The organism is Gemmatimonas phototrophica (assembly GCF_000695095.2).
GTDB classification, from domain to species: domain Bacteria; phylum Gemmatimonadota; class Gemmatimonadetes; order Gemmatimonadales; family Gemmatimonadaceae; genus Gemmatimonas; species Gemmatimonas phototrophica.
Window position 1 is genome coordinate 3,108,278 of sequence record NZ_CP011454.1, and the last position, 115,343, is coordinate 3,223,620.

Below are 115,343 nucleotides of genomic sequence, written 5' to 3' on the forward strand. Positions count from 1 at the left end.
TGTTGCTTCGCGGCCGTCAGCTGTTCGCGTACGGCCTGCTCACGGGTGACACCGCCGTCCACGTTCTGAATTTCCTCGTCAATGAGGGCGGCGGTCTGCTTGGCTGCCTCGGCGGAGCGAATGGCCAGCGCGCGCACTTCTTCGGCCACGACGGCAAAGCCACGACCGGCATCACCGGCACGCGCCGCTTCCACCGCAGCATTGAGCGCCAGCAAGTTGGTCTGGAAGGCGATTTCGTCGATCGTCTTCACGATGCGCTTGGTGGCGTCGGCGGACTGCTTGATGCGTTGCATGTCGGCGTGCAACTCCTGCATCGCTTCCGAGCCGCGCAACACACTTTCGGTGGCCTGCCCCGCGCTGGCCTTTACCTCACCGGCCTGCAGGGCCGATTTGGCGGCAATGCTGCTAAGCTCCGACAACGACGCACCAATTTCTTCGGCGTTTGCGGCTTGCGTGGAGGCCCCATGCGCCAACTGCTGACTGCCCTCATTGAGCTGTTGTGACGCATCATCGACCTGGAAGACCGCAGCGCGCACCTGCCCCACCGTATTGGCAATCTGCCGAATCGCCACATTGAGCGATTCTTGTACTTGGGCGAACTCGCCGTGGAAATCGCCGTCCATGCGCGCTTCGAGATTCCGCTCGGCCATCTGCTCAAGCACGCGGCGTGCTTCGGCCAGCGGCGTAGCCACCGCGTCCATAACGCCCTCCACGCCGCGCAGCACCTCAACGTACCGCCCTTCCAGCTGCGCAACATTGGCCCGTACATCAAACCGTCCTTCCCGTGCGGCGGTGGCCAGACGATCAATTTCCTGCACGGCGTGGCCGACCGCATGTTGCGCCTGATCGCACGCATTCAGCGACGTCGTGCACTCCTGCGCCATACGATCCACGGCCTGCGCCACAACGCCCAGTTCATCACCGCTGGTGTCATCGAGCGGAGCGAACCGATGCGCGTCGACCTGCGCCTTCTGACCACGCGCCAAGGCCGATAGGGAGGTGGATACCGCGCTCACACCGTACTGTTGCAAGGTACCGATTTGCGTCGAAATGCGATCGAGACGTTCTCCGAGGGTGGTCGCCATGCGCCACGCGTACCACAAGCCGGCAACGAAGAACACGACGAAACTGCCCCAGATGAACCAGGAGGCGCGCGCGAACGAACTCTCGGTTTCCGCCTTGACCGTACCACTCATGGCCTGAATGCGGTCACCAAACGCTTCCATGCCGTCTTCCACTTCCGTGAAGCTGACGAGAAAGCGCTGGTAGAGTTCGGAGGACTTGGCCGGATCAGAGAGCGCCACTTCCTGCACGGCGCCTGCGGCGGCCGCATATTCGGAAACGCTTTTGCGCAGCGCAGGCATTTGCGCGGCAATGGGCGTGGCGGCGAGCAGCTTGTCGGCTTCATTGAGCGACGCCATGAAACGCGCGGCATGCTCGCCGAGCGCATCTTGCGAGGCCTTCACGGCCGCGCTGTCTCCGCGTTGGGCAGAGAATAGCGCTTCCAGCACATCGGCTCGCATGGCATCGTGCATCATGTCGCTATCCATCTGATAGCGCTGTGCGGTGTTGTTTTCCACAAGATCTGCCGTCGCGCCGCGGGCGAGCCGGAGCGAACCTTGACCAGCAACAGCGACTGCAAGAATGCCGGCTGCGCCAAGGAAGGCCACAGCGCGTAAACGCGCGCGAACAGTGCGGAGGGCAAACATTGTGTGGTACACTCGAGAGAACTACCGTGGGTGCGGCGGCGTCGCCGGCATGTTCAACGTGTCAGGGTTCCCCAGACACATCTGTCCTCTCTTAGGTATCGGAGGGGACGAAGCGGACTTTAGCGTCCGATTGCCAGCCCCCGTTTTCCGCCTCGATCCTCCCGAATTTTGCTTGCGTATATGATCTATTTACGGGTCCAGCGGTTGTCGGCCGGGTTCCGGTCGGGGAAGCGGCGCTGGGGGTCGAGTGTTACCGACTCAATGGGGCGGCTGCCGAACATGAGATCCACGGCATGCTGGCGCCGCCCGTCAAACCAGACCTCGACCGGCACCGTCACCCGCGCCGTGGTGGCATTGAGCATGACCGCGTTCTTCATGGGGCGAATGGCGGCCCCAGCCGGGGCGAACGTCACGTCCAGCACGACCGGCGCCGGCATCTGGCCATCGTGCGCGACCAGGACCCGCGTGCGGATCCCCATGGGCGTCACCTTGGCAATGCGGTGGTCCACACTCTCCGTAGTGAACAACCAGCTGTACCAGAACCAGCCGAGGTCGCGCCCCAGTGCCTTGTTCATGAAGAACATGTAGTCCCACGGGGAGGGGTGCTTGAACATCCAGGTGGTGGCCCACTCTCTATGGGCACGCTGCACCGCGCTGTCGCCCACAATACCACCGAGCGCCGAGAGCATGAGCGGGGTTTTGCTGTACGTGGTAAACCCGTAGTACTGCGGGCCCGCGTAGTTGGCGTTCCACATCATGGGCGGTTCGGCTTCGTTGCCACTGATGCCGCCATACTTCTGCCCTTCCCCATCCAGCACCGGCGGCTTCCCTTCGGCGTCAGCGTCGGAAAGGATGTTCATATACTGATTGAACCCCTCGTCCATCCAGCCGTACCACGTTTCGTTGTTGCCCACCACCATGGGCCACCACATGTGCCCCGTTTCGTGATCGGCGGCCCCCACGTTGGAGTTGATCACCATGGGGTACTCCATGCCGGAGCTGGGGCCGTCCTGCAGGGTGAGCTGCGGGAACTGATAGGGGAACCACAGCTTCGAGTAGAACTCGAGCGCGTGCCGGGTAACCGGGCCGGCCTTGGCGTACAGGTTGGCGCGCCCTGGCAGGTACACCATGTGGACCGGCACGGCGCCCTTGCCCGGAATGGTGGCGCGGGTGGCCTGCCACACGAACTTCCTGGCGGTGGCCCAGGCAAAGTCGTTCACGGTATCGGCGTGAAAGCGCCACGTCAGCCGCCCGGTAGTACTGGTGGCGGTGGCCTGCCCGGGCCCCACTTCCTCGGGGCCGACAATGGTGGTGATGTCGTCGGACTGCGTCACCTTGGTCAGCTGCGCGCGGGCCTTGGCGGTGAGGACATCGTTGGGATTCTGCAGTACCCCGGTCCCGCTCACGATCCACCCGGCCGGGACATCAATGTTCACATCGAAGGACCCGAAGTTGTTGTAGAACTCCGACGGTCCGAGATACAGCTCGCTGTCCCAGCCGCGCAGATCGTCGTACACGGCAACACGGGGATACCACTGGGTGGGCTGGAACAGAGAATCTGCCCAACGCTGGGTCATGCGATGTCCGGTGCCCGGTCCACCGGGGAGCTTATGCGACCACTCCACTTCCAGCACCGCCCTGGCGCCGGCGGCAATGGGAGTCCCCAGGCGAACACGCGCATTGGTGGAGCGGGCATTGAGCAACGTGTTTTCTGCGGCCGCAGCCGCGGCCGACTGCTGCTGCGTCTGAATGGCACGGGCCCCTTCGGCGCCGCCAACCACCGCCCCCGCCACGTTGACCGCCTTCCCGTTGACGGTCATGCGCGAAATGACCATGCCATCGGTGACTTCGGCTGGTGTCCAGGGAGCGGCATGCGGCGCATTCCCCAGGAAGTGATTGGGATCGAGCCGCAGGCCAATGCTGGCCAGCGCGTCCGGGCTGCTGTTGTGCAGCGTGATGCGGGCCTTCCCGGTCAGTCGGGCCGACGCCGGATCGAGCGAGACATCAATGGCGTAGTCAGTGCGCAGCTGCCAGTAGCGCGTCCCCGGGCGCCCTGTGGAGTCACGCGTGCCCGCCGCCATGGCTTTCCGTATCGCGTTCGTGAGCGGAATGTCCCGGCGCACCGCTCGTGGCGGCACCGACGTCGTCGAGGCCGTGGACGGTGTCCGTGCCGGCGCCTGCATGGCTGGAAGGGGTGCGACGCTGACAAGCACCGCAAGAACGGCGGCGCGGAGGGGAGAGGGCTGCATGGGAGACCCCGGAAGAGGCGCTGGGAGTGGCGCTGGAAAGACGCTGGAAAGCTAGACGGCGTGGGTCGCGGCGCTGAAGGCGTCGGCGATTCGGCTGGCAGTGATACGATGATGCGACGCGTGCCAGAGCACCTGCCCCTGGCGGACCACGAAGGCCTGCGGTGACTCGTGCTGCACGCGCAGCACCTCGGCCAGCGCATTCGACAGCGGGCGTTCATTCTGCACGACGAGCAACCGGGCGGGCACATTGGGGTGCGCGCGGACAAAGGCGTCGTACTCGCGCTTCACTCCAATGGAAATGGAGCAGGTGGCGCTGTGCTTGAAGATCAGCGTGGGCTCGGTTGCAGCCGCCAGTTCCCGGGCCTCGCGCGAGGCGGGAGACTCCGGAGCAACGGGAGCCGGCGCCGGAGCGGCGGCCGCGATTGCCGTTGGCGCCACGCCCGCCGCCCGGGCACTGAGGCGAGCATCCAGCATGGCGGCATAGGTGGCCTGCGGCTGCGCCCCGACCTGTCGGCCAACCAGCACGCCCTGATCGAAGAGCAGCACGCTGGGGAGGGCCCGGATATCGAAGCGAGTTACCGTTTCGAGGTTGCTGTCGGCATCGAGGGTCAGCACCGTGGCGCGATCGCGATAGCTTTCAGCGAGCCGGTGCATGACCGGCTTGAGCGTCACACAGGGCTGGCACCAGGCGGCCCAGATATCCACCAGTACCGGGACCGGTGACTGCAGGACACGCGCCGCAAATTCTGCGTCCGTTACGGCTGCGGGAGCTTCGGTTTCGTTCATATAGGGAAGAAAGATAATGGAACCCTCTTCGCAGCAAGACATGGAGGCGATGGTCCGTTCCCTCGAAGCCACAGGGAACTACCGCGTGTTGCGGCGCTTCGAAGCGCGGCCGCGGTACCAGTCGCCGTCGCCGTCCACGGTGGTGCGCCGCGGACTCATTGTCGATGTGGAGAGTACGGGGCTCGACACTACCAGCGATCGCATCATCGAACTCGGGCTCGTGGCCTTCGAGTTCGACAGCGCCGGCATGGTGTACGGCGTGGACGCCAAGCAGGAATGGTTCGAAGACCCTGGCATCCCCATTCCGGCCGAAGTGGTGGAGATCACCGGCATTACCGACGACATGGTGCGCGGACAACGCATTGATGACGCCGCCGTGCTTCAGGAAGTCGCCCGTGCGCATCTGATCATTGCGCACAACGCCAGCTTTGACCGTCGCATGCTGGAACGGCGCTTCCCGGCGTTTGCCGACAAGCACTGGGGGTGCTCACTGTACGATGTGCCGTGGGTGCGCTTCGGCTGCCGAGGCGCCAAGCTGGACTACCTGCTCTTTCAGCTGTGCAACGCCTTCCACACGGGTCATCGGGCGGGCGACGATTGCCTGGCCACCCTGCATGTGCTGGCCACTCCACGCGATGGTGAGACGTCACCACTCACTCTGCTGTTGGAAAACGCGCGCAAGACGACAGCGCGCCTGAATGCCATTGGGACACCCATTGAAAGCAAGGACCTGCTCAAGGCGCGCGGGTACCGCTGGTTTGCCGGCGACCGGTCCCGCGCCAAAACGTGGTACCGGGACCTTCCGGAATCGGAGCTGGAGGCCGAGCAGAGCTGGTTACGTCAGCACGCCTACGGGGGCTTGGCCAGCCCCCCGTGGCGAGTGGACACGTTCACGGCCAAGGACCGCTATTCCGAGCGAGTCGGATAGCGATTCCCTGGCCGCTGCGGTGTGGTGCGTGGTACGAATTACCGGCCGCGTACCCGCACCCGGGCGCTCTGGCTCTTCACGCCGTCGGAGACCACGACTTCCAACTCGGGCCGGCTCGTGTCGATGCGCATATCACCGCCACGGGCGAAGCTGAGGATCTCCCCGCTGTTCGTATCGCGTACCATGATCATGGGGAAGGCGTTGGCGTTCCAGCGAAGACGAGCACGCGAGGTCGCCTCGGCCGCGACATCCAGTCCACGCGCCGCCGCCGCCGCGGCGCTCGCCGGCTGACGCGACATCCGCTCGGTGCTACGCCCGTTGCCCATCAGCTCGAGGCGAGAGAGTCGTTCGTAGGCCACATCGTTCATGGGCACCACGAAGGCGAAATGCGCGCCACCCTCGGCACCGTCGTTTGCCACCTCAACCGGCGTGAAGTCGAAGGTGAACATGGCGCTGCCGTTATCGTCGTACGCGGCCACGGTGTAGTCGCCGCCGGTGGTGGGCAATACGCTCCGCGCCGAGAGACGCAGGGCCGGCTCGAGGACCAATTCTCCGTTGGATTCCACGCGTCCCCACACCAACAGCGACGGCTGTTCGAAGGTAGATCCGGTAGTGGCCACCAACGCGCTCGCGGCGAAGCCGCGGAAGGTCATCATGGCGTTGAAGTTGTAGTCGCTGATCCAGCTGGGATTGCAATAGCCCATAAGGTCGGCCGTGGTGCTGGCCTGCAACGCATTGGTGCGCACGTTGTAGCCAAAGACGCCAATCTGCCCGCCGGCGTAGGGGTAGTTGGCATCGGCCCCGGAGACGCCGCCGCAGGGAGCATGATTGCGGCTGAAGTTATGGCCCAGTTCGTGAGCCAGAATGCCACTGCCACTGGGGAGATAATCCCAGCCGACCGACGTGCCTCGGCCAATGTAGCCGTAGCCGGCCACACCGGAGCTGTACCCCACCTTCGCGACACCGTAGTAGTTCCTGCCGCTCTCGGCCACCCGCAAGGCATCGAGTTCATTGAGCAGCGGCACCCAGCCGGCGCCATCGCTCAACAGCGTGTTGCTCGTGGTGTACGGCGCGCGAATGGTATAGCTCACCGCTCCCACGGGAAGCATATCTCGCGTTCCCTGCAGGAACGCTTCGGCGTTACTGGCCGATACGTTGCCGGTGACGCTGTTGCTGCTGGTGGTAACCGGCACGAAGGTAAGGTTGAGCGGATTCACCGTGCGGACCGTGAGCGGCAGCGGCACACCGGTGGCCGGATACACGTTGTCGCTTTCGTTGCTTTCGGTAATCGCGTTGTCGGGATCGACGACGGCTTGAATGCCCAAGCCGGCCTGCACGTACACGGCTGGCACCAGCACATTCCACGACGCCGCCATGCTGCCCTGATTGATGGCGGTGGGCACACTGGTTCCGCTGGTCGTTGCCGTGAGCGTCGTGCGCAGTACGCCGTTGCCGTACACGTTCACACGCACCACGGGCTTGACCGTGTTGGTGCTGTTGGCCACGGGAAAGACGCGCAGCATGGCGTCACGGCCAGCAATCAGCGTGACCGAGTTATCCAGCTTCTGTACCGCCTGCGTGAGCGTCGCGGCGAGCACCTGCACATTGAGATTACCGCCCGGTACCACACCACTCGCCGTGTAGGACACGGCGGCGGCAGTGGTCACGCCAGCCGTGATGCTGGCCGTTTGCGTGAGTGGCGCGGGAGCGTAGATGATCCCCGTGGCGCTGGTCACGGTGGCGGCCGCAATGGTGTAGCTGCCAGGCGCGAGGGCGGTCAGCGAACGCGTGCTGTTCAGGGTCGTGCTGTAGCTGTTGGGGCCTGTCACGGTGACGGCGGCCGGTGTGGCGTCGGGCATGCTGACGTTCACCGTGAGCGTGCCGGTGGTGGCGACGACGCCGTAGCTGATGGAGAGCGTGCGACTGGAGCCGCTCTTCAGGTTCACCGACTGTGAGGCCAGAGAGGGCGCGTAGGTGGTGCCGCCCACTGAGAGGTTCGTGGCCGAGACGGTGTACGTCCCGTTGGCCAGGCCAGTCAGCGTCGTGGTGGCATTCACTGTGGTGTTGTAGCCGTTACTGCCAGTCACGCGCACACCGGCGGCAGTTCCGGAAGGGAGTCCGGAGATACCCACCGTGAGACTGGTAACGCGCGCGCCGGTGCTGCGCGCGAAGGCGGCGTCGGGCACATCGGGGGTGGCGGTGGAGGGGTCGCTGCATGCGCCGAGGGCGCCCAGGGCGGCCACGAGGGCCAGACGTGTGGTTCGGGCGGAGTGCAAGAAGGGACGCATGGGAAGGGATGGGTGTGACCAGCTCTGCAATGCCTGAAGATGGGGCGTAGAGTGCATGCAGTCCGTGGGCTGCATCACACACACCGATGGTTCATGTACGCACTTTGTGACGGGGAGGGCCCAGGCTGGGCTGCAGCATGATGTGCGGTTCATCCCACGGCCAAATTCCGCACGGTTTAACGACTGGCGTGGGTAACGGCTGGCGCGGACAACGGCTGGCCTCGACAACCGCTGGCCGGGACAACGGCATGACTGAAAGCATGGCAACCGCATGACAACCGCGGTGTATTGGGGCCATTCAGCCATGCGAAGCGCTGAATCCTGGTGGGGCAGCCATGGACGCCTTCGTGCTATCGGTTCCCCCTCCGGCACACCCGGCCACCTGCGGACTTACGCCGCCTTGCGCTCGCCGATGGGCTGTAAGCGCAGGCTGATGATCATCATGACACTCATGACACCTGTGGCGGCGAGATAGGCTGTTTGCAGCCCGGACAGGCCACCACCGGCGCGATCGGCGAGGGCACTGAGCACGGCGACCACCATGAGATTGCCAATGGCAATCCCAATGTTGACCAGCGCCTGCGCGGCACTGCGTTGCGCAGCGGACACCTCATTGAGCACGACGGTGCGCAACGTGCCACCCACCACAATGCCCACGCCGGCGCCGATGAAGAGCGTGGCGGCAATGAACGCCCAGAACGCCGCGGCAAACAGGCCAATGAGAAGCGACCCCACCCCCAGCGTGCCGAAACCCCAGAGCATGACCGCGCGCGGCCCCATCGTGTTCTGCAAACGGCCGAACAGCGCCGAAGCGACGGATGAACAGAGGACGAGGGGCAACAGCAGCAGGCCGGCCTTGTTGGGCGGCGTGTTGAAGGCCGCCACCGCTACCGACGAGATGAAAATGACGCTCCCCATGCCAAACCCGGCGCCGGAGCAGAGCACCCAGGTTGTACGCAGCTGTTTGGTGCCAAAGAGGTTCAGCGGCACAATGGGCAACGCCGCACGGCGCTCGCAGGCAATGAGCAGGGGCAGCGCGAGCGCGGCGGTGATCAACAGCGCGGGCCAGATCGTGACGCCGGTGAAAGTGTCCACGGCGCGATTGATCCCCAACGTAAGGCTGGCAAGCATGATGGCGAGCGCCGTGATGCCGGCAAAGTCGAACGGTGGGAGTGCCGCGCGCTTCTCGATACGTGGCAACGCCCGATAGCCCATGGTGAATACAATGGCCGCCAGCGGAAGATTCACCAGGAAGATCCAGTGCCACGTAGTGACCACGAGAATGGCCGACGCGAGAATGGGCCCGAAGAGGAACGCCATACCGAAGGTGGCGCCAATGAGCCCGAGAATCTTGCCGCGCTGGTCCGGCGGGAAGGTATCGCCCACAACCGCACTGGCGGTGGGGGTAATGCCGCCGGCACTGAGCCCCTGAATCGCGCGCCCCAGCAGCAGTACGCCAAAGCTGTTGGACTGCGCAATGATCAAGGATCCCAGCGCGAATCCCGCGATGTCCATGAGGTAAATGTTGCGTCGGCCAAAGCGATCACTGAGTGCCGCCATGAGCGCCGTGCTGGTGAGTGAGCACAGGCTGAACACGATGGTCACCAGACCGATCTGCCGGTTGTCCACGCCAAAGGCACTGCGCAGCGCGGGAATGGCCGGGGCAATGATGGCCGCATCCATAGCGGCCATGAACACCCCGACAAACAACACCGTGAGAATGCGCTTGCGGGCAGCGGCTTCTTCGGGGCTGACGGAGCTCGCGGCCCCAGAATCGGTGGCAATGGCAGTCATGCCACCAAACGTAGCGCGATTACGCGAGGGAGCCACCCGTACCCATTCCCCGCTCGCCGAGCATTGGCGATACTTGATGAATGCGTTGGCATCCGGCGGCGCGGCAGTCCTTTTTCCGCAGGCGGAGTGATGCCACGAGTCATCGTGATAGGCGCAGGGGCAGCAGGCACCATGGCGGCGATTTTCGCCGCCCGTGGAGGCGCCAACACCGTGCTGCTGGAGCGCACCAAAGACGGCGGGCGCAAGATTCTCATCAGCGGCGGCGGGCGGTGCAACGTGCTCCCGTCCAAGCTGGATGAGTCGCGCTACGTGACGGATTCGTCCCCCAACACGCTGCGCAAGATTTTGCGGGCCTGGCCACTGGCGGAACAGATTGCCTTCTTTGAGCAGGACGTGGGCATTCCGCTCGAGGAAGAAGTGGAAAGTGCCAAACTGTTTCCCGCCTCGCATAAGGCCCGAGATGTGCGCGATGGACTGCTGGAGCTGGCCCGGCACAGTGGCGTGAGGCTGCAGTTCGACACCCGTGTCACCGGGATCGCGCGCGACGGCAACGAGTGGGTGGTGTCGGTGGACAACGACGTACCGCTGCGCGCCGATCGGGTGATCGTGGCCACTGGCGGGTTGTCGGTCCCCAACACCGGTAGCGACGGCGCAGGACTCAACATGCTGGCGGCGCTCGGCCATACGCTGCATCCCACCTATGCGGCGCTCACGCCGGTGTGCACTGAAGACAGCACCTTTGCGGATCTTTCCGGGATATCGCTGCGGGTGTCGTTGACCGCCACGTCCGCGGCGCGACGGGCCACGGCCAGCGGCGGATTTCTGTTCACGCACCGGGGCTACAGCGGCCCCTCGGTGCTGAATGTGTCACACGTGACCGTACGGGCCAAGAACGAAGCATCGAGTGCGGCCACCATTGCCGTGCAGTGGACAGCGCACGACGAGGCGGCGTGGGGCACCCTGCTGCAGCCGCACGGGTCGAGGCAGGTCTCGAGTGTGGTACGAGGCGAACTCCCCGATCGACTGGCTGATGTGTTGCTGGCCCAGGCGCAGGTGGAGCCCACGCGAAAACTGGCCGAGCTCACACGCGAGGAACGGCGGCGTCTCATTGATACGCTGGTGCGAGGCCCCCTGCCCTGGCGTGGCGACGAGGGCTACAAGAAAGCCGAAGTGATGGGCGGCGGCGTGCGGCTGTCGGACATCGATCCGCGCACGATGGAGAGTCGTGTGCAGCCGGGGTTGTACCTGTGCGGCGAAGTGCTCGACGCCTTCGGCCCCATTGGCGGCTACAACTTTTTGTGGGCGTGGGTCACGGGGCGGGCAGCCGGAGTCGCAGCGAGCTCGTGAGCACGAACCGCGGGAACTGCGGAGTCTGTTGACTACGGCTCGCCCACGCGACGCGCATCACCGTGCCTGAATTGGCGGCACGCACCCTGCACACTCTATGGGATGGACGCATTCGGCGTTCATGACTGTTTCCCATGAGGTGAAGGCATCATGACCGACAAGACTACGCGACACGAGCGTGTCGAAGACGAGCTGACCGACAAGGGGCTGAAGAACCGCGTGAGCGGCGCAGCAGATCAGCTGTCCGGCAAAACGCGGAACGCCCTCGGTGCCGTGACTGGCGACTCCGCCCAGCAGCTTAAGGGCAAGGCGCAGGAACTCAAGGGCGAAGCCAAGGATGCGCTAGGCAAGGCACAGATGGATGCCGCCCGTGCCATTGAGCACAGCGATGAGCGGAAGCGAAACCGCTAATTGATTCGCGCGCCCCTTCTCTGCCTGGCAGCAGAAGGGGCTCCTCACACTCATCCATCGAGCCATGTCCATTCGACTGATACGTATCATCCCACTTGCGGCGCTGCTGTTGTGCAGCGCTGCCGCGTGCAGCAACACCGCCGATGGCGTGAAGCAGGACGCCAGCAACGCCACGGAAAAGACCGCCGAAGCGGGCGCGGAGGCCGGTGACGCCATGAGTGGTGCGGCCAAAACCGCCGACGTGAAGGCCGCACTGCTGGCCGACACACTCGTAGCCGGCATGGAGATCAACGTAGACACGAAGGAAGAAACCAAAACCGTCACCCTCAGCGGTGTCGTGCCGTCGGAAGGCGTTCGTGACCGGGCCATACAGGTCGCCCAGAACAATGCCACGGGATATACCGTGGTGGACAACCTGACCATCCGCTCACGCTAATCACAGGAATCGAGCATGCCCCTCACATTTCATCAACTCCGCCACTTGGAGCAACGACTCATGCAAGAGCGTGCGCGGCTGAGCGGTCATTTGCAGGCCTTTGCCGACGAGCAGGGTGAGCAGCTTGAGGAGGGAGCCGGCACCGAATCCAAAATGCCGCTGCACCCCGCTGATCTTGGTAGCGTCGTGCAGCACGAGGAACTCGAGGCGACACTGGCTACGCGTCGGTCAGCGGAGCTTGGCGAGATTGAGGCGGCGCTGGAGCGACTGACGAACACCCCCGATCAGTTTGGCATCGACGAGAACACGGGGGCGGAAATTCCGTTCGAACGGCTGGACGTTATTCCGTACGCACGCATCGCCGTGGACGTACACGCCCCCTCACGCGTGCATTAGGTCGCGGGCACGTGCCCGGGGAACATCGAGCCTACCGCTTTCGCGCCCAGCGGAAGCTCATGCCCAGCGTACTGATGGCGAGTGGCTCGCCGCGCTCACTGCCGAGGTAGGTGCGCGTGAAGAAGAGAGTGGGTGTGGCGCCACGCTGGCGGGGCGAGCCGTAGTCGAGACGCAGGGCCGTGCCCAGGCGCGCCCCCTCCCCTTGCACGGTGTAGAGGGCGGGGCCAACCATGGCGCGCAACAAGGTGGAGCGAATGTCAAAGGCGCCGCCGGTCATGAGGGCGCCGCGCTCGGTAAAGCGACGGTCCTGGCAACCGACGATATCCGGCGTGACGAAGCAGGAGCCGCCATTGCCAATACCAAACGCGTTGGCGCGGAGGCCGACAATCCAGGCGCGTTTGGTGGCCTTTTTGATGGGCGCCGCAATCAGCGCGGACACTCCAACGGTAGGGACTTCGGCGAGCGCGGTGGACGCGGTCATCGACCCGACCTCAAAGTCGCCGGTCACCAGTCCGGTGTAGGTATAGAAGCCCATACCCACCCCGGGGCGGCGCTGCGCATCAGCGCGGGCGGGAGAGCCGGCCGCCACCAGCACGGCAAGGGAGGCGGAGTGGACAACCACGCCCCGGCAGCGGGCGCGAAGGAAGGAGACGTGAGAACGCATGGTGGCAATGTACCGCCGGGGTGGCGAGAGCGTTCCCTGCACCTTCCGGGGAGAACCGCCCATGGCCGCTGAATTCATGGGCGATTCCCGGGGTGAGAATGCCCATGGTAGACGGCGCGACTCACAACCCGAGGTCGCTCAATCCCGGATGATCCGTCGGCCGCACACCCAAGTCCCAATGAAAAATTCGGTCACGCTCGGCAATGGCAACGTCGTTGATGCTTGCATGACGCTCGGCCATGTAGCCATCGGCGTCGAATTGCCAGTTTTCGTTGCCGTGCGACCGAAACCATTGGCCATTGGCATCGTGCCATTCGTATACGAAGCGAACCGCGATTCGATCGGCAGAGTACGCCCAGAGTTCCTTGATCAGTCGATACTCGCGTTCGGTGGTCCACTTCTTCTGCAGAAAGGCGTCGATCTCCACTCGACCGGTAATGAACTGGGAGCGATTTCGCCAACGGCTCTCAGGCGTGTATGCGAGCGCGACGGCGGAAGGATTCTGGGTATTCCAGGCATTCTCGGCGGCCCTGACCTTTCGGGTTGCCGAGTCGTGGTCGAACGGAGGAACCGGCAGACGTGTCATGCGATGAATCCGGTTGAAAGAGTCGCGAGCAGGAGGCGAAGAACGGGGATGTCAGCGTTCAAGGTGCACCGCCTCGCCAACGGCAATGCGCCCGCCGCGCGTGACGGCGGCGTTCAACGCCAGTCGGCCACCGAAGCGTCGTCCTATTTCCCGCAGCACCTCCGGGTCCCGCGTTATCAGGTCGGGATCGACGGTGGTCATGGGGCATCGCCCGCGCAGGGAGTCGAGGAAGATGGCAGAAGGCCCGATGCGCAACGTAGCCCCTTCCCACGTGGTCTCGTCCATACCATCGACCCCGTTGATTACCAGATTGGGGCGCAGGCGACGTACGTCCCGCCCAAATGAGGCGATGGCGCCGTCTGTCGCCACCAGCAGCGGCAGGATATCGAATTGATGCCCGGCCGGAGCACGCTCCAGCCACGCGTCCTCTCCCGCGGCCGCCCGAACCAGCGCGGCCGCCTCATCAGAATCCCACGGGTGGCCGTTCACGAGCGCGTCGCCGTCGGAAGACAGCGTGGCGTGCAAACCGAGGAGTCGGTATTGCCGCCGTGCGGTACGTACACCCTCCGGGCCGCGCACCCACACGAGGCGGTCGCCGGGGACCCCAAGTCGCGTGAGGGTGGCTGCGTCCACGTGTTCGCCGGCCATCGACTTGACCGGGTATCGCCAGAGCTGCCCGAGAGAGAGGGACATTGGGCTATGCGGCCGACTCGAGCGCGATGACGGGGAAATCGATCGTCGTCTGCGCCAGGTTGTTCAGGTAGTTGGTGAAGACGTTGAGTGCGACGTGTGCAACGACTTCGACGATGGCCGCGTCATCGAGCCCAGCCAGCCGCGCGTGTGCGAGGGCGCTATCCGATACTCGGCCTCTGGTACGTACGATCTCGAGGGCCAAGCCCATGGCCGCACGCGCCATTGGATCATCGGAGTCTCCATGTCGGGCCGACTCAAGGTTGGCTTCACTGACCCGGTGCATACCGCCGATAGCCGTATGCGCCGAGAGGCAGTACTGGCATCCGTTTATGTGCGCCACCGCAATGGCAACCTGCTCGCCGACTTTACCCGCGAGCGCCCCCTTGCCGAGCGCGGCAAAGAAGCCGTTCATCGCGGCGTGGGCGGCCGGGGAATGCGCGACGGTGGCGAACATGTTCGGCACTGTTCCGAATGCCTGTTTCGTAATGGCCAGTTGCTCGGCGGCCGCCGGTGACGCGGTGGCGGGGTCGAGGAGCTGAATGCGTGACATGAGCGATCTCCAGTATGGGAATGAAGGTATCGACAACTGTACCGAACGTTCGGTACATTAACAAAACCGAACGCACGGCGCAAGAGGGATGCTCACGACGGAGGTTCAAGCGCGCAGCAATTCTTCCGGAAGCGCGCGCAGGGTTCGGTCGAAGAGGGATGGTTCGTCGAGCGCCCGCGCCACAATGACTGCCCCTTCTATTCGGATGATGGCATCCGCGGCCCGGGCGCGGGCAACGGGCTTGGAGAGCCCGGCATCCCGAAGTACCACGACGAGCGCGTCGATCCAGGCGTCGAAAATGCGCTTCACGCGCGGGTTGAAGCGTTGCGAAGTTTCGCCTATGCCGAGGTTGGCCAGCAGGCAGGCATCGCGCCCGTGGTCGTAAAAGAGTTCGAGCGCGCGCGTCATGGCGCGCAAACGTACGACCGGTTCGCCGTCCGCCCTGAGCGGGGCAAACACGCTGGCGTCGAGGGTGGCCTCCAGATAGGCCAGCACCGCAGCCGCCATGTCCTCTTTTCCTTGTGGGAAATGGTGGTACAGGCTCGACTTGCCGAGCCCGGTCGCCTTGGACAACTCGGCTAGCGACGCGCCGTCATAGCCGTTGCGGCGGACAACGTCCATGAGGCGAGCAACGACCTCTTCCCGACTCAAGATGGCAGCAGGCATGATAAAGATGAGCGAAGTGGACCGATCGGTACAATGTACATTCATCGAGGTGGCGCTGCCAGATACAGGAAGCGACGTCGTCCCGATGGGATACACCATTGGCACAGACACACAACGCGAAACGGGGCCGGTCTTTCGAACGGCCCCGCCAATCTTCTCCCACATACGTGTGGAGGTTCGCGCCGTTTGGCATGGTTCGATCACAGGATCTGGTAAAGCACTCACGAACGTCGTCCCAGAGGACATGGGAACTCACGTCCGGTGCGTCATCAACTTGCTGACCTTGGACGAACCGGAATTCGCGACGCACGAACAGCGTCATGGATGACGGTCAGGCCAGCCGAACGCCGCGTATCAAAACATGCGTCTTGCAGGACACAGCGCAGCCGAGACAAGGCAAAGTCACGCCGCGCCCAAGATTTCGCTGAAGACTTCGTGCGTCCACGCAAATGCCGCCTATCGACGCCAGCAAACGTGGCGACAGGAAATCTCGCCAGACAATGCGCCGCTGCCGCAACGCCTTGAATCAGCCCGTCGACACGGTCAGCGTCGAACCGGCACGGGTCACGACCAATGCCCGCAGACCGGTGGTGGCAGGCCCCGCGTTGAGCGCGCCGGATGACGCGGCAAAGCGGCTGCCATGGTTATTACACTGCAGGACACCGTTACCGAACTCCCACTGATTGCTCGTTCCAGCGTGCGGGCATCGGGCGTCGAAGGCGCGATAGGTGTCTGCGGCAGCACGTACCACGAGAGCCGGAACCGCCCCACCGCTCAACACAAAGAGTCCCGCGCTTGATAGCTCGTTATTTACCGATAGATCGATGGTGAATACGTTTCCACTACGGGTCACACCGGCTGGAAGCGTACCGGGCGGGGTGGACCCGCCACCTCCGCCAGTCCCACTGGGGCCAGTGGCCCCCGTTTCTCCATCTCCGCCACCACACGCCGTGGCCACGATGCTCACGGCGGCCATCGTAGCCACGGAAACAAAACCACGTCGCGTCAATTCGCAGGCGGCGCAGGCGGCGGAATGCATACATGCCTCGGGTCAGGAGCGGAAAGCCAGAAGGGTGCCATAGACTGCACACAGAGGCAAAACGATGGTAGTTACGGCGCTGGTTCCAATCGTCGGATTCCCCGTCCGGCTTATGCGGGGCTCATGGCGACACATAGGCACGTGGATACGCGTCGCTACACCAAGACGAAAGGCGACCGCACCCTCACGCGTCGGCTGCCTCAAAAGTATCTCGCGTGGCCAGTGGCAACGCCGCCGCGGAACCGGGTTTGACGAGAAAGGCAACAACTCACAGGCGTGATCGCGCGGGGGGACATTCGGCATGTCGGAGGAGGACGGCGCGCCCACCGCCGCAACCTACACCCTATCGTCGCGAAGGGCCCCCCACCCGCATATGCAGAGGTCGGGTCCGTGGCACCCCACATTGCAATGGGCAGCTCAGCGGGAGACGATACAGCTCACGACGGTTCCTCCGAGCGGTCCGCGGCGTACGCGGAGCACGCCGTCCAGCAACTCGGCCCGCTGCGCCATGGTCCGCAAACCGAGCCCGGGTTCTGGTGCCTCAGCAATGCCCACGCCGTTGTCGCGCACATCGAGGGTGATCGTGCCGGGGCGCGCCGTCAGTGTGACGTCGATGCGCGTTGGTGCCCCATGTTTCACCGCGTTGGTCGTTGCCTCGTGCGCAATGTGGTACAACTGCAGCGTGATCGAGGCATCGAATGCGTCGCTGTCGCCGTCGGCGGCGAACGTGCAGGGCGTACCGGCGGACGCGACACGATCGGCAAGACGCCGCAGCGATTCCACCAACCCGAATTCGACGGGCGCCGGATCGAGTCCGCGTGCCAAACGGCGGACCTCGTCCACACCTTCCAGCGACAAGTCGGCAAGTTCTCGCAGCGACGCCGCGGACGCTGCGGCGCCGGACTCCGCCCGCCGGGCCAGCCCCTGCGCCATCATCGCGATCCCGGAAAGTCGGCCGCCCAGCCCATCGTGGAGATCGCGTCCGATACGGGCACGAGCGGCGTCTTCCGCGTGCAGGATGTCGCGTTGCAACGCCTGCGTCTGCAGGATGGCGCGGAGCGCGTGAATAGTGCGGCGACGCGCCTGTTCAGCGACGAGCGCCGTCAGCGCTCCGACGACGAGCAATGAGACGATCCCCTCGAAAACGCGCGGACGAAGTGACGCGTAGGGCGACACGTTGGCGACGCGAACGAGCAGGTAGGCGTAGCTGACGGCGGTGAGCACGGACGTGAATCCGGTGAGTCGCCAGTCAAGTCGCAGCGCCGACAGGATGACGAGCGCGGTGAAGACGATGAGCCCCGGCACGACGGTGCGCACACTCGCTACGAAAATGCCAACAATCGACCACGCACCGAGGATCAGGGCGACCTCCACCACCGCGGCAGCATACCACAGCGTCGAACGCGACCGATCGTCCGGCCGGGTCGCTGCCCGGCGTCCGACCGCAAACTGCATGGCCGCCAGCAGGAACGCCGTCGTGACCGCGATGAACTGGGCGATGTATGGTGGTTTTGCCGGCAATTCCGCCCCGAACACGGTCGCCAGATCGAGCACCATGAACAGCATGACCATTCCGACCGCGAGCCACCCGAGCATGGCAGTGCGCAACCGTTCGGCATAGGCGTACTCCGAGCGCAAAGCCGCGCGGACAGACGCGTCGCCGACATCGCGAGGTACGCTTGTGCCGGTCAGTGACCTCATACGAGTCCACGCTCCTGGGCGTAGCGGACGGCGCGGTGCAAAAGCTCGGCGCTGTCCTTCAATCCGAGTTTGTCCTTGATGCGTCCGCGGTAGGTCTCCACGGTCTTCGGACTCACGTGCAGTGCCTCCGCCACCTCGCGCGTGGAGAAGCCACGGCCGAGCAGCTCGAACACCTCGAGCTCACGATCGGCAAGTGCCGATTCCGCCGGTTGGCCGGTGGGGGCGGCGCGGCCAGCCAGCTGTTCCAGCGCACGCCGCTGCATGCGCGGCGACAGATGCAGGCCGCCCGCAAGCAGCGTCCGCACCGTCAACACGAGATCAGCGTCCGTCTCGCCCTTCATCACATAGCCGCGTGCGCCCGCTCGTAGCGCGCGCTCGGCGTACAGCATTTCGTCGTGCATCGAGACCACGAGGATCGGCAGCTCCGGCCGCCGCTCCCGCAGGTCACGAATAAGCTCGATTCCGCCGCCATCCTCCAGCGTGACATCGGTGATCACGAGATCCGGCCGCGACTCAAGAATGCCGGATAACGCGGCGGCGGCACCCCCCGCCTCTCCACACACCACGAGGTCCGGTTCTGCTTCCAGCAACGACCGATACCCGCGACGCATCAACGGGTGATCGTCGACGATGAACACACGCCGGAGCAACTGGGAAACCCTCGGATTTAATGGGAGTGCGTAAGTCTAGCGGACGCGCGCGATGCTGGCTGTCGGTGCGTTGCTTACACGAGGTTCCGGCGCCGACCGACTGTGGCGTCAACGACGGTACGCCATCATGCCCGGAGAAGTCAACGCCAACCTGCCAATGCTGATTCTGACGCTCCTTCGGGTAAGGCGCCTGGTTGGCGGGAGGATCCCGCTCCCGACGCTCCGCCGGCACGCATCACCATGCCTGCTCCACCCGATTCACGGAAACCTTCATGACCCGACTACTGTACTTGGCGACCGCGGTGGTCGTGACGTGTTCGACCGCTTGCATTGGGGGCGACAAGGACCAGGCAACCACAGCACCGGCTGCTCCGAGCGTGGAGGTCCTCGACGTGTTCTTCGGTCTCGACGACGCGCTACCGGCCAGAGCCAGCTTGCTCTGCCGGGGTGTCCCAGTGACCGGGTTGGACGGAATTCCCGTCACATTTACCCGCCGCATTGCGGCTGACTTCCCCGACCCGTCCGCGTTTCGAATCACGACGCGATCGGGTGCGGTCTTCACGCCGATCTGCGCAACCCTGAATCCCGCGTTGGGCGCAAGCAAACGGCATACCGTGCTGCTCGTCGGACAGTTGGGCAGCGCGGGCGATCCGCCCGTTCGGATTGACATCGTTCGTTCTGTGCCACTGCTGGAGGGCGGTGACGCGATCGGACTGTCGAGCGACCGCGTCACCGCGTTGGAGCGCGGGCCCGAACTGCGGATCGGCTACCGCTACGCGCGGAGCGAGCTACCGGGCACATCCTGTCCGCAGTCGACGCAGCAGATCGTTCAGATCACTTGGGCGGGGGGTGTCACCGCGCCGGGGGGTGATGAGCTTGGCGAAGCCGCGCGCCTGGCCATGCGTGTCACGCTGAGCAATGGCGTTGAGGTCTTGCCCATCGCACTGGCCGACCTCGGGGACAACGACAACTACACGCATCTCTGCCTTGACACGCAGACGGCTGCTGAGTCGGTGTCCGTGGCATCAGGGGTCGCCGTCGATCCTCGTGGAGACCTCAATCCGCGAACATCGATTCGCATTACCGCAGACCCTGAAATCCCGCGTTTCTGACGCGTCCTTCCGGCGGGTCACTCCTGTTGCATTCCGGTCCTGGGTCAGGCACTCCTGCGCGTCGGATTCCTTGCAGGGGACTGGGCGATCAGCGCGTCGCACGCCCGGTCGTCCTTCTGCACCAAAACTGGTCAACCCACACGGCGGCGTGTGGATGGTCACTGTCGGTGCGTTGCTTACACGAGTTTCCGGCGCCGACCGACTGTGGCTTTAGCGACGGTACGCCATCATGCCCAGAGAAGTCAACGCCAACCCGACAGTGCCGATTCCCGCACACCTTTGAGGAGGAGCGTGCCTCGTCGGCCGGAGGATCCCGTTCCATGCATACACTGCTCGCCATTGCCACCCTGGCCATCTCGCTCAGCGCACTGGCCGATTCGCTGCCGGGACGCTACGTACTCGATCGGGACGCCAGCGAGGATGTCACGGCGGTGGTCGAATCGGCCATCGCCAACGTGAGTCGCCTCAAGCGTAACCGCATGCGCTCGGAGTTGCTCGCGCAGCTGCGACCGTCACCGACACTCATGATCCGTGCCGAAGCGTCGGGGTTCGTCATCACCGATAGCGAGGGCCGGGTTCTCCGTGCTATACCCGGGGCCCCGACGGCGCGCATCACGACGCCGAGGGGCGAAGCGGCGACCGTCGACGCATATACGCGCAACGACACGCTGGTGGTCCGCATACAGTCACCGGCCGCACGGCGTGAGCAACTGTTCATGGCCAATGCCACGGAGCTCATCGTCGCGAGCACCTACACGCTCAACGCCCTTGATGCCCCGATCCGGTTGCGCATGGTGTACCGGCGGGAGGCGCAATGACGCGCCACGCATTCCTTCTGGTGTTCGTGCTTGTTGCCAGCGGGCGCCCGGCTTTAGCACAGACATCGGACAGCGCGCCCGCAGCGCCCAACGCCCCGCTCACCTTGCAGGCGTTTGTGGAACGTGCCATCGCGACGTCAACGGCGGTACAGCTCGCGGTCACGCGGCGCGACGAAGCGGATGCTGCGATCGGCTCGGCTCGCGCGGCACGTCGCCCAACGATCACGGCCAATGCGCAGTTCAACTGGCAGCCGAGTGCAAATGCCGGCGCTTCGGGGCTCACGTGGTCGCCGGATCCGACCGCCCCCCTCGAACAACGTGTCCGGTACCTCGAACTTGCGGCGCCCTCGGCGGCGCTTGGGGTGCTCAACCCGCAGATTCTCGCCTCGGCCGCCCAGTACGCGTGGATTGGCGGTATCAGTAGCCAAAGCACGGTGCTCGACGGCGGACGGACGCGCGCGGCAGTGGCCGCTGCCAAGGCTCGTCGTGACGCGTCCGACGCGATCATCGATGCCGAACGCGCGCGCGCGCGCCTCGACGCGGAGCTCGCGTATCGCCAGCTGCAGCTGGCGCGAGAACAGGTGGCCACGGCAGTGCGGGCGCGCGAAACCACGTCGGGCGAACGCGACGCCGCCTGTTCGCGGTGGTCCCGTGGCCTTGTCAGCGAATTGGACGTCCTGCGCACCGAGATGGCGTTGGCAGACCTCGACCGACGCCTCGCCGACGCCCGGGCGACTGAGAGCCGAGCGGCGCAGCGCCTGCGCCTGCTTGGCGATCTTCCTGCCGGTAGCGAGTTGCAGCTCGCGACTCCGGTTGACGCGAGCTCGCTGGGCGACCTCACGGCCATCGAGCCCACTGAACTGCTTGTCGCGGTGCAGCAGGCCGAACATCGATCCGCCGAAGCGGCCGTTGCGGCGGCGCAGGCGGAGGTGCGTGCCACTCGCGCCAATCGTCTGCCGTCACTGGTTGTGCGGGCCGATCTGCAGGCCATCCGGGCTCCGACAGATCCGCTCTCACTCGGCGGTGTCTGGCAGGATGTTCAAACGGTGACGGTCGGATTTCAGGTCCCGATCCTGCGCCCTGGCCAGCGGTCGGCCGAACGTTCGGCGGAGGCCCGGCTGGCGCAGTCGCGAGTCGACGTCAAACGCGTGGCCGACGGCACCCGGCTCGACAGCGAAAGCGTCAGTGCTGAACGCGCTCGCGCCCGATCGGGGTGGCTCGCCGCGCGCGCGCGGCTGGCCGCTGCGGATCGCGCCACGGAGCTCACGGCGGGAGCGCTCAGCCGTGGCATTGCGACCCCTACCGACGAGGCGCGCTCGCGCCTGGATGTACTCGAAGCCCGCACACAGTTGCTGCAGGCCCTTGTCGACTACCTATCGGCCGACGCGGTCGCGGGAAACGCGGCGCGCGGAAACACCACGACGCCTTGACCGAGCCTTGACCATGACTGATCACACCTCCGACGCCACGAAGAGCACGTCCGCACCTCGCGGTAAACTCTCACCCGCCAATGTCGTCCGCCCTAAGCCGGGCGCACGGCGAATCCCGCACCTTCGCATCGCGCTGGCCGTAGGCGCCGCGCTCGTCGCCCTCTTCGTGGTGATCGGAGTCGGCGCAGCGAGCGATGTTCCCGCACAGGTCGTTCGCGCGGAGCCCTTCGCGGCGTCGCTCGCGGCACGGGGGCGGCTCGAAGCATCGGTCATCGCGACCGTCGCCGCCGAGGCCCCGGGTCGAGTAGAGGCCGTTCTCGTGCAGGTAGGCGATTCAGTGGCGAAAGGCGATCCGTTGCTCCGCCTCGACGCCGACGTGGCCCGCGAGCAATATCGGGCGGCCGAAGCGCTGGCCACGTCAGCGGCAGATGGGGCACGGAGTGCGCGAGCCGAGCAAGCGGGCGCCGCGGTGCAGCGTGCGGAGCGGCGGGCGGATTACGAGCGTATTGCACCACTTGCCGGCGGCGCTGTGTCGGCGGCAGAGGTCGCCGCCTCGAAGGCATCCCTCGATAAAGCGGAGACCGATCTGGAGCGGGCGACGGCACGTCTCGCGCAGGCCGAATCGCAGGCAGTAGCAGCAACGGCGGACCGCGCGGTTGCGAGGCGCGCACTGGATGAACTGGTCCTCCGCGCCCCTGTTTCGGGTATCGTTGTGGCCCGCGATGTGGACCCGGGCAACACGGTCGGCGCTGGCGCGCCGCTGCTCCGACTCGCGGACCCCTCGTCGCTGGAGGTCATTGCGTACGTTGACGAGACGATGCTGGGTAGTGTGCGCGTCGGCCTGCCGGCGAAGATTGCGTTCCTCTCGCAGGCCGGGGAGACATCGACGGGCAGCGTGCGCGCGGTCGGACGCGAAGTGGATTCGGAAACCCGTGAGGTCGAACTGTGGATCGCCCTTCCGCAACCGCCGGCGCGCTGGGCGATCGGGCAGCGCGTCGACGTTCGCGTGGAAACGACGCCCGGCGCGAAGGGGACGACCGTTCCGACCGCGATGATTTCGTGGGAGGAAGACAAGGCCGGCGTGTTCGTGGTGGACGCCGGGCGTGCCCGACGCGTGCCCGTCGAACTTGGGCGAGCAGACCGCGATCGGGTCGTGGTCTCCGGTGACGTGAGCCCAGGCGACACAATCCTCGCGCCCGCGGGGCTTCGCGCGGGTGCGCGCGTTGTGCCCATTCTCGTCGAGGCGAGGGAAGGACAGTGAACCTGGCCATTCGCGACATCCGCCAGAATACGGTGCGGTTTGCGCTCACGGTCACGGGCGTCGCGCTGCTGCTGACGGGTGCGAGCGGCATGGGCGGGCTCTATCGCGGTGTCGTTGACGACGCGCTGCGCCAGCTCCGCCTCATGAAGACCGACCTCTGGGTGGTCGAGGGGGGGACATCCGGACCATTCTCGGAACCGTCCAAGGTGCCCTTCGAAGTGCGCGACCGTGCGCTGGGCGTGGCGGGCGTCGCGAACGCCCGGAGTTACTTCGAGAGCTCGGCGATGGTTCAAGGAACCAACCTCGCTGTCCTCGGGGTGGACTGGCCGAACGATCGTGGCGACTGGCTGCCGCTCACGCAAGGGCGTCATCTGGCGGCCGGGCGTGGCGAAGCAGTCGTGGACCGCAGTCTCGGCTACGCGATCGGTGACACCATGCGCCTCGGCCGCGACGACTACCAGATCGTCGGCATCGCCGATCGCTTCATCTCGTCGATGGGCGATGGGATGATTGCCCTGAGCCTCGCCGATGCGCGGGAGCTGCAGTCCGAACGGCCGGTTGCCGAAGTGCGCGACGCGAACGCGAAGCGCGCGCGCGCGGACGGATCGTTGCGCACCACACCACCGGGGACTTCCCGAGACGGCGGCGGGAGCGCGATGGCCACGGCGGTACTGGTCGACCTTGCGCCAGGCGCGGACCAAGCCGTCGTTGCGCGCACGATTCGCCAGTGGGGCGACGTCAACGTTGTGCCGCACGAAGCGCAGGAGACATTTCTGCTGGACGGTCGGTTGGGACGCTTGCGCGCCCAGATCCTCACGTTCACCGTCTTGCTGTTCCTCATTACCGCACTCGTTGTGACGCTCATTGTCTATACGCTCACGATGGAGAAGCTGCACACCATCGCGATGCTCAAGTTGCTGGGTGCACGCGACCGAGTGATTCTCGGCCTGATCGTGCAGCAGGCGCTGGCCATTGGTATCGCCGGCTTCGTCGTCGCTCAGGTCATGGGTGCCTTGCTCTTCCCGCTGTTCCCGCGCACCGTGGTGCTCACCCCAGGGGACCGTGCCACCTACGGTGCCGTGCTACTCGTGATCTGCATTGCCGCCAGCGCCCTCGGGATCAGCCGCGCTATGCGCGTCGAAGCGCAGGAGGTGCTCGCATGACGTACGGGCCCAGTGAAGGCGCGGCGGGATTGCGCACGGAGGAATTGCCCGGCCTGTCGCTGCGGAACGTCACCAAACAGTTCGTGTCGGGCGACACCGTGGTGACGGCGCTCAACGACGTGAATCTGGACCTTCGGAAGGGGGAATGCGCCGCGCTGCTCGGGCCTTCGGGCGCGGGGAAGTCGACGCTGCTGATGATCGCTGGCTGCCTCATGGCGCCAACGGCGGGTTCGGTCATCATCGATGGCAACGTGCTCTACGACAGCACCGCAGGAGAACGGGCGCTGCACGACGACCGGGAGTTTCGTCGCAAGCACATCGGGTTCGTCTTCCAGAAGGCACATCTCATCCCGTTCCTGACCGCCGTGGAGAACGTGCAGGTGGCCATGGAGATCAACGATGTGCGTCCGTCCGAGGCGCGCGAGCGGGCGCAGGTGCTGCTCGACGATCTCGGCGTGGGCGACCGCGCCGGCAACCTGCCGCGGCAGCTTTCGGGCGGGCAGCAGCAGCGTGTGGCGGTGGCGCGGGCGCTTGCGAACGAACCCTCGCTCCTCCTGGCCGATGAACCGACGGCCGCGCTGGACGCGCAGCGTGCGCGCCAAGTCATGGAGCTCTTCCAGCACATCGCGCACAAGCGCGGCGCCTCCGTGATCGTCGTGACGCACGACCACCGGGCCCTCGAGCACTTCGACCGGATCCTCATGCAGCAGGACGGGCGGCTGTCCGAGCGGTCGGAGCCGTCCGAGGTCGCGACGTGACCTGTCCCGTGGCGTTGATGCCGCGGCACGGGCACGTTGCGATCGCCGGTGCGGAACGGGTCAGCATCGTCAGCCAATGACCGACACGGAGCTGACCACTCTCCGCGACCGTCTCCGCGCCCGGTACCACGTCGAGCGCCTGCTGGGTCGTGGGGGCATGGGGGCGGTGTATCTCGCACGCGACCTGCAACTCGATCGATCGGTTGCCCTCAAGGTGCTCCCGACGGACGTCGCCGACGATCGCGCGCTTCGCGATCGCTTCCTCCGCGAAACGCGGTTGGCCGCGTCGTTCTCGCACCCCAACATCGTGCCGGTGCATGCGGTCGAGGAGCAGGCCGGGCTGCTGGCGTTCACGATGGGATTCGTGGAAGGCGAAAGCCTGGCGGAGCGCGTCGCCCGCAACGGGCCACTCACCGGGCGTGAGACGGTGGGCCTGCTGCTGGACGTCGCGTACGCGCTGGCCTACGCACATGCCCGTGGGGTGGTGCACCGCGACATCAAGCCCGACAACATCATGATCGAGCGGGCCACCGGCCGTGCGCTCGTCATGGACTTCGGCCTGGCGCGGCGCGCGTCGACAGCGCCGCAAACTGCCAACGGCCTGACTCGCGTGGGCGAGGTGGTGGGCACACCGGAGTATATGAGCCCCGAGCAGGCCACGGCCGATGCGATCGACGGGCGCAGCGACTTGTACAGTCTCGGCCTCGTGGCGTGGTTTGCGCTCACCGGCCGCACCGCAATGGCCGGCGGAAGCCCGAAGCAGGTGCTGGTGCGGCAGCTGACCGAGCGGTTACCACCGATCGTCACCGAGCGCCACGATCTTCCCGGGGCGCTTGCCGCGCTCATCGATCGCTGCCTCGCCAAGGAGCCCGACGTGCGATTCCCCGACGCCGCCTCCCTCGTGGATGCGCTCGAGCAGTCGCAGCTTGCCGGTCCCGAGATTCCGCTGCCCGTGCGCATGCTCGCCACGGAGCTCGGGACGATCGGCATGGTACTCCTCTTCGCCCTGCTGATCGGCTGGTTCCGGCTCTCGCGTACCCTTGAGGGCGGCAACGACGACCTGAAGCTGATGGTCCCGATTGTCATCATGTCCACGCTGATGCTGGCGCGTCTCGGGCAAGCGCTCGCCGAAACGCAGCGGCTCGCGAAGCTCGGCTTCGACGGCGCCGCGGTGCTGTCCGGCCTTCGCAGCGTGGTAGACGAAGCTGAGGGTCTGCGCGCCGCGGCGCGCGTCGATGATCACCGGCTGGGAGAGCGGCGTCGCGTCTTGCGAACCGCTCTCCTGATGCTGGTCCTCGGTGCGGGGTCGATCGTCGTTGCCATTTCGCAGCGCCGTCAGCTGCCTTCGGGACTGTATCGTGTCACCTCCGTGGGGATTCCTTTCCTGTTTAATGGCCTCGCGTGTCTGTGTGTGGCGTTCGTGCTCTGGTTCCGCAGTCCCATGCGCATGACGGTTGGCGAATGGGCATTTCGCGGGTTCTGGCTGGGCGGGCCCGGGCGGTGGTTGATCCGTATGGCGTTGCGCCGTGCAGAAAGCGAGAGCGGAACGTCCGGCCGCGCACCGCGAACGGGTCCGTCGACGATGCCAACGCCGAGTGGGGCTGCGCGCGCTTCAATGGCGCCGACGACACCAGCGGCGACGTACGCACCGGCGGCGGACGGTCGGCTCAAAGCCCTCGAGGCACGGGTACAGGCCCTGGAAGCGTGGCGGAACCATATCCGCTCCTGAGCGCGGGTTGCGGCCGAAGTTGCGCACGAACCGCTACGCTGATGATGTCGTGATGGCGCTTGCGACGGACCTCAGTCAGCGCCTGACTGCCGTCGCTCTTCTTCGTCCCACAGACGGAATCCGGCAGTACGGCTCGACACTTACGCCCGGAACGGCCCTCACACCACCCTTTGCCTTCGCGCGGCGTTCTGTCGCCTCGGCAAGTTTCAGCCGATCATCAACGTAGGCCGATTTACGAAAGAACTTCAGACGCATTACGAGAGACTCTACGATCGATTTACGAGCGAGCATCCAAACAGACAACCAGCGCCGCGTGCCCGAATGGAAAACCGGGTCCGGTCTCTCGACCGGCCCCGCTCCAATTACCGTGCACCCCTTTCCCCATTTATGTGGCGTCGCGGTAGTCCAAACCACCCGCGCTGTGGCGTGCGCAGGTGGTTTGGAGAAACGGCGCGTGCCAGTTGGACCATCGTCTCCGAGATACTTCGCGATTTACGTTCTCGAAGGCATCCAGGGTGCCCACGCGGACAGCTTTCGCTCGCCGGCGTCGTGGTGCCTTGATGCCACAACCGATGTCGAACGCCACCACCATGACGCTTCACCGGAAGCGACACGGCGTATTGTCGCGGCTCAGAACCTGAACATCGTATTGGTGTTCGCGAGCCCCGTGGTGGGAACCGGCTGAATCACATCCCAGTGCTCCACGGCCTTTCCGTTCTCGAATCGAAGCAAGTCGTAAAAGGCGTTGGTGGTACCATTCCACTCACCCTCGCTGATCACCAACACGAAATCACCATCGCCAAGCACTTTGTGGATCTTCGTGTACTTGAACATGTTGTTCTGTGATACCAGGTACTGCACGGCTTCCGCGAGGCCTGTCAACCCGTCGTTGATTTGCGGGTTGTGTTGGAGATACCCCGTGCTGACGTAGTCGGGCAGCTTGCTCGGATTCTTCTCCATCAGGACGTCTTCGACCATTGCCTTCGCGAGTGCTTTGTTCGCCTCGGTCTTGCTTGGATCGGTCGGCGTCACGGGGCCGTCGGTCTGGGTCCTCCCGCTCGCACTCTGCTTCACCAGCGGCGTCATGGCGTCCCAGTGCTCGGCCACCTTGCCGTTGTCATCCACACGGATGATATCGAAGGACACCATCTCGTCCGCACCGAACGGCTTCGCGTTGTGCCAGATGTTGTGCATGAAGACGAAGTTACCGTCCTGGAACATGCGGATATTCTCGGCCGTCGTGCCATTCTGCTGCAGCACGGGCAACATCCCGATGAACGGCTCCAGCCCCGTCGGGAGAAACGGGTTGTGTTGAATGTAGTCGGCGTTGGCCAGCTGACGCATGGTCGCAGGGTCGTTCTTCAACACTGCGCCCAGAAATGCACCTACCGTTTCCTTCGTGCTCATCGTCGCGCTCCGTGCAGTTGAGAATTGACTGACCTTGGCGGTCGGGTTGGTCGAGGCGCAGCCGAACAGCAGGGCCGTCAGCGCGGTCGTCACGAGCAGTGATCACTGGGATGAGGCGCTGTTCGGGGTCATCGTCGTCGTGATCGTCAGGAGTTCCATCGGGCTCATGGGTCCGCCTTCGTTGCAGTTCCGCTGGCGGCGGCTGGCCGATCTGCTTGTCATTCCGCCTCACCTCGCGCTCGCGATCTATTTTCGTACCATGCGGTACGAAACTGAGTGTAGGGTGGCGCCGGTGGCTTGTCAAGAATAGAATACCACATGGTTCAAAACTGCCGGAGATGAGCCGGAGCGCATCACGCGGGCGCCCGCGGACGACGGATCCGGCGCGCGTACTGGAGGTCGCGATGACCGAGTATTGGCATGGCGATCCGGCGGACGTGTCACTTAACGCCATTTGCCTCCGCGCTGGGGTGTCCAAGCCGTCGCTTTACCGGGAGTTCGGCAGCGAGGATGGGCTCGCTCGAGCGGCGCTCGACCGCTACGCCGCGCAGGTCCTCGTGGACGTGCTCGCGATCCTGCAGGCCGGGAATGGATTCCGGGCGACCCTTGATGCGCTGATTTCTTTCGCCTGCGACGATCCGCGCATGGAGACGGGGTGCCTTTTTTATAAAATGCGCAATGGGCGACACCGCCTCGGTCCGCTGACGCGGGCTCGCATGGTGGAACTCGACACCGAGGCGCGGCGCGCGTACGAAGACTTCCTCTCCCGCTGCCGTACCGCGGGGGAGTGGCCCGCCGACAGCGACGTACTGCCTGCGGCGCGATACCTGCTCGAGCAGATGGGGTTAGCCATTACTCAGCGTGCGTCTGGCGAAGCTGCCAGCGACGTGCGTGAGACGCTGACGCTGGCCTTCTCGGTCTTCGGGTCGCCGTCGAAAAAGCGGGGCCGCCGCGACCACAGCGCCTGACCGGTGGCAGGCCGTCATGTGCACAAGCAGAAGCGGGGCCGGTCTCTCGACCGGCCCCGCTCCGCTTATCGTGCGCCTGTACCTCCATTCGTGTGGCGCCGCGGTGCTCCAAACCACCTGCGTCGCCACACACACCTGTGGGGGCGCACGCCGATTGGCGGAAATGGCTCACGCCGATTGGCGATGCATCTCTGCCGACGCGTTGCACAGCATCCTGCGCAGCTGCCGCCACGCCCACTGTTCACGGTCGCTCATGAACGCGAGCCGAGCCAACTACGGATTGCCCACAGCGCCGTGCATCCCGGCATGCAGCGACGCGGTGCCACCCATGCCAGCGTTGACGATGCCCGGTAAGGTACCAGAGCCCTTCGAGACGCCCCCCAGGCGCCACCCGTTGGCGAGGTTGCCATCGTGACAATCAAGCCCGGCGTGCAGGCAGTTGGTGATGAGTGCCTGCAGCACTTCAGGGTGCCACCCGTTGAACCAGTCTCCGTGCAGCGACCACCCGCCAGCCACGTCCCCGCCCACTGTAAAGTTGTCGGACGCCAAGCGCCATCCTCGGCTGGAACGCGACGCGCGGTCGGCATTACTCGGCAAGACGGGAAAGCTGTAGTGGTAACTGACGCGCGGCACCGGCACCGGATGCGTCACCGGGCAGCTGGCCGTATTGCGACCAGAAACGCTGACGGGGTACGCCATGTGACTCTTGTGGTCGGGACTGTCGAGGTCCCGCCCGTTCCAGCAGCTCGGGAAGAAGAGATCGAAGCGCACTTGATCGGGGATCGTGCACTCCGGGATGGACGGCGACCATCGGGGATTGGCACCATCGCTCGACTGCCAGCTCAGGCAATGCCAGCGCGCCACCGAGGATGACTGCGGGGTCCCAGGCATCGTTGCCGCGGTGCCTGCAATCATTCGGAGTCCAACCGGGTACGGGCGCACACTCCGCGGATCACCAACCCCCACCGAGTAGTAGAACAGCTCATGCGCCACGCTGTCCGCGCCGGCGAGCGCGTGCACGACCTGCCAGCCGCTCTGGTCGGTCCCACTCGGGGCCAATAGGGTCGGCACCCAGTACGACGAGCGATTCAGGTTGTCCCCCTGGCACGAGGAGGAGCCCGTGACGAAGAGCGATTCGGCAGTCGTCGCCGCAGAGGCCGTCTTGTATCCGTAGAAGTTGTGCAGGTGCGCCGCACCGGCCCGGTTTGGGTAGATGATGGGATCGTCGTACGCGGCGTGGGCAAACTCGCAGTTGATGCGGAAGATCCCCAACCACCCGCCTGCATCAGCACGAGCCGGCGTCTGGTTGGTGCGTGCAAGCGCAGGCATCGGGGTAGTGAACACGCTTACGACGTTCCACTCGCGCGACACCGTGGCGCTCGTAGCGCCGGAGGTGGCAATCGCCCGCACATGGAAACGATGCGTGCCAACGCCGAGGGTCACATCGGTGCCGGTGCGCGGCATCACGACATGGGGGCTGGTACATGCCACCCAATCGGCCTCATCGACTCGACATTCGGTACGCGCACCATCCGACACCGTGAACAAAAAACGTCCGAACGGCTCACTGGTCGTAGCGGCCGGAGCGGCCGTCACCGTAATGGTCGGCGCCGCGGCGGGAACGGGCGTGGGATTCGTTGGTTCAGCTGGCGACGCGACCGACGCGCCGTCGGCGGCACAGCCGATGGCACCGACCAGACACGCGACGACCAAAACAGAGGGGATGCGAGGCATGGTGGAACTCCGAAGCAGGTGACAGCTCGGCGACATCGCCTGCCTTCATTGACGTCCACGCTCGCGGGGTGTTAACGAAGGCTTTTTCCCCTCGCAAAAGTGAATCGACGTTTTAGTCCGCAACAAACACTGGCAGTTTTTTGACAGGAGTGACCCCGATGTCCTACCGTGTACGCGATTTCCAATTGCTCATGGACGACCACAAAGACTTTCGTCAGCTCACATAAAGACGGGGCCGGTCTTTCGACCGGCCCCGCTTCTCTGCTCACCTCCAATCGGCGTGCACCAATCCAGCCACGGAGTGTGATCCAGAGGCCCGCCAATCGGCGTGAGCCCCCACACACACCCACCTTACCGGACCGCGTTCACCATGTCGAAGATCGGGAGGTACATGGCGACGATCATACCGCCGACCACCACACCCAGGAACACGATCATGATGGGCTCGAGCAAGCTGAGCAACGCGCTCACGGCGGCGTCTACTTCGTCGTCGTAGAAGTCGGCGATCTTGGTGAGCATTTCGTCCAGACCACCGGTCTGTTCACCAACGGCGATCATGCTGATCACCATGGGCGGGAACACCTCGCTCTTCTGCAACGGGCCGGCAATGGTGTCACCGCCGGCAATGCTGGCGCGGCTCTGCATGATGGCGTCCTGCACCACGCGATTGCCCGACGTACGGGCCGTGATTTCGAGACCGTCCAGGATGCTTACACCAGACGAAATGAGCGTACCCAGCGTCCGGGTAAACCGCGACACGGCCGACTTACGCAGTACATCGCCCAGCACCGGCACCTTGAGCAGGATCTTGTCGATGACGAGCTGACCGTTGGAGGTGGCGTAGTACTGCTTGATGAAGAACGCACCGCCTACTGCGCCGCCAATGAGCGCCCACCAATAGCTGTTCAGGAAGCCGGAGAGCCCGATGACGATCTTGGTGGGCATGGGCAGTTCCATTCCCACGCTGCCGAACATGCTGGCAAACACGGGAATGACCTTCCACAACAGAATGACCACGCACAACGCCGCCACGCACATGATGACGGTAGGATAGATCATCGCGCCCTTCACCTTGCGAACAAGGGCGTCGTTCTTTTCCATGAAGATCGCCAGGCGGTTCAGGATGGTATCGAGGATACCACCCGCCTCACCGGCCGCCACCATGTTGGTGTACAGGTCGGAGAAGGCTTTGGGATGCTTGCGCATGGCATCGGCCACCGTGTTTCCCGACTCCACGTCAAACACCACCTGCCGCACCACCGAGGCCAGTGACTTGTTCTCCGACTGACGCGCCAGAATATCAAGGGCCTGCACGAGCGGTAGGCCGGCGTTGATCATGGTGGAGAACTGACGGGTGAAGATCACGATGTCGCGCATGCCAATCGACCCACCAGTCTTCGTCGGTGTCGTCTTGGACTCGTCCACCTTGAGGATGGTGAGCCGCTGGCGGCGCAGCTGCGCTACGGCATCATCGCGACTGGGCGCGTCAATCGTGGCGTTCTTGAGATCGCCATTCTGCGTGCGCGCGGTGTAGGTGAACGTTGGCATAGGGACTCAGGGAGCTGGGAGCAGGGTGCAGGGAGCAGGAACGGCAAACAGGGAGCAGAGGGCAGAGGGAAGGCGGTCAGGGCGACGGCGACCTACTTCCGGAGACCACCAGTGAGCGGACGGTCGGTGGATCGGTTGCCGTTCCCCGTCCCGTTCATCGAGGAGGGCGCCGACAGGCCGTCATCCATGGGCCCCTTGCCGATCATGCGCAAAAACTCGTTGGGATCACCGGACGACCGCACGCACTCGTCGGCGCTCACCAGGCGGTTCACGTACAGCTGGTACAGGGCATCGTTCATCGTCTGCATGCCGAACTTCTTGCCGGACTGCATGAGCGAGTAGATCTGGTGCACCTTGTCGTCGCGAACGAGCGCCCGAATGGCCGGCGTCACCACCAGCACTTCCGCTGCCATCGCACGACCGCGCCCTGACACCTTGGGCAGCAGTACCTGTGTGATGATGCCTTCGAGTACGAAGGCAAGCTGGGCCCGCACCTGACTCTGCTGGTGACTGGGAAAGACGTCGATGATACGGTTAATGGCTTCAGCCGCACTGTTGGTGTGCAACGTGGCGAACACCAAGTGACCGGTTTCGGCAATGGTCAGCGCGGCCTGGATGGTCTCCAGGTCGCGCATTTCGCCGATCAGAATGACGTCCGGATCTTCACGCAGCGCGTACTTGAGGGCCGAGGCAAAGCTCTTGGTATCGGCCCCCACTTCGCGTTGATTGATGATGCAATTGCGGTGACGGTGGATGAATTCGATGGGATCTTCCACCGTGATGATGTGTCCACGGCGTTCCGTATTGATCTTGTCGATCATGGCGGCGAGCGTGGTGCTCTTGCCGGACCCCGTGGGCCCCGTCACCAGCACCAGCCCACGCGGGCGCTCGGCGAAGCCGGCAATGACCGCCGGCAGCTGCAGCTCGGCGAAGGTCTTGATCTGGAACGGAATGCGGCGAATGACCATGGTCACACAGCCGCGCTGCTTGAAGACGTTGCCGCGGAAGCGCGACAGGTTGGCAATGCCGAAGGAGAAGTCGAGCTCATCCTCCATTTCGAACCGCTTCTTCTGATTCTCCGTCAGCACCGAGTACGCCAACTGCAGCGTGTCGCGCGGCGTGAGCACGTGCTCAACGGCAGAATTCACAATATCTCCGTCCACACGCAGCTTGGGACGATCTCCGGCCGTGACGTGCAGGTCGGAGGCGTCCCGCTCGATCATCTCATCGAGCAGCGTGCGAAGCGATACTGGAGACTGGGCAGGTGCGGTCATCGGATCACAGGAGGTGGCTCGGCGCGCATTCGCGTTCCGAAGGCTGGACGAATTGGGTGGCCACAGGAAACGCCACCGTCACAGAATCCTACGAAGACGTTTCACGGATGACCTGATCGAGGGTGGTCACCCCCTTCAGCACCTTCAGCCAACCGTCCATTCGGAGGGTGAGCATCCCCTCGTCGATCGCGGAATCGCGAATGACCTGCACGTCGGCGTTCTGCATGACCAGCTTCTTGAGGGTCTGGGTCATGAACATGACCTCATACAGACCCTGACGGCCTTTGAGTCCCGTGCCACCGCACGCATCGCAGCCATGGCCCTTGAAGAAGGGGAGCTCGCCGATGGTGGTATCGAGTGACAAGTTGGTGAGGAACGGCTTGGCTTCTGGCGTCGCGCGATCGCGGGCATTGTTCAGCGCTTCGTCGGTGAACTTGAGCGAGCGCAGGGTGGTATCCGGCTTGACCTTGGCACCCACGATTTCTGCCAGGTCGGGGACGTACTTCACCTTGCACTTGCTGCAGATACGGCGTACCAGTCGCTGCGCCAGAATGAGGTTGAGCGCCGACGCGACATTGAACGGCTCCAGCCCCATGTCCAAGAGGCGCACGATGGTTTCGGGCGCCGAGTTGGTGTGCAGTGTACTGAGCACCATGTGTCCCGTGAGGGCGGCCTTGATGGCAATGCCGCCAGTCTCAAGGTCTCGGATTTCGCCGAGCATGATGACGTTGGGATCTTGCCGGAGGAACGCCTTCAAGGCGGCGGCGAACGTCATGCCGATTTCGGTGCGCACCAGCACCTGATTGATGCCGTAGAGGTTGTACTCCACGGGATCTTCGGCGGTCATGATGTTCGTATCGCCGGTATTGATCTTGGACAGTGCCGAGTAGAGCGTGGTCGTTTTGCCGGAGCCCGTGGGCCCCGTGACCAGCACCATGCCGTACGGATTGGAAATGGCTTCCATGAGCTCGCGTTCGGCGCGCGGCTCAATACCGAACTTCTCGAGTTCGAGCGTCAGGTTGCCCTTGTCCAGAATTCGCAACACGACTTTCTCGCCGAAGAGTGTGGGCAGGGTGCTCACACGGAAATCAACGACCTTCTTGCCGACCTTCAGCTTGATGCGCCCGTCCTGCGGCACCCGGCGTTCGGCAATGTTGAGCGACGCCATGATCTTGAAACGCGAGATCAGAGCGGCGCGCATTTTCATGGGGGGCTTCATGACTTCAGCCAGCGCCCCATCAATGCGGTAGCGTACGCGCAATTCGTGCTCGAAGCATTCAAAGTGAATATCCGAGGCGCCTTTGTTTACGGCGTCTACCAGGATGGCATTGATGAGCTTGACGACGGGCGCCTCATCCATCTGGGCGGCCATCGCACTTTCGGCGCTGTCATCCTGACTTTCCAGCACCTCCACATCGTCTTCGTCCTGCGCCGCGATGTCCTGCAGCAGGGACTGCATGTGGATTTCATTGGCTTCGTAATGTTTTTCAATGGCCGCACGCATCGAGTATTCACCGGCAAGCACCGGAATGATGTCGTAGCGGGTAATGAACTTGAGGTCATCCACGACCGACATGGCCGTAGGGTCGGCAATGGCCACGGTGAGCTGCCGGCCATCGCGCTTGAGCGGCAGCACGGTGTGCTTGGACGCCAGTTCCGCCGGTATGAGCTTGAGGAGGCGGGTATCCACCTCGAAGCGGGACAGGTCTACGGCCGGCATGCGGTACTGGCGGGCCAGCATGCGCACGACTTCGGTCTCCGGGACGAGCCCCATTTTGACCACGGTCAAGCCAAGGCGCTGACCAGGAGTGTTGCTCTGCTCCTGTAACGCCTTCGCGAGAGTTTCTTTGGTCAGCAAGCCCTCGCGAATCAGCATATCGCCAAGACGTTCGGTAGCGCGACCGGAGAGTGGAGCAGCTGGAGCAGCCATAGGACCTGATTTCCGTCAGAACACGGACTCGTGGTGGTATGCGGGCGAGGGGGTGCCCTCACTGTCTAATGGACTAGGCCGCCCGGAAAACGTCACCAGCGAGTCCAGCAAGCGAACGGTGGATGGGCCGATGCCACGGACGTGACGGAGCTCTTCCAGACGGCTGAACGGGCCGTGACGGTCCCGCCATTCCACAATGCGTTTTGCGAGGGCCGGACCGACGCGGGGAAGCGTTTCTAGTTCCTGGGCGGTCGCGGCGTTCACGTCCACACGAGGAGGAGGCGTCGGCGCCACACCACGTGATGGTGTCGGCGCTTTCTGACGCAGACTTAATGATGGACGTTTGACTCCGGATTTTCGGCGCCTGGGGGCGCGGGCCGCAGAGTCCACGGCGGCGACCTGCGCGGCCAAGGCCCGTTGGGCCAGCCCGGAGTCGGGGGCTTGCCGGGTTGCCTTGGCCACGTCGGCATCAAACCGCTGCACGCCCACGGCCCGCACGCCCACCGCGGTGAGGGCAATGCCGGTAATGAAGGAGAGGGCGAGTCGTTCCTGCTTGGTGGCCATGGGCGCACGATAGTGCGCAACGGCCTGCGGAGCGGTACCGGGATTACGCCGGTTGGGTCATTGGAACGACTGATTGTTGTGCAATAGCTATGGCATTTGAACCCATGACACGAAGGCATCCGAGGCATCCGAGGCACAGGAGGTCACGATGCGCGGTCCAGTCATTCGGGCTCCGTCACATTGCTTTGACTACTGAGAGGCCTTGGATGCCTCGGATCCTTCGTGCCATCGATTCAACGCCCCACACGCGATCCTACCGCATTTCGCCGGCAAAGAAGCGGAGCTGCAACACCGCCGAGAAGATGATGTTTGAGGTCTGGCGGTTGTAGTTGCGGTCGAAGTTGATGATACGGCTGCCGGTGAGCGTAAAGCTGACCAGTTCTGACAGGTCGGTATTGGCGTTCAGGTTGAAGGCGCGCCGGCCGTTGTTGGTGAGCACGCTGGTCTGCGGGGCCACCGCGGCATCATCGCCATTGCTCACCGACGTACCATTCACGATGCTGGAGTTTTCTTCGCTCTGGTACGACAGCGACGTGCGCATCTGACCGTTGCGGGTGTTCCACTTCTTCGGCAGGCGGAACGAGCGCGTTACATCGAAGGACATGCGCTTGGTATCGCCGCTGGTCACGGCTCCGGGGCGTAATTCCTCTCGGCGCTGACGGTCGAGCGAGGCGTTGGTGGCCAGATTGCCGAGGAACGTCCAGGTAATGGTAGTGGAGAGCGGCTGACTGCGGGCAATTAGGCGGCTACGGTCGGCGAGACCACCGGTTTCGTTGGGGATGGTGGTTTCCTGCTCGGAGACCAGATAGCGACCGTTCACGTTGAGCAGTGAGATGACCTTTTTGAGGCGGTTGGGGCGCCAGCTCCAGCGCACCGTAAAGTCGGGGCGCACGATCTGCGTGCTGGTAATGACCGCCTGGAAGCCGTCGAGGGTACGCCGTGTCCACGTTTCCGTGGTGCCGTTCTCCACGCGCGACTGCACCGTGAGCGAGAAGGGCAGATTGAGCGCCCCCGAGAGGGTCCCCCGCCGCAGGCGACCGGCTGTGGTGGCGAGCCGCGAGTCGAGACCGCGGAACATGTCCACGCCACCCAGACCGAACTGATAGCCAAAGCCGGGAATGAAGGCGGTGTTGTCGTAATTGGAGGTGAGGCTCTGTTGCCACTGCAGGTCGATAGGCGCGAAGAGCATACCCACGCGCCGCATGAGTGTCCGCTCGCGTGTGCGCGCCGTCGTAAAGCGGGCGAGATCGAGCGTGGTGCCGAGGTTGAGCGACTGCGCAGCCCCCAAACGCTTGGGCAACCGGAAGGCGCCCGTCGTATCCTGCTCACGCAGCAGGGCGCGGGCGTTGGGATCCTTGTTGAGCGTGAAGTTGCTGGTGAAGTCGATGCGTGGGCGCAGCCACGAAATGGTGGAAGGGGAAAAATTCAGGGTGGAGGTGAGAGTGCGTTCACGCTCGAGCCCCAAGTTGCTCCCCAGCAGCGATAGCCGTTCGGCGTATGCCGCCTGTCCACGGTCGGTGCTGTCGGGCTGTGCCTCCGCCAGACGATAGTCACGCAGGTCGAGCAGTTGCCGCGCCTGAACACTGGCCGCGAGCGTAGGGGTGGGACGGAACTCCAGCGACGCGTTGTTCTGCCAGAAGTGCGTGAGCCCGGTGGTGACCTGCCCTGTATCGGTCAGCGACGCGGCCGCTTTGGTGAACGACGTGGTGGCGTTGGAATTGCGAGCCAGCGAGCTACTGAGACGGAAAGCGGTGGGCGACCAGCGGATACGCTGCTCGCGGAACGCCCGTACGCCATCCGACTGCCGCAGGCGCTGTGGCAACAGGCGGAAAAGGGCGTCCACGAAACCAGGGAGTTTGCTCTCGCGGATATCACTGGCCAGGTTGAGCCCACCGGACATGACATAGGAACTGGTACTGAGTTCCTGGAAGGCACTTTGCGACCCGGAGGTGGACCATGTTCCTCCCAGTGTCAGACCATTCACCAGCGGGGCATACCACCCCTTCTCCAGCGGGGCCACGCGCCGCAATGACAGCGAATAGTTCACCCGTCGATCGCGGGGATTTCGCAGCCCATCAATACCTTCGGCGCGTACATCCGAGCGATTGATGAACAGTTGGTCTATGCCACTGGACGCGTAATCGACCGTGAGTGGGAGCGCGATACCCAGCCGCGCCGGGAGCATTCGCTCGAGGTGCAGCGTAGTCCCCACACTCACCCCGCTGGTGGTGAGGAACGACGGGGTTTCGTTGAGCTGTCGGAAGTTGGGATCGCGCCGGCTCAGGTTGACACGGAAGTCGGCCAGATCGCCAGCGTTCATGCTCACGCCCACTTCACCGGCAAAGCCTACGTCGTCCACGACATCGGTGAGGCGGACATCGTTCACCCACAGTTCAAGGGTGTCGCCTGCCATGATGCCGGTGCCGCCACGGGACACACTATCCATGCGCACCATACCAACGGCCAGCTCCTGCACGCCGGCAAGATTGGGAGGCGTGACAGCCGGGTCGGCGCTGTACACGATGTACCCGTCTTCGCACACCGCATAACGACGCACAGCGAGGCCACGCGGTTTGCCGGAGCGCTTGATGAGTTCCAGGTCAGCGCCGGAGCATTGCACCGAATCGGCGCTCCCGGTCAGGAACGCGTTCTCCAATCGTGCGCGCAGCATCTGAAAGCGCGTGAGATCCACGCGAACTTCCGGGAGCCAATCGCTTTGGCTGGGGCCGGCGTTCACCGGCGTGCGATACATGTAGAAGTTGTGTTCGTCGCGCCCGATCTTGACGTAGCCATTGAGTTCTCCGTTCTCACCCCAGCCGTTGCCACGCCCGCGCATCCAGAGACGGAGCGTGCGATACCCCATGAACGTCTTGGTGCCCTCGGGGAAACGGAAGAACGCTTCAGCACGGTCGTAAGTGCGGAATTGCCGGCCGGGCAAGCCGGTCTGCAGGCGCAGCGCGCGCTCATTCACCTGAATGCGTTGATTCTCGTAGCCGGACTGCCGGTTCTCCGGAGCTTCGGCCACCCCAGGTGGTGCGGAGTACGGCAGCGTAGCCGTGGAATCGAGTGTGCCCACCACACTGGCCACGACGTACCCCCCGACGGTGCCGGCGGAATCACCGGCGGCGCCCGAGAGCGGCTCAGTACCACGCTTGAGCCACGGCGCCCCGACCAGCCGCAAACGGGCGAGTGCGATACGGCTGAACTCATCATCGGCGGCCGCCGCACTGGAGACCATGGTGAGCCGCATGGCACGCATGCGGCGATCATTGGGGGTATTCAGTTCCTCGGCTGGCGCACGCCAATTGAGCCGGACCTGCACCCAGCACAACGAGTCGCTGGTGACTCCTGCCGAGGTAGAGTCACGCTGCTGATAGCAGCGACCTACGCGGGTCCAATTGCGCTTGTCGCCAAGGTCCACAACGAAACGCTTGAGCTGCTCCTGCTCAGTGGCGTTGGCGTCCAGATTGAGCTGGCCGTCGAGATCAATATCTTCTTCGTCGAGGCGATTGTTGCGCACCGTGCAATTGGCACGACTGTCACCCAGCACCTGCACGACTTGCAGCGACTGCGTGCAAATGGGCACCCGATTTTGCGTGGTAACGACCGGCGCGCCACTGGTGCGATTCACCACGACCAGCGTATCGGCAACGTCGCCAGCCACCCCGCGGTCGTTCTCCACCGCGTTGAATGCGCGCGAGAGCGGATCACGCTCGCTGTCGAGTCGGTTGTACCCTACGAATCGTTTGCCCCGATAGGTGCTGTCCACCGGCAGTCCGGGCCGCACCGGTGCGTTGACCGTAAGCGTTTCCGGCGCAAAGGCCACACTGTTTTCGCTGATGTCGCCAAAATCGAAAATGAGTGTGGGATTGCGTCGGACTTTGTTGTCTTCGCTACGTACCAGCGCAAAGAATTCGATGTTTTCGATGCGGGAGAGATCGGTACCGCTGGGGCTGAGGATCGTGCGCATGGAGCGCCACCGCCGGCCGGTAGGGGTTGGGCCAGCCAGACTGTTGTCGCCCACGGTCCAGGCGAAGCGACGATTCGCGGTCCCGGGCTCGAAGTCGAAGATGCCACCTGTCTTCAGTGGGTAGAGCGTCATCCACAGCAATTGTTCGGCTGGCAGTACGCCACCGCCCACAATGCGCACCGCCGGGTCGATCTGCTGAATGTTGAACTGGACGAAGTTGCCGCCCACATCCACGCCATTGTTCTGGAAGGCCATGGTGGTGGCGCGATTGAGCGAGAAGACGCTGCTCCCCACCCCTGCCAGCGAGTTGCCCAGCGCCGGTCGGGAGCCAAAGTACCAGGCCGCTTCCGACATGGGGAGTTGCCGTTCGGCCTCCCCTTCAAAGCTTTCAATGTACGCCTGCCCCGCCGCGTTGGGCTGTGGCTTGCTCATGGCAAACTCGCCCTGAAAGGCAATGCGGGAGCGGCTGCTGGACGGAGTGAAGGGCAGTTTGGTGAGCAACGAAGTCAACGCCGACGCGTCCCATTGCAGGGCCGCCGTCACGCCGGCCACCAGCGAGCCTACGGGCTCAAAGCCGAGGGGCGGACGATTGAGCGAGGAGCGTTGCTGCTGGGAGATGGCGGTGAAGGCGATCTGCCCATTCTCCAGCGGGAATTGCGATGCAAACCCCAGAATGGTGGTGGGCGCCGCGGCAAAGAGCGGATTTTCCTCGTAACGCACCGAAACCTGCCGCGGGCGCGCAAAGAGCGTATCGGGACGATTGAAGGTGATGAGCCCCAGATCGTAGTCGATGGTGTAGTCCTGCTCCTTGACCAGTTCGCGCCCTTCGATAGCCACCCGCTCCGAGTTGGGGCGGACCTGAATGGTGGAGAGCCGGATGGACTGGCTGTTGCCGCCTCCTTCCGACTGGTAGCTGACCGCCATGCGGTAAATGGCCTGCGGTCGCTGCGCCGAATAGAGGTACTCGTTGGGATAGCGATAGAGCGTGTCGTTGGCCGGGTTGGCTGCCGGCTGGGCCAGCCCGGTGCGCGCAAAGGGCTGCACCGACGGGAAGAAGACGAAGTAGTCGGGGATGAGCTTTTGCTGACCGCCGCCGGAGAAGTTGGCGCGGAAGTTGGGATCGTTGGGGCGCGGCCAGACGCGGTTCTCCACGTCGAAGGAGGCCGAGTTGGTAGGCTGCGCGAGCCCGAAGAGCTGCAGGTACGTTTCGCCGCGCGACGGGTCGATGGGCTTTTCCTGGTCCCCCGACGTCCCGGTGACCAGCTTCATGCCAATGGACTGGCGCAGCAGGTCTTCGCCACCGAGGCGATAGACCGATTTGATTTCGCGAAAGAAGTAGGCCGGGTTGTTGGGCTGGAGTTCCGGCTCCCAGAGCAGATTGGCGAACTGCGGTTCGGCCGTGAACTCGATGTCGGGCGTCCCGCCGGTATTGGGGTTGCGGCCGGCCTGCCCGTTCACGTTCACCTCGTAGGCCACCGCCAGGCGCTCGTTATTGAGGTTGAGCGGCCGAACGAGGGCAATCCAGAGCATGGACGGGTCGACATAGTAATCGACGTTTTCGCGCAGCACTTCATAAATCTGCCGCGAGTTGTTGCGTGCGCCGCGCACGGAGAACTGCGGGCCGCGCGGATTCTGGTTGGCGGCACCGACCAGCTGGCGGTAGAGGTACAGCCGGACCGGACGCACCGAATCGGGGAGGGCGGCCGCCAGCTGCTGCATTTGCTGGCGATTGAGCAGATCCACGTTGGGATAGCCCGGGAGCTGGCGCGGGTCGATGGTAAAGAAGAACCGGCGCGTTTCGATCTGAATGTCCTCAATGACCCGATCGACTTGCTGTTGCGTGCGCTCGCCGACGGTAAAGACGTTGTCCTTGGAGACATTGCCCTTTTGCTGGGCCACGATGGAGGTAAAGCGCATGGGCCCGAGCTGCCCGGTGGCTTGCACGCCGTAGTTGCCCGACGGGATACCGGAGGTGAGGAAGCGCGACGCCGGGGGCTGGAAGGTGACATTGCCCACCTCCAGCGTCTGCAGGATTTCGTCGCTTTTGCCCTGGTACCGAACGGAAATGTTGTTGGAGGCGTCGAACTCGCGTTGCGAGTCGTAGTCCACGTTCACGAAGACGCGGTCGGCCACGACGCCGCCGGATCGCACGTTGAACTGGAAATCGAAGGCCGGCTGGAAGATGCCGGAGCAGTTGTTGCCCACGATGGTGAGCTGGGCGGTGGTGCAGCGTTCGTTGCGACTGCGCTGGACCTTGGATTCGAGGCGGGAGTTGAGCGAGATACCCAGGTCGCCGATGTCACTGAGGAAATCAGCGGCGTTGGCCACCGGATTGGCCTCGGCGGGCTTCTGCGGGGCCAGGGGGACCAGGGCTCCCGGGGTGGGCGCAGGAGCGGCGTTTTGCAGGGAGCCGGGGGGGCCAGCCACCGCGGGACCGACCGGAGCGAGGGCGGCGAGGTTGGCTCGGACCACGGTGCGGGCCCAGGCGTCGGCGAACCGTTCACGGCGGAGGCGGGTGGCGGCCTGCACGGCACGCTCCCCGACGCCGGCCGGGTCGGGGCGTATAGCGGGGGAACGGTCAAGCGCCCCGGGGCGGCCGGAGGTGCGCAGCACGAGGGAATCGCGCAGGAGCCGGGCCGCGGGCGGGAGTGGGAGCCGGATGGGGGTAACCTGGGCGGCGAGGGGGGTCGCCAGCAGGGATCCAGCGGTCACCACGGCCCCAAGGACCGCCTTGAACAACCTGCGCACCGAACTCCGGTCGTGGGGTACCACGCGTTCCCCGCCGGGCGCCTGCCCGTGGGGCCATGGTACGGTCTCAAACAACAAGTGCGTCACGCCCCAACATCCGCGGCGGTTCGCCCTTGATAAAGCGGGTGGTCCGCTGGGAATTTACGTCGTGAAGCTCCTTACCCGCTATGTCATCCGCGAGCACGTCGGCCCCCTCGTGTTCGCCCTGTCGGCCCTGACGTCGCTGCTCATGCTGCAGTACGTCGCGCGCCAGCTGGCCAATCTGGCCGGCAAAGGGCTGCCATGGTCCGCCATTGGCAAGTTTTTCGTGTTGTCCCTGCCCTTCACCATCGCCATGACGTTGCCGATGGCGGTGCTGGTGGCCACGCTGTACGCGTTCGGGCGCATGGCGGCGGAACACGAGATTACCGCGTTCAAGGCCAGTGGGGTGCGCGTACGTTCGCTCATGGCACCGGTGCTGCTGTGTGCCTTGCTGCTGTCGCTGTTCATGGTCTGGTTCAACGACCAGTTGCTGCCGCGCACCAATCATGCCTTGCGCATCCTGAACAACGACATCGCCAAGACCAAGCCCACATTGGCGCTCAAGGATCAGGTGATGAACCCCATTACCGACCAGTTCTTTTTGCGCGTGGCCCGTACCGATGCGAATACCAATCGCATGTACGACGTCACCATTTACGATCTGCGCAAAGGGCCGGAGCGACAGACGATCTACGCCGACAGCGGTCTGTTTCTGCTGGACGCAGCCGGTGAGAACCTGCAGTTGCAGCTGTACGATGGCCACGCCCAGGAATTTGTGCGGGGCGATGCCCGCAAACTGCAGCGGAGTTTCTTCCGCACTCAAACCGTGCAGCTGCGCGGCATTGTGAAGCAGTTTGAGGCCACCAAGGAAGATGGCTATCGCGGTGACCGCGAACAGACGGTGTGCCAGATGCACCAGACGTACATCGAGAACGCCAAGGAGTTCACGCGACTGCGTGGCGACTACATGGACAATGCAGGTCGGCTGGCCGGCAAGGGCAAGCTCATTACGGTGACCCGCGACCGTCCGAAGAAGGAAGTGCTGGCCACATTCTATTGCGAGCGCCTGCTGGGCGGGCTGTCGTCCTTGCTGCTCCCGAAGAAGGCGAAGGCGCAGTCGGTGCAGCTGGTCAAACCCGATTCGGGCGGAACGCCGGCCGATTCCGGGCAGCAGCGGGATACCGGCACGGTGAAGGTAGATACCGTAGCGGCAACGACGGACACGGTACCGGCGCCGGTCGTGCCGGCGGTGGCTACGCAGGACACCATGACGGTGTACCAGGCGGCCATGAATGCGGCCCAGCAGCAATTGCTGGCCCAGCGGGAAATTCTCGACGGTCTGGCCGTGGAGATTCACAAGAAGTTCGCCCTGTCGTTTGCCTGTCTCGTGTTCGTGCTCTTTGGGCCGCCCATTGCCCTGCGCTTTCCGCGCGGTGGCGTAGGGGTCACCATTGGCGTGAGCATCGTGGTGTTCGGGTTGTACTACGTGTGCCTCATGGGCGGGGAGGCCTTGGCCGACAAGGGACGGCTGCCAGCCTATGTGGCCATGTGGATTGCCAACGTGGTGTTTTCGCTGGCGGGCATCGCGCTGCTCTGGCGGGTGGAGAGCACCACCGATACTTCACGTGGCGGCGGCTTGCGTGACTGGTGGGCCGACCGGAAGGCGCGTCAGCAACTCATGAAGGAACTGGCCGGCACGAACACCACGTCCGCGGCGGCCACCGCATGAGCCGACGTTTCATTACCCCGCTCGACAAATACATCGCCGGCGAGTTCACCCGCATCTTCACCGTCACGATCATGGGCTTTCCCGTGCTCGTGTTCGTGATTGATCTGGTGGACAACCTGCGCAAGTATCAGGAAAAGAAGCTCACCGCACAGGCGCTGGCGTTGAGTTACCTGTACTGGATCCCCGACACGCTGTTCATGATTCTGCCGGCGGCGGTGCTGTTTGCCACCGTGTTTTCCATTGGCACGTTTACGCGGTATTCAGAGATCACCGCGGCCAAGGCCTCCGGCATCAGCTTCTACCGATTCATTGCGCCCATTCTGGTCATGGCCACGCTGGCCATGGGGCTCGACCTGGTCTTCAGCGAAATCGCGCCGCCGGCCAACGCCGAACGCATCAAGCTGCTCGCGGGCAAGGTGCAGAACGCCGAAGATGACCGCTACAACTTTGCCTTTGCCAGCGACCGGGGGCGCGTGTACCGCATTTATACCCTCAGTGTGCGGGGCAAGTCGGTAAGCGACCTGGAAATCGAGGAGCGCGGGGGGCCCAAGCGCCCGGGGCTGCTCATTTCGGCCAAACGAGGCGATTGGCACGCGACTCGCGGATGGATGCTGCAGTCGGGGGTGCTGCACGTGATCCCCAACGAGACGGCCGATCTGGCCTTCAGCTTCGATTCGCTGGTGGACCGCGGGCTCAAGGAAACGCCACAGGAGCTCCGGGCCAACGCCCGGGAACCGGAAGAGATGCGGTTTGCCGAGCTGACCCAGTATATCCGGGCGCTGGAGCGGTCGGGGGCCGACGTAAACACGCTGAAAGTGGAGCGCATGCTGAAGATTGCGATCCCCGTAACGTGCCTGATCATTGCGCTGTTTGGCGCACCGCTGGCCACCAGTTCCCAGCGTGGCGGGGCGGCCTACGGTATTGCCGTCAGTCTCGCCACGACGGTGTTTTTTCTGGTGCTCATTCAGCTGACAAAGGCCGTCGGGGGCAAAGGGTTACTGCCGCCGGAGACTGCGGCGTGGATTCCCAACATGCTGGTCGGTACTTTTGCCATCATTCTGATGTCCCGTGTTCGTACCTGACCTCTCGATGCTCTTTCTCTCACGTCGCCGCGGCTCCTGATGCCTATTGATATTGCCGCAAGGGCAGCCCAGCGGCGCGTGCGCGGTACGCTGCGGGCGTTTGGCAAACGGGCGTACTTTGCCCGCGATATCGTCCGCGGGATCCGTGACCCGGGCACGTGGGTCCCGGAGTTCATCCGCCAAATGCGCAACATTGGCGTGGACTCGGTCCCGTTGGCGGTCATTGTGGCCGCCTTCCTTGGCGGTGTGTCGGCCTTTCAGACGCGCTATCAGCTGTTCCCGGGCGTGCAGATGTCGGTGGTAGGGCTCATTGTGCGCCAGTCCATTGTGCTGGAGCTGGGACCGCTGCTCACGGCGCTGGTGCTGACAGGGCGCGTCGGGGCACGCATGACGGCTGAGATAGGCACCATGCGTGTGACGGAACAGATCGATGCGCTCGAAACGCTCAGCTTCGACCCGGTGGCCTACCTGGCGCTTCCCCGGGTGCTGGCCGCGCTGGTGATGCTCCCCGTCCTCACGGTACTGGCCAACGCTACCGCCATTTTCAGCGCGTGGCTCACGCTCATTCTGGCCACCGACGTGCGGACCGATGACTTTCTGGCCGGCCTCCGGTTGGCGTTCACGTCGTTCCAGGTGGTGTACTCGCTCATCAAGGCGTTCTTCTTTGGTGCCGCGATTTCGTTTGTCTGCTCTTACGAAGGCTACGTGACGGAATCGGGGGCCGAGGGCGTTGGACGCTCCACGGCACTCGCGGTCGTCATTGCCTCTGTCTGTATCCTCGTGCTCGACGCGATCGTCGCGGCCGTGCTGGCTCCGTTCATCCAGGCATAAGGCCATCTGGCCGCCGCCTGTACCATTCTCGACATATGTCAACGAAACGACGCGACGAACTGCTGGTCGGCTTGCTCCTGCTGGTGGGCATTGCGATTGCCCTGGGGGGGACCATCTGGATTGCCCGCGGGGGCTTGTCCAAAGGCTATCCAATGTTCTCACGTTTCCCGTGGGGGGCAGGGCTCAAACAGGGACAGCCGGTACTATTGGCTGGCGTCCAGGTGGGGTTCGTGCAGGGCGTAGAACTCATTCCCGACGGCACCATCGTGGTGACGTATCAGGTACAGGATGAGTTTCGCATCCCCGAAGGCACCACGGCGTCGGTAGAGGCCAACGGCATCTTTGGTGACATGCTGATTGCTCTCACGCCGGTCAAAGGCGTCGCCGGCAAGATGTCGGAGGGCGACACGATTCCGACCGGGATCGGCTCACCGAGCGTGGCCGCGCTGCTGGAAAAAGGCGATTCGATTGCGCTGAACGTACGGGCACTCAGCGATGAGGCACGCACGGAATTTGTGGAAGGCGGCGGCGTGAAGGACGTGCGTCAAACCATTGCCGACCTGACGAAGCTGGTGGCGCAGCTGAGCAGCGTCACCGCCGAACAGTCGCGTCAGCTGACGCTGACGCAGGCGCAATTGCGGAAGACACTGAGCTCGGTCGATTCGGCCAAGGTGGATTCGACGCTCGTGAACCTGCGGGCCACGAGCGCCAGCTTCGAAAAACTTTCGAAGGATCTGGCCGAGACCAACAAGAACGTGCAGGGGCTGGTGACGAAGGTGAACAGCGGCCCGGGTACGGTGGGAAAGCTGATGAACGACCCGGCGGTATACGCGCGCGTGGATACGCTGCTGGCGCGGATGGACTCGTTGATGATTGATATCAAGGCGAATCCGAGGAAATACATCAACCTCAAGATTTTCTGAGATTCCGGCGGTACCGGTCGCGATCTGAGATCTGCGTCTGGCGAATCGCGATTCTGACGTGAGAGCGTTGGGACGATCGCAACTCCAGGTCTCACTTCGGTAGCCCCGAATGTCAGGGCACAGTCCATCAAAAAAGGGGGCGCGTCTTTCGACGCGCCCCCTTCGTTTTGCCCATCCCTTGGATCAGAACGCGAAGCGCAGGCTGGCCTGGATCTGATAGAACTGCTGGAAGTTGATGGGTGAGAAGTTCGTGTTGAAGTTGTTGGCAAATGTCACATTCGGCACTTGGGTAGCCGCATCGGCGCTCGTCATGGACTGTACTTCGAGCAATGTGGCATTGCCGAAGCCCGACGCCGAGCGCACCTTGCCCCAGCTGCGGTTGAGCAGGTTGGCAAAGTTGAAGATGTCGAGACGCATGGTGACGCGCTCGCCAGCCGCCGACGGCAGCTGCTGTTCCAGCGTGACATCAAACCGGTCGAACATCGGGTTGCGGCACGACGTGGGCTCCATGATCTGCCCACGCTGCTTGGAGAGACAGCTGTTGGCGTTGATGAACGCGTCAAACTGCTGCTCCTGGGTAGCCGCCGTTACAAGCGAACTGCCCGAGCCACGGTTGACGAAGCGCTGCTTGGTATCGCCAAGGCCGGTGGGGATGTAGATCGGGTCGTTGGCATTGGAGCCGTCGCCGTTCATGTCACCACGGCCGGCGGCGCCACCATACGTGAAGGCGTACGGGGTGCCCGACTGCCGACTGAAGTAGAAGGAGATGCTCGTCTGGTTGCTCTTCCACGGCGCCGTATAGGTGCCATTGATCAGCAGGCGGTGCGGCTGGTCGAACAACGAGGTGTTGAGGGGCTTGTCGTTCTGCTCACCCGAGTAGACGCGGCCAAACTGCCAGTTGGACAGCGCCACCGAAGACGTGAGGTCGGACACCGCGTACGACTTGCTGTACGTGTACGCCACACCGCCTTCAAATCCGCCATCGAAGCGCTTCCGCAGCTGGCCGGTCATGCTGTAGCTGTAATCCTTGCTCTGATTCTGGAGGAGCAGGACGTTGTCGAACGCCGGCTGCGGGCGGGTGATGGCCGGCTGACCACTCGCCTGAATGGGCGAGAAGACCGTACGTCCCTGCGCATCAATGCGGCTGGAGTTGGAGATGTTCTCGTTGGTGTAGAAGAAGTTGTTGATGCTCTTCGAGTACAATCCTTCGAGCGTGGCAACCACATTCCCGGGCAGCTTGCGGTCGTAGCCCAACGTGGCGCGCAGCAGCTGCGGGAACTTGAGGCTCGGATCGGCCACGTTCACGTTGCCAAACGCCGTTGCGTTGTCGAGGCTGCGCCCGGCGGATCCGTTGGGCCGCTGACCGCAGGCACGCGGTGCGACCGGTTCCGGATTGAAGTCGGGGGCGACCCCATTGTTGGTGGTGACGCCGCCACCGCAGCTGATCTGCGCCAGACCGACACCGGTGTTCTGGAACTGGTTGGACATCCACACGTACGCCGGGATGCCTTGGAACAAACCTGCGCCGCCGCGGAGCTGATTTTGCTGGTCACCCGTGGCGTCCCAATTGAAGCCGACGCGGGGCGACCACTGCAGGTTGCCCGACGGCAGGTCGCTGGTGTTGTACCCAAAGGCGTCTTCCACGCGCGGGGCGAAGGACGGGTTGTCGAAGAATACTGGCGCGTCGACGCGCAAACCGTACGTGACGGTCAGGCGCGGGGTCACGGTCCACTGATCCTGGATATACGCACCCAGCTGAGCCGCCGTGAACTGCGCCGCGACATCGCCGCCCAGGCTGCCGGAGCCCAGGAAGCTGTTGGCCCGACCGCCGGCCGCAAACACCGACAACGAGTCGAAGGTGTAGTTGCCGTACGAATTCTGGAGGAACGCGTTATAGACCTTGTAGATCTCATTGCGCGTACCGATGGAAACCAGGTGGTTCCCCAACGGCATGGTGAAGTTGTTCTGGATTTCGTACAGGTCTTCACGCAGCTCGTTGCCCTGCGAGTTGTTCTCTGTACCGGCGCGGAACGAGATCCCTGACCCACGGCCGCCGATGTTCTGCACCGTGATCATGGGCGAGGTCACTTCCGGGTCGCGCTTGAAACGGGTGTTGGTGAGCCCGAGCGTGAACTCGTTGGAGAACCCGTTGGAGAAGTTCGAGAATACCTGCGCCACGACCTGATTGGACTTTTCGGTACGCTCGAATGCATTGGAGGTGAAGCTGAACGTGCCGAGCGACCGCGAGAAGTCGAACGCCGTCTGGTCGTTATAGATGTTGCGGAGCACCAGGCGGTGCTTGTCATTGAACTGGTAGTCCAACCGGACGAACGTATTGAGCAGCGGGTTTTCGTTCTGCTGGATGCCCGGGCTGCCGGCGGCAATGTTGTAGCTGGCCAGTTTGGTGGTGAACGAATCGATCTGCGCCTGCGTGATCCGCGCCGTAGGGGTAGGTGAGTTGATCAGTCCCGTGGGCGACGAGGCATCGAAGAACGGTCCGCTGGCCGGCGAATTCTGCTGCGACGTTTCTACGCTGGCGAAGAAGCGCAGCTTGTTGGTGATGATCGGGCCGCCAAGCGTGAAGCCCAGCTGACGACGCAGGAACGGCGCGTTGCGCAGGAATGCGGTGTCGCGCCCCATCTGCTGGTCGCGGTAGTACACAAACGCCGAGCCGCGGAACTCGTTGGTCCCCGACTGCGTCACCGCGTTGACCAGGGCACCGGTGAAGTTGCCTTGGCGCACGTCGAACGGCGAAAGCAGAACCTGGAACTCCTTGATGGCATCGAGCGGCAGCGCGCGGCCACCGACCTGAGCGCCTACCGTCGGCGAATCACCGAGACCGAAACGATTGGCGAGCGAGACACCGTCCACCTGAATGTTGTTGAACCGGTTGTTCTGGCCGGCGGCGGACAGGCGTCCCGTGGTGGACACGTTTACCTGTGGCGTGTTGCGGACGAGGTCGGTGAGGTCGCGGTTGAGCGTGGGAAGGCGACGAACCAGCGTGTCCGAGATGACGGTCTGCGCGCCCTGGCGGGTGGCGGCGAAGTCGGCGTTGGCCGCCGCCGCGCGGGTCGTGATGCCCGCCAGCTGGGCGACCTGATCTTCCAGGTCGATGTCGAGGCGCGTGGTCTGCGTGAGGCTGACCGTGACCGTGGGGGCCGTGTACTGCTTGTAGCCGATACGCCGCACGTTCACGGTGTACTGGCCCACTTCGAGGTTGGGCACGAAGTAACGGCCGTTGTCGCGGGTGATGGCCCCAGTCCGGGCGCCATTGGCCTTGTTGATGACCTCAACCTGGGCGTTGGCAACGGGCGCCTTCTTGGAATCGGACACCGTGCCGGCGATAGCGCCGGTGGTGGTCCCCTGCGCCAGCACACGCTGGGCGGGGAGGAGAGCAAGACCGAGCACCGCTGTGGCGGTACCGAGCCAACGTGAGATTCGCATGGATTCTTGGGAGGAGGAATGGCGATTGACGCACATCCGACGTTCCGAAAACAGGAAAACAAGCTACCTGAAGACGGTCACAGCCCATAAAAGTTAGGGCCAGCCGAGGGTCGTGACAAGCAAGCTAGGGCTAGGAACGACTCGTGCCCGCGAGAAGGTGCAACAGGTCGGTAACGGTCGGCCGACGCCCCCCCGGCGCCGGCGGCACCCCGATTCAAGTCCGTTACATTAGGCCCGTGGTTCGGCACCCTCCGTTACGCACAGGGGGCGTTCATCCCTGTGTTGCCGATGCCATCCCTCTCCAAAACTTCAGGAGTTTCATGATGCATTTCGTCCGGCGTGCTGTTCGCAGCTGGATGGCGCTTGCTGTGGCCGTCGTGGCCATGGCCAGCGCCCGTTCGGTGGAGGCACAGGTCACCACGTCCGCGATTCGCGGATCGGTGACCGACTCCACCGGCAAGCCCCTCGAAAACGTTCGTATTGATGCCGTGCATACGCCCTCAGGCACGCGTTACAGCACCGGGACTCGCGCCGACGGTGGCTTTGCCATCATTGGTATGCGTATCGGCGGTCCGTACCAGATCACGGCCGGCGCTTTGGGGTATCGCAAGGAAACGCGCGAGATTGGCGCCCTGACCCTGGGTATTACGACCGACGTGCGCTTCAAGCTCGCCACGGCGGCCGTGCAGCTGCAGGGACTCACCACGCAGGCCGACGCCAATGCGCTGAGCACGACGCGCACCGGTGCCGCCACGTCGGTGAGCCGCCAGACCATTGAAGCGCTGCCCACGATTTCGCGTCGTATTGGCGACTTCACGCGCCTCACGCCGCAGGCGAGCGGCTCGAGCTTTGCCGGTCAGGACAACCGCCTGAACAACATCACGGTGGACGGCTCGTACTTCAACAACTCATTCGGTTTGGGCGGTCAGCCCGGTGACCGCACGGGTGTGGCCCCCATCTCGCTCGACGCCATCGACCAGATTCAGGTGAACATTGCCCCGTACGACGTGCGGCAGGGCAACTTCACCGGTGCCGGTGTGAACACCGTGACCCGCTCGGGCACGAACCAGTTCACCGGCTCGGTCTACTACTTCATGCGGAACGAAGACCTCGTCGGCCGCCAGGCCGGTGCGAATACGTTCAATCCCGGAACGTTCAACTACTCCCAGATTGGCGCCCGCCTCGCCGGTCCGCTCATCAAGGACAAGCTGTTCTTCTTCACGAGCTACGAAGAGGACAAGCAGACGCAGCCGGGCATCTTGCGTCTGGCCAATACCGGCGGCCAGCCGGTGACCGGCAACACGACGCGCGTGCTGGAGTCCGACCTGGTGGGCCTGTCCACGTTCCTGCGCGACAAGTTCGATTACGAAACCGGCCCCTTTGCCGGCTACGACAACGAAACGCCGGGGCAGCGCTTTCTCACGCGCCTCGACTACAACCTGAACGACAAGAACAAGTTCAGCGTCCGCTTCAACATGCTGAACTCGAACACCGACGTAAATCTGTCCACGTCGAGCTCGCTGGGTTTCGGCCGCGCGAACAACAACACGTTCCTCTCCTTCCAGAATTCGAACTACCAGATCAAGGAGAACATCCGCAGCATCGTGGGTGAATGGAACTCCCTGTTCGGCGATCGGATGGCCAACAACTTCATCATCGGCTACACGTCGCAGGACGAAAGCCGCTCGACGCGCGGTGGCAAGGTGTTCCCGTTCGTGGACATCCTGCAGGAAGGTACGGCCTACACGTCATTCGGCTTTGAACCGTTCACGCCGAGCAACGAGCTGCGCTACAAGAGCTTCCAGATTCAGAACAACCTGACCATCTCGCGTGACCGGCACGATTTCACGCTCGGTGGCTCGTTCGAGCGGTACGAGTCGGAGAACGTCTTCTTCCCGGGGTCGCAGAGCTCGTACGTGTACAGCTCGCTGGCCGACTTCTATACGGACGCCAACGATTACCTGGCCAACCCCAACCGTACGACGTCGCCGGTCACGGCGCGCCGCTTCCAGGTGCGGTGGTCCAACATCCCGGGGCAAGAGAAGCCCATCCAGCCGCTCGAAGTGATGTACGGCGGGGTGTACGCGCAGGATGACTTCCGCGCGATGGACAACCTGCGCTTCACGGTGGGCCTGCGTGTGGACGTGCCGGTGTTTGGCAAGACGGGCTTCACGAATCCACAGGCGAACGGCTTCACGTTCCGCGATGAGAACCGTCGCGACCTGAGCATCCAGACCCAGAAGCTCCCTGACGCCAACCTGCTCTGGTCGCCGCGCTTCGGCTTCAACTGGGATGTGAACAGCGACCAGAAGACGCAGATCCGTGGTGGTACGGGCATTTTCACTGGCCGTCCGGCCTACGTGTGGATCTCCAATCAGGTCGGCAACAACGGCGTGCTCACGGGTTTCGAGTCGGTGGATAACACCCGCAACCGGCCGTTCAACCCCGATCCGGATGCGTACAAGCCCACGAACGTTACCGGCGCGCCGGCGGCGCAGTACGAGCTCGCGCTGACGGACCCGGACTTCAAGTTCCCGCAGATCTGGCGTTCCAACCTCGCGGTGGACCGTCGCATCTTCTGGGGCATGAACGCGACGGCCGAGTTCCTGTACAGCAAGGATGTAAATGGCATCTACTACATCGACGCCAACCTGGCCGGCCCGACCAGCACGTTCCAGGGTGCCGACCGTCGTCCTCGCTACAGCGATACCTGTCCGGCGGGCGGCTTGCAGGTCCGCATCAACTGCAACGTGCAGAATGCCATCATCCTCAAGAATCAGGACGTGGGTTCGGCATGGAACGCCGCGTTCTCGCTGGAGCGTGGGTTCCGTAACGGCTTCTTCGCCAAGGGCGCGTACAGCTATGGTATGTCGCGCAACACGGTTGATGCCGGTTCCATTGCCGGCGGCAGCTTCACGGGCAACCCGATCACGTTCGACGCGAACAACCCGGGCGTCGGTATCTCGGGCACCGCGGCCGGGCATCGCTTCTTCCTGGCCAGCACGTACGAGAAGCAGTACTTCGGTTTCGGCAAGACGGGCATCTCGTTGTACTTCGAAGGCCGCAATGCCGGCAACACGAGCTACACGATCTCGGGCGACCTGAATGGCGACGGTATTGCCAACAACGAGTTGATCTACGTACCGAAGGACCGCTCGGAAATGAACTTCGAGCAGTTCACGGCGACTGGCAGCGGCGCCAAGACCTTCACGGTGCAGGAGCAGCAGGACGCGTTTGAAGCCTTCATCAATCAGGACAAACACCTCAGCTCGCGCCGCGGCCAGTACGCCCAGCGTGGTGCGGTGTTCCTGCCGATGATCTACAACGCGGACCTGAGCATCACGCAGGACATCTTCGCCCGCCTTGGCGGCCAGAAGAACGCCCTGCAGCTGCGCCTCGACATCCTGAACTTCGGCAACTTCCTGAACGACAATTGGGGTCAGGGGCTGCGTGCCGTAAACAACCGTCCGCTGGTGGCTCGCGGTGCGGACGCACAGGGACGCGCGCTGTTCCGCTTCACCAACACGTCGCCCACGCAGCTGCTGTCCAAGAGCTTTGAGCGCACCGCCGGCACAAGTGATGTGTGGCGTATGCAGTTGGGGTTGCGGTACACCTTCAACTAAGGGTTTAACGGCAACGGCGGTTCGGGTTGGAACGGCCACGGCGGTTCAGGACTGCCACGGCAGTTCTGGACCGCCACTCCAGTCAAGGAACACGACAGTTTGGGTGGAAATGGAAGCGCCCGCCGGCATTGCCGGCGGGCGCATTCCTTTGGTGGTTTCCTTACGGCCACTGCGGTAGCAATTACTCCAACCACCCCAAAAGTGCCGCCACGGCGAAGCCGGGCGGCACTTTCCCTGAAGACCCAAACGGCCGTGTTCCTCAACGGCCGTGGTGGTCCAGAACCGCTGGTGTCTTCCAATTCTGCAGTGGAAGGCCTAAACCCGAACCGCCGTGGCCGTTCAACCGCGTTTCCGACCAACGGTAGCGTAGAATACCGGCACGCCCAGCAGGATCACGCCAAAGACGCCAAGCGTGGGAATACGCTGCGCGTCGTCCATGAGGGAATTGCCGAGCAGGAAGAGCACGGCGAGACAGAAGAGCGCGGGCACGAACGGGTAGAGCGGCGTCTTGACCGGCGGGTTCCAGTCGGGGCGCTTCCGCAGTTTGAAAATGGCGCCAATGCTCATGATGTAGAACACGAGACTCGCGGTGACGAAAATGTCGGCCAGCTGCTCGAAGCTGCGCAGCAGAACAAACGCGACGCCCAACGTGCCGGTCATGATGATGGCGACGTACGGCGTCTTGAAGGTGGGGTGCACCTTGGCGACCTGCTTGAAGAACAGCCCGTCGTCGGCCATGGCAAAAAAGATGCGCGGGCCGGTAAGCAGTGAGCCGTTCACGGAACCAAAGGTGGAAAGCAGCACCGTGAGTGACACCAGGGTTACGCCGACCGGACCAATGAGGCGCAGCGCCACGTCGGCAGCGACCAGTGGGGCTTTCCGCATTTCGTCGACCGAGAGCACCGACAGGTACGCGAGATTGGCCAGCAGGTAGATCGCGATGATCGCCAACGTCCCCAGCACGATCGCCTTGGGGAGCGTGCGTTCGGGGTCTTTCACCTCCCCCGACACCTTGGCGAGGTCGCCCCAGCCATCGAACGCCCAGAGCACCGAGACCAGGGCCAACCCGAAGGCCGACACCGAGAAGCTGCCCGGCGGAACGGCTGGGGTGAAATGGCCGCCGGTCTTAGGGAGCCCCAGGGTGAACGCCAACAACACGATGATGACCAGTCCGCCGTACTTGGCCACCGTGGTCACGTTCTGCACCAGCGAGCCCCAGCGCAGCCCCACCACGTTGATCGTGGCCATGAGGATGAGCGCACCGGCCGCGATGTAGTGGGCGTAGGCGTCGTAGGGGGCCAGACTGGGATCGATGCCCAGCGCGCGCAGGAAATACTGGGCAAAGGTGAGCGAGATGCCCCCCAGCGCCGCCGCCCGGATGAGCGTGAACTCGGCCCAGCCGTACAGGAAGGCCGGCAACCGCCCCCAGGCTTCCCGGATATAGATGAAATAGCCGCCCGTGCGGGGCATGGCGCCGGCCAGTTCGGCCAGGGTGAGCGCGCCACAGAGGGCAAAGAGGCCGCCCACGGTCCACACCGCCATGAGCGGCAAGGGCCCGGGGAGCTTGTCGGCAATGCCCGCCGGCGACCGGAAGATCCCGGAGCCGATGGTGGTACCGACCAGAACAGCAATGGCACTCCAGAGCCCGAGCGAGCGGGGGAGCTCGGCGGGGGTGGAGGCGGGGGCGGAGGTTGCGGGTGGCTTGGCCATGGGGCGTTATGGTAGTACGCGGGACGGGGGTACACCACCTCGGAACAGTGTCTAGTTTTCATTTGTCATGAACTCCCTGATTGTTTCCCGGCTGTCCCCGGCCACCGCGACCGTGTTGTTCTGGGTCGCCGTGTCGGTGTGCGCCGTCGCCCAGCTGTACATTCTGCGTGCCGTATTCCGCACGCTTCCCGACGCGCCGACCAACAGTGCGGTCCCGGCCCCCCGCCAGTGGGCTGAAGTCGTGCAGGCACTGATCCCGCTTTTGGGGCTCGGCGCCCTGTTCTATGGCGCCTGGCGTGCCCTCTCGGCGGTCGCCTGATATGGGCACCGGCATTACTCCTTTGGATACTCCCGTGAATGGCGACGCGCCACTGAAGGCTCCGGCGGATACGCCGCTGTCGCGGGATCTCGTGGCGCTGACCAAGCCACGCATCATTTCGCTGCTGCTGGTGACCACGGCCGCGCCCATGTACGCGGCGGGTTCGCCAAGCCTGTGGACCGTCCTGCTGGTGATGGTGGGCGGATATCTCATGGCCGGTGGCGCCAACGCGGTGAACATGTACATCGACCGCGATATCGATGACGTGATGGCACGCACGCGGTTGCGCCCCATTCCCAGCGGGCGCATGTCGCCCACGCAGGTGCTGGCGTTCGGTGTGTTTTGCGCCACGCTGGCCACCTGGATGCTGGCGCACTTCGTGAACGTGCTCACGGCGGGGCTCGCGCTGGCGGGCTTCTATTTCTACGTGTTCATCTACACGCGCATTCTCAAGCGCACGTCGCCGCAGAACATCGTGATTGGTGGCGCGGCCGGTGCCTTCCCGCCGCTGGTGGGATGGGCCGCAGTGACGGGCACACTCGACGTCACTGCGCTGTGCCTCTTCCTCATTGTGTTCTACTGGACGCCGCCCCACTTCTGGGCGCTCGCGCTGCTCAAGCAGGTGGACTACGGCCGTGCCAAGGTGCCCATGGCGCCGCTGGTGTGGGGTGAGCGTGAGACGATGAACCAGATGGTGTGGTACACGGTCATCCTTCTGGTGCTCACCCTGTTGCCGGTACTGTACGGCGCGTTCGGCGTGCTGTATCTCGTCTCCGCCGTGGTGCTGGGTGGCCTGCTCATGTGGGGCGTGTTGAAGGTGCTGTGGGCGGCCAAGCGCAACGCGCCGTGGACGGCGCCGGCGTGGTGGGTCTACAAGTATTCGCTGCTCTATCTCGCCCTGCTGTTTGTGGCGATGGGCGTGGACCGCGCGATCACGCGGTGACCGCACGCCGCGACGACACGCCTGCCGGTTCTCTGAACGGCGCAGGCGAGGCTGACCACTCTCCCCGCCCCCGCTTCTCCGCCAAGCCGTTGGCGCGCCTGTTGCCTCTGGTGCGCCCCTACCGGACGCGCCTGGCGGTGGCATTCGTCTTTCTGGTGATTGCCGCCGCTGCGGGGCTCGTGTTTCCGGCGGTCATGCGCTACCTGCTCGACGCGGCGTTCGAGCAGAAGGACAAGCTGGCTCTCGACCGCATTGCCATTGGGCTGGTGCTCGTATTTGCCGTGCAGGCCGCTGCCAACTTTGTGCAGGTCTACCTGCTCAGCTCCTCCACGGAGCGCATTGTGGCCGGGCTCCGGGCACGCACGTTTGCACACCTCATTCGACTGTCACCGGCGTTCTTCACCGAGCGGCGTACCGGTGAATTGACCAGCCGCTTGAGCAGTGATCTGGGGCTGATGCAATCGCTGCTCTCCACCTGGGTTTCCGAACTCTCGCGGCAGTCGCTGTTCCTGATTGGCGGCGCGGTGATGATGTTCGTAACCAACTTCCGACTGACGATCACCACGCTGGCCGTGGTGCCGCTGGTCGTGGGGGCCGCCATTTTCTTTGGCCGGTCGCTGCGCAAAGCCAGCACGTCGGTGCAGGACCGTATCGCCGAGGCCATGGGCATGGCCGATGAATCATTCGGCGCCATTCGCACGGTGCAAAGTTTTACTAGGGAAGCCGAGGAAACGCGCCGCTTTGGGGCATCGCTTCGCGAGCTGGTTGGCGTAGCGGTCCATCGCTCGCGCACCCGCGCCCTGTTCTTCAGTGTGGTGGGCTTCGTGGCCTTTGGTGCGGTGGCTGCGGTGCTCTGGCAAGGAGGCACGCAGGTGCTGGCGGGCAAGCTGACGGCCGGCACGCTGGTGGCGTTCCTCTTCTACGCGTTGTTTGTCGCCGCGGCGGTTGGGTCGCTCGCCACACTCTTCGGCAACTTCCAGGAGGCGGTGGGCGCCGCGACCCGCGTGTGGGAGCTGCTCGATACCAAACCCAGCGTGCGCGACCCGGAAGTCCCGCTGTCGCTGCCGGCGCCACTGCGCGGTGCGGTGTGTTTTGAAAATGTGGCTTTCCGCTACATGCCACAGCAGCCCGATGTGATCAGCGGTATCTCCCTGGAGATGGGACAGGGAGAAGTGGTGGCGCTGGTCGGTCGCAGTGGCGCGGGCAAGACCACGATTGCCAGTCTGCTGCCGCGCTTCTGGGATGTGACACAGGGGCGCATTACGCTGGACGGGCTGGATATCCGTGATCTCGCGCTCGATACCCTGCGCGGTGCCATTGGCATTGTGCCGCAGGAGCCGGTGCTCTTCAGCGGCACCATTCGCGAGAACATTGCCTACGCCAATCCGCGGGCCTCAGAGGCGGAGATTGTGCGGGCCGCGCAGGCGGCGCACGCGTGGGAGTTCATTGCCAAGCTCCCCGATGGCCTGGAGACGCGAGTTGGTGAGCGCGGCGTGAAATTGTCTGGTGGACAGCGGCAACGCGTGGCCATTGCGCGCGTGTTCCTCAAGAATCCCGCCGTGGTCATTCTCGACGAAGCCACCTCCAGCCTGGACACCGAGAGCGAGCGCTATGTGGAAGCGGCGCTCGAAGATCTGTTGGAAGGGCGCACCACGCTCATCATTGCCCATCGCCTGAGCACTGTGCGACGCGCCGACCGCGTGATCGTGCTCGATGCCGGCCGCATCGTGGAGACCGGAACACACGAGACGCTGGTAGACCAGGAAGACGGACTCTACGCGAGACTATACGCGGCGATCTGACCGGTTGAGGTCTGACGTCAGCGATCTCGGATCGGCGACGTGAGAGTCAGAGGGTGAGAGCGTTGGGACGATCGAGGTGCGATGGATATCGAATGTGAGAGTGTCGAGATGACAGCGACGATGAGAGGTGCGAGCACTTCGGCCGCACGTATGTGCCCCGCACAGGCTCCGCAGAAAATGCGGTCAATCCCGCTTTCACCTCTGAGACGCCGCCGTTACCCCACGCCAGTGTAGGGCACATTGATGCGGAGGCAACTACTCGCACCTCTCATCGTCGTGGTCATCTCGACACTCTCACATTCGATATCCATCGCAATTCGATAGTCCCAACGCTCGCACATTCTCCCTCTCACATCGGGGGATCTGAGATCTCAGATCTCAGAAGTCAGAACTCCACCTGCATCCTCGTTTGTACGGCGGCGTCCACTTTCACTCCCGCCTGCCGCGTGCCAAGGCGTTCGTGCCAGACCATGAGTGTATAGCGTCCGGGGGGCACGTTATCAAAGCGGAATGCACCGTCGGCGCCGGTGACGGCGACAAAGGGATGAGGCGCCACGACCAGCCACGCCTGCACCCATGGGTGCAGATCGTCGGTCACATGAACCAGCGCCGGCGCGGCGCTCACATCACTGGTGGGCACGATCTGTCCCGCATCGCTGAGCAGCACCGTGGTGCGCGATGTGGGTTCGCCAACAGCGGTGAATTGCAATCGCGACATCATGGCATCACGTCCGTTCACCATGATCGTGCTGCCCAGGGCGATCCGCTGCACACGGGGCTCCAGTCGACAGCCATCGAGGGTCAGCTTCACCCGGCGCGGCGCATCATCGCGCGGGCCACTGCCAACACCCACCAACCAGACCACCCCGTTGCCGACGCCGCCGTTGCTGCTGGGCACAATGGATTGACTGAACGGCCGACAGACCCCGAGGTCGTGCGTGGGCGTAATGCTGGTATCGCGCGGAGAGCCACCGGTGAGTTGTCCAATGATCACCCCGGGCGTGGGGACCGCTTTCACCGTGTAGTCGGCGCCATCGGCGCCACCAGCCGCGTGAGCCAGTGTGAGCACTTCGCGTCCTGCGGCCATGGCCGCGGTGCGGTCGGCGGCACTGGCGTCGCCACTCGTCGACACCGACGCCGGCACGTCGGCAATGCGCGTCCCTTCGGCGGAGTCGGCGTCACCACGACAGGCCGCGAGCAGCGCCAACGTCAGGATTGATCGCCGCGCCAGCCCCTCCGCTTTCAGTGCCGTCATCACCAATCCCACCTGCGGCCGCATCCCCCGGCCGTTCAGACGACGAACAGGTCGCGCTGCACCACGTCGGGCGTCACGAGCAGTGCGTCTTCGCCCACATACGCATTCACTTCGCTGCGCACGCCAAACTCGCCCACGAGATACACACCGGGCTCAATGGAGAACCCGACGCCGGGAATGAGCACCCGATCATCGCGTGATTCGAGATTGTCGATCTGCGGACCACTGCCGTGCAATTCGCGTGCATCGATGCTGTGCCCGGTGCGATGCCAGAAGTGCTGTCCAAAGCCACGCGCTTCAATCACGGCGCGCGCCGCATCGTCGGCTTCCCCGCCCCGCACCACGTCGCCGGCGGCAATGCGATCGCGCAGCAGTGTCAGCGCGGCATCGCGCGCATCACGCACCGCTTCCCATACCGCGACCACCTTGTCGCTGGGGGTGCCCAGCGATCCCATCCACGTCTGATCGGCGTAGATGCCGTTGGGCTCCTTGGCCCAGAGATCCACCAACAGCACATCGCCGCGTTGCACCAGCCGCGGTCGTTTGGCCGACGGTACATAGTGTGGATTGGCGGCATTCTCCGAGGCGGCCACATCGGGCCCATGGTCGGTCTCGAGGCCAGCGCGGGCAAAGGCGTCCAGAATGCGCTGCTGCAGTTCATGCTCGGCGGCCGGCGTTCCCGCCGCCACCATGGCGCCGGCGTGATTGATGGTCTCGCGCGCAATCTGGGCAATGTGCTGCGCGGCCCGTTGATGCGACGCGAGCTGAGCCGGAGTCCACGTGGCGTAAATCTGCGATACCAGTTCGCCGCTGCTTACCACCGTGGCCCCACTCGCCCGCACCAGCTCCAGCACCCCCGCGGGGATACGATCGAGATACGGAATGGCATCCCCCGGCGAATACTCCATCGCCACCCGCTTGCCGTTCACCAGCGTGGCCACCTCGGCCTCCAGCGCCCGCCACCCACTGTACACGCGCAGCGGCCACTCCTTGGGCCACTTGGCCCACGGTCCCGGCTCGATGGCGTGCTGAATGCCAATGGGCAACCCGCTCCGCGGAATGAAGGCAAAGACCCGCCGCGAGCACAGCCCCCCGAAGCCGAGCAGTCCGGCGGCAATGGCGTTGGTACCGCGGAAGTCGTAGAGCAGCCATCCGTCGAGATCGGCGTCAGCCAGAAGCGATTGCAGGCGGGGTAGCAGCTCGGGCGTGAGCATGGGGGGAGTGCGTGGGGAGTGGAGGGGCGACGGGCGTGTTCAGACGGCGTGTTGCAACCAGCGACCAACGATCAGCGACGGCGCCAATCGGCACGCCACTGACACCGGGCATCACCACGGGTGCGGCACATGACATGATCCACGGCGCCATCGGCGTCGGCCAGCAGCTGGAGGGACTCACGGAAGGCCGCCTCGTACAACCCGCAGCCGGTACCCTTTGGGGCCGCGTCGGCGGAGACCGGCGACTGCACGTCCAGCACGAGGGTACTCCCCTGCCGCACCAGCGTGCCGTCCATGTAGCGGCGGGCCAGCTTGCGAAGGGCGCTCAAGGCGATGGGACGGGCCAGCAGCGACGGCAACGAGCGGGCCGCCCCACGGCGGGGGCCACTGACGGTGTCCACGAACGCGCGTGCCCAGCGTCGGCCGGCCTCCCGAAAGGCCAGGTCGGCGTCGGGGCGGCGGCCAATCAAGCGGGCGAGCGCAAGCACTTCGTCATAGCCAATACGCTGCCGGGCCCGCACGGCGTCGTTGTAGCGCCGGATCTGCTGCAGCACCGTTTCACTGAGGCCGAGCCGCTTGTTCCGGAGTTCGTGCACAAAATCGGCATCGAGCTCAGCCGCTGGCGTATCAATGGCCTTTACCGCCTCGAGCAGCGCCAGGGGGAGGCGCGCGTCGAGTGGACCGCCGGTCAGCGGGAGCACACTGTCGGAGGCAAGGGGCGTGGCGCGGGTCGCCCGGCCATCGTTCGCGAGGGGCATTGGCTGCATAGTCGTCCATGCTAACGTGTTCTGGGTCACGCAAACAAGCGCGACGGCTGGGCGACGCTCGGAATTGTGCGACTTGTGAACCGAATGAGGGGCTGAAAGCGTTACGGGGGTACAGAGTCTGGACTGCACGTAACGGTCCGTCTGATTTCCCCGTTTGTCCCCCTGCCGGTCACTCCCCCTGGCTGCTGACTGCTTCACCAGTCGTCTCCACCTCCACGCGTACGTGGATGGCGAGCTCGACACCGACATTCCCGGATCCGCCCTCCGGGAGGTAATTCTTGGCCATATCGCCCACTGTCCCCGGTGTGAGCGACTGGAGCAACAGCTGCGTGCCCTGCGCCAGCGGTTGCACGCGCATGGCGTCAGGGTGGCGGATCTCCCCGAGGAGCGCGCGACCCCGGAGTTTCGGGAGCGCATGGCCCGCCTACTCGCCGGCTAGATGCTGCTGGTGCGGGTACTGACAGCGAGCTCGGCAGCTGCGGTGATCGCCGGGTTGGCCTGGCGCGCGGGGAGTCTGTCGAGCCGAGGCGTGGTCGCGGCTACCGTGGTGGGAGGGATCGCCATGACCGCCGGGGCGACGTGGGGCGCCTTTCTAGTGCTGTGGTTTGTAAGCGCCTCGCTGGCGTCTCGCTATGGGCGTCGGGCAAAGGAGGCCGCCACGGGAGACATCGTGGCCAAGGGCGGTGCACGGGATGCGCTGCAGGTGCTTGCCAACGGCGGCGTCTTTGCGGCCGCCGCGCTGGTGTCAGTGGTATGGCCGGCGTGGCACGGCGCGGCGGCAGTGGCGGGGGCGGCGGCGTTGGTCGCGGCGGGGGCAGACACACTGGCCACCGAGACGGGCACCCTGTGGCGTGGGCGCCCCTGGTCATTGCGCACGCGGGGGCCGGTCCCAACGGGCAGTTCCGGGGCAGTAAGCCTTCCCGGATCCCTCGGCATGGTCGCTGGGGCCATCCTGTTGGCCATGGCGGCCCATTGGACGGGGTTGGTGCCGGCGGCCATGATTCCCCAGGTAGCCGGGGCGGGTGTTGTCGGTGCCGTGGCCGATACGGTCATCGGGGCCTTCTGGCAGGCACGACGCTGGTGTCCGTCTTGCGAGAGGGAGACAGAACAACCCCGGCATCGTTGCGGAACGCCCACGGTCGCGTGGCGCGGCGTCTCATGGCTCTCCAACGACACCGTGAACTTCGCCTGTACGGTAGTGGGAGCCGTGGTTGCCCTGTTGCTCTAGCGGTTTTGCGAACCGGTTGCTCCTTCTGCGAGTTATTCTCTCGTGATTCCTGTGTCTTCCGTTCCCGTCCTCATTGTTGGCGGTGGTCCCGCCGGCAGTTCGGCGGCCTGGCATTGTGCCCAGGCCGGCCTTGAGGTGTGTCTGGTGGATCGGGCGCGCTTTCCACGGGCGAAGCCGTGCGCGGAGTATGTGAGTCCCGAAGGGTCGCGCATTCTGCACGCCATGGGCGCGCTGGACACGTTGGAGCAGCAGGCCGCCCTGCTCACGGGCATGGTGGTGCACGCGCCATCGGGAGCGCGCATTCACGGCGAGTTCGTGGCGCGTCACGGGTTTCGCGGCTTTCGCGACAAAGGGCTGGGCATCCGCCGCGAAATTCTCGACACCGTGCTGCTGGAGCGGGCACGCGCGGCCGGCGTAACCGTGCTGGAAGACGCCAAGGTGGAATCGTTGACCCAGGACGGCACCGGCCGTGTCACGGGTGCCGTGGTGCGGACCGCCGATGGACTCCGTACGATCACCGCGGCGCTGGTGATTGGTGCCGACGGACTGCGCAGCGTGGTCTCGCGTCGGCTGGGGCTGGCGCATCAGTCGCGCTGGCCGCGTCGAGTGGCGCTCGTGGCCCATTACCGTGGGGTTGCCGGGATGGGGTCGCTGGGCGAAATGCACGTGACCCGCACCGGATACGTTGGCCTTGCTCAGGTGAGCGGCGGACTCGTGAATGTGGCGCTGGTCGTACCGCGCCGACTCGCCGGTGCCATGCGAGAGGGAACGGACGCGTACCTGGAACAGTGGTTGGCCGCGCAGCCTTCGCTGGCACCGCGCTTTGCGGGCGCACAACGGGTGACCCCCGTGCGCGCCACGGGCCCGTTTGCTTCGCGAGCCACTCGTCCGTGGGCACCGGGGGCCATGCTCACCGGTGACGCCGCTGACTTCTTTGATCCGTTTACCGGTGAAGGGATCTATGCCGGACTCCGCGGCGGTGAACTGCTGGCGGAGTATGCCGTAGCGGCTGTGCACGCCACCAGCCGCACGGCGCATGTGCGCGCGCTGCACGGTTACGAACGGGCGCGACGAGCGACCTTTGCCGGCAAGTGGCGCGTGGAGCATCTCATCGGCCTGGCCGTCGGCATGCCACCGTTGCTCAACCACGCGGCGCGCGTGCTGTCGCGCGACCGCGATCTCGCCGACCTGCTCATTGGCGTCACCGGCGACTTCGTACCTCCATCGGCAGTGCTGCGACCGCGCACCCTGCTGCGGTTCTTCGCCTGATGGTTCCCTGTTCTCCACGACTCGATACTCTGCATGATAGACGCTGATCTGTTCCGCGCCGTACTGGGGCGCTTTGCGTCCGGCATCACGGTGGTCACCACCTGCGACACCAACGGGACGCCGCACGGCATGACCGTGAGTGCCTTCAGTTCCCTGAGCCTCGACCCGCCGCTCGTGCTCGTCTGCGTCGCCAACGACGCCACCATGGGGCCGGTGCTGGCATCGTCCTCGTCGTTTGCGGTAAATGTGCTGAGCGAAGCGCAGGAATCATTATCGCGGCGCTTTGCCGGCAAGGTGGATGATCGGTTTGCCGGCGTGGGCTATCGGGAGGGCAAGCTGGGAGATCCGCTGCTGGACGATGTGCTCGCCTGTATGCAGTGCCGCATCGTGGCGCGGCACCCGGCGGGCGATCACGTGATCGTGGTGGGTCAGGTGGAGCACGCCGATGCCTTTGAAGGCAAACCGCTGCTCTACTATCGCGGCGGCTACGCCACACTCGAGCGGTAACCTCGACATGTTCACGCCAGCGCGGCTACGCGGTACGGAGATCCTCGACGATCCACACGCCGATGCCGCGCTGGCGTTACGCTCCTTGCGGGACATTGCCCTGGCCAACCGACTCTTTGGCGGGCAACGCGCCGTGGCACGGGAAGTGTACACGCTGCTGCGTCTGTATCCCGCTGGCCCGGAGCCGGTGACGCTGCTTGATGTTGGGACCGGGCTGGGCGATATCCCCGTGGCCGTGGCGCGGCGGGCTCGTGCGCGCGGCCTTGTGCTGCACACGATTGGACTGGAGCGCACGCCGTCGCTGGCGGCGGCCGCCGCGGCGCGCTGTTCGTTGGCCGTGGCGGGGGATGCACTCGCGCTGCCGTTTGCCACGGGGAGCGTGGACATTGTGACCTGCTCTCAGGTGCTGCACCACTTTGATGGCCCCGACGCGGACCAATTGCTGCAGGAGTGTACGCGCGTTGCCCGCATGGGGGTGGTAGTTGGCGATCTCCGCCGCAGCTGGCTGGCGGTGGCCGGTATCTGGTCATCATCGTTCGTACTGGGCTTCCACCCGGTGAGTCGCCACGATGGCATGTTGTCGGTCCGTCGTGGCTACACGCGTACCGAATTGCGTGACCTCGTGGAGCGTGCCACCGGTTGTCGGGCCGGCGTACATCATCGCTTGGGGTTTCGTGTCACCGCGGCGTGGTCGCCGCGCTATCGCGGACTCTGACCAGCGCGGTGCGTCGTGGCGGTTCCTCTGTAGTTCCTGTGTTGTTGTGGTCCTCCCGTACCCCGTACGCAATGCCCGTGCTTTCCTCTGCTGCTCCGTTTGACCTTGGCCCGCCCCCTGCCGACCGTCTGGTGACCACGGTGGACGAATTGCTCGTGCGTGCGCCGGTGCAACAGATCTTCGAGATCGCGGCGGCGGTGGAGCACTGGCCTGCCTACCTCGACCACTATCGCTACGTCCGCTTTCGTGAGCAGCGCCGCGATGGGGGCGGCATTGTGGAGATGGCGGCCAACCGTCCGTTCGGCCTGTTCAACTGGCCCACCTGGTGGCTGTCGGAAATGGCCGTGAACCGTGATGTGCCGTGGGTGCGCTTTCGTCACATTGGCGGGGTCACCACCCGCATGGATGTCGAGTGGAGCTTCACGCCGGTGGAGGGTGGCACCCTCACGCGCATCGTGCACGTCTGGAACGGCCCGCGGTGGCCATTGATTGGCCCGTTTGCCGCCACGCAGATCATTGCGCCGGTGTTCGTGCACGGCATTGCGTCGCGTACGCTGGCCGGGCTGGCCAAAGCCGCCGTAGGGCGTGGCGCGTCGCTGGCCACGCGAGGTGCGGCATGAACGCGTCCTTGCTTGCCCGTCGTCGGGTGGCCATTACCGGCATTGGTTGCGTAACGCCCATTGGTACGGGGGTCGAGGCGTTGTGGCAGGGGCTGCGCGCCCAGCAATCGGCTGTGGGTCCCGCCACGCGCTTTGATTCGAGCATCTATCGTTCGCGGTGCGCCGCGCAGATTGACGGGTTTGAGCCGACCGACTGGATTGACGCCAAGCGCGTAAAACGTCTCGACCGCTTCAGTCAGTTTGCCGTGGTGAGCTCTATGCTGGCGCTGCAGGACAGCGCACTCGATCTCGCCGCCATGAATCGAGAACGCGTGGGCGCCATGATGGGCACCGCACTCGGCGGCGTGGGCTATGCCGAGGAGCAGGCGGCGCGCTTCGCGCAACATGGGCTGCGGGCGGTGGACGCCACGCTGGCGCTGGCGGTGTTTGGCGGGTCGGCGAGCTGCAACATGGCGATCGAGTTTGGCGTGAGTGGCCCCAACTGCACCAACGCCATGAGCTGTGCCTCGGGCTCCATGGCCATTGGCGAAGCGTTCCGGCAGATCCGCGATGGCTACGCCGATGTGATGCTGGCGGGCGGCTCCGAAGCGCCGCTGGCGACGCTCTGTTTCGGCGCGTTTGCACTCATTCGTGCCATGAGTACGCGCAACGACGATCCGGGTCGCGCCTCGCGGCCGTTCGACGCGCATCGCGACGGCTTTGTCATGGGCGAAGGGGCAGCAGTGCTCATTCTCGAAGAGTGGGAACATGCAAAGGCGCGAGGCGCGAAGATCTACGCGGAGATGAGTGGCTACGGCACCACCAACGACGCGCACCACATGACGGCACCGTTGCCTGGCGGCGCGCAGGCCGCGCGCTGCGTGCAGATGGCACTCAACGACGCCGGTGCGGTGCCCACCGATGTGGACTACATCAACGCGCACGGGAGCAGCACGCCGCTCAACGATCCCACCGAAACGGTGGCGATCAAGCGCGTGTTTGGCGACCACGCGTATCGCATTCCCATTTCGAGCACCAAGGGCTACTACGGGCACGCCCTTGGCGCGAGTGGCGCCTTTGAGGCGGCTATCAGCGCCCTGGCCATTCAGCGCGGCTGGATTCCGCCCACGGTGGGGCTCGAGACGCCTGACGCCGAGTGCGACCTGGACTTCGTGCCGGGCTCAGGACGCGAGGTGCAGGCGAACGTGGTCGTGTCGAACTCGTTTGGATTTGGCGGCATCAACTCGGCGCTGGTGCTGCGGAGAGCGTAGCGGCCCGCGAGCGCTTGCGACCGCACCGAGACGGCGAGACGAGAGATAGGGAGTTGGGAGTTGGGAGTTGGGATGCCAGACACGGCGATGGATATCGCGTGTGAGAATGTCGAGATAACCACGATGGTGAGCGGTCCGAGTACTTCGTCCGCGCGGGGAGTGCCCGTCACGGACGTCGATGGTACAGCGGCCGTCCCCGCTGTTACCCCAAGCGCGTGGGGGGCACGGTGGTGCAGACGCCAGCACTCGGACCTCTCAACTCGCTTTCATCGGTCCTCTCACATTCGATATCCATCGCAGGCTCTCGCCTCGCATCGCTCTCACTTCCCCGTCCCGCCCCTGACATCCCAATGTCTCAGTCGGAGGGGGTGCACGGACTGGCGCGGGGCGGTCGCCCACACAAGAAAGCGGCGCGCCAGCCGAAGCCAGCGCGCCGCTCATACATCACCCATGACCGCCTCTAGCGCGTCCCGTACTTGTCCGCGTAGCGCACGATGGATTCGGTGACGATGACCATCGCTTCCTGGCTCTTGCGCCAGCCCATGATTTCCATGCGCTTGCCCTCAAGGTCCTTGTAGATCTGGAAGAAGTGCTCCACTTCCTTGAGGTAGTGCGGCGAGAGGTCGGCGATGTCGAACACATCCGAGTAGTACGGATCATCGGCCGGCACGGCGAGGATCTTGTCGTCAGGCTCACCCTTGTCGAGCATCATGAGCACGCCAATCGGGCGCGCGTTGATCTGACAGCCGGGGAACGTGGGCTCGTTGATCTTGACCAGCACATCCAGCGGATCGCCGTCCTCATGCAGCGTACGCGGAATGAAGCCATAGTCGCCGGGATAGTGCACGGCGCTGTACAGCACGCGGTCGAGCTTGAAGTGCCCGGTGTCCTTGTCGAGTTCGTACTTGTTGCGCGAACCCGACGGGATCTCGATGATGGCCGTGACCTGCTCCGGCGGCGCGTAGCCGGGGGCGATGTCGTGCCAGGGATTGTGCAGCATCCAGTCTACTCCAGAAGAATCAGCGACGCGCCAGAACGGCGGACGCTTCAATGGCAAAATAGGTGATGATGAGATCAGCACCGGCACGGGCAATGGCCACCAGCGATTCCATCATCGCCCGCTCGCCATCGATCCACCCGCGGTCGGCAGCGGCCTTGATCATCGAGTATTCCCCGCTCACCTGATACGCCGCCAGCGGCATGCCGGTGTCCTGCTTGACCGCCGCGATGATATCGAGATAGGCCCCGGCGGGCTTGACCATGAGAATATCGGCACCTTCCTGCACATCCTGACGGACTTCACGCAACGCTTCGCGCGCGTTGGACGGGTCCATCTGATAGCTGCGCCGATCGCCAAAGGCGGGGGTGCTTTCGGCCGCCTCACGGAACGGGCCGTAGAACGCCGACGCGTATTTGGCCGCGTAGCTCATGATGGGAATGTGCTGGAAGCCGTGCGCATCCAGCGCAGCCCGCAGGTAGCCAATGCGATGATCCATCATGTCGCTGGGGGCAATGATGTCAGCCCCGGCGCGCGCGTGCGCGACCGCTTCCTGCGCCAGCAGATCGAGCGTGGCGTCGTTATCCACGTCGCCCTCTGGCGTCAGCACACCGCAGTGCCCGTGGTCGGTGTACTCACACATGCACACATCGGTCACCACCAGCAGCTGCGGAAACGCCTGCTTCACCGCGCGCACCGCTTCGGCCACGGGGCCATGCGGATCCCACGCACTCGATCCCGTGGCGTCCTTGGTGTCGGGAATACCGAAGAGCAGAATGCCGCCAATACGCGCGTTGACGGCCTGCTGCGCATCCTTGAGCAGTTCATCCACACTGGTCTGAAACACGCCCGGCATGGAGCCAATGGGCGAGCGCAGTCCGGTGCCCGAGCGCACGAAGAGGGGCCACAGAAATTGCGCCGGATCGAGCCGCGTTTCGCGCACGGCGCGCCGCAGCGCATCGGTGCGACGCAGGCGACGCAGGCGCACATGTTCGTTGAACGACGGCGTGCCGCTCACTGGGCACCATCCTTGAGCACATTGGGCGTGGTGGCGCGCAGCTCTTCGAGAATGGCGGCACCGCCGGCGGCGTGCAGCTGACGCGCGAGTTCACGGCCACTGGCCGCCGGATCGTTCACGTTGATCGGCAGGCCGCCGCGCACGGCGGTCTCGCCGTCCACACTGGCGATGATGGCGTGCAGCATGAGCCCATACTCCGGCTCGTCGAGGGTGGCCGCGCCAATGGGCACCTGACAGCCGCCCTCGAGGCTCGCCAGCAGCGACCGTTCGGCGGTGACGGTAAGCCGCGTGGGCGCATGATCGAGCTGTTGCAGCACCCGCACCATGGCCTCGTCACTCACGCGCGCCTGCACGGCAATGCACCCCTGCCCCGGCGCGCCGAGCCACTCGGGCGCATTGAGCAGCGACACGATGCGATGGCCAAGCCCCAGGCGACGCAACCCTGCCGCCGCGAGCAGTGCCGCGTCCACCTGCCCTTCGTCAATCTTGCGCAGGCGGGTGCCCACGTTGCCACGCAACTCGCACACTTCGAGATCGGGGCGCAACGCGCGCAGCTGCGCCCGCCGGCGCAGCGAGCTGGTGCCCACCTTGGCCCCTTCGGGCAGCTCAGCAAGTGTGGTCGCCGTGATCCCCGGACGCGTGACGAACGCGTCGCGCGGGTCTTCCCGCTCCAGCAACGCCACCAGAAACAGCCCCGCCGGATCGGCCGTGGGCAGGTCCTTGAGCGAATGCACCGCGCAGTCCGTGCGGCCGGCCAGCAGATCGGCTTCCAGCTCGGCGGTGAACAGGCCTTTCTCGCCAATCGCCGACAGCGGCTTGTCGAGAATACGATCACCGATGGTGGTGTAGGTCACGAGCTCTGATTCCACACCGTGCGCCGCGAGCAGCGACGCCACCTGGCGGGCCTGAAAGAGGGCCAGTTCAGAGCTACGGGTTCCGATACGCAGAGGAGCGGTCATGGGCAGAAAGGTAAGCGATCCGGAGCGGTGAGGCATGGAGCTCCGCCATGGAAAAACTGAAAACTGAAAACTTGCACTGACGACTGAAAACTCGAACTGAGAACTGAGTACTCCCCCGGGAGATCGCGAGCTGTCCCGGGGAGTTTTCAGTCGTCAGTCCAAGTATTCAGTGATCAGTTCGAGTTGTAAGTCGTCAGTCCTTTCAGGCCCTCACGACGTATACGCCACCACAATCGCCCGCACCCACCCTTCCATGGTGGCGGCGTTACTTTCGAGCTTCACGGGAAAGCCGGCCACTTTGGCCGCCCGGGCGGTCACGGGGCCAATGGCCGCCACCGGCAGCCGCGCCGCATGTTCGGCCGGCAGCGCATCCAGAAGCGCGTCCACGGCGCTGGGAGCCGCCACCGTGACCAGATCGAGCTCACCAGCGTTGGCCAGGGCCCGAATTTTGGTCTGACCATCCGGATCGGGGGCACTGCGATACGCCGGGACGACATCCACCACGGCGCCCAGTGTGCGCAGCCCGTCCGGCAAGACATCCCGCGCGCCGGCCGCCGAAGGGTACAGCATGCGCGCCCCCTCCACATCTGATCGTTCGGCCATGAGGTCCACCATCCCCTCGGCCTGCATCTTTTCCGGCTGCACCGTGGGGGTGCGCCAGCCGTGGACATCGCAGGCCTGCGCCGTGGCACTGCCCACCACGGCCAGCCGTCGGGTAGCCATGACCTCCTCGGCGCCCAGCGCATCTACCGCGCGGGCCAGATGCTCCACGGCATTCACGCTGGTGAGCAGCACCCAGTCATACTGCGCGAGCGCCGTCACGGCCGCGTACAGCGGAGCTGGATCCAGCGTCTCTATTCGGGTGAGCGGAATTTCGTGCACCGTGGCGCCGACACGCCGCAGGGCATCGGCGAGCGGCGCACCGCGGTCACCGGCACGCGTGACCGCGATACGGACCCCGGCCAGCAGCTGCGGAAGAGGAGCGGCCATGCCGACGGCCTATGGGTGCTTGCTCTTGGCGATACGACGGGCCATGAGCACGATGTAGCCGGCGAGCGATACGAAGGTGATGGCGTAGCCCGCCCACATGTATCCTTCCGTGGCTGGCGGGCCGGAACGCTGCGCGACGTACGCGACCGAATCCTGCGCGACGGCCAGCATGAACAGAGCATTCATGATCATGCGTTCTCCAGGACCGCGCGCGCATCACGCAACGCCGCCCAGCGCATGCGCACGCGAAGCAGGGCAAAGAACAACAGGATGTACGCCACGATGGCCATCAGGAACGTGAGCAGCATCTCGGGCGGCAACGAGGGCTTTTCCGGCTTCAGCACTACCGGCCCGGGGTGCATGCCGCGGAAGAGGCGCACCGTCAGGTGAATGAAGGGGACCAGCAACGCCGCAAGCGACCCCATGACCGCCGAGAGGCGCGCGCGGCTTTCCGGACTCTCCACCGCCCCGCGCAACACGAGGTACCCCAGCACCAGCAACCAGAGGAACAGCGTGCTGGTGATGCGCGCTTCCCATACCCACCAGGTGCCCCAGCTCGTACGCGCCCACACCGGGCCGGTCACCAGGACGATGCCCATGAACAGCAGACCAATTTCGGCGCTCGCTTCGGCCAGCCGGTCGAGCCGTTCGTCCTTGATCCAGAGGTACAGAATGCTGGCAATGGCCAGCAAACTGCAGGAGATGTAGAGCCCCACGATGGCCGCGGGCACGTGCATGTAGAAAATCTTCTGCGCGGCACCCAGCATGGCGTCCACCGGCGTGAACCAGATGGCGCGCACACTCACGGCCAGCACGGCGAGCAACGAGACGGCAAGGAACCCGTCAATCGCCTTGGCTTCGGGAAGACTGCCTGCGGAACTGGTGGTCGCCGTGACCGACGCCATGAGCACTACTCCTCGATCGTGAACGGAAAGACGACGAGACACGCCGTCACAAAAACCAGATCAAACGCCAGCAACAGCTTGAACCACGGCATCGCATCCGCGAGCGGCTGACCCCGCAGAATAACGGCCGACGTTTGCGCCGCGGGAATGACCAGCGGCACAAAGAACGGCAGCGTCATCATGGGCAACAGCAGCTCGGCCATGCGGGTGTTGCTCGCGACGGCGGCGAACAGCGTGCCCACCGCAGCCAGACCGAGCGACGCGCAGAACACGACGCCGATCAGCACGCCCCAACCGCTCCCCACCTGAAGATCAAAGAACAGCGCGACGGCCGGAAGCGTCAGCGCCTGCACTCCTGACACAAATGCGAGATTGGCCAGAACCTTTCCCGCAAAAATGGCTTCCCGGCTCACCTGGCTGGCCAACAGCCCATCGTAGGCCCGTTCCGACAATTCCAGTCCGAACGACCGGTTGAGCCCCAGCAACCCGGAAAAGGTAAAGATCACCCAGAGCACCCCCGGCGCGAGATCGAAGGCTGGAATGGCCGTTGGATCCCACGTGAACCGGAAGATCACCACCGCCAGCACCGCAAATACGGTGGCGGCCAGAAAGGCGCTGCGCGTGCGGAACTCGATCAGCAGATCCTTGCGGGCAATGCGGAGTGCGTCGGCCAGAAAGTCCGGCGCCGTGTGCTGAGCGCTCACGCAATGCCCTCGTGCACGAGGGACCGATACAGTGCCTGGAAGCCCGTCAGGTCGAATCCGCCGGCCGGGGTCTGTTCATCATGCACCAGCCGTCCTGTTCGCATGATCACCGCCCGGGTGGCGAGGGCAATGCCCTCCACCAGATTATGCGTCACCAGCACCAGTGTGGCTCCACCCGCCTTGAGGTCACGAAGCGCCTCAGTGAAGGCCAGGGCCCCCACTTCATCCAACCCGGTATAGGGCTCGTCCAGCAGCACCAACCGGGGTTCGTGCACCAGCGCGCGCGCAATGGAGACCCGCTGCTGCAGCCCGCGGCTCAGGAAACGGACCGGCATCTGCTCACGATCCAGCACCTTCAACCGCTTCAACACGGCGGTGGTCGCCTGATCCGCTGCCACGACGCCCTGACACTCAGCGGCAAACCGCACATTCTCCCGCACCGTAAGCGCCGGGTACAGCATGGAATAGTGGCTGATGAGCCCCACCAGACGCCGCGTTTCGGCCGGTCCCGGCAGGGGAACCCCATGCAGCCGGGTGGTGCCTTTGGTGGGCTTGAGCAGCCCCCCCAGGAGCCGCAACAACGTCGTCTTGCCTGCCCCGTTGGGACCAAACAAGGCCAGGCAGTCGCCCTCGCCCAACTGAAGCGACACGCCATCGACCGCCTTTTTGCCCCCGAACGCGCGCACCAGCCCCTCCGCCAACACGGCGGGCGCACCGGCGGCGACCGACGGGGCGGCCGCGACACCTGTCGCGATGGTTTCGGGAGGGATCGGCATCGATCTACATTAGCGGAAGCCGTCGTGCCCCGCGATGGACGGCCTGCTGTCCGTTGCGGGGGACCACCACTCCCCTGCCCCTCCTGCTGTCTTCCCACCGCCGGCCTCGCCGCATGAGCCGTCCATGAACGATATCGACGTCCTGCTCCAGGAAACCCGCAGCTTTCCCCCATCCGCCGAGTTCAAGGCCAAGGCCCATGTCCACGATTCGCGGCTGCACGATGACGCGGGCATGGCGCCACATGCCTTCTGGGCGCGCGAAGCGGCCACGCTGGATTGGATGAAGCCATGGGAAACGGTGTGCGAGTGGACGCCGCCGCGCGCCAAGTGGTTCACGGGTGGCACCCTCAACGTGTCGGTGAATTGCGTGGACCGGCACATTCACGGGCCGCGCCGCAACAAGGCCGCGCTGATCTGGGAAGGCGAGCCCGGTGATCGTCGCACGTGGACGTATTGGGACCTGTACCGCGAAGTGAACCTCGCGGCCAACATGCTCAAGCGGCTGGGCGTGACCAAGGGCGATCGCGTGGCGATCTACATGCCCATGATCGTCGAGTCAGTGATTGCCATGCTGGCGTGTGCACGCATTGGCGCCATTCACACCGTGGTCTTTGGCGGCTTTTCTCCGGACTCCTTGCGCGATCGCATCAACGATTGCGGGTGCAAGGTGCTCATCACCGCCGACGGCGGCTATCGTCGCGGGCAAACGGTGCCGCTCAAGCGCAACGCCGACGAAGCACTGAAAGAGTGTCCCACCATTGAACATGTACTCGTGGTGATGCGCCGCCGCAGCGGCGTAGGCGACGAGACGTTCGCCGAGATGCAGGAAGGGCGCGATCACTGGTGGCACCGTCTCAAGCGGCAGGTCCCCAAGTACTGCGAGCCGGAGGAGATGGATGCCGAAGACGTGCTGTTCATCCTCTATACGTCGGGGACCACGGGCAAGCCCAAGGGCATCGTGCACACCACCGGCGGCTATCTCACCGGCGCCGCGGCGACCACCAAGTATGTCTTCGATCTCAAGGACGAAGACGTGTATTGGTGCACCGCCGACATCGGCTGGATTACCGGCCACACGTATCTCACCTACGGGCCGCTCGCCAACGGCGCCACGTGCGTGATGTACGAAGGCGCGCCGGACTGGCCCGACAAGGATCGTTTCTGGCAGATCTGCGAGCGGTACGGCGTGACGGTGTTCTACACGGCGCCCACCGCCATTCGCGCCTTCATGAAGTGGGGCGCTCCTTTCGTGGAGAAACACGACCTGTCGCAGCTGCGGGTGCTGGGTTCGGTGGGTGAACCCATCAATCCGGAAGCGTGGATGTGGTACCACAAAGTCATCGGCAAGGAGCGTTGCCCCATTGTCGATACCTGGTGGCAAACGGAAACCGGCTCCATCATGATCACGCCGCTCCCCGGCGTGACCAGCACCAAGCCCGGCTCCGCCACCACGCCGTTCCCCGGCATCAAGGCCACGCTGCTCGATTCGCAGGCCAACGAGATTGCGGTGGGCGGCGGCCTGCTGGCCATTACCCATCCGTGGCCGAGCATGCTGCGAACCATCTGGGGCGACGATCAGCGCTACGTGGACACGTACTTCTCCAAGTGGGAGGGCCGACCCGATCTGTACTTCCCGGGCGACGGCGCCAAGCGCGACGACGATGGCTTCCTCTGGATTCTCGGGCGTGTGGACGATGTGCTCAACGTGGCCGGCCATCGCATCGGCACGATGGAAGTGGAGAGCGCACTGGTGGATCACCCGGCCGTAGCCGAAGCCGCCGTAGTGGGCAAGAGTCACGACCTCAAGGGTCAGGCCATTGCCGCCTTCGTGACACTACGGGCCGGATTTACCCAGAGCGGATCGCTGCGCGATGAACTGCGCGAACATGTCGCGCTGAAAATCGGTGCACTCGCGCGCCCCGACGACATTCTGTTCTCGGCCGACCTGCCCAAGACACGTAGTGGCAAGATCATGCGGCGGTTGTTGCGCGACATTGCCGAGGGACGCGCCCTGGGCGATACCACGACGTTGGCTGACCCATCGGTCGTGGCCAGCCTGAAGGACCAGTACGAAGCGCAGGAAAGCTGACGATACTATTGGCAACCCGGGATCTGCGTGACCTTCGGTACAGATGCCGGGTATGACTCGTCAGTAGGTTGGTCTGGTGTTGCGAAACCGGGGATGCACCTGGTTCGTAGTTATGCCAGATGGCTGGGTCTCCGTTTTCCGTCGTACCATGTCACTGCTCAGCAAACTGTTCCCCGAAACGCTCTTTCCCCGCAAGCTGTCGGCCGATGCCGAACAGCGGGTGCGCCTGGCGCAGGCGCGCGCGGAAGAGGCGCTCATTCGCACGCACGTGGAGAACGCGCTGATGTTTGTCGACACGCTTGCCACCGATGTGGGCTACGAACGGGCGCTCGACATTTATGTGCGGGAACTCGGCGTGGCCGATCCCTTGGCGACCGTGGTGGTTACACGGGCGCTGGTAGCGCTGGGAGAAGCGCTGGTGCCGGCACCGGAGGCCCTAAATGGCAACGGCACCGTGAGTGCGGTGCCGTTGCCGGAAATACGTCTTGACGAAGCGGCCGCGCGCCGGCGACGCGCGTGACGACGTAGCAACTCACGACGCACAACTCGAACGCAAAACCCGGAACTGATCAGTTCCGGGTTTTGCGTTTTGGTCGTGTATCGTGGGTTTCGTCGATGCGGTCCCCTTACTTCTTCGTGCTGTCCGGAGTGGGAGCAACTGCGGGAGCCGCCGCCGGCGCTGCCGCGGCGAGCGAGTCCACCACCTTCTTGAGCTGATCGAAGGTGAGGCCGCCGGCGTACACCTTGTTGCCCACAATGATGGTGGGCGTGCTGTTCACGCCGCGCTGCTGTCCTTCGGCGGCGTTGGCCTGAATACGCGGCAGATGCTTCTGGGAGTCCATGCAGCCGTTGTAGGCCGCCATGTCGAGGCCGATGGCCTGTGCCAGCGGTTCAATGACCTTGCGCGGATTGGTCGTGGACTGGGTGCTCCACTCCGGCTGGCTGGCAAACAGTTGATCGTGCATCTCCCAGAACTTGCCCTGATCATTGGCGCAGGCGGCCGCGAGGTGCGCGAACAGCGTGTTGCCGTGGATCTGGGTAAGCGGGAAATCGTAGAAGCGGAAGTTGGCCAGGCCGGCGTCCACGAGACGGGTCTTGATGTCGGGGCCCTGCAGCGTGGCGAACTGCCCGCAGCCCGGGCACTCGAAGTCGGCGAACTCCACAATCGATACCGGGGCGTTCGGATTGCCGCGCAGATACCCTTCCGCCTGCGGGAGCGCCGTACCGGCCGGCAGCTCAATGGGCTTGGGCTTGTTCTGCATGGTGCCCCACAGGGCAGCACCACCAGCCAACAGGACTACACCGATCACCGCAATGAATCCGGTGTTCGACTTTTTCTTCGGCGTCACCTTTGCCACTCGATCTCCTCGTCGTCGTCCGGCATGGCGCCGGTGGGGGTCCAGTATCTGCGCGTGGGCCTGCGCAGCACAGAAATGCTGTGGGAAGTGAGTGGAAGGTATGCGCCGAGTGGTTCTCTGCGCTATCCTGCCAGCGTGTACACCGAACACCTGCGAATTCCCGTGGGCGCGGGCGCCCTGCATGTGGAGCGACTGGGACGGGCGGGGCCGGCGGTCGTGCTGTTGCACGGCTTTGGTACCTGCTCCTTCCTGTGGCGTTCCGTGGCGCCTGCCCTGGCATCGGCTGGCTGCACGGTCGTCATGGTGGATTTGCTGGGGTTCGGCGAATCCGACCGGCCGGCTGGCGTGGCGTACGATCTGGCATCCCAGGCCGAATACGTGGAACGCGCCCTGACGGCGCTCCGGCTGGGGGCGGTTTCGGTGGTGGGGCAGGACGTCGGGGCGTTGGTCGGGGTTATTCTGGCGGCCCGTCATCCCGGGCGCGTGCAGCGACTGGCCCTGTTGGAAGCGCCGCTCCCGGACGACCTTCCCGGACCAGCGATCCGCTCGCTGCAGCGCCTGTCGGCGCTGTCGGCGCTGAGCGCCAACTCCCTGTTCGGGGCGCGGCCGTTGCTAGAGCCGCTGCTCTCGGACGCCGTGCACGATCCGGCGCAGATGCCGGAACGTCTGGTGATGCGGTACATGGCCCCCTGGGTGGGGACCAACGGGGCAGCCGAGCTATTGCAGCTGGCGAGCGCCATCTCGTTGTCAGATAACGATTTGAACGAGAGCCCCCTGGCTGGCGCCGAATTGTTTGCCGGCCAGACCCTGCTTTGGTACGGGGCCGGCGCAACGCTGTCGGGGAAGGACGCCGCGCCCGCCCGTGTCGCTGCCTGGCGGGCCCTGCTGCCGGCCGCCACCCTGCGCCCTCTGGTGACCGCCCGGGCCCCAGGCGCACTGGTGCCGGAGGATGACCCGGCCGCCTTACGTGCAGCGCTTCTGGCGTTTCTTGCGTAATTCCAGAGGCGGCGGCAGTCGCCGGTGAGCTGTCAACCCCCTCAGGCCCTAGGAAGGGGGTGCCTCATCTGTTAACTTTCCCATGCTGCACCGGAGTCGCCGGTCAGCTTGTTCGACGCACTACCCAGAGGAAATGGCTAAGCCCAAGCTTCGTCCGCGTCGTGATTCCATGGCGCCTTCTCCCTATCAGGAGGCCCGTGACGAGATGTTCCAGCAGATCATGCAGTGCGGTGTAATCGGGTGTCATCCCGAAGACCAGAAGGAGTGGTTCGACGCCACGATGGTCTACATTCAGGATCGTTATCCTGAGCTCAAAGCTCCGGAAGTTACGGAACTGCGTACGCTCGGCGAGCGCTTTGCGCAGCCGACCAAGAAGCAGGAAACCGCGAACATCTGAACGCTGCGGTAATAGAACAGACGCCATCGCAGGCGCCCCCAAAAGGGGCGTTTGCTTTTTCCCTCATGAGATCTGCGATCTGTGATCTGTGATCTCCGATCTGCGATGCAGAGCGTGAGAGTGTTGCGAGTGGAGACAATGCGATGGATATCGAATATGAGAGTGTTCAGACAACGACGACGATGCGAGGCCCGAGCACTTCGTCCGCGCGCAGGTGCCCCACACGGGCACCGCTGGGTAGGGGCGGGGCCCCGCAGTTACCCCGGACGCCGCTGGAACAGCGGTCGTCCCCGCCGTAACGCCGCAGTTACCCACGCTCGTGGAGGGCACATCCGCACGGAGGCAACCACTCGCACTTCTCATTGTCGTGGTCATCTCGCCGCTCACATTCGATATCCATCACATTGTCTCCACTCGCAACACTCTCACCTCCAGATCTCACCTCGGCAATCGCGCATCTCGCCTCTCAGTTCCGTACGCGTTCGCGCCAGAGCATGAGGGTGTAGTCTACGGTCGCCGCCACGCCCACGAGGAAGACGAACCACACCAGCGCGTCGGTGGCGGACGGCGCCAGCAGCACGACGAGGAACGTGATCAGCTGCAGCACCGTCACCGCTTTGCCGAGCAACCGTGCCTTGAACGTGATGGGACGAAGCCAGCTCACGTTACGGGCCACGAACCAGCCAATGATGGACATCACATCGCGAAACATGAGCGCGATGGCCTGCCATACACCCAATTGCCCGCCAGCCACATAGCCGACAACCACGCACAGGGCAAAGAATCGGTCGGCCACCGGATCCACCAACGCCCCAATGCGTGATTGTGCGTGCGTGCGCCGCGCAATCCATCCGTCGAGGAAATCGGTGAGGGAGGCGACGGCAATGAGGGCCAGCCGCATGGGGACCGCGTCGAGGACCAGAAAGCCAAAGCCCAGTGCCACACGAGATGTGGACACCAGATTGGGGACCGTGACGATTCGCGTGGCATCGGTAGCGCGCGGCATGACGGTAAGCTACCCGTTTGTGGCCCCGGGGTGCCAGCGATCCGTCGCGGCCATTATCGTCACTGAAGAATGCTGCACGACGCCCTGAGAGATCCGTTGCCGCTGGTGGTGGTGGGCATTGCTGCGGCCGTGCTCGCCTGGGACGTCGCGTTGGCCGGGTGGATTGCCGCGCGCCGCGAGGCCCCGCGTGCGTTCACGCAGCTCGCGGCCTTCTGCGGACTCCTGGTCGTGCCGTCGCTGGTGGTTGGCATTGCCTCGGCCACCGAGGCTGGCGCCCGCACCATTTCGGGGATCACCTGGATCATCCCGGTGGTGGCCATCGCCATGGCGCTGCAGGTCCTGTACGCGCTGCTTGCGCGCCTCGTGTCGGTACTTGTTGGCATCCCCATCCTGCTGTACGATCTGGTGCTCGTGGCCATCGCCGTTGGCGATTATCTCGTGGCACAAACCGGATCGGCGCCGCTGGCGCTGCAATCGGTGCTGTCGGCACGTGATGTGATTGTCGGTATCACGGTCGGGCGCGCTGCGCTGGTGTCGCCGTTGACCGCGCTCGTTCCCATGATTGCGCCGGCCTATCCGGCACGGTGGCGGCTCTCCGGTGCCGTGCGCGCGGTTTTGGTACTGGCCGCCACGGCACTGACGACACTGTTGGTGATAGAATGGCCGCGAGGAGTGGCGGCCGTGCGTAGCTATCAAGTCGCCGCCGGCGAGCCCATGCAGGCGCGCCCACGTGGCGATTTCGTGATTGGGGTGCGGCTGTATCCGGTGCTGGACGGTGCGCCGCCGGCGCGAGCCGTGAAGGCCGACGCCCCGCTGATCACGGCGTTCGCTCCCGACGTGGTGCTTATCCTGCTGGATACCGAAGGCACGCGAGGCGCGGCTCTCGATTCGCTGGCGCGGGTGCTGGAGCCACTCCGCGCCGACAGCGTACGCATTGCCGTGGGACTGCGAGTGGAAGGCCGTCCCTCCTCATTCGACGATACCGACCGGCTGGCGGCCATTGAGCGCGTCCTCACGCGGGTAAAGCCCGACGTATTCTTTCCGGCGCTCGCCGATCCGTTGCCCCGCTGGTTTGCCGCCACGCCCCCGACCGTGGCGTGGTGGCGCGACATGATGGCGCGCGCCGCCCGCGAAGTGGAGCGGGTCCGCCCACGGACACGGCTCGGTTGGAGTGCGTCTCGCCTCGACGTGATCGACAGCGCCGTGTATGCATGGGCCGCGCAGCCCGACGCACCAGTGGAGATCATTGGCGCCGCGATCTATCCCAGCTTCAGCGGACTCCCGGCGGTGAACGCACGCCTGCGCGCGCTGGAACGATGGCATGCCCAGAGCCAGCAGCGCGGGGGCGGGACTCAACCCCACTGGCTGGTGAACGTGGGCGGGCTTCCGCATGCCCACGGCGATGCGGCACAAACCGCTGCCATTCGACGCGCGCTCGCCTGGGGCTCTCGTCGTCCGTGGATTGGCGCGGCCATCATTGGCGAACCGGCAGACTACGACGGTTGGCTGGGGTTACGTGCCGCCAACGGCCGGCCGCGCGCCGCAATCGGTGCCATTGGCCTTGCGGCCCGTGAACTGCGCGAAGTGCGCGCCGGACGCTAAATCAGCGTCCCGCGCACCACACCTTCCACGACCCGCGCCGGATCGAAGTACTGCTGCGCCAGGCGCTGCACGTCGTCGGCGGTCACGCGACGCAGGTGGTCCGTGACGTCGTGTCGCTCATGCAGCCCCTCGCCGAAGAGCCACGCATCAACCATCTCCGACATCACCGTACCACCGGACTGTTGTGCAATGGCGTGCGCCCCAATGAGGTAGCGGGTGGCGCGCTCGAGTTCTTCCGCGGTGGGCGGGGCCTCGCGGAACCGCGCGAACTCCAACAACAGGCCCTCGCGCGCTTCCTCTTCCCGATCGGGGCCGGTGGCGATGTACGCGCCGAAGGCACCGCCCGCAATGCGCTCCAGCGGGAATGCCTGCACGGTGTACGCCAGTGACTGCTTGTCCCGTAACTGTTCGAAGAAGCGTCCACCCAACCCGCTGGCAATCGCCGACAGCACCCGCGCGGCGAAGCGCGCCGGTTCGGTGCGCGACGGCCCCGGGAAGAGCATGGCAATGGCCGTCTGCTGCTTGGCACGGGACTCAATCGTGCGATGCGATTCGGCGGGCCAGGCATGCGACGGTAGCGCGCTTTGCTCGCGATGGACCAACGTGCCCAGGTGCCGCTGCATGAGCTGCGCCACGTCGTCCGGTGTCACATCCCCCACAACCGCAATGACGGACGCGCCGCGCATGATCTGCTGCGCGTGGAACGCCCGCACCTGATCCGCCGTCAGCGCCGCAAGCGACGCCTCACTCCCCAACACCGAACGGGCATACGGATGCGCACCGTAGGCGCCAATCGTGGCCAGACGCAGCGGCCAGCGGTACATGTCATCACGCACCCGGGTGACTTCGGTGAGCGCCAGCGCCCGCTCTGTTTCAATCGCTTCGTCCGCGAAGATGGGACGCTGGATGACATCCCCCAGCAATTCCGTCGCCGCCGACAAGTGACGCACTGGCACCGACATGCTCCAACCGATGTTTTCCAATCCGGCGCTCACGCCGATACTGCTTCCCAGTTCCTCGGCCGCTTCGGCCACCTGCGCACCCGTCCGGGTGCGGGTGCCCTTGAGCGAACTCTGCATGGCGATGCGGGCCAGCCCCTCGTGGGCCACATCATTGAGCACGGCACCGCCACGCTGAAACACGCCAAGATTCACCAAGGGGGCCCCCGGACGTGGCAACACCAGCACGGGAACACCCTGGGTGGTGCGATACACCTGCACCTCGTCGTGCTGTTCGGCCGCGAGATGCACATGGATTGCAGGGGCCGCAATGGCCACGTGCGCGACCGGGGGCGTGGCCATGGACGACGGCGGCATCACGGCACTGCCAAGACCGGCCTCCGCCTCCAGCAGTGCGCGTAGGGCGTCATCCGACTCCACCACCGGCGATGCGCCATCCGGCCGGTAGGAGACCATCGTTACCTGTGCCGGATCGAGATGGCGCTGCATCGCTCCCTGCACGGCGTCGGCATCAAGTGTGAGCAGCGCATCGTAGTAACGCGACGCCGCCTCCAGGCCGCCTTCGGCTTCCCACCCGGCGAGATATTGCGCCTGCCCATCCATGCTCTCCAACCGCCGCAACCAGCGCGCCTCGAGAATTCGCTGGGCACGCATGATTTCGCCGTGTCGGAATCCGTCGCTGCGCGCGGCCTGCACTTCGCGCCACATGGCGCGCATGGCGTCTCGGGCGGTGGCCGCCGCACCCTCAGTATGCGCCACGAAAACACCCACGTCGCCGGAGGTGTAGTTCCACGCCGTGACACCGCTGGCCAGCTGCTCTTCGCGCACCGCGCGGTACAACCGCGACGCCCGCCCCGTGCCCAGCGCAATGCCGGCGAGATCGAGCGCTGGGGTGTCGGCATGTCCAAGGGCCGGCACGCGCCAGCCGAACGCGACGTGCTGTTGCGCAATGTCTCCGCTCCATTCCTTGCGACGGAGCCCCGGGAGCTGCACCTCCTGCGGCCCGCGATCACGCGCGGGCGCGCCGGCATCGAGCGTGGCATAGCGGGCGTACACCTCGGTGCGGACCTGCTCGAGCTCCACATCGCCCACAATGCACAGCACCGTGTTGTCGGGGCGATACCAGCGCCGATAGAAGCCCACCAGCTGTTCGCGCGACAGCCCCCGCAGCCCCACTTCCTCACCAATACGCCAGCGGCGAATGCGATGATGATCGTGCAGCACGGCGTACAGCGACTCGATGGCCACCGCGTACGACGTATCGCGCTTGCGCTTGGCTTCCTGAATGATCACTTCCAATTCACGCGCCAACTCTTCCCCATCAATCACACTGCGCGCATAGGCATCGAACTGGATCTCCAACCCGGCCACAAATCCCGACGACGGCAGCACCGTGTAATAGCTGGTGTGATCGTAAATCGTGTGGGCGTTGAGATAGCCACCATTCGCCTTCGTTTCCCGCGCGATCTGCCCAACCCCACGGGTGGGCGTGCCCTTGAAGAACATGTGCTCGAGCACGTGGGCGATCCCCACCACATCATCCGTCTCGTCGAAGTAGCCGGCCTTGACGTACGTGACGATGGACACGACCGGTGCCGACGGATCGCGCCGCACCAGCAGCGTCAGTCCGTTCGGGAGCACTTCGCGGTGGGTGTCGTGGTGCAGAGCGAGTGCGTCGCTGGGACGCAGCAGCGTGTGGGTCATGGGGGGGGAACAGGCGGGTACCCGGGCGGCGCCATTGGCGCGCCGGGTGGAAGCATGGGGGGATTGCACTGTTGCCAGTCGCCCGGGCCGGCCCGCTCCAACCAGCGACGCGCTTCGTCTACGCGTTGCAGGCGAACGAGCGCGCAGCCGAGAAAGCCTTGCGCGGTGCGATCGGCGGGATCGAGTTGAATGGCGCGCACGTAGAAGCGCCGTGCGATTTCGGGCTGCCCGTCGGCCAGCATGAGCGACGCCAGCTCGCGCGCCGCAATGCTGCTTTGCGGCGCCAGTCGCACAGCGTTGGTGAGAAAACGCCGGGCCCGCGCGAGGTCCCCTTCTTCGCGGGCAATGCGTCCGAGGTACACCAAGGGCCTGGCATCACCGGGGTCAGATTGTGCCGCTTGGACAAAGGCCGCCCGCGCCACCTCACGGGCCCCTCGCTGATACGCGGCCACGCCGTCATTGAGGGCGCGCTCGGCGCGTCCTCTTACGTACCACCACACCCCCCCAGCGACACAAACGGCCACCAGGAGCAACGCCCCCAATCCCAGGTAGAGGCGACGGCGATGCGACGAGGTAGCGGGTGGATCCACATCCATGTGGGCCGGGGCGGCATCGGGAGCAGGCGGCGGGCTGTAGCTCCTTGGCGTCGGGGAAGCGGAGGCCGCCGGAGGGGCGTACTGCGGCGCCGCCGGGGGCGCATAGTCGGGGGCCGCGGGTGGCGCATACGGCGAGGCCGCTGGCGGGGCGAACGACGGCGGCGGCGCGCTGGGGACCGCATGATCGAGGGCCATCCAGGCTTCGCGAACGATGAGCCGTTCGGCTTCGGTGGTTGCGGCCCCCGACGACCGATCCGACCAATCGCTCAGCGCCACCAGCGCGTGGGCATCCGACAAGGTGATGAGCCCCAAACGTCGGACTTCGCTGACCAGCGCCTGACCGGTCAGCTCCGGCCGCCCGAGCACCATCTGCAACAGCTCCTGGGCCGAGCGCCACAGCGCTGGCGCCGTGGCCACTTCGGGGGTGGCGAAGACGACTCGCGCCGCGTCAAGCGCGGCGCGAGGATTCGCAGGGGGGAGGCTCACCGCACAATGCGCAGCATACCAGCATCCGCCCCACCGCGCAGAAACGCTTCGGGGGCGTGCGAGGCCACGCGCAGTCCGGTCGCGCCATAGAATCGGCGCGCCTCCATGGCCATGTATTCGTCGAGGGGGCGACCGGCATCGCGCGCATCGCGCAGCGCCTGCACGATCTCTTCCCAGCTGCCTTCAAACGAGCTGCCATCGCGCATGATGACGCGATGCACGCCGTTGTCGGCCATCAGTACGTCGGTGGACGTGCTCTCGTGCTCGCCCTGCTCACCGGCCTGCTGCTGACCGACGAGGCCGGTCAGCAGCGAGCCGAGTGCTTCGAGCTGGTTCTGGGACTGCTGCTCTTCCGACTGCTCCTCTTCCATGGCGGCCTGCTCCACTTCGGCGAGCAGCTCATCGATGGCATCGGGCTCACCGGCAAGCTCCGTCAGGCGCGCTTCCCACGGCTTCAGTTCCCCGTCGTCGTCGCTGAGCTTGTACACCGACTTCTTGAGCTCAATGAGACGCCAGATACCAAGCTCATCCCAATGATCGTCCGGGGTGGTCTTTTCAAACTCAACCAGCGCACCGTCCATATCGCCGGCGTCGTAGAGCAGATTGGCGAGGTACACCCGCCCTTCGGCGAACTGTTCGTCGAGCACGAGGGCCCGACGCAACGCCACCATGGCCTCCACATCGTTGCCAAGGCGGTGCTGCGCATAGCCAATGCAGGCCACGGCTTCGGCAGAATCCTCGGCGTGCTGCACGGCCCGCTCGAAGAACGGGAGCGACTGCTCCACGTACCCCTCGCGGAAGAGGGCCCGACCGATTTGGAGCATGAGGTCTACGTCGTCTTCGTAGCCCAGTTCGATGGTCCGTTCGAACGAGCGCAGGCCAGCGTCCGTCTGCCCGAACTTGAGAAGCACCTCACCAAAGCCGGCGAGGGCATCTTCGTGTTCAGGATCGAGCGTCAGTGCTTCTTCGAAGTTGCGCCGGGCCCACGCGAATTCTTCGCGGGCCAGGCGCGCATACCCGGTGCCGACATGCAGTTCGACGGCCGACGGATACAGCGCGAGTCCTTCACGCAGCAACTGGAGCGCGTCATCGTACTTCCCCTCGTTGTAGAGGGAATGCGCGCGCTCGTCATATTCCTCGGAACTCAGGAACGGGTTGGACATTGCGAGACAGGCCTCCGGATCGAGCGGGTTACCGGATAGTACCGTATTCGACGGCTTTCGTTCAACACCTGGGCGCTACCTGCGGGACGCGGCGGCGAGGCCGGCAAAGGTGGACGCGGGTCACGACTGCAACGCCACGGCAATCTGTCCGGCCAGCCGAGCGTTGTTTTCGAGCAACGCCAGATTGGCCTGGACGGACCGGCCATTGGTACGCTGTTGAATATCGGCAAGGAGAAAGGGGGTGACCGCAGCCCCGCGAATACCGGCGTCGGCGGCGGCCCGCAACGCAGCAACGGTGGCGGCCTCCACGAGCTCCACGGGCACCGCATGCTCAGCCGGCGGGGGGTGCACCACCAGCATGGCGCTGGTGCGCCCCAAAGCCCGGTGGGCACGCCAGGCGCGGGCGATTGCCTCCGGCGAATCCAGGCGCGCCGTGAGGCGCAGTCCCGTTGTCACGGAAAAGAAACCGGGCAGCTCGCTGGTGCCATATCCCACCACCGGTACGCCCAACGTTTCGAGGCGCTCCAAGGTGGCCGGGAGATCCAGAATGGACTTGGCGCCGGCACAGGTCACGATGACCGGCGTACGGGCCAGTTCGACCAGATCCGCCGATTCGTCAAAGGGGGCATCCCGGTGCACCCCGCCGATACCACCGGTGGCAAACACCTCAAGGCCACCCAAGGTGCACATGGCCAAGGTGGCGGCCACCGTGGTGGCCCCGTCGGCCTGATCGGCGACGGCAATACCCAGATCACGGGCCGACACTTTGCGCACCCCCTCGCGAGCGAGGAAGCGCTCGAGATCGTCCGGTTCCAGACCGAACGACGGGACGCCGCGCACCACGGCGGTCACGACCGGCGTCGCGCCAGCGGCGGCGACGGCGTCCATCATGCGGGTCGCCGCCTCGCGGTTGAATGGCGGCAGCAGCCCCTGCGCCAGCACGGAGCTTTCAAGGGCGACCATGGCACCACCGCGCTCGCGCGCGGCGTGAACGGCTGCGGTACTACAGGGGTGCGGCAGAGTGGCACTCACACTGGCCATAGTACAGCGCGGTGCACAGGGAGGCAACAGCATGGCCTCACACGTGCACCGCGGTCACTGCAAACCAGCGCCGGAATCAGACGGCGTCGTCGAACGCGTCGGCCTTGCGGTTCTCAACGAGTTCCCATTCGCTCGACGTGGGATCGTTCACGGCCAGCAGTTTGATGGTCTCGCCGGAATAGGCGTCAAACTCCTTGCCTTCGTTCTGGTAGACCTTGATCTGATGACCGCTCTCGAACTTGAGCACGATCAGCGGATGGGTGGAATTGGTGTACTGCTTGCGCAGCTTCTTCGGAGGCTGGAGGCTCATCGTCTTCGGGGGGCAAGGGGACCGGCGAAGGAACACTCCAAGTTGGTGCAAAGTGCTCCGGGACGCCAGACGGAGTTCCTGTTTATCGCATCATGGCACAGGTTATGCCATCATCGGGTATGTTCAGTTGTCCCCTTACTGGAGAACACGATGGCTTTTTCTGTTCGCACGCTCCTGCTGCCTGCCGTTCTGCTGGTCCTTCCGACCGTAGCCTCAGCCCAGGCGCCTCTCGTCACGGATCAGACGCCTTCCAGCGCGGTCGCTCAGGCACCAGCGATTGTCACGGGCGCCACGCCCCTCACCACCGCCGCCACGGCACCGGTGGCCGGTCAGCTGGCAGAAGCGCAACCCGTCGCGCTCAAGGCCCGCACCGCGCCGGCGCCGGCTCCCAAGGCCCCGCGGGGGGACACGTCCAACAATCGGGCGCTTATGATTGTTGGCGGGGTGGGTCTGGTGATAGGCGCGGTAATCGGTGGCGACGCAGGCACCCTTGTCATGCTTGGCTCGGCTGGCGTGGGTCTGCTCGGCCTGTACCGCTTTCTGCAGTGATCACGGCCGCCCCGATTCGGGGCGGCGCGGCACCATTCGCACCGGCGATTGCCTTCAGGCGATCGCCGGTTTTGCGTCCACCGGGTGATGGTGTGCTTTGGGGCGCCGGGGATCCCGCGCTTCCAGCCACGCATAGAGGACCGGCAATACGAACAGCGTGAGCACCGTGCTGGTAACCAGCCCGCCAATCACCACACTGGCCAGCGGCCGCTGCACTTCGCTCCCGGGGCTCGTACTGAGAGCCATGGGGACAAACCCCAGACTGGCGACCAATGCCGTCATGAGCACCGGCCGCAGCCGGTCGGCCGCTCCCCGTATTACCCGTCCGGCCACCGTCTCATCTTCCGGATCGTCGCTCAGGCGCATGTGGTTGAGATGTTCCACCATGACCACACCATTGAGCACGGCAATGCCGAACAGCGCAATGAACCCGATGCTTGCCGAGAGACTGAGGTTGAGGCCACGTAGCCAGAGGGCGGCAATGCCACCCACCAGGGCAAACGGCACATTGGAAAGCACCAGCACCGCCTGCGACACTGACCGGAACGAGAGAAAGAGCAGTCCGAAAATCAGGACCAGCGCGAGAGGCACCACCACCGTGAGCCGCCCCATGGCCCGCTGCTGATTCTCATATTGCCCGCCCCACTCCAGGAACACGCCCGGCGGCAATTTCACCTCGCGGGCTATCCGGGTGCGTACTTCCTGCACGAAGCTGCCAAGGTCGCGACCACGCACATTGCTCAGCACCAGTGACCGACGTTGCGCATCCTCGTGGCCAATGAGTTCCGGGCCGGTGGTACTCTGCACATCGGCCACCGCCGTGAGCGGCAACAGTTCACCGCCCGGGGCGCGAATGGTGAGCCTACCAATCGCAGCGGCATCGGCACGATATGCATCGGGGGTGCGGACAACGATATCTACCCGCCGGAAGCCATCAATCAGTTCGGCGGCCTTCTGGGACCCCATCGCCATATCCACGGCGTCACGCACATCCGCCACGGACAGGCCATACTGCGCCAAGGCTTCGCGCCGAATCTGCATGCGCACCTGCCCACTGCCGTCGGCGACTTCCACACCGACATCGGCATTGCCAGGCACGGTGGCGACAATGCGCAACAGCCGTTCGGCGATCGCCTGATTCTGGTCGAGATCGGGACCGACCACCTTGATCCCCAGATCGGTCTTGATACCGCTCTCGGCCTCATCCAGACGCATGGCCAGCGGCTGCGTGAACGACACATCCAACCCCGGTACCACGCGCAACGCCGAGTCGAGCTTGGTTACCAGTTCTTCCGTGCTGGATGCCGACGTCCATTCGTCGCGCGGCTTGAGGATGACGTACATGTCCCCCTCAAAAAGTCCCATGGCTTCAGTAGCGAGATCGGGGCGTCCTTCCTTGGTGACCGTCGTGACGACTTCGGGGAACTGCTTCACGATGCGCTCCGCCGCCAACGACAGCCGGGTGGCATCTGCCAGATCCACGCTTGGCATGCGACGGGTGGTGATCAGAATGGAGCCCTCGTCCAACTTGGGCATGAACTCCGTGCCGATGCGTGTGAGCGAGGCGACCGCAATCACCACCAGAACCGCCGACACGACGACAATGGGCTGCGGACGCTGGAGCACACCGGCCAGCGCGCTCCGATACCGCTGCGTGAGTGAGACCATCCACTTGGCCGGTTCGCCGTGCCCTTCCCGTAGCGCCCAGCTCGACACGGCCGGCACGTAGGTAAGCGCCAGGAACAACGACCCCAACACCGCGCACACCACCGTGAACGCCATGGGCTTGAACATGCGCCCTTCCATGCCATCCAAGGTGAAGATGGGGATGTACACGGCCACGATGATGGCAATCCCGAACAGGATGGGGCGTCCCACTTCGACGGCCGCGCGTTCAAAGAGCCCCTGCTTATTGGTCCCCGTGTGCGTCTCCATGCGGCGGATGAACCCTTCCACCATCACCACGGAGGCATCCACTATGAGCCCGAAGTCGAGCGCCCCCAGACTCATGAGGTTGGCGCTATACCCGAACAGCGCCATCCCCACGAACGCGATGAGCATGGAGATGGGGATGACGGAGGCCACAATGAGCGCCGCCCGCACGTTGCGCAGAAACAGGAAGAGCACCGCGATAACGAGCAGGCCACCTTCAACGAGGTTCTTGATGATGGTGTTGGTGGTACGCGCCACCAGGTCGGTCTGATCGTAGAACGGCACCACCTTCACGTGTGACGGCAACGAGGTCTTGATCTCCTCCATGCGGACGCGCACGGCAGCGATGACCTTGCGGGAGTCGGCACCCTTGAGTTTGAGCACCATGCCGCTCACGACCTCTTCCTCACCATCCTTGGTCACGGCACCGTTGCGTGGATGGGCGCCAAGGCGCACGGTGGCGACATCGCCCACACGCACCGGGGCACCGCGGTGCGACCCCACCACCACTCGCTCCACCTCCGCCGCCGACTCCACCCGTCCCAGTCCGCGCAGCGTGTAGCGCTCTCCGTTCTGCTCAAGATAGCTGCCACCGAACGCCAGCGTGTTGTTCGCGAGCGCGTTGTGCACATCCACGACCGTGTGCTGATAGCCCGCCAGCCGGACCGGATCGACAATGACTTCCACCCGCTCCGTGAGCCCGCCCCAGGAGTTCACTTCACTGACACCGGGCACCGTGCGCAGCCGCGGACGCACGACGTAGTCGTGCAGGGTTTTTAGCTGCGCGAGGGAGAGCGAATCGCTGGTGAGCACGTACTGATACAGCTCGCCCATGGGCGTGGAGACCGGCCCGAGCGCCGGCTCAATGCCCACGGGCAGCGCGCCCTTGGCGTCCGACAGTCGCTGCTGTACCAGCTGCCGTGCGAAGTACACATCCACGTTGTCGGGGAACGGCACCGTCACCAGAGACAGTCCGAACTTGGACACCGAACGCACGCCTTCCGCTCCCGGCACCCCCATGAGCCCGGACTCGATGGGATACGTGACCAACCGTTCCACTTCTTCCGGCGCCATCCCGGGCGCGACGGTGATGACTTCCACCCGCGTACCAGTGAGATCAGGGAAGGCATCGAACGGAATGTGCTGCAGCGCGTACAGGCCGGCGGTCATCAGGGCAAGCGTGAAGCCCACCACCACGCCGCGTCTTCGCAGCGCAAAATGAATCAGCGATTTCATGTGCTACTCCCCGCCGCCGGCACCACGGCGCTTGAGCAGCTCCGCCTTGGCGATGGCGGCACCACGCACCACCACCGCCGTGCCCTCCGGAAGGCCCGACAGCAGTTCCACGCGCTCCGCGTTTCGCCGTCCCACTCGCACCGGCATCGCCTTGATGAACAGTCCTTCGCCGCGCGGTTCCGACGCAAACACCACCGTATCGCCCTCCAGCGCCTGGACGGCACCGGCGGGGACGGTGAGTGCCGAGGTGGTACCGCTGCCGCTGATATCCGCCTGAACAAATGTTTCGGCACGCCCCACCGTTTTGCCTCGGCGCGTAGCGATGATTTGCACCATGCGCGTGAGCGTATCCACCGTGGGGGCCACGCGGGTTACCACGGCATCGAAGTGCTCCCCGGGGACCTCGGTGAGCGTATAGCGTACCGTAGCGCCCGTCTGAATACCCACCGCCTGCTGCTCCGGCACGTGCATTTCGATCTGCAGCTTCTCCGGGCTTCCGACGGTGACCAGCGGTGTGCCGGGGAGCACCACCGTGCCGGGCTGCGCCTCCCGTGAGGTGACCATGCCGGCAATCGGGGTGCGGATAATGACATCATGTTCGTCGGCACCTGCGGGCAGAGGGCCCAGGCCGGCCAGGTGTTCCACCAGCGCCCGCGCCCGGTCACGCTCGGCGACCGCCTGATCGTAGTTGGCGAGCGCAACCCGCTGCGCCACGTCCGCCCGTTCCAGTTCTGCCCGGGACATGGCTTTGTTGTCAAAGAGGCGTTTCGCCCGCGCGGCGGCCGTGATCGCCAGATCGCGTTCTGCTTCCATGGCGCTCACGCGCGCGGTGCCGCTGGCGAGGCTGCTGCGCGCGTCCATGATCTCGTGGCTGTGAATCATCACCAGCGCCTGCCCGGCAGAAACGCGATCGCCCACCCGCACCGTGACGTGCGTAATACGCCCCTCCGTAATGGAGCCAATGGTTTCGAGGCTGTTGGGATCCAGCTCCAGGCGCCCCGGGACGGTAACCGAGGCTCGCCAGGGCGCGGTGCGCGCGGTATCGATGGAGAGCCCGGCGATCTTGACGGCCTCCGCCGAGAGCGTGGCGCTGTCGAGCGTGGCCATCGATGCGGCCTCCGCGGCCGCATCGCCAGCAGGCGCCGACTCGGTACCTCCACACGCGTACAATGTGGCGACCGAGAGCATCAGCATCGTGCCGATGGCGGGACGCGCCACCTTCGTTGAACGGAATGACAGAACAGGCATGATCAGCGACCAGAGGGAGTCGAAGCGAGCACAGGGAGATCCAACGGGCTGTCGGCGTGCAGCCGGGCCCCGAGCGATCGTTCAAGTTCGAGCCGGGCCATCCAGGCATCACCGGCCCAGCGGAGCTGCGCCTGCATGGCGTCGGCGGCAGCACGCTCGGCGTCGAGCAGCTCCGTCAGCGTGATGTGCCCTTCGCGGTATGACAGGCGGGCAATCCGTGCCACGTCAGCGCCGCGCGCGTCAAAGGTTCCCGCGTCGAGCGCCGCCGATTGCACCTCCCGGTAGTGTTGCAGTGCACTCAGCACACCACCCTGCACCACCCGCAGCAGATCGTCACGCCACACGCGGGCCTCATTCAGTTGCCCGGTTGCCCGCTGACGCGCGCCACTATTGCGATTGAACACCGGCATGGGCATGGCCAGCCCAACCTGACCCGTCATGAATCCGCCAGTTTCCTTGGTTCCGCCCTGGAGTTGCACTTCTCCCAACACGCCGCGGTGTTCGGCTGTAAGGCGGCGCTGGGCTTCCTGCACCGCCGCCTCGCGGGCGCGCACTTCGGCCCGATGCGTGAGGGCTGCACTGACGGCCGTGGCGGAATCCGGCGCGCTGGGGAGCGTGGGCGCCTGGATGGCCGCGACCAGTGGGAGTTGCGTGTCGGATACGCCCAGCAAACGGGCCAGCTCTGTGCGGGCCACGATGGCCTCATTGCGCGCGCTCACCAGGGCCACCCGCGCGCGGTCTGCCTCCAGCGACGTGCGCAGGCCCACGGCCTCGCTCACGAGTCCTTCGCGCAGACGCTCATTATCCACCCGGGCGATCTCCCGCAGCGCGTCATGCTGCTGCGTGACGATCTCGAGGGTGCCGAGCGCGGAGGCGGCGCGCAGCCAGGCGCGTGCCACGGTCAGTTCCGCATCGCGCTGGTCGGCGCTGGCGTCGGCAGTGACCCGCTGTCGGCCAGCCGCGGCCGCCTGACGCAAGGCGAGGCGACGGCCAGAGAAATCAAAGGGGAGGTAAACGGTGGCAAAGATGTCCGGCTGCAGCGGACTGCCAAGATTTTCCCGCCGCCATTCGATACTCGGGTTCATCCACTGTGTGGATTCGCCAACCTGCCCCAGCCCTACTTGCCGACGGGCATCGGTCATTTTGCGGAGCGGTCCGGATTGTCGGGCCACAGCGAGGGCCTCCGGCAATCCCAACGTGGATTGCGCCTGGAGTGGCGAGGGGGCGCCGGCAGCGAGCAGCAGCGTGGCAACGGCCACAGTGGGCAGTACACGGATCGCAGACATGGGACCAACGTACGGTCTGTACATGAATGCTTCGTGAACTGGTGCGTACGCCGGGATTGCACTCCGCCGTGCGTTCCTGCGCCGGTCGCAGTATCACATGCCCGGTCGGCAGCGGCGAAAACGACGGTTGGCCGTGCGATTAGTCACAAGGAAGCAACATACTTGTTTAAGTACTGGTCGTTCCAAGCCGATGAAATGGGAGAGGCGACGACTCCGCCTTTCGAAATTCCCCCAGCTCCCTATGCCGTGCCTGTCCCGACGCCCATGTTTACGAACGCGGTGATCGATGCCGATCGCCAGGCTCCTGATCCACTCTCCCTGCTCGTCCGCGCCTATGATCGCGCGATTCGGGCCTGCGAGACGTTTGATCATCGGGGGGCCATTGCGTCCATCTCTGTCCTCCGGGACGCCCTCGACCTCGATTCCCCCGCGTCCCGCAGCTTCGACTCCCTGTACAAGTGGTGTCTCGAGCGTGTTGATGCGCACGATTTCATGGGTGCGGCGCAATGCCTGCGAACGCTCCGCGACGCATGGCGCCGGGCCAGCCAGCCTTCACCGCTGGTCAGTCCTTCGACCTGGGACGACCTGCCCATCTGCTGAACAGGGCGCGGCGCGCACCGGCATCAGGTGGCCGGGACCGCCAGAGGCAACGCCACGGTAAAGCGGGCACCGCCCAGGTCACTCCGGTCCACGAGAATATCGCCGGCATGCCGCCGCACAATCCAGGCGGCAATGGCGAGACCGAGACCGCTCCCATCCGCCCGCCGGTGGCGCGCGGACTCCGCTCGATAAAATCGGTCGAAGATACGGCCGCGGTCTTCGGTAGCCACGCCGGGGCCATCGTCTTCCACGGTGAAGATGGCACGCCCGTTCTGCGGACGCACCGACAGACGAACAGTTCCCGCCACGGCGCCATAGCGTAGCGCGTTATCCACGAGCACGCCGCAGAGTCGCGCGAGCAAGGTGGCATCGCCCTCGATGGGCGTTTCTTCGAGCGCGTTCACTTCCAGACGCACCCCGAGTTGCTGTGCCTGCGGTTGCCACCGCGGGATTTCGTCCGCAATGAGGTCATCGAGAAACAGCCGCGAGGCGTTCGTCATGACCTCGTCGCCCGTTGCGTCGGCGCGCGCCAGCTGCAGCAATTCATCCACCTGATGGGTCACGGCGCGGAGTTCACAGTCGAGCGCCGAGAGAATATCCTCCCGCTCGGCCACGGTGGGCACGTGCGCGGCCGACAACAGCGCCAATTCCACGCGGGCGCGCATGCGCGCAATGGGGGTGCGAAGTTCGTGGGCGGCGTCCGCGAGAAATTGCCGCTGTTGCGTGAGCGCGCCGTCGAGGCGATCGAGCAGGGCGTTGAAGCGCGTCCCCAGCCGTCCCAGCTCATCGTCAGGATCGCTGATAGGCAATCGCGCCCCGCTCGCCGGCGCAATGCGCGCGGCGGCGGCCGCCATGCGACGTACCGGCTCCAGCGTTCGGCCCGTCAGCCACCAGCCGGCAATGGCCGCCGCGAGCACCAGCAGCGGAATTCCAAAGAGAAACCACCGATCAATGCGTCCCTGGAGGCCCTGCATATTGGCCAGACTGGCATCCACTTCCACCTGCCACCCTGGCGCCAGATCAGGGTCGAGCGGAAAGCGCACCGACTGGAGCGGCGTAGCGATCGATTTCACCTGCGCGCGCGGCATCCGCGTGCGCGTGCGGAACAGGGTGCCATCGGGTCGCCGGTAGCGAATGATGCGATCCTCGAAGACCAGTTCACCGGAGATATGCGTGAGCGTGGCGTCGATGGTGCGGTACTCATTCACTTCCGTGCGGAAGAACTGGGTGACCAGTCCGGCGGATGCGCGCACCGACTCCTCAAATTCCCGCTCGAGGGTGGCTCGCAGGGCAAAGCGCAGCACCGTGGCCGCACTCACCAGTACCAGCAGCAGGGTCGCCGCATACAGCACCGTGAAGCGCAACCGGATGCGTGGACGACTCACATCGCGGGGCATCACTCGCGCGGTGGGGCCAGGCGGTACCCGGCACCGCGCACCGTACTGAGGAGCGGTTCGTCGTGCGGGCCGTCCACTTTCCGTCGCAAGCGGGCGATGTAGACGTCAATCACGTTGCTCATGGGGTCGAAATTGTCGTCCCATGCATGTTCACCAATGAATTCCCGGGTCAGCACCCGGCCGGAGGCGCGCATGAGCACCTCAAGGACGGCAAACTCCTTGGTGGTCAGGGTGATCTCGCGTGCGCCCCGACGGGCTTCCCGGGTGGCCGGATCGAGAATGAGGTCACTGACCTGCAGTCGGGTAGGAGCCGCGTGATCGGGACGACGCAACAGGGCGCGCACGCGGGCCACGAGTTCGCCAAGGGCGTAAGGTTTGACGAGGTAGTCGTCCGCGCCGAGATCAAGCCCGGCGATGCGGTCGTCCACCCCGTCACGCGCCGTGGCCATGAGGATGCGGGGGGCTGGCACCCGGGCCCGAAACACCGTGCAGAGGGCAAAGCCATCGTCGTCGGGGAGACGAATATCCAGAATCACGGCATCATATGGGCTGACGGCAGCCAGTTCGCGCGCCATCTTCCCCGTAGCGGCGGGATCAACGGCAAAGCCCGTTGCCCGGAGGTATGCCGTTGCGCTCTCACGCAGCGTATCGTCGTCTTCCACCAGGAGCACACGCATGCCTGTAATCTACGATGCGAGATGAATCACGCATGAATCGTGAGGGAGAACGACGGTGACGCGGTTCGTACTGCCCGACGACAGCCTGCCCATTGACCGCACCGGCCCGCACCGTGCGGTGCCTCGCATTGGCGTGGTAATGGGCGGGGGGGCGCTGAAGGGGCTGGCCCATGTGGGGGCCCTCCGCGCCATCCGCGAGGCAGGCATCACTCCCAAGCTGTACGCCGGTTCCAGCATTGGGGCCATGATTGCCGCCGCTGCGGCCAGTGGCCGCGCGCCGGAGGACCTCATGAAGCGCGCGCTCGGCGTGCGCCGACGCGATCTGTTCCGCATCAATCACATGGGGATGATCATGGAGCGCATGCTGTCGCGTTCCATCTACCTTGAGGCGCCACTGCGCGCCTTGTGCGATGAATTGGTAGACGAAGGGACCTTCGACAGCTTTGCGAATCCCCTGCTGGTGTCGGCGGTGGACATTGAACGGGGACTCCCGGTGGTGTTCGGACGCCCGGGGTTTCGGAATGTGCGTGTGCGCGATGCGGTGTATGCCTCGTGTGCCCTGCCCGGTTTCTTCCCGCCCGGGGTGGTAGGGGACCGGGTGTGCATTGATGGCGGCACGATGGACAATCTGCCCGTGAACATTGCCGGGCTGGATGTTGATGCCATTATCGCGGTGGATGTCGGCATTGCTGACGTGCCGCACGCGGCCGGTGTGGCCGAACAGGGGTTCGCCACCATTTTCATGCGTGCCGCCACCATGATGATGCACGAGATGCAGCAGGCGACGCTCGATCGGTGGTCGGGGCCGCCCATGTTGCTGGTGCGTCCCAAGGTGTCGCACATTGGCTGGTTTTCCTTCTCCCATATGGAGCAGTTGCTCGAAGTGGGCTACGAATCCACCAGAGAGGCGCTCAAGCACCTGTTGGAAGCGCTGGCAGCGCCGGGGGGCATTTTCCCCCGTATCGAGATGGAGATTGGCGTGGACCGGGAACGCTGCACCGGATGTGGATTATGTGCCGCGCATCATTCTTCTCTGATGGCGCTGGACTCCTCCCATCGCGCATATCCACTGGAGCAGGTGCACATTTTCTCCCCGGCCGACGCCGCATTTGCCCGGTGTTGTCCGGTGGAAGCCATCAGCGTTGGCCCGGTCGCACACCGGGATCCCGTGGCCGACCGGCTGGCCCAGTCTGCCTGATGGCCGCTCATCCTCTGTCCATGTCTTGTCATGCCTGACCAGTACTACGAAAACATTCGCGCCCAGATCAAGGCGGCGGCCGGCAGCGGCGCCAGCAAGTCCGACGTTCTCTGGGCTGTCGCCGACGGCGTGGCGACGGTGATTGACGGCGCGACCGGCACCGGCTTTGCCGGCGCGGCCAACTCGGCGGTGCAGGGGGTCTATTCGGCGGCGTCTTCGCAGAACAGCGGAGTAATCCCCAACCCGTGGATGGTGTGGAACGGTCATGACGATGCGGAATCACCGACCACCAAGGCGTACCTGAAGCACCGCGGGCGCATGCAGCTGGGCGGTGCGGCCGTCTCGGCGGCGGGCGCGCTGGCGGCGGCGGGTACCGTGGCCGACGTGGGCGCCCTGCTGTCCCATGGCAACGCCACCGGCTCCACCGTGGCGCACCTCCTCAAGTTCAAGGCCATTGCCAAGGGCTACAAGCAGAGCGAGACCATCTCCGGCTGGATTGATGTGCTCATGAAGATGAAGGCGCTCAAGGGTGCCGTGCGCGGTGGTCAGTTTGCGGCAGCGGTGGCGGCGCCCATTCCATGGGGTGGCGCTACGGCGGTCTCCATTACGGCCGGCGTGTTGGCGGCCGGTGCCAAGCTGGGCATCAAGCTCAAGTTTTCCAACCTGTGCGCCATGACGGCCATGGACCTGCACTGGCGCTGTTACCAGGAGACGGCCCTGCTGGGGGGCATTCGCGGGATGAGCGCCGGGACTGGGCCGGCCAACCGTATTCTCCAGGAGTTGTTCATCCGCCGAGGGATGACCCGAGTGTTTGGACAGCACAACCTGCCTGGACTGGTGAAGGAGCCAGGGGGCTGGCTGGCCATCAATGACAAGCTTTTGCTGATCTAGACAATCTGCGGGACGGGTCCGCTGGCCTTGTCCCGTCCCGCGGCCGATATTACCCGGTAGCCTCGTCGGTACCGGGCATCCTGTGCAGTCGCAGGAAGTTACGGCGCGATGAGTGGCTCCGTTCCAGACGCGCGTGGCCACCCGAGGGGTTCGGTACGCGCAGGACACTCCCCTTTATGTCGCATCCCAATTCGTTCGGCAGCCGCTCCACCCTGAAAGTGGGCGACCGTCAGTATGCGTACTTCCGACTCGATGCCCTTGATGGCCTCGCCGGGAGCACGGCCAGCACGCTCCCGTTCTCGTTGCGCGTGCTCCTCGAAAACCTGCTGCGAGGCGAAGACAACGCCTTCGTGAAGCAGGCAGACGTTGAGGCGCTGGCGCGCTGGAACGTCAAGGCATCGGTAGACAAGGAGATTGCCTTCCGCACCGCGCGGGTGCTGCTGCAGGACTTCACCGGCGTGCCCTGTGTCGTGGATCTCGCGGCCATGCGCGACGCCATGGTGGCGCTGGGCGGCGACCCCACTCGCATCAATCCGCTGCAGCCCGTGGATCTGGTCATCGACCACTCGGTGCAGGTGGATGAATACGGCACCGAAGCGGCGCTGCTGCTCAACACGGAGCTCGAGTTCGAGCGCAACGGCGAACGCTATCAGTTCCTCAAGTGGGGACAGACGGCGCTGCGCAACTTCCGCGCGGTTCCGCCGGGCACGGGCATCTGCCACCAGGTGAATCTCGAGTATCTCGCGCAGGTGGTGTTCACCGCGCCGGACGGCACCGAGACGCTCGCGTATTGCGACTCCCTCGTGGGCACCGACTCGCACACCACCATGATCAACGGCCTCGGTGTGTTGGGCTGGGGTGTGGGCGGCATTGAAGCGGAAGCCGCCATGTTGGGGCAGCCGGTGAGCATGCTGATCCCCGAAGTCATTGGCTTCAAGCTGCACGGCAAGCTGCCAGCTGGCGCGACGGCAACGGATCTGGTGCTGACCTGCACGGAAATGCTGCGCAAGAAGAAAGTGGTGGGCAAGTTCGTGGAGTTCTACGGCACGGGGCTGTCGAGCCTCGCGCTCGCCGACCGCGCCACCATTGCCAACATGGCCCCGGAGTACGGCGCCACGATGGGCTTCTTCCCGGTGGACGACGAGACGCTGAAGTATCTGCGACTCTCCGGCCGCACCGAGGAGCAGGTGGCGCTGGTGGAAGCGTATACCAAGGCGCAGGGGCTGTTCCGCACCGATGCCACCCCTGATCCGGTGTTCACGGATACGCTCGAACTGGATCTGAGCACGGTGGTGCCGAGCCTCGCCGGCCCCAAGCGCCCGCAGGATCGCGTACCGCTCTCGCAGAGCAAGGCGATGTACCGTGAAGCACTCGCCGCGCAGCGCGCGGTGCAGAACGGCACGGCGGCCAACGGTGCTGCGGCAGCCACCATGGTGGCAGAAGGTGGCCCGGCCGACGCGGCCGGTGTGTCGGTGACCTACAAGGGACAGAGCTTTACGCTGAGCGATGGCCATGTGGTGATTGCGGCAATCACGAGCTGCACCAACACCTCCAATCCGTCGGTCATGCTGGCGGCCGGCCTGCTGGCACAGAAGGCGGTCGCGCTGGGGCTGACCAGCAAGCCGTGGGTGAAGACGTCGCTGGCCCCGGGCTCCAAGGTGGCCACGGAGTACTTCCACAAGGCCGGGCTGATGGACTCGCTCAATGCGCTCGGCTTCAACGTGGTGGGCTACGGCTGCACGACGTGCATTGGCAACTCGGGTCCGTTGCCCACCGAGATCAGCGAAGCGATTGATGCGGGCAAGCTCAACGTGGCGGCGGTGCTCTCGGGCAACCGCAACTTTGAAGGGCGTGTGAATCCGCAGACGCGCTTCAATTATCTGGCCAGTCCGCCGCTGGTGGTGGCGTACGCCCTGGCCGGCCGCATGGATATCGACATGGCCACGGAACCGTTGGGCATTGGTGCCAACGGCCCGGTGTTCCTGCGCGATATCTGGCCGACCCAGCAGGAAGTGGAAGACACGATTCTCGGCAGTGTGAAGCGGGAGCAGTTCACCACGCAGTACGCCGATGCGTTCAAGGGTGACAAGTACTGGCAGGCCATTGAAGCGCCCACGGGTAGCCAGTACGCGTGGGACAGCAACAGCACGTACGTGAAGAACCCGCCGTACTTCGATGGCATGACGATGACGCCGCCGGGCATTCGCCCGATCACGGGCGCCAAGGTGCTGGGCATGTTCGGTGATTCGATCACCACCGACCACATTTCGCCGGCCGGTTCCATTGCGGCCGCGAGCCCCGCCGGCAAGTACCTGTCGGCGCTGGGCGTGGAGAAGAAGGACTTCAACTCGTACGGCGCCCGTCGCGGCAATCATGAGGTCATGATGCGCGGCACCTTCGCCAACATCCGTCTCAAGAACGAACTGACGGGGGGCAAGGAAGGGTGGTGGACGGCCACGGCGCCGGGTGCGGAGCCGGAAGCGCTCTACGATGTCGCCATGGCCCGTCAGGCGGCGGGCGTGGCGCAGATCGTCATTGCGGGCAAGGAATACGGCACGGGCTCGTCGCGTGACTGGGCGGCCAAGGGCACGATGCTGCTGGGCGTGCGTGCGGTGATCGCCGAGAGCTTCGAGCGCATTCATCGCAGCAACCTGGTGGGCATGGGTGTGTTGCCGTGCGAGTTCGTGAACGGCGAAACGCGGCAGTCGCTGGGGCTGACGGGTTTCGAGACGTACGAGATTGTGGGGCTCGATGACACGCTCACGCCGCGCGCGACGCTCACGGTGCAGGCCACGGCGCCGGACGGCAGCGTGAAGTCGTTCAGCGTGCGGTGCCGCATCGATACGCCGGAAGAAATGCAGTATTACAAGCACGGCGGCATTTTGCCGTACGTGTTGCGGAGTCTGGTGGCGCGCTAACGGTCGGTTCGCGCGAGACGGGTGGTTCGCGCGAGACGGGTGGTTCGCGCGAGACGGGTGGTTCGCGCGAGACGGGTGGTTCGCGCGAGACGGGTGGTTCGCGCGAGACGCCCCGAACGATTGAGGCCCCGGTCGCGAGTGCTCTTCGGGGGTGGCCGTGCGCATACGCGCCGGCGTCACCCCCTCAGGGACTCGCTCTCCGGGGCCTCAATCGTTCGGGGCTGTTCTCTTGGCACGCGCACGCTCACGCGGGCGCCGACGACACCCCCTCGGAGGCCACTCGCCGAGCATACGACGCCGCCGGGGCTGGTTCGTAAAGGCTCGCACTTTTTCGGTCGTACGCGCATTGTAGTTTGTGAACATTTGCATTCTTGAGAATAAGGACGAATCACACTGTGCTTAAGCGACTGATAAGCCGGCCGAATTACGGCATACCGCTGCTTCGACACCCCGACGGATCGGTTGTGGCGCGAACGTGGTGGGGGGCATGGCGCAATTTTCGTATTCCCGCGGAACACGTCGCGAACGTCGAAGCCGACTTGCGTTTCGCGAGCGGATTGAACTGGTGGGTCACTACGCTCCTGTTTATCGGCGTGCTGACGTGGGGCACTGAAGCCTTCCTGCTTCTGCTGCCGATCTCACTCGTTTCCACGGTGGTACAAGTGTGGTATCCAATGCGGCGCGTAGGGCAATTTCCGGTAATCGAAATTGACCGCTCGTCGTTACGACCATACAACTGACCGCGCCCTTTAGTCATGACCGGGCAACAGGTATCGTCGCTACCACACTATGGAGCGAGAAGGGATTACAGAGGTACGCTAACGCCGGCTCGTGTCCCGAGCGCGAGAGGCCCCGGGGAGCGAGTCCCTGAGGGGGTGACGCCGGCGCGTATGCGCCCGGCCTCCCCCGAAGAGCACTCGCGACCGGGGCCTCACGCGCTCGGAACCCGATTGGGACCCGCTCAGGGCGCCGGACGCGCCCCCGCAGCCGCCTGAATGGCCGCACCAAGGTCGGTGTAGGCGGCTTCCGACATCTGATTGAACGGCCGCGCGATATACGCAATGCGCCCCGCCGGATCGATCACGTACAGATGGCGCTTGTGCCACAACAGACCGCTGGCGCCGTAGGCTTTGCCCACCGCCTTGTTGCCGTCGGTGGCGAACCGGAAGGGGAATTTCTTCTTCTGCGACCACCCATACAGATCGCCGCTGTCGTCGGTACTGACGCCCACCAGCGTCACCTTGTTGCCGCCATTGAAGAGCGCCGCGTAGCGATCACGATAGCTCTCCATTTGCGTCGTGCACCCGGGTGTCCCGGCCTGCGGGAAGAACGCCAGCACCACCACTTCGCCCTTGTGTGCAGAGAGCGTGAAGGGGGTGCGGTCCACGCCAATGGCCGACACCGTGGTCACACTGAAGTCCGGCGCCATATCGCCCACCTTGAGTGACTGGGCAGCGAGTGGCGAATCGGCAAACGGCGCGGTGGCCAGCGCCAGGGTCAAGGCAAACGGAGCGAAGGAGCGCAGCAACACGAATGGTCCGGGCGAGAGTGAGCATCGCGAGCTGGCGCTCGTACCCCATGAGCGAGCCAACCGATCCCGCTGTTCCCGGCAGGCACGAAACGGCGAAGCTCCGAACGTTGAAGGCCCCGGCGAGCGAGTCCCTGAGGGGGTGACGCCGGCGCGACAGCGCACGGCCACCCCCGAAGAGCACTCGCGACCGGGGCCTTCAACGTTCGGGGCGTCTCACGTCACACGCCCAAATGTCTGCCGATCAGCGATCGTCGTCTTCCCCGTCACGGTCCTTGTCACGGAACGCGCGGAACGCGTTGCGGATGTTGTTCTGAATCTTGGCGCGCACGAAGCCCGGCGTGTTCCCCTCGGCCGGCGAGTACAACCCACCGTTCGGGCGCACGAACCAGTCCTTCATGTCGATTGTGACCGTCACATCGTCACCCCCCTCGCCAATCGTGATCGGCGCGGTCAACGGCACCTCCAGCTTCGCATTCACATCATGCGTGAACGTGAACGCCTGCCCGTTGTATGTCCCTTGCAGACGAATGCTGATGCCGCGGAAATCCGGGTTGGCCTGACGGAACGCCAGATCGGCCGAATCACTGCTGGACACCTTGTGAATGGACAGCCGCACCGACGAATACGTCCCTTCCGGCACCATGACGGCGACCCGGCCGCCGTCGGCGCCAGTGACCGGCACATCCACCAGATACGGACCGACCCGGATGGTGGGGCAGTCATCGTCATCGTCATCATCGTCGTCGCTCGACGATTGCTTGCTGCTTCCCGACTTTCCGTTCGACGACGACGCTGCCACCACGATGGACGATGAGCTGTTGTCATCATCATCGTCATCATCGGTGCAGGTGGCCGCTGCCGACTTGAGCTTCACATCCTTGACCACGATCTGCGCCTTGGAGATCAGAATCACGTCAGCGCCGCTGGTGATGCTGAACCCCGCCGGCGTGGTGGCAACCTGCGCCGACCCGGTCGTGTTGGCGGAACCGTCGGCCGACTGCACATTGGCCGAAGCCGACGTGGTGGCGAGCTGGAAGCCGACTCCGACTTGCGCGGACTTGTTGGGGCCTGTGCCCTCTCCGCACGCGGCAAGCAGCGCGGCGCCAGCGCACAGTGAGAACGACAGCGCCTGATTGGGCAAACGCACCATATTGCACATTCTCCGTTGGGTGTTTGGAATCCGGCCGGCAGGACCACGGGGCCCACCAGCGCACGGGGTGACCGGAACACCTGTAAGTTCAACACACCAGTCTCGACTGTCAGTGATGTAGCGCACGACTGGCCATTGTCGCCGTTACTCGTGTGGCATCGGTTGTCACGAACAATCACGACGTATCACGCCGGTCCCTCCACGCCCTTCACCCGATCGCTCCCGTGATTGCCTTGCTGGTGAACCCGGTCGCTGGCCGCGGCGACGCTCGACGGCGCGCCGAGGCCGTGGAAGCGGCCCTCCGTACGACAGGTGCCCTGCAGCGCTACGAAACACAGTCGCGCGGGGATGAGCGTCGGTGTGCACGCGAGGCCTGCGCGGCCGGAGCCACCGTGCTGGCCGTTGTTGGCGGTGATGGATCAGTGCATCACGCGGCGCGCGGCCTGTTGGATGTGGGAGCTCCCATTCCCCTGGCGATCTTTGCTGCCGGGACCGGGAATGACTTTGTCAAATCGTTGCAAACCCCGGCGCATGATGCCGTGGCCATGGCGGCCGCGGTGGCGCGTGGGCAAACGCAGGCGGTAGATGTTGGCGTGATCGACTCGGTCCCGTTTCTCAACGCCGCAGGGCTGGGCTTTGACGTGGAGGTGCTGGAGCGCATGCAGCACCCGCTGTGGTTCACGGGCACCGCCGCCTACGTGGTAACGGCCGTACGGGCACTCTTTGGCTATACCGGCTTCACTGTACAGCACCCCGACACATCTCCGCCCGCCAGCGACCACCGACTGATGACCGTCTTTGCCAATGGACGCGTGTTCGGCGGCACCTTTCAGATTGCCCCCACCGCGTCGCTCACCGACGGACGACTCGACGTCGTCAACATTGCGTCGCTGGCGCCGCTCGCCCGCCCCGCCGTGTTCTGGCGCGCCACGCGCGGCACGCACCTGCAGCACCCTGCCGTACACCATTCACAAACGGTGGCGACCACCATTACGAGCCCCACGCCCTTGCCCTTTGAGGCCGACGGCGAATTGTATCGCGCCAGCAATACCACCATTCAGATTGCCGTCCGTCCCGCCGCGCTGCGCGTGATTGTCTGATCGCCGCACACATCGCGCCACAAAAGAAAAGACCCGGAGATCGACCACGCCCCCACGCGTTTGGTCGTTCCGGGTCTCTCTCGTTCGGCGCCCCCTCCACGAAGCCTCCGAACATCCTGCGTACTCCCCCTGCAACTCTTCTGACACCACAACCTCTTGGAGGGTTGCAATGCTCGTGCGCTGTTACGGATTTTTGACCTGATGCCCAATGAGTCCACCCAATACAGCCCCGCCCAGTGCGCCAATCGCCGCGCCCTTGGCTTTGTCACGTGATGAGATCACCCCAATCGCCGCGCCGCTGGCCGCGCCAATGATGGCCCCCTTCTGCGTGTTGCGACGCTCCTGATACACGCCACTGCCGCCACTTCCCGACCCCCCGCCGCTCCCGGCGGTGCTGGTGCGACGCACGGTGGACTGCTGCGGCACGTACACCACCCGCGTGGGCGCCGGCTGCGGATACGGCGCCGGATAGGCCTGGGGCGGATACGGTTGCGGATAGCCCTGCGGAGCCTGCCCCGGGTACGGCGCGTAGCCCTGTTGGTACCCCGGCGCATACCCCTGGGGATAACCCATTTCCGCCGGTCCCATGAACTGCTGACGATTGGCAGGTGCCTGAGAGGCCGCCATGAGATCGGCGCGCAACTGATCGTCGAGCGTTCGATCCTCGCCACTGCACGCCGTGAGCACGCCAAACGCGACGGGTGCCAGCAGCGGGATCGCAGCGGTGCGGAGACGGGTATAGATGGCCGACATGACGTCCTCCTCGGTAAAGCGGGCGGGCACTATGCGCCGCCGACACCCACAGACCGAGGCAGGGGGCGTGCCAGAGTATTCAACTCCCATTCACCCCGGAAACCACCCTTCCGGGCCGTTCGTTGTCCTCCAGTGTGGTCAATGGACCGTCCCCTTGGTGGACACCCTGTTCACTTCGGGATAGCGTTCCTGCAGATCCTTCCGTTCGACCCAACCTCAGGAGTATTCGATGTCTTTCCGTTCGCGTGTCGCATCGACCGTGGCCCTGCTTGCAACGGCCGTGGCGCTCGCGCCCTCGGCGGCCGCCGCCCAGACCACGCTCAAGGTGGGCGACATGGCCCCTGACTTCACCGTGACCAGCGTTACGGCCAAGGGCGTGGACGCCAAGCCCTTCACGCTGTCCGAGCACAAGGGCGAAACCGTCGTGCTGGCGTTCTTCCCCAAGGCCCGCACCAGCGGGTGCACCGTGCAGATGGAGTCGTACCGCGACAAGTACGCCGACATCTTTAAGGGCGGAAAGAAAGTCACGCTGGTTGGCGTGAGCCCTGACCCGGACAGCGCCCTGACCTCGTGGGCCGTGGATGCGAAGTTCCAGTTCCACTTTGCCGCCGACACCGAGCGCAAGGTCGGAGTGGCCTACGGTGCCAGCACGGGCACGGGCTACCACAAGCGGCACCTGTACGTGATCGACCCGCAGGGGCGCATTGCCTACATTGCCACGCCGTTCAACCAGATGTCGGCCGATGCCTACACGGACCTCGGCTCGGCGATCTCCAAGTCGGTCGGCACGAAGTAACCGTTTGGCCTTGCCACACACGGCGAGTTGTGTGAAGTCTCGCTGATGCCACGTTCCAATCCCCGCGCCCTGCTCACCGCCTTTCACGAGGCGGCCGTGCAGGGCGCGGCGCCGTTTGCGCGCACCCGCGATGCCCTGCACCGCTGGTGGGCGGCGCAGTCCCTTCCACCGGCCCACGACGCGCCGGTGTATCTGTTTGCGCTGGGCAAGGCCGCTCCCGCCATGGCGGCCGGTGCCTTTGCCGCGCTGACGGAGCTACGAGTCGCCGTCACCGATGGGATCGTGGTCTCCGCGCATGTGCCCACGGCACGCGACTGGCACGACCTGCCCGTACCGGAAGTGCTGCGCGTCCGGCAAGGGGATCATCCGGTGCCCGGCCCCAATTCGCTGGCCGCCGCCGAAGCCATTGAAGACCTGCTGTTCGACATGGAGCCGAACGCCGTGGCGATCGTGCTCCTCTCCGGTGGCACCACGGCGTTGTGTGCGGCCCCCATCCCGGCGCTGTCGCAAACCGTGGGGAACGCCGAGGCCGCACAGGCCTACATCGCCAACCTGGCGCAGACGCTCCTTGAGTCGGGGCTCGCCATTCACGAAATGAACGCCATTCGTCGGCGAGTCCTGCGCTTCGGGGCCGGACGGCTGGCCACGGCACTCGCCGCGCGTGACGCGCAGGTGATTGCCACCTTCGCCATCAGCGATGTCATTGGTGACGATCCCGCCGTCATTGGCTCAGGCCCGTGCACCCCCGACCCGCTCGACGACGCCGACTTTCTCGCGTTGTTGGATGCGCATGACATGCGCGCGCGGCTGCAGCGCGGCATGAGTCAGCTGTTGGGGCTCACCGGCGACGGGGTGCCGCCGGCCGTGGCGACAGTGAACCACCCCGCGTTCGCGCGGGTGCAGTACACGCTGGTAGCACGCAACGCCGACGCCGTGGCGGCATTGGCCGAGGCCGCGCGCGCTGCCGGTATTGAAACCGTGCAGGTGGATGACGTGCCTATGGAAGGCGACGCGGCCGCACTTGGCGATTGGTTTGCCCGTCGAATGCTGACGCTGGCGCGGGCCGTGCCGGCCGGTGAATCGGCGCTGGTCGTGTGTGGCGGCGAACCCGTGGTGCACCTGCGGGACACGATCGAGCGCGCGATGCAGGCTGGTGACGACGATGACGCGCGCCTCGACGAATTTGCCAGCGCCACCCCGCTCCTCATTCAACCACGGTCGGCAGCCGACGAACCGCTGCGCGGAGGACGCATGCAGGTTTTGGCGCTCTCCGCCGCATTGGCGCTCGAACAGGCCACCGCGCGCGGCGAAAGGAATGCGTGGCGTGTTTCCGTGCTGGCAGCGGGGACCGACGGGCGCGACGGCCCCACAGACGCCGCCGGGGCCATTGTGGATGCCGCGGTACCGGCGTTGGCCCGCCGTGGGTCCCGGACGCCCGAGGAAGACCTGACCACCGGTCGCTCCTGGTATTCACTCGACGCGGCCGATGCGCTGCTGCGCACCGGCCCCACCGGCACCAACGTCATGGACGTGGTGGCCATGCTGATCAGCTGACTGCTCAGTACTTGCAGTCCGTCGAGTAGATGTCCTTGGAGAACCCGGCCTGTTCCGCATCCGCCATGGACGCAAAGCCGACCTGATCCGCGCTCTTGATGAGCTTCACGGTGTGGCAGTTGGCCGGGAAGTATTTCTTGTTCTTCACCGAGCCCACAAAAGGCGCATTCGCCACGGCGATGGCGTTGGCGATGGCGGTCTGCGACGCGCTGGGCACGGCGTTCTGTACGCCACCTGACGTGGCGGCAGGTGCAGACGCGCAGGCGGTGGCCACCAGCGCCACGGCGGCAGTCACGGTCATACGAACGGAACGAGGAATCGACGGCATGGCACCAGGGGAAAGGCCTACGTGGCGGTTTTGGCGAGCGGCAGCTTGGTGCGTTCCGACAAAATGCGACGGTCGCGTCATACTTCCGCTCAGTTAACAGCGTTAAATCTTGACGGTAGCGTCATGTTGTCAATGGGCGGGGATCACCGTAACGTCTGTGAATGCCTGCCAAACGTTCTGCTCCCCGTTCGCCATCGGATGAGTCCGCCGTGGCGGTTCCACCGCCGCCAGCCCCCGACGTCGTCAGCGATCTCCCTCAGGCGACCGACGCCTACCGCCGTCGTCCCCGGCAGTCCCGAGGGCAGGCCCGTGTTGAACTCCTGCTGGATGCCGCCGCCACGGTGATTGCCACCCAGGGGATTGAGGCGGCCACGGCAGAAGCCATTGCCCTGGAGGCCCGGACGGCCAAAGGCTCACTGTACCAGTTCTTTCCCAATCGTGATGCGGTGCTGGCGGCGCTGGCGCTCCGCTATGCCGACGAGATGCGGACCATTCACGAGCGGGCCTTTCCCATGGATTCCCACGGATTGCCGCTCGACCGTCTGATTGATCGCATCGTCAAACCCCTGGCGGAGTTCCATGATCGGAACCCGGCCTTCCGCCGCGTGTTTGCCAGCCATGATGGCCCTGTAGACGACACCCGGTCAGCGCCTGCCCGCCTGCGCGCGCAGCTGTTCGATTCGTTCGTGGACCGCCTGGATGTGCTCTTTGCCAGCCGCAATCCCAAACTGCCCACCCGCGATCGCCGCCGCGCCGCGCTGGTGGCCGCCAGTGTGGGGCAGTCGCTGCTGGCGCGCCGGGCTCGTGCGCAGGCAGCAGACAAGAAACCGCTGCTCGATGACCTGCGGCGCCTGTTGCTCGCGTATCTGGAGCCAATGTTGGAGCCGGCGCCGCCGCCGAAGGCCCGCGGGAAAAAGGCCCCGAACGGGCCGTTGCCATAACCCGGAACCCGAAACCCGCATCCACGACCCGGAACGGATCCGTTTCGGGTTGCGCGTGGGAGTTTTGGGTTGTGAGTTCACTCAGCCAGCCCAGTGGGCGCTGCATTTTCCTTATATTCAAGAATGCCCAATATCGTCACGATCGGCCTGGTGCAGGACACCGCGTCCGATGACCTCGACAGCAACGTCACGAAGGCCGTCGCACGGGTGCGCGACGCGGCCGCACGTGGTGCGCAGATCATCTGCCTGCAGGAGCTCTTCAACGCTCCCTACTTCTGCAAGACCATCCGCCCGGAGCGCTTCGACATCGCGCAGCCGGCCGACGGTCCCATCGTGCACACGTTCCAGGCGCTCGCCAAGGAACTGGCGGTGGTCATCGTGGTGCCCTACTACGAGCGCGAAGCGCCGGGACTGTATCGCAATTCGGCGACCGTCATCGATGCCGACGGCGAGGTGCTTGGCACGTACCGCAAGATGCACATCCCGCACGACCCGCTCTTCGAAGAGAAGTACTACTTCGCGCCGGGCGATGTGACCGGCGACCAGCGGCACGAGCGGCATCCGGGCTACAACGGGTTCCGGGTCTGGCGGACCCGCTATGCCGACATCGGCGTGCTGATCTGCTGGGATCAGTGGTACCCCGAAGGCGCGCGTATCACCGCGCTGCTAGGGGCGCAAATTCTGTTCTACCCCACGGCCATTGGCTGGCACCCGGCGGAGAAGGCGACATTCGGCGACGCGCAGGTGGATGCGTGGCGCACGGCGCAGCGCGCGCACGCCATCGCCAACGGCGTGTTCGTCGCGTCGCCCAATCGCGTGGGCTTTGAGCCGGAACCCAACACCGACGGCCTCGAGTTTTTTGGCCATTCGTTCATCAGCGATCCGTTCGGTCGGTACCTCGCGCAAGCCGGCACCGAGCCCGCCATTCTTACCGCCGCGTGTGACCTCGACCTCATCGAGGAGACACGCCGCAACTGGCCGTTCCTGCGCGATCGTCGCATTGATGCCTACGGCCCCATCCTGAATCGCTGGTTGGGGAAATAGTGAGCATCGCTGCCATCATTGCGGCCAACGCGGCCATCACGGCCGCGAATGCGGCCATGACCGCCGGTATGCGCACGCCCGATGACACGAACCAACCGTCGTTGCGCATGCCTGCCGAGTGGGAGCGCCACGACGCCACATGGATTGGCTGGCCACATCACGAACCCGATTGGCCCGGAAAGTTCGGCCCCATTCCCTGGGTGTACGCAGAGATCGTGCGTGGACTGGGGATGTTTGAGCGCGTGGAGATTCTCTGCCACAACGAACAGGTGGCCGAGGAAGCGCGCGACTGCCTGGCGTTGCACGGCGTTGAGGACGCGCAGTATCGCTTGCATCTGCAGCCCACCGACCGGGTATGGCTGCGCGATTCGGGCGCGACGGGCGTGCACCGGGCTGACGGCAGCGTGGCGCTGGTGCGGTGGGGATTCAATGCGTGGGCGAAGTACGACAACTTCGCGCTCGACAACGAAGTCCCCGCGCGCATGGCCGACATTTCCGGACTCCCGATCATCAACGCCGTCCGTCATGACAACGGCCAACCGCTCATCCTCGAAGGGGGTGGGATCGAGACCGACGGACGGGGGACGCTGCTCGTGACGGAGGAGTGGTTGCTGAGTGATGTGCAGGTACGCAACCCCGGCTATACGCGCGAGGACTACGAGCGTGCGTTTGCCGAGTATCTGGGTATCGGCAAAACCATCTGGCTCGGCGAAGGGTGTGTCGGTGATGACACGCACGGCCACATCGACGATATCGCGCGTTTCATCGCGCCGGGCATGGTGCTCCTCGCGCATGAGGAAGACGAGCGCGATGAGAATCATCGGCGTTCGCTGGATAATCTCCGTCGATTGCAGCGCGCCACCGATGCGCGCGGCGAGCGCATCGAAGTCGTGACACTGCCGTATCCGCGCGCCGTGATCATGGATGGCATGCGTCTGCCGGCCAGCTACGCGAATTTTTATATCGGCAACGGCGTGTGCCTGGTACCTACCTTCAACGATCGGAACGATCGCGTGGCGCTCAATACGCTGGCCGAGCTGCTGCCGGAACACCACGTCATTGGCATTCACGCAGTGGATCTGGTGTGGGGGCTGGGCACGCTGCACTGCCTGTCCCAGCAACAGCCGGCGCCGCTGGGGGCACTGTGACACCCGAAGAGTCCCACGAGGTAGATCCGGTGGAGCCGACGTCCCGTGAGCCGGAGCTTCCCCGGTGGGCGCGCAAGGCGCCGGCGGGCGGGGAGCTGAACGAAGAACGCATGGCGGCTTACTTCGGACCCAAGTGGGACAAAACCTATCGTCGGAAGCTGGCACCGTTTCTCGAGGATCCGAGCTTCGTTCCCACGTGGAACTGGCCCGCCGCGATCGCGTTTCCGCCCGCCTGGTTTTTGTACCGCAAACTGTACCTGCCCTTCACCGTGTTCTTTCTGGTGCCGGGGTTCGTCTTCCGCTGGCTTACCGGCTCGGATACGCCGCAGACCGTCATGGAGCTCTCCAAGCCCGAGAACGAGTGGCTGCAGATCATGAGTGTGGCGGTGTTCGTGTCGTCGAGCCTGGCGGCCGGTGGGACCGCCAACTGGTTTCTGTTCCGACGCGCGCGGGCGGCGAGTCGGTTCGTCGCCATGCAGGAGTTACCGGAAACCGAGAACCTGGCGCTCATGCGGCGCATGGGTGGCGTGAACAAGTCGGCGACCAGCCTGTTCGTGGGGCTGATGCTCGCCATCACGCTCATGCAGCTCATGGGATGACCCTGCCGGCCGGCGCGGGGGTTCACTTGCCGGTGACGGGCGGCGGGGATCTGCTGTTGTTCCACGATGACTGACGCCGAGTTGGTCGTCCGGACCCGCGCCGGAGAGCCGGACGCGTTCGGAGCCCTGGTGTCGCGTTATTACGACGCGGCCTGGCGGTTCGCGTACCATATGCTGGGGGAGCGGGCCGATGCGGAAGACGTGGTGCAGGACACCTTCTTGCGTGCCTATCTCGCCATTGGCCGGTACGACGAACGTGATCAGTTCCGCGGCTGGCTCTTTCGCATCCTGACCAACCAGTGCCGCAACTTTCTCACGTCGCGCGGTCGTCGCAGCAAACGATTCGTGCAGGACGATCTCGCCATCGAAACCGCCTCGTCGCCCCCAGCGGGGGTGGCGCCGGGCGTGGAGGATGTCGCACTCGTCCGCGCACTGTCGCAGCTCGATCCGCTGCAGCGGGAAGCGCTGCTGCTCAAATACGCCGAGGGGCTCGAGTACACCGAAATGACGGCCATGACCGGGGTGGGCGAGTCAGCGCTCAAAATGCGTGTCAAACGCGGCAGCGAGCGGTTGCGGGCGCTCCTGGCCAAGGCACCGGACCGGGACGCATGATTGGCTTTATGGGGGCCATCACGGAGACCGGGTGGAACCAAGGGATGGTGCGTCATGACTGACGCCCCCCTGCCGTTCCCTTCCGGCGATGAGGGGCACGATCCGTTCGCCGACGAAATCGGCGAGCGTCTTCGCGCGTCCTACCGTTCGCTGCCGGCAGCGCCGGCGGAACAGGGAGAGCGTGTTGCACGGGCCGTGCTCGCCACCACCATGCACGCCCCGTCGCGCCGCGTGGGCGGGCTGCGCCCCCGCTGGTGGTGGGGCGCTGCGGCCGCCGCGCTGCTGGTGGCCGTCGTGGCCCGTCCGTGGCGTCCCGATCTGAGCCGCCGCGAAGCGGACAGCGCGTTTGCCGCGGGGCGCAACGCCCTGCTCCCGTCAGGTAGCACGAGCGAAGAAGTTGGCGGGACGGTGCGCTTCGAGTTCGCGCTCCCCAATGGCGCCCGGAAGGTGTCCCTGGTGGGTGATTTCAACGGGTGGGACGAGCGTGCCACCCCTATGGTCCAACAGCACGGCAACGGCTCCTGGTCAGCGCGCATTCCGCTGGCACCCGGGCGCCATGACTACGCCTTTGTGGTAGACGGGACCCGCTGGGTGGTGGATGCACTCGCCCCGCAGGCTCCGGATGCCGGCTACGGCCCGACCAACACGGTCGTGGTCGATTTCGAAGCGCTGCCATGAGTATGGTCGCCCTGTGGGTTATGGTGGCCCAGCTGTCCACCGCCTCGGTCCCGGTGGCGGCGGACACCATTGTGGTCGCCAACGCCCGCAAACCGCAGCCGGCACCAACAGCTGTCACGACGCGCGATCAGGTGCCCTTTGACGCCGGTCGCTTTGACTCGCTGACCGCCAATGCACTGCGCCTCTTGTTCGATGACGCCGCAGAGATGGGGTTGCCGGTCCGGCCACTCATCAACCGGGCCCTGGAAGGCGCCGCGCGGCGTACGGCCAGCGATCGCATCCTGAAAGTGGTACGGGAGCACGCCATTGCCCTCCAGCGGGCCAAACGGACCCTCGGCGCGCAGAGCACCGAGGACGAACTCGAAGCCGGCGCGATTGCCCTGCGAGCGGGACTCGACGACCGGGCCTTGGAAACGGTGCGTGCCTCACGACCAGTGGGGCAAGCCGTCGTACCCCTCGTCGTCCTCACCGATATCGTGCGACGCGGCGTCCCGGTGTCCAACGCGCGGGACGCGGTAAATCAGCTCGCGAGGACGCCACGGTCGGATGACATACTGCTCGG

At 64.8% G+C, this 115,343-nt stretch carries 97 protein-coding genes (2 of these 97 running past the window's edge); 47 read left to right on the top strand and 50 right to left on the bottom strand.

Features of this window, described 5'->3' with window-relative positions:
• The 3 genes from GEMMAAP_RS13160 to ytxJ all read right to left on the bottom strand — a co-directional run.
• On the bottom strand, positions 1–1,670 hold the 5' portion of the coding sequence (locus GEMMAAP_RS13160; RefSeq protein ID WP_053333781.1) for a methyl-accepting chemotaxis protein. It extends 274 nt beyond the left edge of the window; the window shows 1,670 of its 1,944 coding nt (coding positions 1–1,670); it begins with the start codon at positions 1,668–1,670; its stop codon lies beyond the left edge, outside the window.
• Positions 1,671–1,894: 224 nt separating this feature from the next.
• On the bottom strand, positions 1,895–3,958 hold the full coding sequence (locus GEMMAAP_RS13165) for a M1 family metallopeptidase (RefSeq protein ID WP_026848820.1): 2,064 nt from the start codon (positions 3,956–3,958) through the stop codon (positions 1,895–1,897).
• 51 nt (positions 3,959–4,009) lie between these two features.
• On the bottom strand, positions 4,010–4,744 hold the full coding sequence (gene ytxJ / locus GEMMAAP_RS20600; protein ID WP_053333780.1) for a bacillithiol system redox-active protein YtxJ: 735 nt from the start codon (positions 4,742–4,744) through the stop codon (positions 4,010–4,012).
• Positions 4,745–4,760: 16 nt separating this feature from the next.
• Here ytxJ and GEMMAAP_RS13175 point away from each other — a divergent pair, with 16 nt between their 5' ends.
• Positions 4,761–5,672 (top strand): 3'-5' exonuclease, encoded by a 912-nt coding sequence (locus tag GEMMAAP_RS13175; protein WP_043579517.1) that lies wholly within the window; start codon positions 4,761–4,763, stop codon positions 5,670–5,672.
• 38 nt (positions 5,673–5,710) lie between these two features.
• Here the strand turns inward: GEMMAAP_RS13175 and GEMMAAP_RS13180 are convergent, their stop codons facing one another.
• Together GEMMAAP_RS13180 and GEMMAAP_RS13185 are read right to left on the bottom strand one after the other, a co-directional pair.
• Positions 5,711–7,960, bottom strand: coding sequence for a hypothetical protein (locus GEMMAAP_RS13180; protein WP_053333779.1), 2,250 nt, complete (start codon positions 7,958–7,960; stop codon positions 5,711–5,713).
• Positions 7,961–8,350: 390 nt separating this feature from the next.
• Positions 8,351–9,754: an MFS transporter gene (locus tag GEMMAAP_RS13185; RefSeq protein ID WP_053333778.1), complete on the bottom strand. Its 1,404-nt coding sequence runs from the start codon at positions 9,752–9,754 to the stop codon at positions 8,351–8,353.
• 129 nt (positions 9,755–9,883) lie between these two features.
• Here GEMMAAP_RS13185 and GEMMAAP_RS13190 point away from each other — a divergent pair, with 129 nt between their 5' ends.
• The 4 genes from GEMMAAP_RS13190 to GEMMAAP_RS13205 all read left to right on the top strand — a co-directional run bounded on the left by GEMMAAP_RS13190 (position 9,884) and on the right by GEMMAAP_RS13205 (position 12,344).
• A complete protein-coding gene (locus tag GEMMAAP_RS13190; RefSeq protein WP_026848817.1) occupies positions 9,884–11,101 on the top strand; it encodes a BaiN/RdsA family NAD(P)/FAD-dependent oxidoreductase in 1,218 nt (405 codons plus the stop codon).
• 150 nt (positions 11,102–11,251) lie between these two features.
• On the top strand, positions 11,252–11,512 hold the full coding sequence (locus GEMMAAP_RS13195) for a CsbD family protein (protein ID WP_043579515.1): 261 nt from the start codon (positions 11,252–11,254) through the stop codon (positions 11,510–11,512).
• A gap of 64 nt (positions 11,513–11,576) precedes the next feature.
• Positions 11,577–11,948 carry a BON domain-containing protein gene (locus GEMMAAP_RS13200; protein ID WP_053333777.1) on the top strand — a complete coding sequence of 124 codons (372 nt, stop codon included), beginning with the start codon at positions 11,577–11,579 and terminating at the stop codon, positions 11,946–11,948.
• A 60-nt stretch (positions 11,949–12,008) separates the two neighbouring features.
• Positions 12,009–12,344 carry a TraR/DksA family transcriptional regulator gene (locus GEMMAAP_RS13205; RefSeq protein ID WP_053333776.1) on the top strand — a complete coding sequence of 112 codons (336 nt, stop codon included), beginning with the start codon at positions 12,009–12,011 and terminating at the stop codon, positions 12,342–12,344.
• Between the two features lie 31 nt (positions 12,345–12,375).
• Here the strand turns inward: GEMMAAP_RS13205 and GEMMAAP_RS13210 are convergent, their stop codons facing one another.
• The 8 genes from GEMMAAP_RS13210 to GEMMAAP_RS13245 form a co-directional block, all read right to left on the bottom strand.
• A complete protein-coding gene (locus tag GEMMAAP_RS13210; RefSeq protein WP_145979132.1) occupies positions 12,376–13,008 on the bottom strand; it encodes a hypothetical protein in 633 nt (210 codons plus the stop codon).
• A gap of 121 nt (positions 13,009–13,129) precedes the next feature.
• Complete coding sequence (locus tag GEMMAAP_RS13215; RefSeq protein WP_026848814.1) at positions 13,130–13,594, bottom strand: nuclear transport factor 2 family protein; 465 nt, start codon at positions 13,592–13,594, stop codon at positions 13,130–13,132.
• Between the two features lie 51 nt (positions 13,595–13,645).
• The gene (locus GEMMAAP_RS13220) at positions 13,646–14,287 is read right to left on the bottom strand and encodes an MOSC domain-containing protein (RefSeq protein WP_053333775.1); all 642 of its coding nucleotides are present in this window, start codon (positions 14,285–14,287) and stop codon (positions 13,646–13,648) included.
• Positions 14,288–14,291: 4 nt separating this feature from the next.
• Positions 14,292–14,837, bottom strand: coding sequence for a carboxymuconolactone decarboxylase family protein (locus GEMMAAP_RS13225; protein ID WP_026848813.1), 546 nt, complete (start codon positions 14,835–14,837; stop codon positions 14,292–14,294).
• A gap of 105 nt (positions 14,838–14,942) precedes the next feature.
• Entirely contained in the window at positions 14,943–15,503 is a 561-nt protein-coding gene (locus GEMMAAP_RS13230; RefSeq protein ID WP_202969134.1) for a TetR/AcrR family transcriptional regulator, read from the bottom strand.
• A 526-nt stretch (positions 15,504–16,029) separates the two neighbouring features.
• Positions 16,030–16,479: a Rieske (2Fe-2S) protein gene (locus tag GEMMAAP_RS13235; protein ID WP_075071518.1), complete on the bottom strand. Its 450-nt coding sequence runs from the start codon at positions 16,477–16,479 to the stop codon at positions 16,030–16,032.
• A 480-nt stretch (positions 16,480–16,959) separates the two neighbouring features.
• Positions 16,960–18,243 carry a sensor histidine kinase gene (locus tag GEMMAAP_RS13240; protein ID WP_082821309.1) on the bottom strand — a complete coding sequence of 428 codons (1,284 nt, stop codon included), beginning with the start codon at positions 18,241–18,243 and terminating at the stop codon, positions 16,960–16,962.
• On the bottom strand, positions 18,240–18,881 hold the full coding sequence (locus tag GEMMAAP_RS13245; protein WP_202969135.1) for a response regulator: 642 nt from the start codon (positions 18,879–18,881) through the stop codon (positions 18,240–18,242). Before GEMMAAP_RS13245 ends, GEMMAAP_RS13240 begins: the two co-directional genes overlap by 4 nt.
• A 389-nt stretch (positions 18,882–19,270) precedes the next feature.
• Between GEMMAAP_RS13245 and GEMMAAP_RS13250 the strand changes: the two genes are divergently transcribed.
• From GEMMAAP_RS13250 to GEMMAAP_RS13280, 7 genes are all read left to right on the top strand, one after another.
• Complete coding sequence (locus GEMMAAP_RS13250) at positions 19,271–20,005, top strand: hypothetical protein (RefSeq protein ID WP_158514856.1); 735 nt, start codon at positions 19,271–19,273, stop codon at positions 20,003–20,005.
• Between the two features lie 320 nt (positions 20,006–20,325).
• Complete coding sequence (locus GEMMAAP_RS13255; protein WP_026848809.1) at positions 20,326–20,823, top strand: hypothetical protein; 498 nt, start codon at positions 20,326–20,328, stop codon at positions 20,821–20,823.
• Positions 20,820–22,253, top strand: coding sequence for a TolC family protein (locus GEMMAAP_RS13260; RefSeq protein WP_026848808.1), 1,434 nt, complete (start codon positions 20,820–20,822; stop codon positions 22,251–22,253). Before GEMMAAP_RS13255 ends, GEMMAAP_RS13260 begins: the two co-directional genes overlap by 4 nt.
• Before the next feature lie 13 nt (positions 22,254–22,266).
• Positions 22,267–23,514 (top strand): efflux RND transporter periplasmic adaptor subunit, encoded by a 1,248-nt coding sequence (locus tag GEMMAAP_RS13265; protein ID WP_026848807.1) that lies wholly within the window; start codon positions 22,267–22,269, stop codon positions 23,512–23,514.
• Positions 23,511–24,677 carry an ABC transporter permease gene (locus GEMMAAP_RS13270; protein WP_026848806.1) on the top strand — a complete coding sequence of 389 codons (1,167 nt, stop codon included), beginning with the start codon at positions 23,511–23,513 and terminating at the stop codon, positions 24,675–24,677. The genes GEMMAAP_RS13265 and GEMMAAP_RS13270 overlap by 4 nt, the downstream gene beginning before the upstream one ends.
• Positions 24,674–25,435: an ABC transporter ATP-binding protein gene (locus GEMMAAP_RS13275; protein ID WP_053333771.1), complete on the top strand. Its 762-nt coding sequence runs from the start codon at positions 24,674–24,676 to the stop codon at positions 25,433–25,435. Before GEMMAAP_RS13270 ends, GEMMAAP_RS13275 begins: the two co-directional genes overlap by 4 nt.
• A 76-nt stretch (positions 25,436–25,511) precedes the next feature.
• A complete protein-coding gene (locus GEMMAAP_RS13280; RefSeq protein ID WP_026848804.1) occupies positions 25,512–27,164 on the top strand; it encodes a serine/threonine-protein kinase in 1,653 nt (550 codons plus the stop codon).
• Positions 27,165–27,794: 630 nt separating this feature from the next.
• Here the strand turns inward: GEMMAAP_RS13280 and GEMMAAP_RS13285 are convergent.
• The gene (locus GEMMAAP_RS13285; RefSeq protein ID WP_202969136.1) at positions 27,795–28,664 is read right to left on the bottom strand and encodes a nuclear transport factor 2 family protein; all 870 of its coding nucleotides are present in this window, start codon (positions 28,662–28,664) and stop codon (positions 27,795–27,797) included.
• A gap of 311 nt (positions 28,665–28,975) precedes the next feature.
• Between GEMMAAP_RS13285 and GEMMAAP_RS13295 the strand changes: the two genes are divergently transcribed.
• Complete coding sequence (locus GEMMAAP_RS13295) at positions 28,976–29,539, top strand: TetR/AcrR family transcriptional regulator (protein ID WP_053333770.1); 564 nt, start codon at positions 28,976–28,978, stop codon at positions 29,537–29,539.
• 273 nt (positions 29,540–29,812) lie between these two features.
• Here the strand turns inward: GEMMAAP_RS13295 and GEMMAAP_RS13300 are convergent, their stop codons facing one another.
• The 6 genes from GEMMAAP_RS13300 to sov form a co-directional block, all read right to left on the bottom strand.
• Complete coding sequence (locus GEMMAAP_RS13300; RefSeq protein ID WP_075071520.1) at positions 29,813–31,273, bottom strand: DUF1996 domain-containing protein; 1,461 nt, start codon at positions 31,271–31,273, stop codon at positions 29,813–29,815.
• A gap of 351 nt (positions 31,274–31,624) precedes the next feature.
• Positions 31,625–32,821: a type II secretion system F family protein gene (locus GEMMAAP_RS13305; protein WP_026848802.1), complete on the bottom strand. Its 1,197-nt coding sequence runs from the start codon at positions 32,819–32,821 to the stop codon at positions 31,625–31,627.
• A 92-nt stretch (positions 32,822–32,913) separates the two neighbouring features.
• Complete coding sequence (locus tag GEMMAAP_RS13310) at positions 32,914–34,095, bottom strand: type IV pilus twitching motility protein PilT (RefSeq protein ID WP_026848801.1); 1,182 nt, start codon at positions 34,093–34,095, stop codon at positions 32,914–32,916.
• Positions 34,096–34,183: 88 nt separating this feature from the next.
• Entirely contained in the window at positions 34,184–36,025 is a 1,842-nt protein-coding gene (locus GEMMAAP_RS13315; protein WP_053333768.1) for a GspE/PulE family protein, read from the bottom strand.
• A gap of 15 nt (positions 36,026–36,040) precedes the next feature.
• On the bottom strand, positions 36,041–36,589 hold the full coding sequence (locus GEMMAAP_RS13320; protein WP_053333767.1) for a ComEA family DNA-binding protein: 549 nt from the start codon (positions 36,587–36,589) through the stop codon (positions 36,041–36,043).
• 253 nt (positions 36,590–36,842) lie between these two features.
• Positions 36,843–43,394, bottom strand: a complete 6,552-nt coding sequence (sov, locus tag GEMMAAP_RS13325; protein WP_026848799.1) for a T9SS outer membrane translocon Sov/SprA — start codon at positions 43,392–43,394, stop codon at positions 36,843–36,845.
• Positions 43,395–43,455: 61 nt separating this feature from the next.
• On the opposite strand from sov, the gene GEMMAAP_RS13330 reads away from it, so the two are divergent.
• The 4 genes from GEMMAAP_RS13330 to GEMMAAP_RS13345 are packed head-to-tail and all read left to right on the top strand — an operon-like array spanning position 43,456 to position 47,893.
• The gene (locus GEMMAAP_RS13330; RefSeq protein ID WP_075071521.1) at positions 43,456–45,057 is read left to right on the top strand and encodes an LptF/LptG family permease; all 1,602 of its coding nucleotides are present in this window, start codon (positions 43,456–43,458) and stop codon (positions 45,055–45,057) included.
• The gene (locus GEMMAAP_RS13335; protein WP_026848796.1) at positions 45,054–46,139 is read left to right on the top strand and encodes an LptF/LptG family permease; all 1,086 of its coding nucleotides are present in this window, start codon (positions 45,054–45,056) and stop codon (positions 46,137–46,139) included. The genes GEMMAAP_RS13330 and GEMMAAP_RS13335 overlap by 4 nt, the downstream gene beginning before the upstream one ends.
• Positions 46,140–46,178: 39 nt before the next feature.
• Entirely contained in the window at positions 46,179–46,970 is a 792-nt protein-coding gene (locus GEMMAAP_RS13340; protein ID WP_053333766.1) for an MlaE family ABC transporter permease, read from the top strand.
• 35 nt (positions 46,971–47,005) lie between these two features.
• A complete protein-coding gene (locus tag GEMMAAP_RS13345; RefSeq protein WP_026848795.1) occupies positions 47,006–47,893 on the top strand; it encodes an MlaD family protein in 888 nt (295 codons plus the stop codon).
• Between the two features lie 183 nt (positions 47,894–48,076).
• Here GEMMAAP_RS13345 and GEMMAAP_RS13350 read toward each other — a convergent pair whose 3' ends face one another.
• The gene (locus tag GEMMAAP_RS13350) at positions 48,077–51,337 is read right to left on the bottom strand and encodes a TonB-dependent receptor (protein WP_026848794.1); all 3,261 of its coding nucleotides are present in this window, start codon (positions 51,335–51,337) and stop codon (positions 48,077–48,079) included.
• 320 nt (positions 51,338–51,657) lie between these two features.
• On the opposite strand from GEMMAAP_RS13350, the gene GEMMAAP_RS13355 reads away from it, so the two are divergent.
• Positions 51,658–54,960 (top strand): TonB-dependent receptor, encoded by a 3,303-nt coding sequence (locus GEMMAAP_RS13355; protein ID WP_026848793.1) that lies wholly within the window; start codon positions 51,658–51,660, stop codon positions 54,958–54,960.
• Between the two features lie 339 nt (positions 54,961–55,299).
• On the opposite strand, the gene GEMMAAP_RS13360 is transcribed toward GEMMAAP_RS13355, so the two are convergent.
• Positions 55,300–56,670, bottom strand: a complete 1,371-nt coding sequence (locus GEMMAAP_RS13360) for an amino acid permease (protein WP_026848792.1) — start codon at positions 56,668–56,670, stop codon at positions 55,300–55,302.
• A 67-nt stretch (positions 56,671–56,737) separates the two neighbouring features.
• Between GEMMAAP_RS13360 and GEMMAAP_RS13365 the strand changes: the two genes are divergently transcribed.
• From GEMMAAP_RS13365 to GEMMAAP_RS13375, 3 genes are read left to right on the top strand one after another with little or no spacing between them, the layout of a single operon-like run.
• Positions 56,738–56,989: a hypothetical protein gene (locus GEMMAAP_RS13365; protein WP_026848791.1), complete on the top strand. Its 252-nt coding sequence runs from the start codon at positions 56,738–56,740 to the stop codon at positions 56,987–56,989.
• A 22-nt stretch (positions 56,990–57,011) separates the two neighbouring features.
• Positions 57,012–57,932 carry a heme o synthase gene (locus GEMMAAP_RS13370; RefSeq protein WP_238588136.1) on the top strand — a complete coding sequence of 307 codons (921 nt, stop codon included), beginning with the start codon at positions 57,012–57,014 and terminating at the stop codon, positions 57,930–57,932.
• Positions 57,929–59,734 carry an ABC transporter ATP-binding protein gene (locus tag GEMMAAP_RS13375; protein WP_158514857.1) on the top strand — a complete coding sequence of 602 codons (1,806 nt, stop codon included), beginning with the start codon at positions 57,929–57,931 and terminating at the stop codon, positions 59,732–59,734. The genes GEMMAAP_RS13370 and GEMMAAP_RS13375 overlap by 4 nt, the downstream gene beginning before the upstream one ends.
• Before the next feature lie 385 nt (positions 59,735–60,119).
• Here the strand turns inward: GEMMAAP_RS13375 and GEMMAAP_RS13380 are convergent, their stop codons facing one another.
• The 4 genes from GEMMAAP_RS13380 to GEMMAAP_RS20320 all read right to left on the bottom strand — a co-directional run bounded on the left by GEMMAAP_RS13380 (position 60,120) and on the right by GEMMAAP_RS20320 (position 63,328).
• A complete protein-coding gene (locus GEMMAAP_RS13380) occupies positions 60,120–60,989 on the bottom strand; it encodes a carboxypeptidase-like regulatory domain-containing protein (protein ID WP_158514858.1) in 870 nt (289 codons plus the stop codon).
• Between the two features lie 35 nt (positions 60,990–61,024).
• Positions 61,025–62,203, bottom strand: a complete 1,179-nt coding sequence (locus tag GEMMAAP_RS13385; protein ID WP_026848787.1) for a M24 family metallopeptidase — start codon at positions 62,201–62,203, stop codon at positions 61,025–61,027.
• 71 nt (positions 62,204–62,274) lie between these two features.
• Positions 62,275–62,961: a hypothetical protein gene (locus tag GEMMAAP_RS13390; RefSeq protein WP_026848786.1), complete on the bottom strand. Its 687-nt coding sequence runs from the start codon at positions 62,959–62,961 to the stop codon at positions 62,275–62,277.
• Positions 62,962–63,139: 178 nt separating this feature from the next.
• Positions 63,140–63,328 (bottom strand): hypothetical protein, encoded by a 189-nt coding sequence (locus tag GEMMAAP_RS20320; protein WP_026848785.1) that lies wholly within the window; start codon positions 63,326–63,328, stop codon positions 63,140–63,142.
• 90 nt (positions 63,329–63,418) lie between these two features.
• Between GEMMAAP_RS20320 and GEMMAAP_RS13400 the strand changes: the two genes are divergently transcribed.
• The 6 genes from GEMMAAP_RS13400 (at position 63,419) to fabF (ending at position 68,559) form a co-directional block, all read left to right on the top strand.
• Positions 63,419–64,198: a DUF92 domain-containing protein gene (locus GEMMAAP_RS13400; RefSeq protein WP_158514859.1), complete on the top strand. Its 780-nt coding sequence runs from the start codon at positions 63,419–63,421 to the stop codon at positions 64,196–64,198.
• A gap of 51 nt (positions 64,199–64,249) precedes the next feature.
• Complete coding sequence (locus GEMMAAP_RS13405; protein ID WP_026848783.1) at positions 64,250–65,467, top strand: NAD(P)/FAD-dependent oxidoreductase; 1,218 nt, start codon at positions 64,250–64,252, stop codon at positions 65,465–65,467.
• A gap of 33 nt (positions 65,468–65,500) precedes the next feature.
• Positions 65,501–65,974, top strand: coding sequence for a flavin reductase family protein (locus GEMMAAP_RS13410; protein ID WP_026848782.1), 474 nt, complete (start codon positions 65,501–65,503; stop codon positions 65,972–65,974).
• Between the two features lie 7 nt (positions 65,975–65,981).
• Positions 65,982–66,689, top strand: coding sequence for a methyltransferase domain-containing protein (locus tag GEMMAAP_RS13415; RefSeq protein ID WP_053333765.1), 708 nt, complete (start codon positions 65,982–65,984; stop codon positions 66,687–66,689).
• Between the two features lie 71 nt (positions 66,690–66,760).
• Complete coding sequence (locus GEMMAAP_RS13420) at positions 66,761–67,309, top strand: SRPBCC family protein (protein ID WP_043579496.1); 549 nt, start codon at positions 66,761–66,763, stop codon at positions 67,307–67,309.
• A complete protein-coding gene (fabF, locus tag GEMMAAP_RS13425) occupies positions 67,306–68,559 on the top strand; it encodes a beta-ketoacyl-ACP synthase II (RefSeq protein ID WP_043579494.1) in 1,254 nt (417 codons plus the stop codon). Before GEMMAAP_RS13420 ends, fabF begins: the two co-directional genes overlap by 4 nt.
• A 460-nt stretch (positions 68,560–69,019) precedes the next feature.
• On the opposite strand, the gene GEMMAAP_RS13430 is transcribed toward fabF, so the two are convergent.
• The 8 genes from GEMMAAP_RS13430 to GEMMAAP_RS13465 all read right to left on the bottom strand — a co-directional run bounded on the left by GEMMAAP_RS13430 (position 69,020) and on the right by GEMMAAP_RS13465 (position 74,908).
• The gene (locus tag GEMMAAP_RS13430) at positions 69,020–69,559 is read right to left on the bottom strand and encodes an inorganic diphosphatase (protein WP_026848779.1); all 540 of its coding nucleotides are present in this window, start codon (positions 69,557–69,559) and stop codon (positions 69,020–69,022) included.
• A 19-nt stretch (positions 69,560–69,578) separates the two neighbouring features.
• Entirely contained in the window at positions 69,579–70,574 is a 996-nt protein-coding gene (gene hemB / locus GEMMAAP_RS13435; RefSeq protein WP_026848778.1) for a porphobilinogen synthase, read from the bottom strand.
• Positions 70,571–71,539, bottom strand: coding sequence for a hydroxymethylbilane synthase (hemC, locus tag GEMMAAP_RS13440; RefSeq protein ID WP_425482932.1), 969 nt, complete (start codon positions 71,537–71,539; stop codon positions 70,571–70,573). Before hemC ends, hemB begins: the two co-directional genes overlap by 4 nt.
• 204 nt (positions 71,540–71,743) lie before the next feature.
• Positions 71,744–72,523: a uroporphyrinogen-III synthase gene (locus tag GEMMAAP_RS13445; protein WP_026848777.1), complete on the bottom strand. Its 780-nt coding sequence runs from the start codon at positions 72,521–72,523 to the stop codon at positions 71,744–71,746.
• Between the two features lie 9 nt (positions 72,524–72,532).
• Entirely contained in the window at positions 72,533–72,715 is a 183-nt protein-coding gene (locus tag GEMMAAP_RS13450; RefSeq protein ID WP_026848776.1) for a hypothetical protein, read from the bottom strand.
• Complete coding sequence (ccsA, locus tag GEMMAAP_RS13455; RefSeq protein ID WP_158514860.1) at positions 72,712–73,470, bottom strand: cytochrome c biogenesis protein CcsA; 759 nt, start codon at positions 73,468–73,470, stop codon at positions 72,712–72,714. Before ccsA ends, GEMMAAP_RS13450 begins: the two co-directional genes overlap by 4 nt.
• Entirely contained in the window at positions 73,434–74,132 is a 699-nt protein-coding gene (locus tag GEMMAAP_RS13460; RefSeq protein ID WP_053333762.1) for a heme exporter protein CcmB, read from the bottom strand. Before GEMMAAP_RS13460 ends, ccsA begins: the two co-directional genes overlap by 37 nt.
• On the bottom strand, positions 74,129–74,908 hold the full coding sequence (locus GEMMAAP_RS13465; RefSeq protein WP_053333761.1) for an ABC transporter ATP-binding protein: 780 nt from the start codon (positions 74,906–74,908) through the stop codon (positions 74,129–74,131). The genes GEMMAAP_RS13460 and GEMMAAP_RS13465 overlap by 4 nt, the downstream gene beginning before the upstream one ends.
• A gap of 124 nt (positions 74,909–75,032) precedes the next feature.
• Between GEMMAAP_RS13465 and acs the strand changes: the two genes are divergently transcribed.
• Both acs and GEMMAAP_RS13475 read left to right on the top strand, forming a co-directional pair.
• Positions 75,033–76,997 carry an acetate--CoA ligase gene (gene acs, locus GEMMAAP_RS13470; protein ID WP_026848774.1) on the top strand — a complete coding sequence of 655 codons (1,965 nt, stop codon included), beginning with the start codon at positions 75,033–75,035 and terminating at the stop codon, positions 76,995–76,997.
• Between the two features lie 148 nt (positions 76,998–77,145).
• A complete protein-coding gene (locus tag GEMMAAP_RS13475) occupies positions 77,146–77,517 on the top strand; it encodes a hypothetical protein (protein ID WP_026848773.1) in 372 nt (123 codons plus the stop codon).
• Between the two features lie 106 nt (positions 77,518–77,623).
• On the opposite strand, the gene GEMMAAP_RS20325 is transcribed toward GEMMAAP_RS13475, so the two are convergent.
• Positions 77,624–78,346, bottom strand: coding sequence for a DsbA family protein (locus GEMMAAP_RS20325; RefSeq protein WP_158514861.1), 723 nt, complete (start codon positions 78,344–78,346; stop codon positions 77,624–77,626).
• Positions 78,347–78,490: 144 nt separating this feature from the next.
• Between GEMMAAP_RS20325 and GEMMAAP_RS20330 the strand changes: the two genes are divergently transcribed.
• Positions 78,491–79,351, top strand: a complete 861-nt coding sequence (locus GEMMAAP_RS20330) for an alpha/beta fold hydrolase (protein ID WP_158514862.1) — start codon at positions 78,491–78,493, stop codon at positions 79,349–79,351.
• A gap of 133 nt (positions 79,352–79,484) precedes the next feature.
• Positions 79,485–79,748: a hypothetical protein gene (locus GEMMAAP_RS13490; protein ID WP_145979139.1), complete on the top strand. Its 264-nt coding sequence runs from the start codon at positions 79,485–79,487 to the stop codon at positions 79,746–79,748.
• Positions 79,749–80,214: 466 nt separating this feature from the next.
• Here the strand turns inward: GEMMAAP_RS13490 and GEMMAAP_RS13495 are convergent, their stop codons facing one another.
• Positions 80,215–80,754 (bottom strand): CDP-alcohol phosphatidyltransferase family protein, encoded by a 540-nt coding sequence (locus tag GEMMAAP_RS13495; protein ID WP_053333758.1) that lies wholly within the window; start codon positions 80,752–80,754, stop codon positions 80,215–80,217.
• Between the two features lie 69 nt (positions 80,755–80,823).
• Here GEMMAAP_RS13495 and GEMMAAP_RS13500 point away from each other — a divergent pair, with 69 nt between their 5' ends.
• The gene (locus GEMMAAP_RS13500) at positions 80,824–82,356 is read left to right on the top strand and encodes a hypothetical protein (protein ID WP_026848771.1); all 1,533 of its coding nucleotides are present in this window, start codon (positions 80,824–80,826) and stop codon (positions 82,354–82,356) included.
• On the opposite strand, the gene GEMMAAP_RS13505 is transcribed toward GEMMAAP_RS13500, so the two are convergent.
• The 5 genes from GEMMAAP_RS13505 to GEMMAAP_RS13525 all read right to left on the bottom strand — a co-directional run bounded on the left by GEMMAAP_RS13505 (position 82,353) and on the right by GEMMAAP_RS13525 (position 88,615).
• Positions 82,353–85,019 carry a M16 family metallopeptidase gene (locus GEMMAAP_RS13505; RefSeq protein WP_026848770.1) on the bottom strand — a complete coding sequence of 889 codons (2,667 nt, stop codon included), beginning with the start codon at positions 85,017–85,019 and terminating at the stop codon, positions 82,353–82,355. The genes GEMMAAP_RS13500 and GEMMAAP_RS13505 overlap by 4 nt on opposite strands.
• On the bottom strand, positions 85,016–86,101 hold the full coding sequence (locus GEMMAAP_RS13510) for a tetratricopeptide repeat protein (RefSeq protein WP_026848769.1): 1,086 nt from the start codon (positions 86,099–86,101) through the stop codon (positions 85,016–85,018). Before GEMMAAP_RS13510 ends, GEMMAAP_RS13505 begins: the two co-directional genes overlap by 4 nt.
• Positions 86,098–87,264 (bottom strand): tetratricopeptide repeat protein, encoded by a 1,167-nt coding sequence (locus GEMMAAP_RS13515; RefSeq protein WP_026848768.1) that lies wholly within the window; start codon positions 87,262–87,264, stop codon positions 86,098–86,100. The genes GEMMAAP_RS13510 and GEMMAAP_RS13515 overlap by 4 nt, the downstream gene beginning before the upstream one ends.
• Before the next feature lie 120 nt (positions 87,265–87,384).
• Positions 87,385–88,296 carry a pseudouridine-5'-phosphate glycosidase gene (locus GEMMAAP_RS13520; RefSeq protein ID WP_202969137.1) on the bottom strand — a complete coding sequence of 304 codons (912 nt, stop codon included), beginning with the start codon at positions 88,294–88,296 and terminating at the stop codon, positions 87,385–87,387.
• 85 nt (positions 88,297–88,381) lie between these two features.
• A complete protein-coding gene (locus GEMMAAP_RS13525) occupies positions 88,382–88,615 on the bottom strand; it encodes a hypothetical protein (protein WP_026848766.1) in 234 nt (77 codons plus the stop codon).
• Between the two features lie 150 nt (positions 88,616–88,765).
• Between GEMMAAP_RS13525 and GEMMAAP_RS13530 the strand changes: the two genes are divergently transcribed.
• Complete coding sequence (locus GEMMAAP_RS13530; protein ID WP_026848765.1) at positions 88,766–89,164, top strand: hypothetical protein; 399 nt, start codon at positions 88,766–88,768, stop codon at positions 89,162–89,164.
• A 54-nt stretch (positions 89,165–89,218) separates the two neighbouring features.
• Here GEMMAAP_RS13530 and GEMMAAP_RS13535 read toward each other — a convergent pair whose 3' ends face one another.
• From GEMMAAP_RS13535 to GEMMAAP_RS13545, 3 genes are read right to left on the bottom strand one after another with little or no spacing between them, the layout of a single operon-like run.
• A complete protein-coding gene (locus tag GEMMAAP_RS13535; protein WP_053333756.1) occupies positions 89,219–92,332 on the bottom strand; it encodes an efflux RND transporter permease subunit in 3,114 nt (1,037 codons plus the stop codon).
• Positions 92,333–92,335: 3 nt separating this feature from the next.
• A complete protein-coding gene (locus tag GEMMAAP_RS13540) occupies positions 92,336–93,580 on the bottom strand; it encodes an efflux RND transporter periplasmic adaptor subunit (protein ID WP_043579489.1) in 1,245 nt (414 codons plus the stop codon).
• 2 nt (positions 93,581–93,582) lie between these two features.
• Positions 93,583–94,866 (bottom strand): TolC family protein, encoded by a 1,284-nt coding sequence (locus GEMMAAP_RS13545; protein WP_026848763.1) that lies wholly within the window; start codon positions 94,864–94,866, stop codon positions 93,583–93,585.
• Between the two features lie 246 nt (positions 94,867–95,112).
• On the opposite strand from GEMMAAP_RS13545, the gene GEMMAAP_RS13550 reads away from it, so the two are divergent.
• Positions 95,113–95,466 (top strand): flagellar protein FliS, encoded by a 354-nt coding sequence (locus GEMMAAP_RS13550; RefSeq protein ID WP_145979140.1) that lies wholly within the window; start codon positions 95,113–95,115, stop codon positions 95,464–95,466.
• A 23-nt stretch (positions 95,467–95,489) separates the two neighbouring features.
• On the opposite strand, the gene GEMMAAP_RS13555 is transcribed toward GEMMAAP_RS13550, so the two are convergent.
• Both GEMMAAP_RS13555 and GEMMAAP_RS13560 read right to left on the bottom strand, forming a co-directional pair.
• Positions 95,490–96,851, bottom strand: a complete 1,362-nt coding sequence (locus GEMMAAP_RS13555; protein WP_158514863.1) for a sensor histidine kinase — start codon at positions 96,849–96,851, stop codon at positions 95,490–95,492.
• A gap of 11 nt (positions 96,852–96,862) precedes the next feature.
• Complete coding sequence (locus GEMMAAP_RS13560) at positions 96,863–97,540, bottom strand: response regulator transcription factor (RefSeq protein WP_026848761.1); 678 nt, start codon at positions 97,538–97,540, stop codon at positions 96,863–96,865.
• 55 nt (positions 97,541–97,595) lie between these two features.
• On the opposite strand from GEMMAAP_RS13560, the gene GEMMAAP_RS13565 reads away from it, so the two are divergent.
• From GEMMAAP_RS13565 to acnA, 3 genes are all read left to right on the top strand, one after another.
• Positions 97,596–98,738 carry a patatin-like phospholipase family protein gene (locus tag GEMMAAP_RS13565; protein WP_026848760.1) on the top strand — a complete coding sequence of 381 codons (1,143 nt, stop codon included), beginning with the start codon at positions 97,596–97,598 and terminating at the stop codon, positions 98,736–98,738.
• A gap of 30 nt (positions 98,739–98,768) precedes the next feature.
• On the top strand, positions 98,769–99,629 hold the full coding sequence (locus GEMMAAP_RS13570) for a hypothetical protein (RefSeq protein WP_026848759.1): 861 nt from the start codon (positions 98,769–98,771) through the stop codon (positions 99,627–99,629).
• Positions 99,630–99,805: 176 nt separating this feature from the next.
• Entirely contained in the window at positions 99,806–102,547 is a 2,742-nt protein-coding gene (gene acnA, locus GEMMAAP_RS13575) for an aconitate hydratase AcnA (RefSeq protein WP_026848758.1), read from the top strand.
• Positions 102,548–103,508: 961 nt separating this feature from the next.
• Here the strand turns inward: acnA and GEMMAAP_RS13585 are convergent.
• Together GEMMAAP_RS13585 and GEMMAAP_RS13590 are read right to left on the bottom strand one after the other, a co-directional pair.
• Positions 103,509–104,078, bottom strand: a complete 570-nt coding sequence (locus GEMMAAP_RS13585) for a peroxiredoxin (protein ID WP_053333754.1) — start codon at positions 104,076–104,078, stop codon at positions 103,509–103,511.
• Positions 104,079–104,319: 241 nt separating this feature from the next.
• Positions 104,320–105,228 (bottom strand): hypothetical protein, encoded by a 909-nt coding sequence (locus tag GEMMAAP_RS13590; RefSeq protein ID WP_026848756.1) that lies wholly within the window; start codon positions 105,226–105,228, stop codon positions 104,320–104,322.
• 224 nt (positions 105,229–105,452) lie between these two features.
• On the opposite strand from GEMMAAP_RS13590, the gene GEMMAAP_RS13595 reads away from it, so the two are divergent.
• Positions 105,453–106,328: a diacylglycerol/lipid kinase family protein gene (locus GEMMAAP_RS13595; protein ID WP_026848755.1), complete on the top strand. Its 876-nt coding sequence runs from the start codon at positions 105,453–105,455 to the stop codon at positions 106,326–106,328.
• 183 nt (positions 106,329–106,511) lie between these two features.
• Here GEMMAAP_RS13595 and GEMMAAP_RS13600 read toward each other — a convergent pair whose 3' ends face one another.
• Complete coding sequence (locus tag GEMMAAP_RS13600; protein ID WP_026848754.1) at positions 106,512–107,081, bottom strand: YMGG-like glycine zipper-containing protein; 570 nt, start codon at positions 107,079–107,081, stop codon at positions 106,512–106,514.
• A 229-nt stretch (positions 107,082–107,310) separates the two neighbouring features.
• Between GEMMAAP_RS13600 and GEMMAAP_RS13605 the strand changes: the two genes are divergently transcribed.
• Complete coding sequence (locus GEMMAAP_RS13605; protein WP_053333753.1) at positions 107,311–107,877, top strand: peroxiredoxin family protein; 567 nt, start codon at positions 107,311–107,313, stop codon at positions 107,875–107,877.
• A 45-nt stretch (positions 107,878–107,922) separates the two neighbouring features.
• Positions 107,923–109,431 carry a DUF4147 domain-containing protein gene (locus tag GEMMAAP_RS13610; protein ID WP_075071524.1) on the top strand — a complete coding sequence of 503 codons (1,509 nt, stop codon included), beginning with the start codon at positions 107,923–107,925 and terminating at the stop codon, positions 109,429–109,431.
• A gap of 4 nt (positions 109,432–109,435) precedes the next feature.
• On the opposite strand, the gene GEMMAAP_RS13615 is transcribed toward GEMMAAP_RS13610, so the two are convergent.
• A complete protein-coding gene (locus GEMMAAP_RS13615; protein WP_026848752.1) occupies positions 109,436–109,732 on the bottom strand; it encodes a hypothetical protein in 297 nt (98 codons plus the stop codon).
• A 188-nt stretch (positions 109,733–109,920) separates the two neighbouring features.
• On the opposite strand from GEMMAAP_RS13615, the gene GEMMAAP_RS13620 reads away from it, so the two are divergent.
• From GEMMAAP_RS13620 to GEMMAAP_RS13650, 7 genes are all read left to right on the top strand, one after another.
• Positions 109,921–110,700 carry a TetR/AcrR family transcriptional regulator gene (locus GEMMAAP_RS13620; protein WP_053333752.1) on the top strand — a complete coding sequence of 260 codons (780 nt, stop codon included), beginning with the start codon at positions 109,921–109,923 and terminating at the stop codon, positions 110,698–110,700.
• Between the two features lie 123 nt (positions 110,701–110,823).
• Complete coding sequence (locus GEMMAAP_RS13625) at positions 110,824–111,744, top strand: carbon-nitrogen hydrolase (protein WP_026848751.1); 921 nt, start codon at positions 110,824–110,826, stop codon at positions 111,742–111,744.
• Positions 111,744–112,892, top strand: coding sequence for an agmatine deiminase family protein (locus GEMMAAP_RS13630; protein ID WP_238588137.1), 1,149 nt, complete (start codon positions 111,744–111,746; stop codon positions 112,890–112,892). The genes GEMMAAP_RS13625 and GEMMAAP_RS13630 overlap by 1 nt, the downstream gene beginning before the upstream one ends.
• 29 nt (positions 112,893–112,921) lie before the next feature.
• Positions 112,922–113,491: a DUF2628 domain-containing protein gene (locus tag GEMMAAP_RS13635; protein ID WP_145979141.1), complete on the top strand. Its 570-nt coding sequence runs from the start codon at positions 112,922–112,924 to the stop codon at positions 113,489–113,491.
• 66 nt (positions 113,492–113,557) lie between these two features.
• On the top strand, positions 113,558–114,103 hold the full coding sequence (locus GEMMAAP_RS13640; protein WP_053333751.1) for an RNA polymerase sigma factor: 546 nt from the start codon (positions 113,558–113,560) through the stop codon (positions 114,101–114,103).
• A 54-nt stretch (positions 114,104–114,157) separates the two neighbouring features.
• Positions 114,158–114,781: an isoamylase early set domain-containing protein gene (locus tag GEMMAAP_RS20065; RefSeq protein WP_043579487.1), complete on the top strand. Its 624-nt coding sequence runs from the start codon at positions 114,158–114,160 to the stop codon at positions 114,779–114,781.
• On the top strand, positions 114,778–115,343 hold the 5' portion of the coding sequence (locus tag GEMMAAP_RS13650) for a hypothetical protein (protein ID WP_026848748.1). Its footprint extends 148 nt past the window's final position; 566 of the gene's 714 nt are visible here — the first part of the coding sequence; its start codon is at positions 114,778–114,780; its stop codon lies beyond the right edge, outside the window. The genes GEMMAAP_RS20065 and GEMMAAP_RS13650 overlap by 4 nt, the downstream gene beginning before the upstream one ends.

What these genes read in the sequence shown, in the direction of transcription:
- GEMMAAP_RS13165 (WP_026848820.1), bottom strand. Translation starts at nt 3,958, where the DNA reads ATGCAGCCCTCTCCCCTCCGCGCCGCCGTTCTTGCGGTGCTTGTCAGC.
- ytxJ (WP_053333780.1), bottom strand. Translation starts at nt 4,744, where the DNA reads ATGAACGAAACCGAAGCTCCCGCAGCCGTAACGGACGCAGAATTTGCG.
- GEMMAAP_RS13175 (WP_043579517.1), top strand. Translation starts at nt 4,761, where the DNA reads ATGGAACCCTCTTCGCAGCAAGACATGGAGGCGATGGTCCGTTCCCTC.
- GEMMAAP_RS13180 (WP_053333779.1), bottom strand. Translation starts at nt 7,960, where the DNA reads ATGCGTCCCTTCTTGCACTCCGCCCGAACCACACGTCTGGCCCTCGTG.
- GEMMAAP_RS13185 (WP_053333778.1), bottom strand. Translation starts at nt 9,754, where the DNA reads ATGACTGCCATTGCCACCGATTCTGGGGCCGCGAGCTCCGTCAGCCCC.
- GEMMAAP_RS13190 (WP_026848817.1), top strand. Translation starts at nt 9,884, where the DNA reads ATGCCACGAGTCATCGTGATAGGCGCAGGGGCAGCAGGCACCATGGCG.
- GEMMAAP_RS13195 (WP_043579515.1), top strand. Translation starts at nt 11,252, where the DNA reads ATGACCGACAAGACTACGCGACACGAGCGTGTCGAAGACGAGCTGACC.
- GEMMAAP_RS13200 (WP_053333777.1), top strand. Translation starts at nt 11,577, where the DNA reads ATGTCCATTCGACTGATACGTATCATCCCACTTGCGGCGCTGCTGTTG.
- GEMMAAP_RS13205 (WP_053333776.1), top strand. Translation starts at nt 12,009, where the DNA reads ATGCAAGAGCGTGCGCGGCTGAGCGGTCATTTGCAGGCCTTTGCCGAC.
- GEMMAAP_RS13210 (WP_145979132.1), bottom strand. Translation starts at nt 13,008, where the DNA reads ATGCGTTCTCACGTCTCCTTCCTTCGCGCCCGCTGCCGGGGCGTGGTT.
- GEMMAAP_RS13215 (WP_026848814.1), bottom strand. Translation starts at nt 13,594, where the DNA reads ATGACACGTCTGCCGGTTCCTCCGTTCGACCACGACTCGGCAACCCGA.
- GEMMAAP_RS13220 (WP_053333775.1), bottom strand. Translation starts at nt 14,287, where the DNA reads ATGTCCCTCTCTCTCGGGCAGCTCTGGCGATACCCGGTCAAGTCGATG.
- GEMMAAP_RS13225 (WP_026848813.1), bottom strand. Translation starts at nt 14,837, where the DNA reads ATGTCACGCATTCAGCTCCTCGACCCCGCCACCGCGTCACCGGCGGCC.
- GEMMAAP_RS13230 (WP_202969134.1), bottom strand. Translation starts at nt 15,503, where the DNA reads ATGCCTGCTGCCATCTTGAGTCGGGAAGAGGTCGTTGCTCGCCTCATG.
- GEMMAAP_RS13235 (WP_075071518.1), bottom strand. Translation starts at nt 16,479, where the DNA reads ATGGCCGCCGTGAGCATCGTGGCCACGGCGTGTGGTGGCGGAGATGGA.
- GEMMAAP_RS13240 (WP_082821309.1), bottom strand. Translation starts at nt 18,243, where the DNA reads ATGAGGTCACTGACCGGCACAAGCGTACCTCGCGATGTCGGCGACGCG.
- GEMMAAP_RS13255 (WP_026848809.1), top strand. Translation starts at nt 20,326, where the DNA reads ATGCATACACTGCTCGCCATTGCCACCCTGGCCATCTCGCTCAGCGCA.
- GEMMAAP_RS13260 (WP_026848808.1), top strand. Translation starts at nt 20,820, where the DNA reads ATGACGCGCCACGCATTCCTTCTGGTGTTCGTGCTTGTTGCCAGCGGG.
- GEMMAAP_RS13265 (WP_026848807.1), top strand. Translation starts at nt 22,267, where the DNA reads ATGACTGATCACACCTCCGACGCCACGAAGAGCACGTCCGCACCTCGC.
- GEMMAAP_RS13275 (WP_053333771.1), top strand. Translation starts at nt 24,674, where the DNA reads ATGACGTACGGGCCCAGTGAAGGCGCGGCGGGATTGCGCACGGAGGAA.
- GEMMAAP_RS13280 (WP_026848804.1), top strand. Translation starts at nt 25,512, where the DNA reads ATGACCGACACGGAGCTGACCACTCTCCGCGACCGTCTCCGCGCCCGG.
- GEMMAAP_RS13295 (WP_053333770.1), top strand. Translation starts at nt 28,976, where the DNA reads ATGACCGAGTATTGGCATGGCGATCCGGCGGACGTGTCACTTAACGCC.
- GEMMAAP_RS13300 (WP_075071520.1), bottom strand. Translation starts at nt 31,273, where the DNA reads ATGCCTCGCATCCCCTCTGTTTTGGTCGTCGCGTGTCTGGTCGGTGCC.
- GEMMAAP_RS13305 (WP_026848802.1), bottom strand. Translation starts at nt 32,821, where the DNA reads ATGCCAACGTTCACCTACACCGCGCGCACGCAGAATGGCGATCTCAAG.
- GEMMAAP_RS13310 (WP_026848801.1), bottom strand. Translation starts at nt 34,095, where the DNA reads ATGACCGCACCTGCCCAGTCTCCAGTATCGCTTCGCACGCTGCTCGAT.
- GEMMAAP_RS13315 (WP_053333768.1), bottom strand. Translation starts at nt 36,025, where the DNA reads ATGGCTGCTCCAGCTGCTCCACTCTCCGGTCGCGCTACCGAACGTCTT.
- GEMMAAP_RS13320 (WP_053333767.1), bottom strand. Translation starts at nt 36,589, where the DNA reads ATGGCCACCAAGCAGGAACGACTCGCCCTCTCCTTCATTACCGGCATT.
- GEMMAAP_RS13335 (WP_026848796.1), top strand. Translation starts at nt 45,054, where the DNA reads ATGAGCCGACGTTTCATTACCCCGCTCGACAAATACATCGCCGGCGAG.
- GEMMAAP_RS13340 (WP_053333766.1), top strand. Translation starts at nt 46,179, where the DNA reads ATGCCTATTGATATTGCCGCAAGGGCAGCCCAGCGGCGCGTGCGCGGT.
- GEMMAAP_RS13345 (WP_026848795.1), top strand. Translation starts at nt 47,006, where the DNA reads ATGTCAACGAAACGACGCGACGAACTGCTGGTCGGCTTGCTCCTGCTG.
- GEMMAAP_RS13350 (WP_026848794.1), bottom strand. Translation starts at nt 51,337, where the DNA reads ATGCGAATCTCACGTTGGCTCGGTACCGCCACAGCGGTGCTCGGTCTT.
- GEMMAAP_RS13355 (WP_026848793.1), top strand. Translation starts at nt 51,658, where the DNA reads ATGATGCATTTCGTCCGGCGTGCTGTTCGCAGCTGGATGGCGCTTGCT.
- GEMMAAP_RS13360 (WP_026848792.1), bottom strand. Translation starts at nt 56,670, where the DNA reads ATGGCCAAGCCACCCGCAACCTCCGCCCCCGCCTCCACCCCCGCCGAG.
- GEMMAAP_RS13365 (WP_026848791.1), top strand. Translation starts at nt 56,738, where the DNA reads ATGAACTCCCTGATTGTTTCCCGGCTGTCCCCGGCCACCGCGACCGTG.
- GEMMAAP_RS13380 (WP_158514858.1), bottom strand. Translation starts at nt 60,989, where the DNA reads ATGACGGCACTGAAAGCGGAGGGGCTGGCGCGGCGATCAATCCTGACG.
- GEMMAAP_RS13385 (WP_026848787.1), bottom strand. Translation starts at nt 62,203, where the DNA reads ATGCTCACGCCCGAGCTGCTACCCCGCCTGCAATCGCTTCTGGCTGAC.
- GEMMAAP_RS13390 (WP_026848786.1), bottom strand. Translation starts at nt 62,961, where the DNA reads ATGCCCCTCGCGAACGATGGCCGGGCGACCCGCGCCACGCCCCTTGCC.
- GEMMAAP_RS20320 (WP_026848785.1), bottom strand. Translation starts at nt 63,328, where the DNA reads ATGCGCGTGCAACCGCTGGCGCAGGGCACGCAGCTGTTGCTCCAGTCG.
- GEMMAAP_RS13410 (WP_026848782.1), top strand. Translation starts at nt 65,501, where the DNA reads ATGATAGACGCTGATCTGTTCCGCGCCGTACTGGGGCGCTTTGCGTCC.
- GEMMAAP_RS13415 (WP_053333765.1), top strand. Translation starts at nt 65,982, where the DNA reads ATGTTCACGCCAGCGCGGCTACGCGGTACGGAGATCCTCGACGATCCA.
- GEMMAAP_RS13420 (WP_043579496.1), top strand. Translation starts at nt 66,761, where the DNA reads ATGCCCGTGCTTTCCTCTGCTGCTCCGTTTGACCTTGGCCCGCCCCCT.
- fabF (WP_043579494.1), top strand. Translation starts at nt 67,306, where the DNA reads ATGAACGCGTCCTTGCTTGCCCGTCGTCGGGTGGCCATTACCGGCATT.
- GEMMAAP_RS13430 (WP_026848779.1), bottom strand. Translation starts at nt 69,559, where the DNA reads ATGCTGCACAATCCCTGGCACGACATCGCCCCCGGCTACGCGCCGCCG.
- GEMMAAP_RS13445 (WP_026848777.1), bottom strand. Translation starts at nt 72,523, where the DNA reads ATGGCCGCTCCTCTTCCGCAGCTGCTGGCCGGGGTCCGTATCGCGGTC.
- GEMMAAP_RS13450 (WP_026848776.1), bottom strand. Translation starts at nt 72,715, where the DNA reads ATGATCATGAATGCTCTGTTCATGCTGGCCGTCGCGCAGGATTCGGTC.
- GEMMAAP_RS13465 (WP_053333761.1), bottom strand. Translation starts at nt 74,908, where the DNA reads ATGCCGATCCCTCCCGAAACCATCGCGACAGGTGTCGCGGCCGCCCCG.
- acs (WP_026848774.1), top strand. Translation starts at nt 75,033, where the DNA reads ATGAACGATATCGACGTCCTGCTCCAGGAAACCCGCAGCTTTCCCCCA.
- GEMMAAP_RS13475 (WP_026848773.1), top strand. Translation starts at nt 77,146, where the DNA reads ATGTCACTGCTCAGCAAACTGTTCCCCGAAACGCTCTTTCCCCGCAAG.
- GEMMAAP_RS13490 (WP_145979139.1), top strand. Translation starts at nt 79,485, where the DNA reads ATGGCTAAGCCCAAGCTTCGTCCGCGTCGTGATTCCATGGCGCCTTCT.
- GEMMAAP_RS13495 (WP_053333758.1), bottom strand. Translation starts at nt 80,754, where the DNA reads ATGCCGCGCGCTACCGATGCCACGCGAATCGTCACGGTCCCCAATCTG.
- GEMMAAP_RS13500 (WP_026848771.1), top strand. Translation starts at nt 80,824, where the DNA reads ATGCTGCACGACGCCCTGAGAGATCCGTTGCCGCTGGTGGTGGTGGGC.
- GEMMAAP_RS13505 (WP_026848770.1), bottom strand. Translation starts at nt 85,019, where the DNA reads ATGACCCACACGCTGCTGCGTCCCAGCGACGCACTCGCTCTGCACCAC.
- GEMMAAP_RS13515 (WP_026848768.1), bottom strand. Translation starts at nt 87,264, where the DNA reads ATGTCCAACCCGTTCCTGAGTTCCGAGGAATATGACGAGCGCGCGCAT.
- GEMMAAP_RS13525 (WP_026848766.1), bottom strand. Translation starts at nt 88,615, where the DNA reads ATGAGCCTCCAGCCTCCGAAGAAGCTGCGCAAGCAGTACACCAATTCC.
- GEMMAAP_RS13530 (WP_026848765.1), top strand. Translation starts at nt 88,766, where the DNA reads ATGGCTTTTTCTGTTCGCACGCTCCTGCTGCCTGCCGTTCTGCTGGTC.
- GEMMAAP_RS13535 (WP_053333756.1), bottom strand. Translation starts at nt 92,332, where the DNA reads ATGAAATCGCTGATTCATTTTGCGCTGCGAAGACGCGGCGTGGTGGTG.
- GEMMAAP_RS13540 (WP_043579489.1), bottom strand. Translation starts at nt 93,580, where the DNA reads ATGCCTGTTCTGTCATTCCGTTCAACGAAGGTGGCGCGTCCCGCCATC.
- GEMMAAP_RS13545 (WP_026848763.1), bottom strand. Translation starts at nt 94,866, where the DNA reads ATGTCTGCGATCCGTGTACTGCCCACTGTGGCCGTTGCCACGCTGCTG.
- GEMMAAP_RS13560 (WP_026848761.1), bottom strand. Translation starts at nt 97,540, where the DNA reads ATGCGTGTGCTCCTGGTGGAAGACGACGATACGCTGCGTGAGAGCGCA.
- GEMMAAP_RS13570 (WP_026848759.1), top strand. Translation starts at nt 98,769, where the DNA reads ATGCCTGACCAGTACTACGAAAACATTCGCGCCCAGATCAAGGCGGCG.
- acnA (WP_026848758.1), top strand. Translation starts at nt 99,806, where the DNA reads ATGTCGCATCCCAATTCGTTCGGCAGCCGCTCCACCCTGAAAGTGGGC.
- GEMMAAP_RS13590 (WP_026848756.1), bottom strand. Translation starts at nt 105,228, where the DNA reads ATGGTGCGTTTGCCCAATCAGGCGCTGTCGTTCTCACTGTGCGCTGGC.
- GEMMAAP_RS13600 (WP_026848754.1), bottom strand. Translation starts at nt 107,081, where the DNA reads ATGTCGGCCATCTATACCCGTCTCCGCACCGCTGCGATCCCGCTGCTG.
- GEMMAAP_RS13605 (WP_053333753.1), top strand. Translation starts at nt 107,311, where the DNA reads ATGTCTTTCCGTTCGCGTGTCGCATCGACCGTGGCCCTGCTTGCAACG.
- GEMMAAP_RS13610 (WP_075071524.1), top strand. Translation starts at nt 107,923, where the DNA reads ATGCCACGTTCCAATCCCCGCGCCCTGCTCACCGCCTTTCACGAGGCG.
- GEMMAAP_RS13615 (WP_026848752.1), bottom strand. Translation starts at nt 109,732, where the DNA reads ATGACCGTGACTGCCGCCGTGGCGCTGGTGGCCACCGCCTGCGCGTCT.
- GEMMAAP_RS13620 (WP_053333752.1), top strand. Translation starts at nt 109,921, where the DNA reads ATGCCTGCCAAACGTTCTGCTCCCCGTTCGCCATCGGATGAGTCCGCC.
- GEMMAAP_RS13625 (WP_026848751.1), top strand. Translation starts at nt 110,824, where the DNA reads ATGCCCAATATCGTCACGATCGGCCTGGTGCAGGACACCGCGTCCGAT.
- GEMMAAP_RS13640 (WP_053333751.1), top strand. Translation starts at nt 113,558, where the DNA reads ATGACTGACGCCGAGTTGGTCGTCCGGACCCGCGCCGGAGAGCCGGAC.
- GEMMAAP_RS20065 (WP_043579487.1), top strand. Translation starts at nt 114,158, where the DNA reads ATGACTGACGCCCCCCTGCCGTTCCCTTCCGGCGATGAGGGGCACGAT.